Annotated in this window: 103 protein-coding genes, 1 tRNA gene and 1 pseudogene (1 of these 105 running past the window's edge); 46 read left to right on the top strand and 59 right to left on the bottom strand. The window is 65.4% G+C overall.

Annotated features, from left to right (window positions below):
* A protein-coding gene (locus BRSPCE3_RS23400) for a carbohydrate ABC transporter permease (protein WP_244068640.1) crosses the window boundary here: on the top strand, positions 1-371 show its final stretch. The gene continues 481 nt to the left of window position 1, outside the view; only the last 371 of its 852 coding nucleotides appear in the window; the start codon falls outside the window, past its left edge; its stop codon occupies positions 369-371.
* Between the two features lie 91 nt (positions 372-462).
* On the opposite strand, the gene BRSPCE3_RS23395 is transcribed toward BRSPCE3_RS23400, so the two are convergent.
* From BRSPCE3_RS23395 to BRSPCE3_RS23385, 3 genes are read right to left on the bottom strand one after another with little or no spacing between them, the layout of a single operon-like run.
* The gene (locus tag BRSPCE3_RS23395) at positions 463-1,278 is read right to left on the bottom strand and encodes an ABC transporter permease (protein WP_244068638.1); all 816 of its coding nucleotides are present in this window, start codon (positions 1,276-1,278) and stop codon (positions 463-465) included.
* Entirely contained in the window at positions 1,278-2,192 is a 915-nt protein-coding gene (locus BRSPCE3_RS23390; RefSeq protein WP_244068637.1) for an ABC transporter permease, read from the bottom strand. Before BRSPCE3_RS23390 ends, BRSPCE3_RS23395 begins: the two co-directional genes overlap by 1 nt.
* Complete coding sequence (locus tag BRSPCE3_RS23385; RefSeq protein ID WP_244068635.1) at positions 2,189-3,313, bottom strand: ABC transporter ATP-binding protein; 1,125 nt, start codon at positions 3,311-3,313, stop codon at positions 2,189-2,191. The genes BRSPCE3_RS23390 and BRSPCE3_RS23385 overlap by 4 nt, the downstream gene beginning before the upstream one ends.
* Before the next feature lie 351 nt (positions 3,314-3,664).
* Between BRSPCE3_RS23385 and BRSPCE3_RS23380 the strand changes: the two genes are divergently transcribed.
* The 3 genes from BRSPCE3_RS23380 to BRSPCE3_RS23370 all read left to right on the top strand — a co-directional run bounded on the left by BRSPCE3_RS23380 (position 3,665) and on the right by BRSPCE3_RS23370 (position 6,411).
* Positions 3,665-4,129 (top strand): DUF1801 domain-containing protein, encoded by a 465-nt coding sequence (locus tag BRSPCE3_RS23380; protein ID WP_244068633.1) that lies wholly within the window; start codon positions 3,665-3,667, stop codon positions 4,127-4,129.
* A gap of 215 nt (positions 4,130-4,344) precedes the next feature.
* Positions 4,345-4,914 carry a hypothetical protein gene (locus BRSPCE3_RS23375; RefSeq protein WP_244068631.1) on the top strand — a complete coding sequence of 190 codons (570 nt, stop codon included), beginning with the start codon at positions 4,345-4,347 and terminating at the stop codon, positions 4,912-4,914.
* 267 nt (positions 4,915-5,181) lie between these two features.
* Entirely contained in the window at positions 5,182-6,411 is a 1,230-nt protein-coding gene (locus BRSPCE3_RS23370) for a tetratricopeptide repeat protein (protein ID WP_244068662.1), read from the top strand.
* Between the two features lie 160 nt (positions 6,412-6,571).
* Here the strand turns inward: BRSPCE3_RS23370 and BRSPCE3_RS23365 are convergent, their stop codons facing one another.
* The 3 genes from BRSPCE3_RS23365 to BRSPCE3_RS23355 all read right to left on the bottom strand — a co-directional run bounded on the left by BRSPCE3_RS23365 (position 6,572) and on the right by BRSPCE3_RS23355 (position 12,879).
* Positions 6,572-8,038 (bottom strand): glycerol-3-phosphate dehydrogenase, encoded by a 1,467-nt coding sequence (locus BRSPCE3_RS23365; RefSeq protein ID WP_244068630.1) that lies wholly within the window; start codon positions 8,036-8,038, stop codon positions 6,572-6,574.
* 290 nt (positions 8,039-8,328) lie between these two features.
* Positions 8,329-9,852: an ABC-F family ATP-binding cassette domain-containing protein gene (locus BRSPCE3_RS23360; RefSeq protein WP_244068628.1), complete on the bottom strand. Its 1,524-nt coding sequence runs from the start codon at positions 9,850-9,852 to the stop codon at positions 8,329-8,331.
* Positions 9,853-10,191: 339 nt separating this feature from the next.
* Positions 10,192-12,879: an EAL domain-containing protein gene (locus BRSPCE3_RS23355; protein ID WP_244068626.1), complete on the bottom strand. Its 2,688-nt coding sequence runs from the start codon at positions 12,877-12,879 to the stop codon at positions 10,192-10,194.
* Positions 12,880-13,071: 192 nt separating this feature from the next.
* On the opposite strand from BRSPCE3_RS23355, the gene BRSPCE3_RS23350 reads away from it, so the two are divergent.
* Positions 13,072-14,241: an NAD(P)/FAD-dependent oxidoreductase gene (locus BRSPCE3_RS23350; protein ID WP_375709952.1), complete on the top strand. Its 1,170-nt coding sequence runs from the start codon at positions 13,072-13,074 to the stop codon at positions 14,239-14,241.
* A gap of 92 nt (positions 14,242-14,333) precedes the next feature.
* Here BRSPCE3_RS23350 and BRSPCE3_RS23345 read toward each other — a convergent pair whose 3' ends face one another.
* Positions 14,334-14,519 carry a YdcH family protein gene (locus BRSPCE3_RS23345; protein ID WP_016847370.1) on the bottom strand — a complete coding sequence of 62 codons (186 nt, stop codon included), beginning with the start codon at positions 14,517-14,519 and terminating at the stop codon, positions 14,334-14,336.
* Between the two features lie 240 nt (positions 14,520-14,759).
* Between BRSPCE3_RS23345 and BRSPCE3_RS23340 the strand changes: the two genes are divergently transcribed.
* The 3 genes from BRSPCE3_RS23340 to BRSPCE3_RS23330 all read left to right on the top strand — a co-directional run bounded on the left by BRSPCE3_RS23340 (position 14,760) and on the right by BRSPCE3_RS23330 (position 15,659).
* The gene (locus tag BRSPCE3_RS23340) at positions 14,760-14,966 is read left to right on the top strand and encodes a YdcH family protein (RefSeq protein WP_024583705.1); all 207 of its coding nucleotides are present in this window, start codon (positions 14,760-14,762) and stop codon (positions 14,964-14,966) included.
* A gap of 189 nt (positions 14,967-15,155) precedes the next feature.
* Positions 15,156-15,365 (top strand): hypothetical protein, encoded by a 210-nt coding sequence (locus BRSPCE3_RS23335; protein WP_244068622.1) that lies wholly within the window; start codon positions 15,156-15,158, stop codon positions 15,363-15,365.
* 42 nt (positions 15,366-15,407) lie between these two features.
* Positions 15,408-15,659, top strand: a complete 252-nt coding sequence (locus tag BRSPCE3_RS23330; protein WP_244068620.1) for a hypothetical protein — start codon at positions 15,408-15,410, stop codon at positions 15,657-15,659.
* Positions 15,660-15,696: 37 nt separating this feature from the next.
* Here the strand turns inward: BRSPCE3_RS23330 and BRSPCE3_RS23325 are convergent, their stop codons facing one another.
* A complete protein-coding gene (locus BRSPCE3_RS23325; protein ID WP_244068618.1) occupies positions 15,697-16,458 on the bottom strand; it encodes a GGDEF domain-containing protein in 762 nt (253 codons plus the stop codon).
* 145 nt (positions 16,459-16,603) lie between these two features.
* Between BRSPCE3_RS23325 and purE the strand changes: the two genes are divergently transcribed.
* Both purE and BRSPCE3_RS23315 read left to right on the top strand, forming a co-directional pair.
* Entirely contained in the window at positions 16,604-17,092 is a 489-nt protein-coding gene (gene purE / locus BRSPCE3_RS23320) for a 5-(carboxyamino)imidazole ribonucleotide mutase (protein ID WP_244068616.1), read from the top strand.
* A complete protein-coding gene (locus BRSPCE3_RS23315) occupies positions 17,089-18,192 on the top strand; it encodes a 5-(carboxyamino)imidazole ribonucleotide synthase (RefSeq protein WP_244068615.1) in 1,104 nt (367 codons plus the stop codon). Before purE ends, BRSPCE3_RS23315 begins: the two co-directional genes overlap by 4 nt.
* A 173-nt stretch (positions 18,193-18,365) precedes the next feature.
* On the opposite strand, the gene aqpZ is transcribed toward BRSPCE3_RS23315, so the two are convergent.
* The gene (aqpZ, locus tag BRSPCE3_RS23310) at positions 18,366-19,088 is read right to left on the bottom strand and encodes an aquaporin Z (RefSeq protein ID WP_244068614.1); all 723 of its coding nucleotides are present in this window, start codon (positions 19,086-19,088) and stop codon (positions 18,366-18,368) included.
* 264 nt (positions 19,089-19,352) lie between these two features.
* Here aqpZ and rpsU point away from each other — a divergent pair, with 264 nt between their 5' ends.
* Together rpsU and BRSPCE3_RS23300 are read left to right on the top strand one after the other, a co-directional pair.
* A complete protein-coding gene (rpsU, locus tag BRSPCE3_RS23305; protein ID WP_021078544.1) occupies positions 19,353-19,649 on the top strand; it encodes a 30S ribosomal protein S21 in 297 nt (98 codons plus the stop codon).
* 113 nt (positions 19,650-19,762) lie between these two features.
* Complete coding sequence (locus BRSPCE3_RS23300) at positions 19,763-20,425, top strand: tetratricopeptide repeat protein (protein WP_244068613.1); 663 nt, start codon at positions 19,763-19,765, stop codon at positions 20,423-20,425.
* A 34-nt stretch (positions 20,426-20,459) separates the two neighbouring features.
* On the opposite strand, the gene BRSPCE3_RS23295 is transcribed toward BRSPCE3_RS23300, so the two are convergent.
* The 9 genes from BRSPCE3_RS23295 to BRSPCE3_RS23255 all read right to left on the bottom strand — a co-directional run bounded on the left by BRSPCE3_RS23295 (position 20,460) and on the right by BRSPCE3_RS23255 (position 29,439).
* Complete coding sequence (locus BRSPCE3_RS23295) at positions 20,460-21,374, bottom strand: hypothetical protein (RefSeq protein WP_244068612.1); 915 nt, start codon at positions 21,372-21,374, stop codon at positions 20,460-20,462.
* A 250-nt stretch (positions 21,375-21,624) separates the two neighbouring features.
* Complete coding sequence (locus BRSPCE3_RS23290) at positions 21,625-21,909, bottom strand: cupin domain-containing protein (RefSeq protein ID WP_028340624.1); 285 nt, start codon at positions 21,907-21,909, stop codon at positions 21,625-21,627.
* Between the two features lie 39 nt (positions 21,910-21,948).
* Positions 21,949-23,046 (bottom strand): calcium:proton antiporter, encoded by a 1,098-nt coding sequence (locus BRSPCE3_RS23285; RefSeq protein ID WP_244068610.1) that lies wholly within the window; start codon positions 23,044-23,046, stop codon positions 21,949-21,951.
* Positions 23,047-23,100: 54 nt separating this feature from the next.
* A complete protein-coding gene (locus BRSPCE3_RS23280; RefSeq protein ID WP_244068608.1) occupies positions 23,101-23,919 on the bottom strand; it encodes an alpha/beta hydrolase in 819 nt (272 codons plus the stop codon).
* 191 nt (positions 23,920-24,110) lie between these two features.
* Positions 24,111-25,511, bottom strand: coding sequence for an NAD(P)(+) transhydrogenase (Re/Si-specific) subunit beta (locus tag BRSPCE3_RS23275; RefSeq protein WP_244068606.1), 1,401 nt, complete (start codon positions 25,509-25,511; stop codon positions 24,111-24,113).
* A gap of 43 nt (positions 25,512-25,554) precedes the next feature.
* Positions 25,555-25,872, bottom strand: coding sequence for a proton-translocating transhydrogenase family protein (locus BRSPCE3_RS23270; RefSeq protein ID WP_050403072.1), 318 nt, complete (start codon positions 25,870-25,872; stop codon positions 25,555-25,557).
* Positions 25,873-25,883: 11 nt separating this feature from the next.
* Positions 25,884-27,008: a Re/Si-specific NAD(P)(+) transhydrogenase subunit alpha gene (locus tag BRSPCE3_RS23265; protein WP_244068604.1), complete on the bottom strand. Its 1,125-nt coding sequence runs from the start codon at positions 27,006-27,008 to the stop codon at positions 25,884-25,886.
* A 143-nt stretch (positions 27,009-27,151) separates the two neighbouring features.
* The gene (locus tag BRSPCE3_RS23260; RefSeq protein WP_244068602.1) at positions 27,152-27,304 is read right to left on the bottom strand and encodes an aa3-type cytochrome c oxidase subunit IV; all 153 of its coding nucleotides are present in this window, start codon (positions 27,302-27,304) and stop codon (positions 27,152-27,154) included.
* A 218-nt stretch (positions 27,305-27,522) separates the two neighbouring features.
* Entirely contained in the window at positions 27,523-29,439 is a 1,917-nt protein-coding gene (locus BRSPCE3_RS23255; protein WP_244068600.1) for a M3 family oligoendopeptidase, read from the bottom strand.
* A 145-nt stretch (positions 29,440-29,584) separates the two neighbouring features.
* Here BRSPCE3_RS23255 and BRSPCE3_RS23250 point away from each other — a divergent pair, with 145 nt between their 5' ends.
* From BRSPCE3_RS23250 to BRSPCE3_RS23240, 3 genes are all read left to right on the top strand, one after another.
* Complete coding sequence (locus BRSPCE3_RS23250; protein ID WP_244068598.1) at positions 29,585-31,075, top strand: sigma-54 dependent transcriptional regulator; 1,491 nt, start codon at positions 29,585-29,587, stop codon at positions 31,073-31,075.
* Between the two features lie 307 nt (positions 31,076-31,382).
* Complete coding sequence (locus BRSPCE3_RS23245; RefSeq protein ID WP_244068596.1) at positions 31,383-33,650, top strand: murein L,D-transpeptidase; 2,268 nt, start codon at positions 31,383-31,385, stop codon at positions 33,648-33,650.
* A gap of 263 nt (positions 33,651-33,913) precedes the next feature.
* Positions 33,914-35,524 carry a DUF882 domain-containing protein gene (locus BRSPCE3_RS23240; RefSeq protein WP_244068594.1) on the top strand — a complete coding sequence of 537 codons (1,611 nt, stop codon included), beginning with the start codon at positions 33,914-33,916 and terminating at the stop codon, positions 35,522-35,524.
* A 31-nt stretch (positions 35,525-35,555) separates the two neighbouring features.
* Here the strand turns inward: BRSPCE3_RS23240 and BRSPCE3_RS23235 are convergent, their stop codons facing one another.
* Positions 35,556-37,322 (bottom strand): adenylate/guanylate cyclase domain-containing protein, encoded by a 1,767-nt coding sequence (locus tag BRSPCE3_RS23235; protein ID WP_244068592.1) that lies wholly within the window; start codon positions 37,320-37,322, stop codon positions 35,556-35,558.
* A 227-nt stretch (positions 37,323-37,549) separates the two neighbouring features.
* Here BRSPCE3_RS23235 and BRSPCE3_RS23230 point away from each other — a divergent pair, with 227 nt between their 5' ends.
* Positions 37,550-38,239: a substrate-binding domain-containing protein gene (locus BRSPCE3_RS23230; protein WP_244068590.1), complete on the top strand. Its 690-nt coding sequence runs from the start codon at positions 37,550-37,552 to the stop codon at positions 38,237-38,239.
* Positions 38,240-38,296: 57 nt separating this feature from the next.
* Here BRSPCE3_RS23230 and BRSPCE3_RS23225 read toward each other — a convergent pair whose 3' ends face one another.
* Both BRSPCE3_RS23225 and BRSPCE3_RS23220 read right to left on the bottom strand, forming a co-directional pair.
* On the bottom strand, positions 38,297-38,569 hold the full coding sequence (locus BRSPCE3_RS23225) for a DUF2312 domain-containing protein (RefSeq protein ID WP_050422683.1): 273 nt from the start codon (positions 38,567-38,569) through the stop codon (positions 38,297-38,299).
* A 174-nt stretch (positions 38,570-38,743) separates the two neighbouring features.
* A complete protein-coding gene (locus tag BRSPCE3_RS23220; RefSeq protein ID WP_244068589.1) occupies positions 38,744-39,046 on the bottom strand; it encodes a DUF1244 domain-containing protein in 303 nt (100 codons plus the stop codon).
* 197 nt (positions 39,047-39,243) lie between these two features.
* Here BRSPCE3_RS23220 and BRSPCE3_RS23215 point away from each other — a divergent pair, with 197 nt between their 5' ends.
* Together BRSPCE3_RS23215 and pyk are read left to right on the top strand one after the other, a co-directional pair.
* Positions 39,244-39,852, top strand: a complete 609-nt coding sequence (locus BRSPCE3_RS23215; protein WP_137478965.1) for a DUF1036 domain-containing protein — start codon at positions 39,244-39,246, stop codon at positions 39,850-39,852.
* On the top strand, positions 39,849-41,285 hold the full coding sequence (gene pyk / locus BRSPCE3_RS23210) for a pyruvate kinase (protein WP_244068587.1): 1,437 nt from the start codon (positions 39,849-39,851) through the stop codon (positions 41,283-41,285). The genes BRSPCE3_RS23215 and pyk overlap by 4 nt, the downstream gene beginning before the upstream one ends.
* Positions 41,286-41,310: 25 nt before the next feature.
* Here the strand turns inward: pyk and BRSPCE3_RS23205 are convergent, their stop codons facing one another.
* Positions 41,311-41,739, bottom strand: a complete 429-nt coding sequence (locus BRSPCE3_RS23205; protein ID WP_128971061.1) for an OsmC family protein — start codon at positions 41,737-41,739, stop codon at positions 41,311-41,313.
* A gap of 102 nt (positions 41,740-41,841) precedes the next feature.
* Entirely contained in the window at positions 41,842-42,516 is a 675-nt protein-coding gene (locus BRSPCE3_RS23200) for a TetR/AcrR family transcriptional regulator (protein ID WP_021078615.1), read from the bottom strand.
* Between the two features lie 454 nt (positions 42,517-42,970).
* On the opposite strand from BRSPCE3_RS23200, the gene BRSPCE3_RS23195 reads away from it, so the two are divergent.
* Positions 42,971-44,473, top strand: coding sequence for a hypothetical protein (locus BRSPCE3_RS23195; protein WP_244068585.1), 1,503 nt, complete (start codon positions 42,971-42,973; stop codon positions 44,471-44,473).
* A gap of 188 nt (positions 44,474-44,661) precedes the next feature.
* On the opposite strand, the gene BRSPCE3_RS23190 is transcribed toward BRSPCE3_RS23195, so the two are convergent.
* From BRSPCE3_RS23190 to BRSPCE3_RS23125, 14 genes are all read right to left on the bottom strand, one after another.
* The gene (locus BRSPCE3_RS23190; protein WP_244068583.1) at positions 44,662-45,861 is read right to left on the bottom strand and encodes an ABC transporter substrate-binding protein; all 1,200 of its coding nucleotides are present in this window, start codon (positions 45,859-45,861) and stop codon (positions 44,662-44,664) included.
* A gap of 121 nt (positions 45,862-45,982) precedes the next feature.
* Positions 45,983-46,405: a DUF3052 domain-containing protein gene (locus tag BRSPCE3_RS23185; RefSeq protein ID WP_244068581.1), complete on the bottom strand. Its 423-nt coding sequence runs from the start codon at positions 46,403-46,405 to the stop codon at positions 45,983-45,985.
* Positions 46,406-46,444: 39 nt separating this feature from the next.
* Positions 46,445-48,367: an ATP-dependent zinc metalloprotease FtsH gene (ftsH, locus tag BRSPCE3_RS23180; protein WP_244068579.1), complete on the bottom strand. Its 1,923-nt coding sequence runs from the start codon at positions 48,365-48,367 to the stop codon at positions 46,445-46,447.
* 259 nt (positions 48,368-48,626) lie between these two features.
* Positions 48,627-49,661: a tRNA lysidine(34) synthetase TilS gene (gene tilS / locus BRSPCE3_RS23175; RefSeq protein WP_244068577.1), complete on the bottom strand. Its 1,035-nt coding sequence runs from the start codon at positions 49,659-49,661 to the stop codon at positions 48,627-48,629.
* A gap of 51 nt (positions 49,662-49,712) precedes the next feature.
* Positions 49,713-50,753 (bottom strand): tol-pal system protein YbgF, encoded by a 1,041-nt coding sequence (ybgF, locus tag BRSPCE3_RS23170; RefSeq protein WP_244068576.1) that lies wholly within the window; start codon positions 50,751-50,753, stop codon positions 49,713-49,715.
* Positions 50,754-51,004: 251 nt separating this feature from the next.
* Entirely contained in the window at positions 51,005-51,487 is a 483-nt protein-coding gene (gene pal, locus BRSPCE3_RS23165; protein WP_244068574.1) for a peptidoglycan-associated lipoprotein Pal, read from the bottom strand.
* A gap of 272 nt (positions 51,488-51,759) precedes the next feature.
* On the bottom strand, positions 51,760-52,494 hold the full coding sequence (locus BRSPCE3_RS23160) for a hypothetical protein (RefSeq protein ID WP_244068572.1): 735 nt from the start codon (positions 52,492-52,494) through the stop codon (positions 51,760-51,762).
* 172 nt (positions 52,495-52,666) lie between these two features.
* Positions 52,667-54,991 (bottom strand): EAL domain-containing protein, encoded by a 2,325-nt coding sequence (locus BRSPCE3_RS23155; protein WP_244068570.1) that lies wholly within the window; start codon positions 54,989-54,991, stop codon positions 52,667-52,669.
* Positions 54,992-55,175: 184 nt separating this feature from the next.
* On the bottom strand, positions 55,176-56,510 hold the full coding sequence (gene tolB, locus BRSPCE3_RS23150; protein WP_244068568.1) for a Tol-Pal system beta propeller repeat protein TolB: 1,335 nt from the start codon (positions 56,508-56,510) through the stop codon (positions 55,176-55,178).
* A 72-nt stretch (positions 56,511-56,582) separates the two neighbouring features.
* Positions 56,583-57,515 (bottom strand): protein TolA, encoded by a 933-nt coding sequence (locus tag BRSPCE3_RS23145; protein WP_244068565.1) that lies wholly within the window; start codon positions 57,513-57,515, stop codon positions 56,583-56,585.
* A gap of 30 nt (positions 57,516-57,545) precedes the next feature.
* Entirely contained in the window at positions 57,546-58,013 is a 468-nt protein-coding gene (locus BRSPCE3_RS23140; protein ID WP_028340645.1) for a biopolymer transporter ExbD, read from the bottom strand.
* 43 nt (positions 58,014-58,056) lie between these two features.
* Positions 58,057-58,770, bottom strand: a complete 714-nt coding sequence (gene tolQ, locus BRSPCE3_RS23135; protein WP_016846954.1) for a protein TolQ — start codon at positions 58,768-58,770, stop codon at positions 58,057-58,059.
* Between the two features lie 636 nt (positions 58,771-59,406).
* On the bottom strand, positions 59,407-59,793 hold the full coding sequence (crcB, locus tag BRSPCE3_RS23130; RefSeq protein WP_244068563.1) for a fluoride efflux transporter CrcB: 387 nt from the start codon (positions 59,791-59,793) through the stop codon (positions 59,407-59,409).
* Positions 59,794-59,993: 200 nt separating this feature from the next.
* Positions 59,994-60,593, bottom strand: coding sequence for a superoxide dismutase (locus tag BRSPCE3_RS23125; protein ID WP_021078629.1), 600 nt, complete (start codon positions 60,591-60,593; stop codon positions 59,994-59,996).
* A gap of 139 nt (positions 60,594-60,732) precedes the next feature.
* Here BRSPCE3_RS23125 and BRSPCE3_RS23120 point away from each other — a divergent pair, with 139 nt between their 5' ends.
* The 3 genes from BRSPCE3_RS23120 to BRSPCE3_RS23110 all read left to right on the top strand — a co-directional run bounded on the left by BRSPCE3_RS23120 (position 60,733) and on the right by BRSPCE3_RS23110 (position 63,378).
* A complete protein-coding gene (locus BRSPCE3_RS23120) occupies positions 60,733-61,263 on the top strand; it encodes a GNAT family N-acetyltransferase (RefSeq protein ID WP_244068561.1) in 531 nt (176 codons plus the stop codon).
* A gap of 135 nt (positions 61,264-61,398) precedes the next feature.
* A complete protein-coding gene (locus BRSPCE3_RS23115; protein WP_244068559.1) occupies positions 61,399-62,784 on the top strand; it encodes an MATE family efflux transporter in 1,386 nt (461 codons plus the stop codon).
* A gap of 150 nt (positions 62,785-62,934) precedes the next feature.
* Positions 62,935-63,378 (top strand): DUF2147 domain-containing protein, encoded by a 444-nt coding sequence (locus BRSPCE3_RS23110; RefSeq protein ID WP_244068557.1) that lies wholly within the window; start codon positions 62,935-62,937, stop codon positions 63,376-63,378.
* Between the two features lie 64 nt (positions 63,379-63,442).
* Here BRSPCE3_RS23110 and BRSPCE3_RS23105 read toward each other — a convergent pair whose 3' ends face one another.
* The 5 genes from BRSPCE3_RS23105 to BRSPCE3_RS23085 form a co-directional block, all read right to left on the bottom strand.
* Positions 63,443-64,594, bottom strand: coding sequence for a DUF3095 domain-containing protein (locus tag BRSPCE3_RS23105; protein WP_244068555.1), 1,152 nt, complete (start codon positions 64,592-64,594; stop codon positions 63,443-63,445).
* Between the two features lie 211 nt (positions 64,595-64,805).
* Entirely contained in the window at positions 64,806-66,011 is a 1,206-nt protein-coding gene (gene zigA / locus BRSPCE3_RS23100; RefSeq protein ID WP_244068553.1) for a zinc metallochaperone GTPase ZigA, read from the bottom strand.
* A gap of 382 nt (positions 66,012-66,393) precedes the next feature.
* Positions 66,394-68,256 (bottom strand): molecular chaperone HtpG, encoded by a 1,863-nt coding sequence (gene htpG, locus BRSPCE3_RS23095; RefSeq protein ID WP_244068551.1) that lies wholly within the window; start codon positions 68,254-68,256, stop codon positions 66,394-66,396.
* Positions 68,257-68,341: 85 nt separating this feature from the next.
* Positions 68,342-69,148, bottom strand: a complete 807-nt coding sequence (locus BRSPCE3_RS23090) for an MBL fold metallo-hydrolase (protein ID WP_244068550.1) — start codon at positions 69,146-69,148, stop codon at positions 68,342-68,344.
* 82 nt (positions 69,149-69,230) lie between these two features.
* Positions 69,231-69,824 (bottom strand): TetR/AcrR family transcriptional regulator, encoded by a 594-nt coding sequence (locus BRSPCE3_RS23085; RefSeq protein WP_244068548.1) that lies wholly within the window; start codon positions 69,822-69,824, stop codon positions 69,231-69,233.
* 137 nt (positions 69,825-69,961) lie between these two features.
* Between BRSPCE3_RS23085 and BRSPCE3_RS23080 the strand changes: the two are divergent.
* Positions 69,962-70,931: pseudogene (locus BRSPCE3_RS23080) on the top strand (SDR family NAD(P)-dependent oxidoreductase).
* Positions 70,932-70,994: 63 nt separating this feature from the next.
* Here BRSPCE3_RS23080 and BRSPCE3_RS23075 read toward each other — a convergent pair.
* Entirely contained in the window at positions 70,995-71,975 is a 981-nt protein-coding gene (locus tag BRSPCE3_RS23075; RefSeq protein WP_244068545.1) for an AraC family transcriptional regulator, read from the bottom strand.
* 39 nt (positions 71,976-72,014) lie between these two features.
* On the opposite strand from BRSPCE3_RS23075, the gene BRSPCE3_RS23070 reads away from it, so the two are divergent.
* Positions 72,015-72,692, top strand: a complete 678-nt coding sequence (locus BRSPCE3_RS23070) for a sigma factor-like helix-turn-helix DNA-binding protein (RefSeq protein ID WP_309296330.1) — start codon at positions 72,015-72,017, stop codon at positions 72,690-72,692.
* Positions 72,693-72,716: 24 nt separating this feature from the next.
* Here the strand turns inward: BRSPCE3_RS23070 and BRSPCE3_RS23065 are convergent, their stop codons facing one another.
* The 5 genes from BRSPCE3_RS23065 to BRSPCE3_RS23045 all read right to left on the bottom strand — a co-directional run bounded on the left by BRSPCE3_RS23065 (position 72,717) and on the right by BRSPCE3_RS23045 (position 79,053).
* On the bottom strand, positions 72,717-73,661 hold the full coding sequence (locus BRSPCE3_RS23065) for an ABC transporter substrate-binding protein (protein WP_244068543.1): 945 nt from the start codon (positions 73,659-73,661) through the stop codon (positions 72,717-72,719).
* Positions 73,662-73,729: 68 nt separating this feature from the next.
* A complete protein-coding gene (locus tag BRSPCE3_RS23060) occupies positions 73,730-74,767 on the bottom strand; it encodes a ribose ABC transporter permease (protein WP_244068541.1) in 1,038 nt (345 codons plus the stop codon).
* Positions 74,760-76,283, bottom strand: a complete 1,524-nt coding sequence (locus tag BRSPCE3_RS23055) for a sugar ABC transporter ATP-binding protein (protein ID WP_244068538.1) — start codon at positions 76,281-76,283, stop codon at positions 74,760-74,762. Before BRSPCE3_RS23055 ends, BRSPCE3_RS23060 begins: the two co-directional genes overlap by 8 nt.
* A gap of 207 nt (positions 76,284-76,490) precedes the next feature.
* Positions 76,491-77,936: a xylulokinase gene (gene xylB / locus BRSPCE3_RS23050; protein WP_244068536.1), complete on the bottom strand. Its 1,446-nt coding sequence runs from the start codon at positions 77,934-77,936 to the stop codon at positions 76,491-76,493.
* 19 nt (positions 77,937-77,955) lie between these two features.
* Positions 77,956-79,053, bottom strand: coding sequence for an asparaginase (locus BRSPCE3_RS23045; RefSeq protein WP_244068534.1), 1,098 nt, complete (start codon positions 79,051-79,053; stop codon positions 77,956-77,958).
* Between the two features lie 59 nt (positions 79,054-79,112).
* Here BRSPCE3_RS23045 and BRSPCE3_RS23040 point away from each other — a divergent pair, with 59 nt between their 5' ends.
* The 3 genes from BRSPCE3_RS23040 (at position 79,113) to BRSPCE3_RS23030 (ending at position 82,502) form a co-directional block, all read left to right on the top strand.
* Entirely contained in the window at positions 79,113-80,450 is a 1,338-nt protein-coding gene (locus tag BRSPCE3_RS23040; protein WP_244068532.1) for an acyl-CoA dehydrogenase family protein, read from the top strand.
* 85 nt (positions 80,451-80,535) lie between these two features.
* Positions 80,536-81,150, top strand: coding sequence for a TetR/AcrR family transcriptional regulator (locus BRSPCE3_RS23035; RefSeq protein WP_244068530.1), 615 nt, complete (start codon positions 80,536-80,538; stop codon positions 81,148-81,150).
* Between the two features lie 179 nt (positions 81,151-81,329).
* Complete coding sequence (locus BRSPCE3_RS23030; protein ID WP_244068528.1) at positions 81,330-82,502, top strand: OpgC domain-containing protein; 1,173 nt, start codon at positions 81,330-81,332, stop codon at positions 82,500-82,502.
* Positions 82,503-82,563: 61 nt separating this feature from the next.
* On the opposite strand, the gene BRSPCE3_RS23025 is transcribed toward BRSPCE3_RS23030, so the two are convergent.
* The 3 genes from BRSPCE3_RS23025 to BRSPCE3_RS23015 all read right to left on the bottom strand — a co-directional run bounded on the left by BRSPCE3_RS23025 (position 82,564) and on the right by BRSPCE3_RS23015 (position 86,157).
* On the bottom strand, positions 82,564-83,853 hold the full coding sequence (locus tag BRSPCE3_RS23025; RefSeq protein ID WP_244068526.1) for an MFS transporter: 1,290 nt from the start codon (positions 83,851-83,853) through the stop codon (positions 82,564-82,566).
* 231 nt (positions 83,854-84,084) lie between these two features.
* Entirely contained in the window at positions 84,085-85,668 is a 1,584-nt protein-coding gene (locus BRSPCE3_RS23020; RefSeq protein ID WP_244068524.1) for an amidohydrolase, read from the bottom strand.
* 93 nt (positions 85,669-85,761) lie between these two features.
* Complete coding sequence (locus BRSPCE3_RS23015; RefSeq protein ID WP_244068522.1) at positions 85,762-86,157, bottom strand: hypothetical protein; 396 nt, start codon at positions 86,155-86,157, stop codon at positions 85,762-85,764.
* A gap of 132 nt (positions 86,158-86,289) precedes the next feature.
* Between BRSPCE3_RS23015 and BRSPCE3_RS23010 the strand changes: the two genes are divergently transcribed.
* The gene (locus BRSPCE3_RS23010; RefSeq protein WP_244068520.1) at positions 86,290-86,721 is read left to right on the top strand and encodes a helix-turn-helix domain-containing protein; all 432 of its coding nucleotides are present in this window, start codon (positions 86,290-86,292) and stop codon (positions 86,719-86,721) included.
* A 19-nt stretch (positions 86,722-86,740) separates the two neighbouring features.
* Here the strand turns inward: BRSPCE3_RS23010 and BRSPCE3_RS36085 are convergent, their stop codons facing one another.
* Positions 86,741-86,866, bottom strand: a complete 126-nt coding sequence (locus BRSPCE3_RS36085) for a hypothetical protein (RefSeq protein ID WP_283843159.1) — start codon at positions 86,864-86,866, stop codon at positions 86,741-86,743.
* 455 nt (positions 86,867-87,321) lie between these two features.
* Here BRSPCE3_RS36085 and BRSPCE3_RS23005 point away from each other — a divergent pair, with 455 nt between their 5' ends.
* Positions 87,322-88,833, top strand: a complete 1,512-nt coding sequence (locus BRSPCE3_RS23005; RefSeq protein ID WP_244068517.1) for an ATP-binding protein — start codon at positions 87,322-87,324, stop codon at positions 88,831-88,833.
* A gap of 80 nt (positions 88,834-88,913) precedes the next feature.
* Here BRSPCE3_RS23005 and BRSPCE3_RS23000 read toward each other — a convergent pair.
* Positions 88,914-88,990, bottom strand: a tRNA-Met gene (locus tag BRSPCE3_RS23000).
* 327 nt (positions 88,991-89,317) lie between these two features.
* Here BRSPCE3_RS23000 and BRSPCE3_RS22995 point away from each other — a divergent pair.
* Together BRSPCE3_RS22995 and BRSPCE3_RS22990 are read left to right on the top strand one after the other, a co-directional pair.
* Positions 89,318-90,751: an aldehyde dehydrogenase family protein gene (locus tag BRSPCE3_RS22995; protein WP_244068515.1), complete on the top strand. Its 1,434-nt coding sequence runs from the start codon at positions 89,318-89,320 to the stop codon at positions 90,749-90,751.
* Positions 90,752-90,833: 82 nt separating this feature from the next.
* A complete protein-coding gene (locus tag BRSPCE3_RS22990) occupies positions 90,834-92,441 on the top strand; it encodes a GMC family oxidoreductase (RefSeq protein ID WP_244068513.1) in 1,608 nt (535 codons plus the stop codon).
* Positions 92,442-92,595: 154 nt separating this feature from the next.
* Here the strand turns inward: BRSPCE3_RS22990 and BRSPCE3_RS22985 are convergent, their stop codons facing one another.
* Complete coding sequence (locus tag BRSPCE3_RS22985; protein WP_244068510.1) at positions 92,596-92,769, bottom strand: hypothetical protein; 174 nt, start codon at positions 92,767-92,769, stop codon at positions 92,596-92,598.
* Positions 92,770-92,977: 208 nt separating this feature from the next.
* On the opposite strand from BRSPCE3_RS22985, the gene BRSPCE3_RS22980 reads away from it, so the two are divergent.
* The 3 genes from BRSPCE3_RS22980 to BRSPCE3_RS22970 all read left to right on the top strand — a co-directional run bounded on the left by BRSPCE3_RS22980 (position 92,978) and on the right by BRSPCE3_RS22970 (position 95,398).
* Entirely contained in the window at positions 92,978-93,493 is a 516-nt protein-coding gene (locus tag BRSPCE3_RS22980) for a CvpA family protein (protein WP_244068508.1), read from the top strand.
* 136 nt (positions 93,494-93,629) lie between these two features.
* Complete coding sequence (locus BRSPCE3_RS22975) at positions 93,630-94,412, top strand: SDR family oxidoreductase (RefSeq protein ID WP_244068506.1); 783 nt, start codon at positions 93,630-93,632, stop codon at positions 94,410-94,412.
* A complete protein-coding gene (locus BRSPCE3_RS22970; protein ID WP_244068504.1) occupies positions 94,409-95,398 on the top strand; it encodes an NADPH:quinone reductase in 990 nt (329 codons plus the stop codon). The genes BRSPCE3_RS22975 and BRSPCE3_RS22970 overlap by 4 nt, the downstream gene beginning before the upstream one ends.
* A gap of 195 nt (positions 95,399-95,593) precedes the next feature.
* Here the strand turns inward: BRSPCE3_RS22970 and BRSPCE3_RS22965 are convergent, their stop codons facing one another.
* Positions 95,594-96,007, bottom strand: coding sequence for a DUF3775 domain-containing protein (locus tag BRSPCE3_RS22965; protein ID WP_244068502.1), 414 nt, complete (start codon positions 96,005-96,007; stop codon positions 95,594-95,596).
* Between the two features lie 118 nt (positions 96,008-96,125).
* Here BRSPCE3_RS22965 and BRSPCE3_RS22960 point away from each other — a divergent pair, with 118 nt between their 5' ends.
* The 5 genes from BRSPCE3_RS22960 to BRSPCE3_RS22940 all read left to right on the top strand — a co-directional run bounded on the left by BRSPCE3_RS22960 (position 96,126) and on the right by BRSPCE3_RS22940 (position 100,869).
* Entirely contained in the window at positions 96,126-96,974 is an 849-nt protein-coding gene (locus tag BRSPCE3_RS22960; protein ID WP_244068500.1) for an MBL fold metallo-hydrolase, read from the top strand.
* Positions 96,975-97,114: 140 nt separating this feature from the next.
* Positions 97,115-97,957 (top strand): fumarylacetoacetate hydrolase family protein, encoded by an 843-nt coding sequence (locus tag BRSPCE3_RS22955; RefSeq protein ID WP_244068498.1) that lies wholly within the window; start codon positions 97,115-97,117, stop codon positions 97,955-97,957.
* Positions 97,958-98,101: 144 nt separating this feature from the next.
* Positions 98,102-98,716 (top strand): glutathione S-transferase family protein, encoded by a 615-nt coding sequence (locus tag BRSPCE3_RS22950; protein WP_244068496.1) that lies wholly within the window; start codon positions 98,102-98,104, stop codon positions 98,714-98,716.
* Positions 98,717-98,733: 17 nt separating this feature from the next.
* The gene (locus BRSPCE3_RS22945; RefSeq protein WP_244068494.1) at positions 98,734-99,927 is read left to right on the top strand and encodes a serine hydrolase; all 1,194 of its coding nucleotides are present in this window, start codon (positions 98,734-98,736) and stop codon (positions 99,925-99,927) included.
* 72 nt (positions 99,928-99,999) lie between these two features.
* Positions 100,000-100,869: an MBL fold metallo-hydrolase gene (locus tag BRSPCE3_RS22940; RefSeq protein ID WP_244068492.1), complete on the top strand. Its 870-nt coding sequence runs from the start codon at positions 100,000-100,002 to the stop codon at positions 100,867-100,869.
* A gap of 231 nt (positions 100,870-101,100) precedes the next feature.
* Here BRSPCE3_RS22940 and BRSPCE3_RS22935 read toward each other — a convergent pair whose 3' ends face one another.
* A complete protein-coding gene (locus tag BRSPCE3_RS22935) occupies positions 101,101-101,643 on the bottom strand; it encodes a methylated-DNA--[protein]-cysteine S-methyltransferase (protein WP_244068490.1) in 543 nt (180 codons plus the stop codon).
* A 145-nt stretch (positions 101,644-101,788) separates the two neighbouring features.
* Here BRSPCE3_RS22935 and BRSPCE3_RS22930 point away from each other — a divergent pair, with 145 nt between their 5' ends.
* Positions 101,789-102,610, top strand: coding sequence for an alpha/beta fold hydrolase (locus tag BRSPCE3_RS22930; RefSeq protein WP_244068488.1), 822 nt, complete (start codon positions 101,789-101,791; stop codon positions 102,608-102,610).
* A 58-nt stretch (positions 102,611-102,668) separates the two neighbouring features.
* Here the strand turns inward: BRSPCE3_RS22930 and BRSPCE3_RS22925 are convergent, their stop codons facing one another.
* On the bottom strand, positions 102,669-103,124 hold the full coding sequence (locus tag BRSPCE3_RS22925) for a carboxymuconolactone decarboxylase family protein (protein WP_244068660.1): 456 nt from the start codon (positions 103,122-103,124) through the stop codon (positions 102,669-102,671).
* Positions 103,125-103,234: 110 nt separating this feature from the next.
* Here BRSPCE3_RS22925 and BRSPCE3_RS22920 point away from each other — a divergent pair, with 110 nt between their 5' ends.
* The 5 genes from BRSPCE3_RS22920 to BRSPCE3_RS22900 all read left to right on the top strand — a co-directional run bounded on the left by BRSPCE3_RS22920 (position 103,235) and on the right by BRSPCE3_RS22900 (position 108,880).
* A complete protein-coding gene (locus BRSPCE3_RS22920; RefSeq protein WP_244068486.1) occupies positions 103,235-104,101 on the top strand; it encodes a sigma-70 family RNA polymerase sigma factor in 867 nt (288 codons plus the stop codon).
* Positions 104,102-104,166: 65 nt separating this feature from the next.
* Positions 104,167-105,417, top strand: a complete 1,251-nt coding sequence (locus BRSPCE3_RS22915; protein ID WP_244068484.1) for a M20/M25/M40 family metallo-hydrolase — start codon at positions 104,167-104,169, stop codon at positions 105,415-105,417.
* A gap of 432 nt (positions 105,418-105,849) precedes the next feature.
* Complete coding sequence (locus tag BRSPCE3_RS22910; RefSeq protein WP_244068482.1) at positions 105,850-106,524, top strand: GntR family transcriptional regulator; 675 nt, start codon at positions 105,850-105,852, stop codon at positions 106,522-106,524.
* Positions 106,525-106,588: 64 nt separating this feature from the next.
* Positions 106,589-107,389 carry a phytanoyl-CoA dioxygenase family protein gene (locus tag BRSPCE3_RS22905; RefSeq protein WP_244068480.1) on the top strand — a complete coding sequence of 267 codons (801 nt, stop codon included), beginning with the start codon at positions 106,589-106,591 and terminating at the stop codon, positions 107,387-107,389.
* A gap of 183 nt (positions 107,390-107,572) precedes the next feature.
* Positions 107,573-108,880 (top strand): NAD(P)H-dependent oxidoreductase, encoded by a 1,308-nt coding sequence (locus BRSPCE3_RS22900; RefSeq protein ID WP_244068478.1) that lies wholly within the window; start codon positions 107,573-107,575, stop codon positions 108,878-108,880.
* A 211-nt stretch (positions 108,881-109,091) separates the two neighbouring features.
* On the opposite strand, the gene BRSPCE3_RS22895 is transcribed toward BRSPCE3_RS22900, so the two are convergent.
* On the bottom strand, positions 109,092-110,177 hold the full coding sequence (locus tag BRSPCE3_RS22895; protein WP_244068476.1) for an NAD-dependent epimerase/dehydratase family protein: 1,086 nt from the start codon (positions 110,175-110,177) through the stop codon (positions 109,092-109,094).
* Between the two features lie 299 nt (positions 110,178-110,476).
* On the opposite strand from BRSPCE3_RS22895, the gene BRSPCE3_RS22890 reads away from it, so the two are divergent.
* Positions 110,477-111,565 carry a TRAP transporter substrate-binding protein gene (locus tag BRSPCE3_RS22890; RefSeq protein ID WP_244068474.1) on the top strand — a complete coding sequence of 363 codons (1,089 nt, stop codon included), beginning with the start codon at positions 110,477-110,479 and terminating at the stop codon, positions 111,563-111,565.
* An 84-nt stretch (positions 111,566-111,649) separates the two neighbouring features.
* Here BRSPCE3_RS22890 and BRSPCE3_RS22885 read toward each other — a convergent pair whose 3' ends face one another.
* The gene (locus BRSPCE3_RS22885) at positions 111,650-112,276 is read right to left on the bottom strand and encodes a hypothetical protein (protein WP_244068472.1); all 627 of its coding nucleotides are present in this window, start codon (positions 112,274-112,276) and stop codon (positions 111,650-111,652) included.
* Positions 112,277-112,490 lie beyond the last annotated feature (214 nt).

Raw genomic sequence — 112,490 nt, 5'->3', positions numbered from 1 at the left:
TCTGGGTCTTGAAGCAGGCCTCCGACAAGCTGCCGGTCGAGCTCGACGAGGCCGCGACGATGGACGGCGCCACAACGCTGCAGCTGTTCCGCCTGGTCTATGTGCCGCTGATGATGCCCTCGCTGGTCGCGGTCGGCACCTACGCCATCCTGCTCGCCTGGAACGAATATCTCTACGCGTTCCTGCTACTGTCGAAGGATACCGACATCACGCTGCCGGTCGCGCTCGGCAACTTCCTCGCCGCCGACGATTCGCCGTGGGAGCTGCTGATGACCACCGGCTTCATCTACGCGCTGCCGCCGGCCGCGGTCTACTACGCCTTCAAGCGCTACATGGTCGGCGGGCTGACCGCCGGCGCGGTGAAGTCCTGAGGCCTCAGAGCACTGACGTGAGGTGAGCACGCTAGCCAGGCTCCCTTGCACGAAGATGTGTCGCGCAAGGAAAAAGCGTCGAAACGAGAGGCTATAGCGGCGCGGCGCTCTCGCCCTGCGAGCTCGACAATTTCGAGGCGAACGAGGCGACCACGATGATCACGGCGATCAGCGCGATCACCAGCGTGCAGATCGCATTGATCTCGGGCTTCACGCCGAGCCGCACTTCGGAATAGATCCGGATCGGCAATGTCGCCGAGCCGGGACCGGTGGTGAAGCTCGCGATCACGACGTCGTCGAGCGACAACGTGAAGGCCAGCATCCACCCCGCCACGATCGCCGGCACGATCAGCGGCAGCGTCACCATCAGGAACGCGCGCACCGGATCGCAGCCGAGGTCCATTGCGGCTTCCTCCAGGCTGCGGTCGAGCGCGGAAAGGCGCGACTGCACCACAACGGTGACGAAGCACATCGTCAGCGTGGTGTGGGCGATCGTCACCGTCCAGAAGCCGCGCTCGGCATTCAGCGCCACGAACAGCAGCAGCAATGAGAGGCCGGAGATCACCTCGGGCATCACCAACGGCGAATACAGCATGCCGGAAAACAACGCCCGCCCCCGGAACCGCTCGCCCCGCGCCAGCCCGACCGCCGCCAGCGTGCCGAGCAGCGTCGCCAGCGTTGCCGACACCGCGGCGACCGACAGGCTCATCCAGGCCGCCTCCAGCATGGCGCGGTCGTTGAAGAATTCGTGATACCAGCGCAGCGACCAGCCGCCCCACACCGTCACCAGCCGCGATGCATTGAACGAGTAGATCACCAGGATCACGATCGGCAGATAGAGGAACGCGAGCCCGAGCGCCAGCGAGGTCATGTTGAAGCGCGTCAACCTGGTGACGGTGCGCGCCATCAGCCGTTGGTCCCCAGTTGACGCCGCTGCAGGCGGTCATAGAGCACGAGCGGCGGCACCAGCAGCAGCAACAGCGCGACCGCCGCGGCTGACGCCACCGGCCAATCCTTGTTGGTGAAGAATTCGAGCCAGAGCGTCTGCCCGATCATCAGCGAATTGGAGCCGGCGAGCAGGTCGGGGATCACGAACTCGCCGACGATGGGAATAAAACACAGCAGCGCGCCGGCGCCGACACCCGGCAGCGACAGCGGGAACGTCACCAGCCAGAACGCCCGCAGCGGCGACGCGCCGAGATCGCCCGCAGCCTCCAGCAGCGAGCCATCCTGCTTCGACAGCGTCGCATAGAGCGGCAGGATCATGAACGGCAGATAGGAATAGACGATGCCGAGATACATCGCGCTGTCGGTCGACAGCCAGACCACCGGCGCGGACACGAGGTGCAGCGCCAGCAGGATCTGGTTGAGCAGGCCGTCATGCTGCAGGATGTTGATCCAGGCATAGATGCGGATCAGGAACGAGGTCCAGAACGGCACGATCACCAGCATCATCGCCACGCCCTGCCAGCGCTGCGGCAGCCGCGCCATGCCATAGGCGATGGGATAGCCGATCAGAAGCAGGATCAAGGTCGAGGTCACGGCCACGACGAGGCTGCGCAGATAGGACAGGATGTACAGATTGTCCTGCAGCAGCAGGCGGAAATTGTCGAACGACAGTTGCGCAAACGCCGCCGCCAGCGCCGCGCGGCCCTCGGTGACATCGAACACCGGCATATAGGGCGGCTGTGCGATCGCGGTCTGCGACAGGCTGATCTTCAGAACGAAGCCGAACGGCACCAGGAAGAACAGCACCATCCAGAGATAGGGCGCGATCGCGGCGAGCCGCGCCGGCCGGGCGAAGATGCGGCGCGCGCTCATTGCTCCAGCACCAGGCAGTCGTCGGCGGTGAACCACGCCACCACGCGCTGGCCGGCGAGATAGGCGTCGACATCGAGCCGCGCAGTGTTGGCCATCGATGCGCGCACCACCGCGCCGGTCTCCAGCTTGACCCGGTAGCTGGTCACGCCGCCGAGATAATTGGCGTCGATCACGACGCCCTCCAGCCGGTTGATCGCCTGCGGCGCGCCCGCATCCGAGGCCGGCGCGCGGCGCGACAGCTTCACCTTCTCGGGGCGGATCGCGACGCTGACGACCTGCTTGGTCACCGGCGGCCACAATTCGCTGACCGCGAGCGTGCCTGCTTCTGAGGTCGAGACCGTCAACCGTCCATTCTCGCGGGCAGCGACCTGGCCGTTGAACAGGTTGATGTCGCCGACGAACTCGGCGATCCAGCGTGAGGCCGGCGCCTCGTAGAGATTGCGCGGGGTGGCGACCTGGACCAGCCGTCCGGCATCCATCACGCCGATCCGGCCAGCCATCGTCATCGCCTCCTCCTGATCGTGGGTGACGATGATGAAAGTCATGCCGAGCCGGCGCTGCAGCTCCATCAGCTCGCCTTGCGTGCTCTCGCGCAGCTTCTTGTCGAGCGCGGCGAGCGGCTCGTCGAGCAGCAGCACCTGCGGGCGGCGCGCCAGTGAGCGCGCCAGCGCGACGCGCTGCCGCTGTCCGCCGGAGAGCTGGTCTGGCTTGCGCTTCTCGAGCCCTTCGAGCTTGACCAGCGCGACCATCTCCGCGACGCGGGTCGCGATATCCTTGCGCGCCATGCCGGCACGTTTCAGCCCGAAGGCGATGTTGTCGCGCACCGACAGATGCGGGAACAGCGCGTAGTTCTGGAACATCATGTTGACGGGCCGCGCATGCGGCAGCACCTGGGCGATGTCGTTGCCGCCGAGCAGGATGCGGCCCTCGTCGGGCGTCTCGAAGCCCGCGAGCATGCGCAGCAGCGTGGTCTTGCCGCAGCCGCTCGGGCCGAGCAGCGCGAAGAACTCGCCGGCGCGGATATCCAGTGAGAGCTTGTCGACCGCGCGAAAATTGCCGAACGATTTGGCGACGCCCTCGATCCGCAGCAGCGGTATGTCCGAGACGGCCGGTTCAGGCAACGGCTTTGCCGCCTCCGCAGTCGCTTCGCCCGATGTCACGTCCGCAAGCCCCGATTCCCCTTGAGGTCCGATTGTGACGGCAAACTAACGGCGGATCGCCACCGGCTCAACCGCCTCACGGACATCTCCCGCAATATTGTGGGCCCCCGCGCCTCTGCCAGGGCGGGCTCTTAAATGCGTTGCGTCGGCTTTGGGGTACAAACCGGAAGGCACTTGTTCAGCCTGAAACGTACCGCCTTTTGACCCAGAGCTGTCATTGTGCCGCCGGTAGACGAGGATAGGCTTAGCGTCGAAACGAGATCGGTTGTGGGCCGTATCCGCTGCCGCATCACGAATTAGGTCGCTGGGGCCATGGCAGTAAAAAAAGACACGGGAACGCCACAGGCAAAAAGTGTCAAGCTTCTGGTAGCGATGACCGGCAAGGCGAGTCCTGCGAAAGCGGCCGAAGGCGACAAGCCGGTATTTGCCTATATCGAGAGCCTTCCTGAACCGCAGAAGAGCATCGCCAAACATGTCGATGCCTTGGCCTCCAGGATACTGCCGGACCTCAAACGCGCGGTGAAATGGGGAATGGCTTACTATGGCGTTCCCGATGGGTGGTGCTTCACTTCCGGCGCATTCGTCGGTCATCTGAAGCTGATGTTCATCCGAGGCAACGAACTGCAACCAGAACCTCCGGTGACACCGATCGGAATGGGTAAGGCCGCCCGCGGCGTCGAATTGACCGCCATGGACGAGCTCGACGAAGACCAGGTGCTTTCGTGGATGGCTCAGGCCGCCGAGAAACCGTTCGTCGGGGGGAAGAAGAAGAAATAGGCCTCCTGGCGGCTGCCGCTTCTGGCCGTAAGCTGACAGTCGACATGACCATCGGGAAGGTCGGCTCTGCGAGGGTAATCGGAAGTCCCCGGTTCGGCCGCCATAGGCGGCTTTTCACCCGAAGCGGATATTCCATGTCATCCCCCGGCGAATTTCTTAGGGATTGACAAATAACCCTGACGGACAAGCGTGAGCCGGTATCAGGAGATCGAGGAATGCAAAACGCGACAGTGGCTGCGATCGTTTACGAGCTTCTGTTCGAGGTTTATCGGAAGATTGATCTCGACCGAACGCAGGGTTGGCTCCAATCGCTTCCTGATGAAAATGGCACGCTGCATGAGGCGTTCTATGTCGAAGGTTCGGGGCGCTGGGAATGGCCCGCAGGGGTGCTGAACGAAGTTGGTGCTCTGAAGCCGCTTTACGAGCCGAACCCGCCTCGTTGGACAACTCGTCTTCCCGGCCAATCGAGAATCTTTTTTAAGCCCGTTGTGACCTTAGACGAATGCGAGGCCGCTAACTTTCTAAAATTCGAGACTTTCGACAACTACTGTGTTGCGATGTTCGCCTTTGAGTACCTGCACAGCCATTTCGCGTACCGTGGTGGGTTAGTAAATCTCGACATTCGCTCGCATCGCTTTCTCAAAGCCGTCGCGTCCCAAGATGATATCTTTCTGGTCGAGGATGACGGCGAAGTCAGGTTTGATCAGGCACGCTTCAACACGAAAGTCATGACGCGGTGGGAAGAACTGGAGGTTCGCCGCATCCATCCCAAAAGCGGTGCTTAGTTCTGAAGCGAAGACGTTCTTGAATAGCGGCAGACCCCAATGTCAGCTCTTGGCCCAACTCGGACCTCCGGCGACGTCCGCTCTTGCGATGCTGTCGAGGGCTAAGCGGACGTAAGTCCCGAAGTGGCTCGTTGCCTTTATGAGTGCATGCCCTAGACTTCGCAGCCGAATTCGGGAGGACAACCGATGATCCACGACCGCTACGGCCTGCCGCTGACGACCCCTTCGGACCGCGCTGCCTCCCATTATATCGACGGCGTCGATCGCATGCTGGCCGCGCTGCACGGCGCGGATACCGCGTTCGAGGCGGCGATCGCCGAGGACCCGGATTTCGCGTTGGCCCATATCGGCCGCGCCCGCGTGCACCAGCTCAACATGGAAGGCGCCAAGGCCCGCGCCAAGGCGGCCGATGCACGACGGCTGGCCGCGGCGGCGAGCCCGCGCGAGCGCCAGCATATCGAGATCATGGCGTCGGTGATCGAGGGGCAGGCCAAGACGGCGATGACGTCAGCCGAACAGCATCTCACCGAGTATCCGCGCGATGCGCAGGTGCTGTCACTGCTGCTCGGCGCCTTCGGCCTCTATGCCTTCTCCGGCCGGTCCGACCATGACGCCGCGCGGCTCGCCATCTCCGAGCGTTACGTCAGCGACTATGGCGACGATTGGTGGTTCCTCACCTATCTCGGCTGGTCGAAAACCGAGGCCGGCGATGTCGTCTCGGGCCGCGCCATCACCGAGCGCGGCTATACGCTGAAGCCGGAGAACGCCGGCGCCGCGCATGCGGTGGCGCATGCGCTGTTCGAGCAGGGCGACGGGTCGGAGGGCCGCAGCTTCCTTTCCGCCTGGCTGCCGGCGAATGATCGCACCAGCTTCCTCCAGGGCCATCTTGCCTGGCACCTCGCCTTGATCGCCATCGAGGAAGGCGACGCTGACAGCGCGCTCGACATTTACGAGCAGCACATCAAGCCGGCCAACCGGCCCTATCCGCCGCTCAATATCTATACCGACACGGCCTCGCTGCTGTGGCGGCTGTCGGTTGCCGGCAAGACCGGTCTCGAAGCGCACTGGAAGGACGTCGCCGCTTATGGCGACGGGCACTTCCCGAAGGCCGGCGCGCATTTCGCCGACGTCCACCACGCGCTGGTCGCAGCCACGACGAACAATGACGCGCTCGAGACGCGGCTCGCCGAAATGGCGGCGCGTGACGCCGACGGCAAACTGGCGCCCGGCCCAGCCGCGATCGGGCTCGGCCGGGGAATCGCGGCCTTCGCGGCCGGCGACCATGACAACGCCGTACGCATCCTGGCGCCGCTGATGCCCGAGCTGGTGCGGATCGGTGGCAGCCACGCGCAACGCGAATTGTGGGAGGACACCTTCATCGTCGCGTGCCTGCGCGCCGGCCAGGGCCGCCGAGCAACGAGCCTGATCTCGGAGCGGCTGCATCGCCGTCCATCCAAGCGTGACCTCGCCTGGTCGCAGGAGGCGGCGCGGCAATAGCCACTGCCGGAAGCTGCTCTCCTTCCCCCTGAAAGGGGGAAGGTCGGGATGGGGGTCAGCCGCAGACGCCGCTGCGAGCCGAGAGAGCAGATCCCCACCCGCCTTGCTCTGGCGAGCAAGGCGACCTCCCCTTTTCAAGGGGAGGTTTGAAAGTCGAAGCTCAATCGGCCTTCGCCATGAACGCCGCAAGCGCATCCTGATCCGCTTGCGGCATGGTCAGGCCGAGCTTGGAGCGGCGCCACAGGACATCGTCGGGAAAACGCGCCCATTCCTTGCGCATGAGGTAGCGCACCTCCGCGCCGGTCAGCTCCGGGCCGAAGGCCGGACCGAGATCGGCCTTCTCCTTCGCATCGCCCATTATGTCTTTCACGTTCAACCCATAGGCGGTCACCAGCCGCCGCGCCTCGGCCTCGCCGAGGAAGCGCCAGCGGTCGCGGGCGATGTCGACCTCGTCCTCAAAGCGCTGCCAGGCGAATTCGCCGCCCGGCAGCGGCACCGTTGCGGTCCAGCGCGGCGTCATCGGATAGAACCGTGTGAACTCCGAGACCGCCCGCTCGGCGCGGCGCCGCGCGGTGGTGATATCGCCGCCGAAGATCGTCAGCAGCGGGGCCTTGCCACGCCGATAGTCGAGCGACCCGGCGCCATCGCGCCTGCTCCGGCGCGGGGGAGCGATGACGGAATTGGCGCCGGAGATCGTTCGCAGCACGTCGGCGGGCGCGATCTGCTCCCGAAAGTAACGATTGGCCGCATCGCAGAGATAGGCCACTTCACGCACTCCCATCGCGACGATGGCAGGGTCACCCTTGAAGGGATGACTGATGCTGCCGACCAGGGTGAAGTCGCGCTCGTAGGGACTGGCGAAGATCAATTGCCCGTCGGGGTTCTGGAACACATAGACGTTGTCACAGTCGAACAGGCGGCGCACCACGATCTGGCTGATCTGCACGGTCGCGAGCTGCGGCACCGGCACGCGCAGCACGGTCTCGGCGACGGAGGCGGCCCACGCACCGGTCGCGTTGACCAGCGACCGCGCCGTGATCACCCGGCGATAGCCGCGGTCGATCGCGACCAGGCGCCAGGTCTCGCCGCGCTCGGCCCGGGTCACGCGTGCGCCGGTGCGGATATCGGCGCCGCGCGCCGCGGCATCGACGGCGTTGAGCACGACGAGCCGGGAATCGTCGACGACGCAGTCGGAATATTCGAACGCGGTTCCGAACGGCCGCTTCAGCGCATTGCCGACCGGATGGTGGGTGACGTCCAGCGTCGCCGAGCGCGGCAGGCCGCTGCGCGAGGCGAGATGCTCGTAGAGCAGCAGCAACGACCGCAATTGCCACGGCGGCCGTTCCTCGGCATGCGCCGGGATCGCGAAGCGTGCCGGCCGCACCAGATGCGGCGCGATGCGCAGCAACACATCGCGCTCCCTGAGCGCCCTGCGGACGCGGAAGAACTCGCGCCGTTCCAGCCCGGCCAGATCGCCGTGCACCAGCCGTGGCGAGGCCTGCGACGCGCCGCAGCCGAGATCGCCCTGCTCCAGCAGGATCACGCGCAGACCGCGGCCGGCCGCATCACGCGCCACGCTCGTGCCGTTCAGGCCACCGCCGATGATCGCGAGATCATGATCCGCCATGCGCAACGCCTATCGCATTTGAATGCGAACGAAATACGTGTTCGTACCCAAATAGCGTCAAGGCATGGCGCTGAACGACATGATGTCCTGATGAAGCGCTCTCACGGCGCACGCCACCTCTCCCGCTGGCGCGGGCGGGCGTTTGCTTGCACGATTTCGGAATATTGGAATAATGCCCCTGAGTTGCCCGACGTGTCAAGTCGCCTGCCCGAGCGCCGGGCGCCACCGGCTACTGTGCATGGGGTTGTTTTCGATATTTTGACAGCGCTCCAATCGGACTCCATCACGCGCTAATCCGCGCAGGCCGCGGCGAAGAAGCCTTCGGGGCCATCGGCCTCGATCAGCTTCTTGCCTTCGATCACCCAGAACCGGTTGGCCACCGACCGCACGAACTGGCGGTCGTGCGACACCAGGAGGCAGCTGGCCTGCTGTTCCATCAGTTCCTCCTCCAGCGTCTCCTGGCCCTCGATGTCGAGGTGGTTGGTCGGCTCGTCGAGCAGATAGAAGTTCGGCTCGGTGAGCCGCAGCACCAGCATGCCGAGACGGGCCTTCTGCCCGCCCGACAGCCGCCCGATCGGACGGCCCTGCATCTCGATCGAAAGCCCGGCGCCGGCGAGCAGGCCGCGCGCCCGCTGGTCGCCGACCTCGAAGCGCCGCGTCAGCATGCGCATCGGCGTGTCGCTATCGGCGAGATCGGCCAGCGCCTGGTCGCAATAGCCAAGCACCAATGACTCGGTGGCCCGGATCTCGGCGGCTGCGGCTTCGGAGCTCTCGATCGCCAGCCGCAGTGCCGCGACGAACCGGGTCTTGCCGGCGCCGTTCGGCCCGAGCAGCGCGATCCGGTCGCCCTTGCAGATGAACTGCTGGCCGGTCCTGAACAGCGGCCTGCCGTCGGGCGTAGCGATCGCGGCGTTGTTCAGCCTGATCAGGACCTTGGCATGGGTGTCGCGGTTGGCGAGCCGGATCGCGCCGGCCAAGCGTTCGACATGGGCGGGCTTCGCCGTCTCCTCCAGTCGCTCGGCGCGCTGCTTCAGCTGCTTGGTCTTCGACAGCAGAAGGTCGCTGCCGGAATTGATGCCGAGATTGTTCAGCTTGGCGGCCTGCTGCCGCAGCTGGCGGACGGTCTTCATGTCGCGCTGATAGCGCCGCCCGTCAGCGGCATCGAGTTCGTCGAGCGCCGCGCGCGCCGCGGTGTATGGCAACGCGAACAGCGGCGACCGCTCCGGGCGCAGGAACAGCGTCCGGTTGGTCGTCGCGTCGAGAAAGGCGCGATCGTGGCTTGCGATCACCGCCGGCATCTCGCGCGGCAGCGCGTTCAACCAGGCCTCGAGCCGGCCGATCTTGGCAAGGTCGAGATGGTTGGTCGGCTCGTCCAGCAGCAGCACGTCGGGCTCGGTCACCAGCACGCGGGCGAGCAGGGCAAACCGCAGCCAGCCGCCGCTCAATTGCTTCAGCGATCGCGGCCACAGCTCGTCGGGCACGTCGAGCGATTGCAAGGCGACGTCGACCCGCCAGCTTTCGCCGGCGCGTTGCTCGGCGGGAAGTGCCGCGAGCACGGCGGCGTGGAACGGTGTATCCAAGAGGCTCGGCGGTGCATCCTGCTCGACATGACCGACGGTCAGCCCGCGCGAACGGGTGATGTCGCCTTCATTAGGCTCCATTGCATCAGCGATACAGCGCAGCAGCGTGGATTTGCCGCGGCCGTTGGCGGCCACGAGGCCGATCCGGTCACCGGCATTGACGACGAAATTCAGTTCGGAAAACAGTGGCGCGTTCAGCGTCACGCCGAGATTGCGGACATTGATGAGGGACACGATCGATTCTCTGGTCTTGCCGGCGATCACGACATCCGGAGGCACGAGCCATCATCGGATGTGCGTGTCGAAGCGCGGCGAGGGATTCATGTGCTGGCGCGAACGCTCAAACGCTCGGCGCCGCACGGCCACGAAGGGCAGACCAGGAAGAGATTTTAGACGAGTTTCCGGTCAGCCCTGCAAACGCATCTGCAGGGCGTTGACGGGGCCACGCTTGAGGTGGGGATCGTTGTATCTCGCCACGACGCAGCCCTCCTTTCTCGGCCAGAATGATGTGGTGCTTCGACGGTAACCGGACGTGCAACGGATGGCAAGCACAGCCGGCCGGTTCGGGCTCGCCTACCCGGCCCTGCGCACGGTTTCGGCGAGCAGGTCGCCGCCGACCAGCGCGGCAAATTGACCGATCGGGGCCGGCCGGCCGATCAGATAGCCCTGCACCGCGTCGCAGCCTTCGTCCGCGAGGAAGCCGAGTTGCGCCTCGGTCTCGACGCCTTCGGCGACGATCGACATTTCGAGGCCATGGCCGAGATCGATCACCGCGCGCACGATCGCGGCCGACTGCGGATTGCGGCCGAGATTGATGACGAAGGCGCGGTCGATCTTGATCTTGTCGAACGGAAACGCCTGCAAGTAGCTCAGCGAGGAATAGCCGCTGCCGAAATCGTCCATCGAGATGCGGACGCCGAGCGCCTTCAGCCGCCGCAGCAGCGACAGGCCGCGGTCGAAATCCTCGATCAGCACGCCCTCGGTGATTTCGAGTTCGAGGCGGTCGGGCGTCAGCCCGGTCTCGAGCAGGATCGAATGCACGAGGCCGACGAGGTCGCCATGGGTGAACTGCGCCGGCGACAGGTTGACGGCGACCTGCATCGGCACGGCCCAGGAGGCGGCCTCGCGGCAGGCTTCGCGCAGGATCCATTCGCCCATCTCGACGATCAGGCCGCTTTCTTCCGCGAGCGGTATGAAGTCGCTCGGCGGCACGAAGCCGCGCACCGGATGGTGCCAGCGCGCCAACGCCTCGAAACCGATGATCCGGCTGGCCGCAACGCTGCCGCCGGCGGCCGCCTGCGGCTGGTAGTAGAGCGACAATTCGCCGTTCTTGATCGCGACCGACAGCTCCTGGTGCAGCACGCGGCGATCGCGGATCTGCTGGTCCATCTCCGGCTCGAAGATCGAGATCGTGCCGCGCGACTTCGCCTTGGCGCGGAACAGCGCCGCGCCGGAATTGGCCAGCAGCGAGGCCGCGTCGGATCCATTGTGCGGGAACACCGCGATCCCGGCGGTGAGGCCGGTGCGCACCGACTTGCCGTCGATCAGGAAATCCTGACCGAGCGCCTCGGCGGCCTGCTCGGCCAGCGCGATGCCGGCGGCCGGCTGCTTGCCGTCGATGATGAGGCCGAATTCGTCGCCGGACAGCCGCGCCACGACGCCGCCGCGCGCCACGGTCTGCAGGCGCTGCGCGACCTCGATCAGCACCTTGTCGCCCATCGCGTGGCCGTAGACGTCGTTAATTTCCTTCAGCCCGTCGAGGTCGACGCAGAGCACGGCGAACTCCTCGTCGGTGCCGTCGCAGGCCTCGATCATCTGGGTCAGCGCCTGCAGGAAGGCGGCGCGGTTCGGCAGATCGGTCAGGCCGTCATGATAGGCCATGTGCGCCATCCGCGACTCGGTCTGGCGCCGGTCGGTGACGTCCTCATGGGTCTTGATCAGATATTGCGGCTCGCCATGGTCGTCGAGCACGGTCATGCGGCGGGTCAGGAACAGCCGCAGGCCGTCCTTGGTCGAGATCGGGTGCTCCTCGGCGATCATGCTGCGCTTGCGGATCGCGGCCTCGTCGCGGGCGACGATCAGCTTGGCTTCGCGCGCGTTGAAGATGTCGGACGCGGTGAGACCGGCGGCGTCCTCGCGGCGGCGATTGAGGATCGTCTCGGCGCTGCGGTTGGCGAGCAGATAGCGGCCGTCGCTGACGCGTTGCACGATCAGCGAGACCGGGATGTTGTCGACCACGAGCTCGAGGAATTTCTTGTTGTTCTCGAGCTCGCGCGACAGCGAGCGGCGGTCGGTGACGTCCTCGAACAGCGCGATCAGGAATTCCGGATCGCCGGCCTCGTTGCGGGCGATCACCCGGTTGGACGCCAGGATGCGCTTCTCTGAACCGCGTTCGACGAAGAATTCGCTGCGGTGATAGCCTTCCGGCGCGTTCAGCGCCGCGCGATCGGCGGTGTCGATGCTGACCGCGGTCTCGGGGCGGAAGATCTCGTCGGCGCGCTTGCCCACGATGTGATCGCGCGAGAACCGCGAGAAGCGTTCGAAGGCGCGGTTGGCGAAGATATAGCGGCCGTCCTCGATGTTCTTGGCCGCGACGCAGACAGGGACGTTGTCGAGCACCGATTCCAGGAACTGGGTGGTCGAGGCGAGCTGGCGCGACAGCTTGCGCTGATCGGTGCAGTCGAGATGGGTCGCGACCGAGCCGCCGTTCGGCAGCGGGAAATATTTCACCAGCACCGACCTGCCGCCGGGCAGCTCGGTGACCAGCCCCTCGGGCGCCGCGGCCCGGCTGAAGAATTCCTCGGCGCTGATGTCGAGCACGCCGCGGTCGCGGCGCAGCTCCAGGAGCTCGGTGCCGGTCATGTTGCGCCTGATGTCGGCGCGCGAGAGGCCGTAGATGTCGAGATAGCGGTCGTTGCAGAACACGATGCGCTCGCGCGCATCGGTCATCACCACGCCCTGGTTCAGATGGTTGAGCGCCGACGATACGAAGGCGCTGCGCCGCAGCTGGGCGCGCTTGGCCTTGCGCAAGGCCGAGAGGATCCACAGCCCGATCGCGCCGAGAAACGACGCCAGCACCACGCTGCCGATCAGAAGCTCCCAGACCACGCCGGGATCGAGGTCACCGAGATAGGTCGACGGCGCGAACGCGCCGGTGCCGGCCTCGGCGGCAGCGCAGGGCACGACGGCAGCGATCAGGCAAAGCACGGCCCTTGCCGGAATCGAAATCTTCCCGCCCGCCTGCCACTTCCTGCCAGCCATCGATCACCCGCGGATTTCCGGGGCGAGTGTCCGGCTCCGGCGGTTTGGATCGGGTAAACGCGTCAGGACGCGGCCGGAAAATGCGGCCAAATATACGGCAATTGCCCTGACATGATTAATGCTGCACTAACGGGGCATGGCTCCCCAACTATTTGAGATGGCCCAACCACTTGCCCAAAGCGATCGGATCGGCTGAACGGTGTTGGCGGTTGCGGCAAGGGCGTGGCCGCGCGGAAATATTCGGACCTGAAGGACGAGATGGACAGGGTTGATTGCGTGATCGTCGGGGCGGGGGTGATCGGCCTCGCCGTGGCGCGCCAGCTGGCACAGGCCGGCCGCGAAGTGATTGTGATCGAAGAGGCCGAGGCGATCGGCACGGTGACCTCGTCGCGCAACAGCGAGGTAATCCATGCCGGCATCTACTACCGGGCCGGCAGCCTGATGGCGCGGATGTGCGTCAGCGGCAAGCGGGCGCTCTACCGCTACTGCGCCGAGCACGGCATCCCGCACAAGAATTGCGGCAAGCTGATCGTCGCCACCACACCGGGCGAGACCGAGAAGCTGCAATCGATCCGCGCCCATGCCGCGGCCAACGGCGTCGACGACATGCAACTCTTGTCCGGCGCGGCGGCGCGCGCGCTGGAGCCGGCGCTGAACTGCGACGCGGCGCTGCTGTCGCCCTCGACCGGGATCATCGACAGCCATGCCTACATGCTGGCGCTGCGCGGCGACGCCGAGGCGGCCGGCGCGGCGTTCGCCTTCCACACGCCGCTGCTCCACGCCAGGGTCACGGCTGACGGCTTCGAGATCGAGGCCGGCGGTGCGGCGCCGATGACGCTGGCCTGCGACCTTCTGGTCAATGCCGCGGGCCTTGGCGCCACGGCGGTCGCGCGCAATGTCGAAGGCATGCCCATCGGGTTGATTCCAACGGCCTATTTGGCCAAGGGCAATTACTTCAGCTGCAGCGCAAAAGCGCCGTTCTCGCACCTGATCTATCCGGTGCCGGAGCCCGGCGGGCTCGGCGTGCACCTGACGCTCGACATGGCCGGACAGGCGCGGTTCGGCCCCGACGTCGAATGGATCGATCGCATCGATTACGCGGTCGACCCTGATCGGGCCGAGCGGTTCTATCCGGCGATCCGGAAATACTGGCCGACCCTGCCGGACGGGGCGCTGATGCCGAGCTATTCGGGAATCCGGCCCAAGATCGTGCCGCCGGCGGTCGCGACCCAGGATTTCCTGATCCAGGGCCCGGCCGATCACGGGGTCGCCGGCCTGATCAACCTGTTCGGGATCGAGTCACCCGGGCTGACGTCGTCGCTCGCGGTCGCCGAGCATGTCGGCGCGCTGGCGCAGCTCTGAGCAAACGCAGCAAGCCTCCCGGGGGACGCGCGCTTTGGCGCTCATCCCTCGGTGAAAGGCCAGATTTATTTGCTGATTTGCGGGGGACCGGCTTAGTGGACCGTGTCGTCGGCGGACAGTCTCAGCCGCTCGATTTGGTCCTTGACCATCAACTTGCGTCGCTTCAGCTCGCAGATATGGAGATCGTCGACGGAGGGGTGAACGAGCGCTTCGTGCAGTTCGTTCTCGAGTATTTTGTGTTTACGCTCCAGCTCAATGAGATGGGCCTGTATTGCCATTGCGAACTCTCCTCGGTGCGTTAAACCTCAGGTTCGATCCGGACGGTCGAGTGTACACAAGTGGGCGGTACTGTCGATAGGAAACGCGAAATGCCGCACCCACGCATTTCGGTTTATCTGTAACCAATCGTGACTATGGAACCGGTTCGGCTTGCGCGGCGCGCGCTCAGGGAGGATATTCCGAAGCGCGGCTGCTTCGGCCGCAACAACCTCTTCGTGCTTATCAGTCAATACGCAGCCATGAACGATCAGGATGAGCGCGAACTCCTCGCCGAGCTTGCGCGTCTGCAACAAGAGCACCGCGACCTCGATGCCGCGATCGATGCGCTGCATCAGTCGCCGGCGCCGGATCTCCTGATGCTGCAACGCTTGAAGAAGCGGAAGCTGCAATTGCGCGATCGCATCGCCTTCATCGAAGACCAGATCACGCCCGACATCATCGCCTGACGCGCGCGCCTTGCGATATGGCCACCCGGGTTCAGATCGGCCCGGCGGTTTTCCCCGTCATCCACAGCACCCCATCGGCCTCACGTTCCCGGCAATCGAGGCGAGCAGGATTCTCCGCGCTTGACTCCTCAAGAACAAAAAGAGAACATGCCGCCCCAGCCGCCAGCCATCATCCGAGGGAGTTTCGCCATGTCCGCACCGCCTTCCCTGCCCGAGCACAGCCACTATGAGAAGGCCTGCGATCAGGCGATCGCGATGTGCGACGGCAACCTGCGCAGCACCATCAAGGCGCTGATCATGGCCAATGAATATCTGGAAGCCGAGCTCGAGGAATTGCAGGCCGCGATCACCGCCGGCTGCGTGCCGGCACGCGCCCAGGCGGCGAGCGACGCCGCCTGATCCTTGCTCTGATCTATGGCCTGATCTTCAGGGAGCACAGCGATGGCCGATGTGACCTACTACGTGGCACTGCCCTTCATGCAGGATGACGACGGCACGCCGGTCGCCGGCAATGCCGAGGAATGCCAGAGCTCGACGATCGCGCTGCGCCGGGCGGAGACGATGTCGCGGATGCCCGGCAGCATCGGCGCCGTCGCGTTCAGCCGCACCGGCGATCCGGCGATCGGCGAGTTCGGCGATGCCAAGCTGCTGCGGGCCTACGGCAACGTGCCGGAAGATCTGAGCGCGCTGTAATTTTCAGGCTTGGTGCAGTCGTCAGGATTGATGATTTTCACGATTCATGGCGCCGCTGCGCCTTGCGCACATACATCGCGCGGTCGGCCTCATCGAGCACGCGATCGACATCGGAATGCGCGGTGAGGATCGCAACGCCCGCGGAGGCGCCCGCGGAGACCCGACTGTCGCGGAACACGAAAGTCAGCCGGTCGATCGCCTCTTCCAGCGCCGCCGCCTTGGCGCGCGCATCGGTCTCGCTGAGATTCCACAGCAGCACCGCGAACTCGTCGCCGCCGAGACGGCCGACCACGTCGGAGGCGCGCACCTGGTCCGAGATCGCGGCAACGATCGTCTTCAGCACCTCATCGCCCGCCGCGTGCCCGAAGGCGTCGTTGATCGGCTTGAGGCGGTCGACGTCGAGCACGACCAGCGCGCCGGAGGCCTGATAGCGCTTGATGAAGGAGAGTGAACGGGCGAGCTCGCGCTCGAAGCCGCGCCGGTTCAGGATGTCGAGCAGGAAGTCGGTCTCGGACGAGGCCTGCAGCTCCTCGATCCGGGCCTGGGCCCGCGCCAGTTGCGCCCGCAGCCTGCGGATCGTCGCTTTGTCGCCGGACGCGACCGCGCCGCGCGTTGCAGCCTGGGTTCCGGCCGCTTTGGCTCCAGCCCCCTTTGCTCCAATCCCTTTGGTTCCAGCCCCCTTGGTTCCAGCCCCTTTAGTTGCAGTCTTGCCGGGTGCGGATTTGCGTGCGGCAGCCGTGCCTTTTTGCCGTTTTGCGGCCCCGGAGGCCGCCGCCGTCGTCTTCTTCTTCATGCGCATCTTTGTTGAGGCTTGCTTATGAAGGCTTGCCGGGATTCACCAAGACAGGATAGTCCATTCTAACTCCCTTGCCACGCCTTGGATGAGAACCGGGCCACCCCTATAATCGGCCTATGCTTTTGGATTCCTGCACAGAATTGAAGAGATGACCGCTCCGATCGCCATCATCATGGGAAGCCAGTCCGACTGGGAGACCATGCGTCATGCTGCCGAGACCCTGGCTGCGCTGGGTGTTGCCTGCGAAACGCGCATCGTGTCGGCCCACCGCACCCCGGATCGGCTCTATGCCTTTGCCAAGGGTGCCAAGGCGGCCGGCCACAAGGTGATCATTGCCGGCGCCGGCGGCGCCGCGCATCTGCCGGGCATGACTGCCGCGCTGACCGAGCTTCCGGTGTTCGGGGTTCCCGTCGAATCGAAGGCGCTGTCCGGGGTCGATTCGCTGTATTCGATCGTGCAGATGCCGGCCGGCATCCCGGTCGGGACGCTCGCGATCGGCAAGGCGGGCGCGATCAATGCCGCGCTGCTGGCGGCGAGCGTGCTCGCGCTCAACGATCCCGCTTTGGCGGGCCGCCTCACGGCCTGGCGCAAGCAGCAGACCGATGCGGTCAAGGACCAGCCGGAGGGCACGGCGTGACGGCTTCGAACCTCGTGAAGCTGAAGCCGGGCGACACCATCGGAATCCTCGGCGGCGGACAATTGGGCCGGATGCTGGCGATGGCGGCGGCGCGCCTCGGGCTGCGCTGCCAGGTGTTTTCACCCGATCCGGATTCGCCGGCCTTCGACGTGGTGCAGCACGCGACCTGTGCGGAATATGCCGACGTCGAGGCGCTCGAACTGTTCGCCAACGACGTCGACGTCGTCACCTATGAATTCGAGAACGTGCCGGCCGCGACCGCGATGGTGCTCGCCGCGCGCCGCCCGGTGCTGCCCGCCTACAAGATCCTCGAGACCACGCAGGACCGCCTGATCGAGAAGGATTTCGTCAGCAAGCTCGGCATCGGCACCGCCGATTACGCCGACGTCTCCTCGGTCGCCACACTGCGCAGCGCGATCGAGCGGATCGGCCTGCCTGCGGTGATCAAGACCCGCCGCTTCGGCTATGACGGCAAGGGCCAGGCCATCATCCGCGCAGGCGACGACCTCGAGCAGGTCTGGGAAGATCTCGGCACCAAGTCGGCCATCCTCGAGGCCTTCGTGCCCTTCGAGCGCGAGATCTCGGTGATCGCGGCCCGCTCGGCGTCCGGCGAAGTCGAGAGCTTCGACGTCACCGAGAACGAGCATCGTGACCACATCCTGAAAATCTCGCGCGCACCGGCCGCGATCCCCGAGGAGCTTGCCGCGCAGGCGCGCGCGATCGCCGAAAAGATCGCCTCGGCGCTCGACTATATCGGCGTGCTCGCGGTTGAAATGTTCGTGGTGCCAGGCAATGGCGCGGCGACCGTGCTGGTCAACGAGATCGCGCCGCGCGTGCACAACTCCGGTCACTGGACGCTCGACGGCGCCTCGATCTCACAGTTCGAGCAGCACATCCGCGCGATCGCCGGCTGGCCGCTGGGCAAGCCGGTGCGCCACGGCGAGGTCACCATGACCAACCTGATCGGCGACGACATCCTGAGCTATGAGACGTGGCTCACCGTTCCCGGCGCCACCGTGCATCTGTACGGCAAGGGCACGCCGCGCCCCGGCCGCAAGATGGGCCACGTCACCGAAGTGACGCCGGCCCGCAAGCGATAGACCCGCGCAGGCGGCCGCGGCCGCCCTCGACCATCGATGCAAACGGGATCGTGACAACCACGATCCGTCAGAGCATCGGTTCTGTTTGAATCAGAACCGATGCTCTGGATTTTTGTTGACGCGTTGTCTTCACGCGAACCGGCGTCCGCTTCGCGCGAAAACGCTCTCGCCGATCACGCCGTCTTGACGCCGGCAACGATGCCGGACGGCTCGTCGCTGAGCCAGCGATAGATCACGCCGCCGAGCGCACCGCCGATCAAGGGCGCAACCCAGAACATCCAGAGCTGCCCCAGCGCCCAGCCGCCGACGAACAGCGCCGGCCCGGTGCTGCGCGCAGGGTTCACCGAGGTGTTGGTAACGGGAATGCTGACGAGATGGATCATCACCAGCGCGAGGCCGATCGCGAGCGGCGCGAAGCCGGCAGGTGCCTTGCCGTGGGTCGATCCCATGATGATGAACAGGAACATCATGGTCATCACCACCTCCATGATGAAGCACACCACCATGCTGTACCCGCCGGGTGAATGCGCGTCATAGCCGTTGGAGGCGAAGCCCTTGCTGACATCGAAACCGGGCGCGCCGCTGGCGATCACATAGAGCAGCCACGCCGCAACGATGGCGCCCACCACTTGCGCGATGATGTAGGGCAGCACCTGACCGCCCGGGAAACGCCCGCCCGCGGCGAGCCCAACCGTGACCGCCGGGTTGAGGTGGCACCCCGAGATATGGCCGATCGCATAGGCCATCGTGACCACGCTCAGCCCGAAGGCCAAGGACACGCCGACCAGCCCGATCCCGACCTGCGGAAAGCCGGCCGCGATGACCGCGCTGCCGCAGCCAGCGAATGTGAGCCAGAACGTACCGATCAGTTCGGCAGCGTATTTCTTCATATCCATGTGGCATCTCCCCTATTTCCAATTGCCCGGGTCGTCCAAACGCCGGGAGCGGCCCCGATCCGGGCGCCAAACCACCCAAATCAGGGCCGCACGGTGGCATTTTCGCCCTATTTCGTGGCTTTACTAGGCCCGAAAGTCACTCGACCGGTGGACATCTGCGCGTTTGTCTGATACATGCGCGCGCCTAGGGTTAAGAGGCAGGCCTTTTGCCGCCCCTTCACCTCGCCAGAATTCCGAACCGATCAATTCAAAAGAGGATGCCGCGTGCAGGTTCTCGTCCGCGATAACAATGTCGACCAAGCCCTGAAGGCGCTGAAGAAGAAGATGCAGCGTGAGGGCATTTTCCGCGAGATGAAGCTCCGCGGTCACTACGAAAAGCCCTCTGAGAAGAAGGCTCGCGAAAAGGCCGAAGCCGTGCGCCGCGCACGCAAGCTGGCGCGCAAGAAGCTGCAGCGTGAAGGCCTGCTGCCGATGAAGCCGAAGCCGGTGTTCGGCGCTGGTCCCGGTGGCGACCGTGGCGGCCGTCCCGGTGGCGCTGGCGCTGGTCGCGGACCGCGCTGAACCGTTTTGCCGATATGGAAGTCTAACAGCGCGGGCCACGGGCCCGCGTTGTCGTTTTGAAGCAAGCCGCGTTCCGGGATACCCATGCAAAACGACCGGCAAGAGCATTTTGCATGATGGCTGATCCGCCACCCCGCCGCATCGCTCCACAACCTGAGCACCGCCGTTGCGCGCCGCACCTCGTCATCATCGCGGTGGTGCTCGGCCTGCCGCTCGGGGGCTGCTCCTTCGACCTCGGTTCATGGGGCTCCTCGGACGACAAGCCGAAGCCGGCTGCCACCGCCGACAAGCCTGCCGCCGACACCATCACGACGCAGGACGTCAACAGTGCCAAGGATCACACCACGCGCGCCCAGGTGCTGGCGCGCTCCGGCAAGCTCGACGAGGCGATGGTGGAGTTCCAACAGGCGCTGGCGGCCGACCCCTACAACATCCAGGCGCTCTACGGCCGCGCCCTGATCTACCAGGGTCGCGGACAGCATCAGCAGGCGATCGACGATTTCACCGCCGCCAGCGGGCTGTCGCCGCAGAAGGCGGAGCCGCTGATCGGCCGCGCCACCAGCTACCTCGCGCTCGACAATGCCAAGCAGGCCGCCTCCGACCTCGACGAGGCAGTACAGGCCGATCCCAACAACGTTGCGGCGTGGAACGCGCGCGGCCAGACCTATGAGCGGCTCGGCGACAAGGCCAAGGCGGCGGCGTCCTACAATCGCGTGCTCGCGCTGCGGCCAAACGACGGCGGCGCGCGCAGCGGACTGGCGCGCACCGGCGGATAATCCGTCAGCTTAATTGAGAAGAACCAGCTCCGGCTTATTTGGGCAGGACGGCGTGGAACATCGACTTCATGCCGGAGAACATGTCGTCGGTCACCGAGCTGCGCTCATTCTTCGGCGCCGGCATGACCGCTTCGGCGTGCAGGTCGAGCGGCGCCTGCAGCACCGGGACCGGGATGTCGGCCGGCGGCGTCAGCCGGTTCGCATCCTGGCCATTGGCGGCGTAGGGCGGACGCGGCTGATCGACATTATCGGTGGACGGGCTCGACACCATGATCGGCGGCGGCAACGGCCGGATCGCCGACGCGGTCGCCGGACGCTGCTGGTCAGGCAGGCGGGCAAGATCGGTGGTGCGCGCAGCGTCCTGGGAGCGCGCGGCCTCCTGCGGACGTTCCTTGCGCAGCCGCTCGATGGCGGCGCGCGCCAGATCGTTGGCGTCGCGGGTTTCCTCCGGCGTCACCGCCGCCTCGACCGGCGCAGCTGAGGTCGCAGGCGGGGCCGGCTGGGGCGCGGGGGCAGCCTTCGCGACCGCCTTGGGCGCCGCCGGATGGTGGCGCGAATCGGCGGGGATGCTGGCCGTATCGGCCGGCGCATCAACCTTTGTATCGGCAGACTTGGTGTCGGCAGATTTGCCGTCGGCCGATTTGGGGTCAGCGGATTTGGGGTCGGCGGGCTTCTCGGTGACGGTGGCCTTCTCGGACGCGGAGCGCTCGATCAGCGTGCGCTCGGACATGCCCTTGGCCTTCACGCCGGCTTCGGGGAGGCTGCTGACCATGGTGGACTTTTCGGCCGGCTTGGCGGCGGCCTTCGGATCTACGGAGGCGGCCACGGCCGCGGCTTCCGGCGCTTGCGGCTTGGCCACGATGTAATGATTAACGATGTACGCCCCGATGATGGTCGCTGCCACCGAGGGTAAGATGTCCATCACGAATTTCTTCAGGTAACTCAGCATGACCTGCCACTCCCCACCCCGTTATTTCATGCTGGAACTTTGAGGCACATTCAGGGATCAACTGCGACGGATCGGTGGCAAACCCCCGTTCCGACGTCACCTTTGGTGTCACTTTGGTTTCAGCGGAGGCGCCCCCTGCGTAGGCCGCATCCGCCTTCTAGATCATCGTGCAGCCGTTAACGGGTTATGAATTTCCACAGCCGGGCCTGCTCGGGGCTGCCATTCTGCGCGCGCAGGGTTACCGCCCGCATCAGGGCTTGAGTTCGACCTCGAGGAACACGATCTCGCTGGCCGTCTCGTTCAGCACGTCGTGCTGGACCCCGGCCTTGCGGAAATAGGACTTGCCGGCGCCGAGCTGTGCCTTCGAGCGCTCGCCGTTCGGCGCCACGATCGTCATCTCGCCCGCCGTGATCGGGACGATGACGTAGTCCATCTCATGGGTGTGGTGGCCGGTGGCGCTGCCGGGCGCGAGCCGCCATTCGGTCACGCGGACCTCCGCGGTATCCACCTGCACATCCGATTTGGCACTGAGCATCGTCACTTTCTCCAAGTTTCTTGTTTGAGCCGATCGCGCCTAAGGCACGAAAACCATGAACACGAACACGGCGAACACCACCATGTGAACCAGCCCGAACAGGATGTTGGTGCGGCCGGTTCCGAAGGTGAGCATGCTGACCATGAAGGTGAGCAGCAGGATCAGCATATGCTGGTTGCTGAGCCCGAGCACCAGTTCCTTGTCGAGCACATGGGCGGCAAGGGCCACGGCGGGAACCGTGAGCCCGATGGTAGCGATCGAGGAGCCGAGCGCGAGGTTGATGCTCTTCTGCAGGTCGTTCTTGCGCGCTGCGGACACCGCCGCAACGCTCTCCGGCAGCAGGATCAGCGCCGCCACCACCAGACCGGCGAAGGCCGGCGGCGCGCCGATCTTGACGGTGACGACATCGACCACCAGCGAGAATTTCTTGGCCAGCAGCACCACGGCGAGCAGCGAGACCAGCAGCAGGACGACGCTGATCGCCGTCTCGCGGTCCGACATCACCTCGCCATGTGCCGCCGCCTCGTTGGCGCCGCTGACGAAGTAATCGCGGTGGCGGATGGTCTGGGTGTAGAGGAATACCGCATAGAGCAGCAGGGTCACGACGCTGATCACGGCGAGCTGGGCCGTGGAGTAGATCGGGCCCGGCGCGGTGAGCGTGAAATTCGGCATGTCGAGCGTGATGGTCGCGAGCACGAACAGCACGCTGAGGTAAAGGTTGGCGCCGGTGATCTGGAAATCCTGCTCGCGGTAGCGGATGCCGCCGATGAAGATGCAGAGCCCGACCAGGCCGTTGCAGACGATCATCACCACCGCAAACACGGTGTCGCGCGCCAGCGTCGGCGCCGGCGTGTCACCCAGCATGATGGTCGAGATCAGCGCCACCTCGATGATCGTCACCGCGAGCGTCAGCAGCAGCGTGCCGAACGGCTCGCCGATCCGCTCGGCGATCATCTCGGCATGGTGCACGGCCGCAAACACGGTGCCGAACAGAATCACCAGCAGCACGGCGGCGAACACCCAGCCCGCGGCCGACGGCGCGAAGCTGTAGCCGGTGGCCGAGACCGCGGCAAACAACAGCACCGCCAGAACGGGATACAGCCAGGCCGACCGTGGCATCGGTCCGTGTGCGCTCATCGCGGGGGTCCCCTCACTTCGATGGCATGATTATGCGACAGACAATCGCCGCCGTCAGCCTCTTGCGGCGTCGATAAACCGCCTCGCGATGGTCATCGCGCCGAAATCGTCGAGATCGTCGTGCCCGCCGCCGGGCAGACGCACGAATTGCTTGGGCTCATGGGCAAGGCCGAACAGCCGCTCGCCGAATCGGATCGGGATCACTGGATCGTTGGTGCCGTGCATGATCAGGAGCGGCGCCGTGACGCCGGCGATTCGCCGGTCGGAATGGAATTGATCCCGCATCAGCAGGCTGACCGGCACGTACCAGAAATGCGCGCCGGCAACGTCGGCCGTCGACGTATAGGGCGCCTCCAGGATCAGCCTGCCGACCGGATGTTCCGCGGCGAGCGCGACCGCGACGCCGGTGCCGAGCGAGAATCCCCAGGCCACGATCTGCCCGGCGCGGTAGCGCGCGGTGGTGAACGCGTAAGCGGCCGCGGCGTCCTGCAGCAGCCCCTGCTCGCTCGGAGATCCGCTCGAGCCGGCGTAGCCGCGGTAGGACAGCGCCACCAGCCCGGTGCCGTCGGCCGTGATGGCCTTGAAGCGCGCCACGCGGCCGGCCAGGAAATCGCCATTGCCGGGAAAGAACAGCACGACCGGCCGGCCAGGCTTCGCCGGCACGTGCCAGACGATGACCTTTTCGCCGTCAGCGGTGGTCAGCACATGCTCTTCGGCTTCGGGAAAGCCTGCGGCTGCGGGCGCGGTCCGGCCGACCGGCGGGATCGGAAACAGCAGCTCGCGCTGCTTGACGTAGAGCGCCACCAGCCCGCCGAGATAGACCACCATCGCGGCGATCACGAGCCATTTCAGGATTGCGAATGCCAGCGCCATCACCAATGGCCGCAGCTATCGCTTGCCGCGGAGCTTCCGCCGTCTCTCGACGTCCACCATGATGCTGTCGGGGACCCGCCGGCACGCACACGCCGCCGCATGCGCGACGTGCCACTTGATACGCTGCTCGCGCGTGGCGAGGAGCGGCATGCGATGCGCGCGATGCCACTCCCGGTTCAGGGCCACCCGCGTCAGGCCATCGCCTTGACGATGTTCTCGGTGACCTTCTTGGCGTCGCCGAGCAGCATCATCGTGTTGTCGCGGTAGAATAGCGGGTTGTCGATGCCGGCATAGCCCGAGGCCAGCGAGCGCTTGATGAACATCACGGTGCCGGCCTTCCAGACCTGCAGCACCGGCATGCCGTAGATCGGCGAGGTCTTGTCCTCTTCCGCGGCCGGGTTGGTGACGTCGTTGGCGCCGATCACGAAGGCGATGTCGGCCTGGGCGAACTCGGAGTTGATGTCCTCGAGCTCGAACACCTCGTCATAGGGCACGTTGGCTTCGGCCAGCAGCACGTTCATGTGGCCGGGCATGCGGCCCGCCACCGGGTGAATGGCGTATTTCACCTCGACGCCTTCCTTCTTCAGGAGGTCGCCCATTTCGCGCAGCGCGTGCTGGGCCTGCGCCACCGCCATGCCGTAGCCGGGGACGATGATGACCTTGGAGGCGTTCTTCATGATGAAGGCGGCATCGTCAGCCGAGCCGAGCTTGGCGGGCTTCTGCTCGCCCGAGCCGCCGCCGGCCGCCGCGGTCTCGCCGCCGAAGCCGCCTAAGATCACCGAGATGAACGAGCGGTTCATCGCGTGGCACATGATGTAGGACAGGATCGCACCCGACGAGCCGACCAGCGCGCCGGTGATGATCAGCGCCGAGTTGCCGAGCGTGAAGCCGATGCCGGCCGCAGCCCAGCCGGAGTACGAGTTCAGCATCGAGATCACGACCGGCATGTCGGCGCCGCCGATCGGGATGATCATCAACACGCCGAGCGCCAGCGCCAGGATCGTGATCATCCAGAAGTCGAACGCGCTACCCGACAGCACGAGGCCGACGATGAAGAACACCAGCGCCAGCGCCAGCACGATGTTGATGACGTGGCGGAACGGCAGGATGATCGGTGCGCCGCTCATGCGGGCCGATAGCTTCAGGAACGCGATCACCGAGCCGGTGAAGGTCAAGGCGCCGATCGCGACGCCGAGCGACATCTCCACCAGGCTCTGCGGATGGATGTTGCCTGGCGTGCCGATGTCGAACGCCTCGGGCGCATAGAACGCGCCGGCGGCGACCAGCACCGCGGCCATGCCGACCAGCGAGTGGAACGCGGCGACGAGCTCCGGCATCGAGGTCATCGGCACCCGGCGCGCGATCACGGCGCCGATGCCGCCGCCGATCGCGACCGCGAGAATGACCAGCAGCCAGGCCACGCCGTCGGCCGGCGGATGGCTCGCCAGCGTGGTGCCGACCGCGATCGCCATGCCGATCATGCCGAACATGTTGCCCTGGCGCGACGACGCCGGGCTCGACAGGCCGCGCAGCGCCAGGATGAACAGCACGCCGGCAACCAGGTAGAATACTGCAGACAGATTGGCGCTCATCTCAGGTCCCCCAAATTCTTACATCACCCCGAGGTGGTGCCGATTACTTGGCTTTCTTCTTGTACATCGCCAGCATGCGCTGGGTGACCAGGAAGCCGCCGAAGATGTTCACGCAGGCGAAGATCAGCGCGATGAAGCCGAAGCCCCGCGCCCAGCCCGAGCCGCTCGACACCATGCCGACCCCGACCGCGAGCAGCGCGCCGACCACGATCACCGAGGAGATCGCGTTGGTCACGCTCATCAGCGGCGTGTGCAGCGCGGGGGTCACCGACCACACCACGAAATAGCCGACGAACACGGCGAGAACGAAGATCGACAGCCGGAACACGAACGGATCAACGGCCTGCGCGAGATGCTCCATGGCTTCTCTCCTTACTTCGGCTGGAAGTTGGGATGGATGACGGCGCCGTCCCTGGTCAGCGCGGTGGCCTTGACCAGCTCGTCGTCCCAATTGACCGCGAGCGCCTTGTTGGCCTTGTCGACCATCGTCTCGATGAACGAGAACAGGTTGCGCGCATACAGGCTCGAGGCCGAAGCGGCGACGCGGCCGGCGACATTGGTGTAGCCGACGATCTTGATGCCGTCGGTCTCGACGACCTCACCGGGCCTCGCGCCCTCGACATTGCCGCCACGCTCGACCGCGAGGTCGACCAGCACCGAGCCCGGCTTCATCGACTTCACCATCTCGCCGGAGACGAGCTTCGGCGCCGGACGGCCGGGGATCAGCGCGGTGGTGATCACGATGTCCTGCTTCTTGATGTGCTCGGCGGTCAACGCGGCCTGCTTGGCCTGGTACTCCTTGGACATTTCCTTGGCGTAACCGCCGGCGGTCTGCGCGTTCTTGAACTCCTCGTCCTCGACGGCGAGGAATTTTGCCCCGAGCGATTCGACCTGCTCCTTGGTGGCCGGGCGCACGTCGGTCGCAGTCACGATGGCCCCTAACCGCCGCGCGGTCGCGATCGCCTGCAGGCCGGCGACGCCGACCCCCATCACGAACACCTTGGCGGCGGGCACGGTGCCGGCCGCGGTCATCATCATCGGGAAGGCGCGGCCGAAGGCTTCGGCGCCCTCGATCACGGCCCGGTAGCCGGCCAAATTGGCCTGCGAGGACAGCACGTCCATCACCTGGGCGCGGGTGATGCGCGGCATCAGCTCCATCGCAAACGCCGACACCCCGGCATCGGCCATCGCCTTCAGCGCGGCCTCGTTGCCATAGGGGTCCATGATCGCAACCACCAGCGCGCCGCGCTTGTATTGCGACAGTTCGGAGGCCTCGGGCCGCTTCACCTTGATGATGATGTCGGCGTCCTTGAGCGCGTCGGCACTGACGGTGGCGCCCGCTGCGGTGAGCTCCGAATCGGGCAAGCCCGATTTGACACCCGCACCCGGCTCAACCGCGACCTCGGCGCCCAGCGCCTTGAACTTCTTGATGGTATCGGGCGAGACCGCAACCCGCGGCTCGGACGCATCGATTTCCTTGGCAACGGCGATCTTCATGGGCCCTCCGGCGGCGCAAGCGGCGCACGCGTCTTCAAACTAGCGTTATTTTCGCCAGATTTGATACCCGGTTTTTACATCCGGGTTCGACAGGAATTCCGGCATCGCCGCGGGACGGCGACGCCGCTAGCTGATCTCAAGGATCAGACCAGGAAATAGGCCATCAAGGCGAGGAGGATGGCGATGCTGATGGTGCCGTATTTGACCAGCACGAGAAACCCTTCATAGGTCTGCTCATGCGCCACGTAGTCGTTGCCGTCGGCGGTCGTATAGGCCACTTCGCTATGGTCTGCCATCGCTGTCCCCAGTCAGAAATTCGCGTTCTGCGAGCCATTACCGCAAACGGGTTGACAGGGCAACGGCGTGGTCCCGATCGGGCGATTTGAAGCACAAATCGTCCCCGATCCAGACCATCGAGCGGCGGCCCCGGGCGGAATTGCTCCCAAACGCAGCGATCATGGAACGATCATGCCGCCAGGCGCAAAAAGCCCCTGGCGCGGAAGGCCGACGGGCGTCAGCCCATCGTCTCCAGCTCGTCGATCATGCCGGCGATCACGGACAGGCCGCCGTCCCAGAATTTCGGGTCCTTGGCGTCGAGCCCGAACGGCCGCAGCAGCTCGGAGTAGTGCTTGGTGCCGCCGGCGGCGAGCATGTCGAGATAGCGTTCGGCGAAGCCTTCGGAGGCGTGCTCGTAGACCGCATAGAGCGAGTTCACCAGGCAGTCGCCGAATGCATAGGCGTAGACGTAGAACGGCGAGTGGATGAAGTGCGGGATGTACATCCAGAACGTCTCGTAGCCCGGCTTGATCTCGATCGCCGGCCCGAGGCTCTCGCCCTGCACGCTGAGCCACAGCTCGCCGATCCGCTCGGCGGTGAGCTCGCCGTTCTTGCGCTCGGTATGAACCGCGCGCTCGAACGAATAGAACGCGACCTGCCGCACCACGGTGTTGATCATGTCCTCGACCTTGCCCGCGAGCAGCGCCTGGCGCTGTTTCGCGTTCCTGGTCTGCGACAACAGCCGCTTGAAGGTCAGCATCTCGCCGAACACGCTCGCGGTCTCCGCCAGGGTCAGCGGCGTCGGCGCCATCAGCGCGCCGTTCTTCGCCGCCAGCACCTGATGGACGCCATGGCCGAGCTCATGCGCCAGCGTCATCACGTCGCGCGGCTTGCCCTGGTAATTCATCAGCACATAGGGATGCGCCGACGGCGTGGTCGGATGCGAGAACGCACCGGGCGCCTTGCCGGGACGGACCGGCGCGTCGATCCAGCGATCGTCGAAGAAGCGCCCGGCGATCTCGGCCATTTTCGGCGAGAAGCCGTTATAGGCCGACAGCACCATGTTGCGCGCCTCCGGCCAGGCGATGGTGCCGGTCGCCGCGAACGGCAGCGGCGCGTTGCGGTCCCAATGCGGCAGCTTCCTCTTTTTGAACCAGCCGGCCTTCAGCGCATAATAGCGATGCGACAGCTTCGGATAGGCCGCGCGCACCGAGGCGACCAGCGCATCGACCACCTCGCGCTCGACGCGGTTGTTGAGATGGCGGGAGTCCGCGACATCCTGGAAGCCGCGCCAGCGGTCGGAGATTTCCTTGTCCTTGGCGAGCGTGTTGGTGATCAGCGCGAAGGTGCGTTCATTGTCCTTGAAGGTCTTGGCCAGCGCCTGCGCCGCAGCCTTGCGCTTGTCGCCGGCCTTGTCCTGCAGCAGGTTCAGCGTCGGCTCGATCGCGAGCTCCTTGCCCGAGATCTTGAAGCGCAGGCCGGAGATGGTCTGGTCGAACAGCCGGTTCCAGGCCGCGTAGCCGCTCTGCGCCTTTTCGTGGAACAGCTGCTCGACGCGATCCTCGAGCTGGTATGGCTTGTCCTTGCGCAGATCCTCGATCCACGGCCGGTAATGGCCGAGCTCGGGCTCGGCCATCGCACGCTCGATCACATCATCGTCAACCCGATTGAGCTCGAGCGAGAAGAACAGCAGATGCACCGACGCGGCGGTCAGCCGCTCCGACACATCGCCGTAGAATTTCGAGATCGCGGGATCGACGCTGTCGCCGGCATGGACGAGGCCGGCATAAGAGCCGAGGCGGCCGGCCAGATCGTCGATCGCTTCATAGCGTCGGATGGCCTCGGCCAGCCACTTTCCGCCGCCCGCCTTGCCGGTATTTTCGGCAAGCTTGCCCTTGTAGTCGGTCTCAAACGCGACGCAATCTGCATCCATTTTCTGCAAGTCGCGTGCGACTTCCGGCGCGTCGATACCGGAGTAGAGATCTGCCAGATTCCATTCCGGAAGCTTGCCGGTCTTGCTGGCTGGCTTTTTCGCCGCCGGACCGGCCGCAGCCGGTTTGCGTTGCGCGGCCGTCTTGCGCAGTGCGGCTTCCTTGCGGAGGGCGGCCTTGCTGAGAGCAGACTTGTTGGGTGCGGATTTGGAGCGCGAGGTCATCTTGTTCGAAACCTTACTTCAGTCGGAACGATGTCGGCGGCGGCGGCGGAATAAGACCCGATTTGCAACGTTTAAGAGTGCGTTAATCGGCATCGGCGACATTGCCCCGATTCGAGACAAATAATCGTAGCGTGCGGGGAAAACCATGGCTGCCACCATTTTGATCGCCGATGATGACGCAGTACAGCGTCGTTTGGTTGAAAACATGGTGCAGAAGTGCGGCTATGAGCCCCTCGTCGTGGACAGTGGCGACGCGGCGATAGCGGCCCTGACCGCATCCGAGACGCAGGCGATCGACGCCGTCGTGCTCGACCTCGTGATGCCGGGCCTCGACGGTCTTGGAGTCCTCGCAAAAATTCGTGAAGCTGGTTTGAACGTCCCGGTCATCGTGCAGACCGCGCATGGCGGCATCGACAATGTGGTGTCGGCGATGCGGGCCGGCGCCCAGGATTTCGTCGTCAAGCCGGTCGGCTTCGAGCGGCTGCAGGTGTCGCTGCGCAACGCCCTGAACGCATCGGCGCTGAAGGGCGAATTGCAGCGGATCCGCCACAGCCGCGAAGGCCGGCTGACTTTCTCCGACATCATCACCCGCAGCGAGGCCATGGCCGGGGTGCTGCGCACCGCGCAGAAAGCCGCATCCTCGACGATTCCGGTGCTGATCGAGGGCGAGTCCGGTGTCGGCAAGGAACTGTTCGCACGCGCCATCCACGGCAGCAGCGAGCGCAAGGCCAAGCCGTTCGTGGCGGTGAACTGCGGCGCGATCCCGGACAATCTCGTCGAATCGATCCTGTTCGGCCATGAGAAGGGCGCCTTCACCGGCGCCACCGAGCGCCACCAGGGCAAGTTCGTGGAGGCCCATGGCGGCACCCTGTTCCTCGACGAGGTCGGCGAATTGCCGCTCGCCACGCAGGTGAAGCTGCTGCGCGCGCTGCAGGAAGGCACCGTCGAGGCGGTCGGCGGCCGCAAGCCGGTCAAGGTCGATGTCCGGATCATCTCCGCGACCAACCGCAAGCTGCTCGATCTCGTGAAGGCCGGCCAGTTCCGCGAGGACCTGTTCTATCGCCTGCACGTGCTGCCGCTGACCATTCCGGCGCTCCGGCAGCGCCGTGAGGACATTCCGCATCTGCTGCGGCATTTCCTGGCGCGGTTCTGCGCCGAGGAGAACCGCAACATCACCGGCATCAGCGGCGACGCGATGGCGCATCTTTCGCAGCTCGATTGGCCGGGCAACATCCGCCAGCTCGAGAACACGGTGTATCGCGCCGTGGTCATGAGCGACAGCGACCAGCTCACCCTGGCCGACTTCCCGCAGGGGGCATCGCAGCCGGTGCCGGACGGCAAATCCTTGCAGGGCGAGCCGCTGGTGGTGTCGCCCTCCACGGCACCTGCCATGATCTCCGGTAATGAAATACCGGTAACGACCACACTGCCCAACGCGGGCGGGCTCTCGATGCTCAATGCCGCCGGCGAGGTCCGGCCGCTAGAAGATCTCGAGAACGAGATCATCCGCTTCGCGATTTCGCATTACCGCGGCCAGATGTCGGAGGTCGCGCGGCGCCTCAAGATCGGCCGCTCGACGCTCTACCGCAAGCTCGACGAAGCCGCGGCCGGCACGCGCACCAGCGACGCCACGTAAGACCTGAGGCCGACACGGCCATACCAGGGAACCTTTTGAACCGTGTCGTGGCGGTGACAGACAAAGGCTGTGCCGCGTGGCAAAAACGCACAGCCCGAGCGAAATCAGCTGCTTCGAGGTCAGTTTGTCGTGAGTTGCCCCGCATGGCGCTGGCTGCATAAGAGGGGCAAATGTATCGTCTGCGTTAATTGCGCGCAGACGTGCGAGTCGATCGAGAGGCCGGCGCTTTCGCGCAAGCTACGAAACCGAATTCCGATTTGAACTGTTCCAGATTGTGATGGGGCAGTTCCACCCAGGGGGTGTGAAAATGCGTGACTGCTCGAACAACCGTCGAGGATTTGACCGCGTACTGATGGCCGTCGCGGCGACCTTCCTCACGGTGTCCGCGACCTCGGCCTTCGCGCAGGACACGCCTCGTTCCAGCGCTTCGGAACTCGCAATCGACGCCGCGATCCCGCGCCCCGAACCGGCCAACGTGCCGCCACCCACCGCAAGCGATTTCAAGGCCGACACCACGGCCGCCCTGCCCGACACAGCCAAGCCGGCCGACGTGAAGCCGACCGGCATGCAGGCCACCGAGGCGAAGCCTGTTGAGGCAAAGCCGGCCGAGCCGAGTGCGACGGCAAAGGCGGTCGAGCCGAAGCCCGCCGACGTCGTCACGGCGCCGGCGACGCAGCCCGCCGATGCGCCCAAGACCGATACCGCGAAGATCGATACCGCGAAGACCGATGCATCGAAGATCGATGCACCGAAGACCGACACCGCGGTCGCGCCGCCCGCGGCAGCGCCCGCGACGGCGGCTGCTCCAGCTGCCGAGCCTGCAAAGGCCGCAAGCAATGTCGCCGCCGAGGATCAGCCGGTCGCCGACAAGCTCCGCGAGCTGCTCGCCAGCAAGTCGCTGCGCACCTTCGATCGCAAGAACGAGCGCCCCGCCGCCGAGAAGTTTTACTCGGCGCGCGACTACGCGCCGGTCTTCACCAAGGCCGGCAAGCTGACCGAGACCGGTAAGGGCGTCATCGCCCGCCTGAAGGATGCCGCCGCCGACGGCCTCGATGCATCAGACTATCCGGTGCCGGATTTCGCTGCTGCGACGACGCCCGATGCGTTGGCCGACGCCGAGTTGAAGCTCGCGGCCAGCATGCTGGACTATGCGCGCCAGGCCCAGAGCGGCCGCATGCACTGGTCGCAGGTGTCGGCGGACATCCTCTATCCGGAGCACCCGATCGATCCGGCCGAGGTGTTCGCCAATGTGACCTCCGCCAAGGACGCTTCCGCCGCGCTCGACGGCTACAACCCGCCGCAGAAGCTCTACAAGGAGCTGAAGAAAAAGCTCGCCGAGCTGCGCGGCCAGGGCGACGGCCCGATCATCACGATCGCGGACGGCCCGGCGCTGAAATACCTGCCGGCGCGCAAGAAGCAGGCCGCGGTCGAGATGGACGATCCGCGGGTGCCGGACCTGCGCAACAAGCTCGGCATCACCGAGGATGCCGGCAGCACCAAGTATGACGCAACGGTCGCGCGCGCGGTGGAGAGATTCCAGAGCAGCGTCGACCTCAAGGCGACCGGCGTGCTCGACGAGCGCACCGTGAAGGCGCTGAACAATCCGAAGCGCGACCGCCAGATCGACACCGTGCTCGTCAACATGGAGCGCTGGCGCTGGCTGCCGCGGCAGCTCGGCGCCGCCAGTGTCGGCAATGCCTATGTGATCCTCAACATCCCCGACTACACGCTGAAGGTGATGCAGAACGGCGCGCAGGTCTGGACCACGCGCGTCGTCACCGGCAAGCCCGGCCAGCACGCCACGCCGCTTCTGACCGAGACGATGAAGTACATCACGGTCAATCCGACCTGGAACGTGCCGCCGTCGATCATCTACAACGAGTATCTGCCGGCCCTGCAGCAGGATCCGACGGTGCTGCAGCGCATGGGGCTGAAGCTCGAGCGCAACCGCGACGGCTCGATCCACATCTCGCAGCCGCCGGGTGAAGCCAACGCGCTCGGCCGCATCCGCTTCAACTTCCCGAACAAGTTCCTGGTCTATCAGCACGACACGCCGGACAAGTATCTGTTCGCCAAGGACGAGCGCGCCTTCAGCCACGGCTGCATGCGTGTGCAGAATCCGGATCAGTACGCCTCCGTGCTGCTCAACATCGCCGAGCCGAACCAGCACTACACGCCGGAGCGGATCCGCAGCATGTACGGCTCGAGCGAAGTCGATCTGAAATTCCCGACGCCGATCCCGGTCAACATCACCTACCAGACCGCGTTCGTGGACGATGCCGGCAAGCTGCAGATTCGCAGGGACGTCTACGGCCGCGACGCCGCCATGCTGTCGCTGCTCAAGAACAACCGCGGCAAGGATCTCGAAGCGGTCGTGGCGCACGCCCAGCCGAGCTATTCGCGTCCGCCGAGCAGCAGCCTGCCTCCGGGCGTCAACGTCGCCGGCGACAGCAGCGGTTTTGGCTCGTCCGGACCGAACTTCTTCGAGCGTCTGTTCGGCGGATTCGGCCAGCCGGAGCCGCAGCCGGTTCGCCGCGGCCAGGCCCAGCAGCAGCGCCGGGTGATCACCCGCTAATTCGCGCCGCCGCCCAATTGCGCTAAATTTGAAGCAAAATCAACGATCTCGCTCAAAAAGCGAGATCGTTTACGTTAACCATTTCCGGTCTCGGCCGGGAAGCCGGGCTATCTTTTGCCACACTCCCCCAGTTAGTTAAGCCTAACTTGGGGGCGGGTCGGTAAACCTCGGTTAACCCTCCCGCTTTAAGAAAGCGTTCACCGTCTTCCGCAGGGGGTCTGCGAAGATGCCGACCGAACGCTCGTCGACTGGGTGGGCTCATAGTGCTGGCTGTTTTCGCACGCCGCTACAATCCGCTGTCGCTGCCTAAGGCCGGATACCAAGTCGGCCTGACTGCGCTATTGCTATTGGCGGGTGCCGGATCGGTGCACGATGCGACGGCGCTGAACCAGACCCGTACCCTGTCCTTCCACCATACCCATTCCAACGAAGACCTCACCGTCACCTTCAAGCGCGACGGCCGTTACGACGAAGCCGCGCTGAAGCAGCTCAATCACTTCCTGCGCGACTGGCGCTCCCAGGACGAGACGGTGATGGATCGTCACCTGTTCGACATCCTCTGGGAAGTCTATAGCGACGTCGGCGGCAGGCAGCCGATCCAGATCATCTCCGCCTATCGCGCCCCTGCCACCAACGCCATGCTCCGCCGCCGCTCCTCGGGCGTCGCGCGCCACAGCCAGCACATGCTGGGGCATGCGATGGACTTCTTCATTCCGGGCGTGCCGCTCGAGCAGATCCGCTTCGCGGGCCTGCGCCTGCAGCGCGGCGGCGTCGGCTTCTATCCGACCTCGGGCTCGCCGTTCGTGCATCTCGACACCGGCAGCATTCGCCACTGGCCGCGCATGACCCGCGACCAGCTGGTCAGGGTGTTCCCCGATGGCCGCACCGTTCATGTCCCGACCGACGGCACGCCGCTGAAGGGCTATGAGCTGGCCAAGGCCGACATCGAGCGCCGCGGCACTGGCGACGATGCCGCTGTCATCAGCAAGCCGACGCTGTTCGCGAAACTGTTCGGGGGCGGCAAGTCGGGTGACGATGAGGACGAAGGCGCGGCCAGCGTGAACGACAAGCCCGCCGCCAGCACCGTGGTTGCGGCCGCGGCGCCCGCCAAGCCTTTGGACAGCAAGCCTTCGGATCCAGTTCCGCTGCCGCGCGCCAAGCCGCAATTCGCCGCCGCGATCCAGCTCGCCGCCGCCGACGCGCAGCTCGTCCCGATGCCGAAGGCCAAACCGGCGGTGCAGGTGGTGCAGACCGCCGAGAACACCGACCCGCAATCGCCCGCCGACATCATCAATGCCCGCGGTTTCTGGGGTGACGAGTCGGCGACGCCGAAGCAGGCCTCGGCCGCGCAGATCGCCGCCCTGAAGGCCCGTGAGTCGGTTGGCGGCGCCGATCCGCAGACCACCGGCAGCGCGACCGAAAACTTCAACAAGGCGCTCGCTTATGCGCCCGCCGCATCCTCACCGGTCGATCGCGCCAACATCGTCGCGGCGACTGCGCCGATCCCGCGCAGCGTGCGCCCGATCCGCAATGCGGCGGCACCTAGCACCGAGATCAACACCGTCGTTGCGAAGGGCGCACCTGGCCAGGGCGTGATCACCACGTCGGCGCGGATCTCGGCTGCCAAGGGCAACGATGTCTGGATGCGCGTGGTGATGCTGGCGCCGAGCGCGAGCAGCAGCATGCTGACCACGGTGCTTGGCGACACCGACATGACCATGATGCGGGCTCATTTCGTCAAGCCGCAGGCCGCGGTCGCCATGACCTTCTCGGAAGATCCGATGATGGGCATGACCTGCGACCGCTTCTCGGGCTCGGCGACCGCGCCGCTCACGACCCAGTCCTTCGTGCTGCGCACCGCCTCGCTGCGCTAGCCTCTGCTGACAGCATCGCTTCATCAGCCGGTCAGGCCGGCAGCCCTGCCTTGAGCAGGCCGGCCTCGTAGCGCGCCCGGTCGGGTTCGCGCTTGTAGTGCTGGGTGGCCAGATGAGCGGCGATCGTGAAGCCCGGCTCGCGCTTCAGCACCTCGGCGGTATGCGCGGCAGAGGCGACCGCATTGCCCATCTGCGCCAAGGTCGCGGCGAGGAAGGCGTGATGGGTGTGATCGGGCCGCGTGATCCGCGAGAACGCCTCGGCCGCGTCGGCGTATTTCTCGGCGCAATAGCAGGCCCGGCCGAGATGGCTCCAGAAGCGCTCCGGGTGGAACGGATTGAGGCGCATCGCCCGCTTGATCCAGTCGATGCCCTCCTCCGGCCGCCCGAGCCAGGTCAGGAGCTCGCCCTGCTGGACGACGACCAGATCGTAGTTCGGGTTGAGCGCGAGCGCGCGCTCCTGATGGAACGCCGCCTTGTCATGATCGTCGCGGTTGAGATTCAGCGCGGCGAGGATCCGGTGCACGTCGCTGTCATTGTCGTCGAGCTTGAGTGCGATCTCGAGCTCCGATGCGACCTGCAGGAAGGTCGCGTCGCGGTCCTCGCACCAATTGTAGACCCAGGTCTGGCCGAGCACGCAGGCCCGCCAGGCGTGGGCATGGGCATAGTTCGGATCGAGCACGATGGCCCGCTCGAGCAGACGCTGAGCCTCCGCATTGTCGTCCCGCGCCGAGCGATGATGCAGCACCTTGGCGGCCAGCACGCATTCATAGGCCGCCATGTTGTCGGTCGGCTTGCGCTTGACGCGATCATGCGCGGCGGCCTCGAGCCGCCCCGGCAAGGTCGCCACGATCGCCCGCGTCATCTCGTCCTGGATCGCGAAGATATCGGCCAGCTCGCGGTCGTAGCGCTCGGCCCAGACGTGGCGGTCCGCCACGGCATCGATCAGCTGCACCGTGACGCGGATCCGGCCGCCCGCCTTGCGCACGCTGCCCTCCAGCACATAGTCGACGGCGAACTCCTTCGCGACGTCCTGCACCTTCACGGCCTTGCCCTTGTACACGAAGGTCGAGTTGCGCGAGATCACGAGCAGATCGTGGAAGCGCGACAATTCGGTGATGATGTCCTCGGTGAGCCCGTCGGCGAAGAATTCCTGCTCGGGATCGCCGCTCATATTGGCCAGCGGCAGCACGGCGATGGAAGGCTTCTTGGCGACCACGGGTGCCGCTGTCGCGCTCTTCACCCGCTCGGGAGCGTTGTCGGAGTCCGATTCGAGGTGGACGCGAAAGACCCGGATCGGCCGCGCGATGTTCTTGACGGCCTGATCGCCGAGATCCTCGAAGCTCAATCCCTCCAGCCGATCGCCGACCTGATCGCGGACCGCACCCGAAATGCAGATGCCGCCGGGCTCGGCCAGCGTCTCCAGGCGCGACGCGACGTTGACGCCGTCGCCGAAGATATCGGCGCCGTCGACGATCACATCGCCGAGATTGATGCCGATGCGAAACTGCATCCACCGCGCCGGCGCGACGTCGGTATTGCGCTTCGCCATCCGGCTCTGCACCTCGGCCGCGCATAGCACCGCGTCGACGACGCTGTGGAATTCGACCAGCAGGCCGTCGCCGGTGGTCTTGATGATGCGGCCGCGATTCTTGGCGATGGCCGGATCGATCAGCTCGATCCGATGGGTCTTGAGGCGCGCAAGGGTGCCCGTCTCGTCGGCCTCCATGAGGCGGCTATAGCCGACCATGTCGGCGGCGAGGACCGCAGCGAGCCGGCGCTCTGGTCCTGGCACGTCCATCTGAACGATCTGCCCGGTTACCTCGCCGGCAGTCTAGCAAATCCCGCGATTTCACCCAAGCCTTGGGAGGGGCCTTGGGAGGGGTCTTGGCAGGGACCTTGGGAGGTACCTTGGGTGAGTGTCTTAAGTGAATGCCTTGGACGAGCGTCGTGGCCGGGTTGCCTTGGCGGGGCCCGAAATGCAGGCTGGCGAAGGTCGGTCTCAGCCACATCGACCAGGGATCAAGCATGGCCGCAACGCTCACAGGCATCTCCTCGATGGCGACCCGTCAGATCCTGACGGAGCTCGGCAAGGCCTACCGGAAGGAGACCGGACAGACCATCAGCATCGAATCCGTGGGCGGCGTCGATGCCGCCAGGCGGGTTCGCGCCGGTGAGGCCTTCGACCTCGTCGCGCTTGCGGACGACGCCATGAAACAGCTCGATACGGACGGCTTGCTCAGGCCGGGGAGTTGCGCTGGCTTCGCGAAGTCGGCCATCGCGGTTGCGATCCATGCGCAGGCCGAGCGGCCGGATATGTCCAGCGAGGCGAGCCTGAGGGCAGCCGTGCTCGCAGCCAAATCGGTTGGATATTCGACCGGCCCGAGCGGAGCTCACATGCTCAATCTCCTGAGACGATGGGGCATCGAACACGCGCTGTCGGACCGGCTGGTCAAAGCGCCTCCCGGCATTCCGGTCGGGACCCTGGTGGCACGCGGCGAGGCCGAGCTCGGCTTTCAGCAGCTGAGCGAATTGCTCGACGTCCCCGGCATCGCGGTCGCCGGACCCCTGCCCCCCGAGGTTCAGTCCGTGACGTTGTTTTCGTGCGCGGTCTGCGCCACCGCCGCCAACGAGGCCGGCGCACGCGACTTGATCAGGTACCTGACATCCGCGGACGCCGACGCGGCGAAGCGTCGTTATGGCATGGAGCCGGCGTGACGAAGGTCACGGGGCGAACGGCCAAGCACGTTACGCCCCGGCACGGCACTCCGAGCGTTAGAGCATCCCAAGCGCCTGCATGTAGGTCTCCAGGATGGTCTCCTGCTCCTGGCGCTCGTTGGCGTCCTGCTTGCGCAGGCGCACGATGGTGCGCAGCGCCTTGACGTCGAAGCCGTTGCCCTTGGCTTCGGCATAGACGTCGCGGATGTCGTCCGAGATGGTCTTCTTTTCTTCTTCCAGCCGCTCGATACGCTCGATGATGGACCTGAGCTGGTCCTTGGCAAATCGCGTTGCGGGCTCATCCTGAACGGCGGCAGACGTGGTGGCCATCGCGTACTCCTGAAATGGCATTGAATGGTCGCGCGAATACGCGCCACGCGCACCGCTTGCTGCGGGCGACCCTCGATTTTGGAGCGCGTTCCGTCAAGGAAACATCGCGCTCATCCACAGCGCGCCCACAGGAGATGCTGAGGGCTACGGAACTGATGTCACAGAGGCCGGGATTTAATGGCCGCCTTGGGCCTTCTTCATCGCCGCGAGCTGCTCCGGCGTTGCGCTGCCCTGATACTTCGCCTTCCACTCCTCATAGGGCATGCCATAGACCGCCTCGCGGCTCTCGTCCTTGCTCACCGCAAGGCCCTTGGCGTCGGCCTCTTCCTTCATCCAGTTGGACAGGCAGTTGCGGCAGAAACCGGCAAGGTTCATCAGGTCGATGTTCTGCACATCGGTCCGGTCGCGCAGGTGACTGACGAGGCGCCGGAAGACCGCGGCCTCAAGTTCCGTTCTGGTTTTGTCGTCAATACTCATGATCGTGATCCCGGTGTGATGCGCTCACCATATTGATATCAGGTGGGAATTGTCACAGATTTTGCCATATCCGCGCGCAATACGGAGCTGTCCGGCCACATTGGCCACAGTCCCACAGCGTGGGAGACGGGCGCCAGCCCGTTGACAGTGCCTGCCCGGCACGCGAAATCGTCAATGGTTTGATATAGCTTCGCCGCATGAGCCCAACAGATTCTCTCGCCTCAGCTCCCCGCAATATCCGCCTGATCCTGGCCGGCCTCCTGCCGGTGCTGGCGCTTGTCGCGGCCTGTCTGTGGACGAGCCCGGCGGCCGCCGATTTCCGGCTCTGCAACAACACATCAAGCCGCGTCGGGATCGCGCTTGGCTACAAGGACGCCGAGGGCTGGACCACCGAGGGCTGGTGGAATGTGTCGTCGCGGACCTGCGAGACCCTGCTGCGCGGCAATCTTGTCGCGCGCTACTACTACATCTACGCTCTCGATTACGATCGCGGCGGCGAATGGTCCGGCCAGGCCTTCATGTGCTCGCGCGACAAGGAATTCACCATCAAGGGTACCGAGAATTGCCTAGCGCGCGGCTTCGACCGCACCGGCTTCTTCGAGGTCGATACCGGCGAGCAGCGTGCATGGACCGTCCAACTGACCGAAGCCAACGAACAACAGCCGCAGAAAGTACCGGGAATGCCGGGCGGCGTGGGCCCAGGAAGCCCCGGCGCGATGCCGGGCCTGCCGAATCCGCCGCCGGGCGCAGCGCCTCCGGGCGCGTCTGGTCTGCCGCCAGCCGCACCACCCGGAAACAAACCATGAGACGCCTGCGCCGTATCAAGATCCTCGCAACGCTCGGCCCGGCCTCCTCCGACAGCGCGATGATCCGCAAGCTGTTCGAAGCGGGCGCCGACGTGTTCCGCATCAACATGAGCCATACCCCGCACGACAAGATGCGGGAGCTGGTCAAGACCATCCGCAACGTCGAATCGAGCTACGGTCGGCCGATCGGCATCCTGGTCGACCTGCAAGGGCCGAAGCTGCGGCTCGGCGCCTTCGCGGAAGGCTCGACCCAGCTCAAGAACGGCCAGAGCTTCATCCTGGATTCCGACAAGACGCCGGGCGACAACAGCCGCGTCCAGCTTCCGCATCCGGAGATCCTCGCGGCGCTCCGCCCCGGCCACGCCCTGCTGCTCGACGACGGCAAGGTGCGGCTGATCGCCGAGGAGACCTCGCCCGACCGCGCGGTCACGCGCGTCGTGATCGGCGGCAAGATGTCGGACCGCAAGGGCGTCAGCCTGCCCGACACCGACCTGCCGGTTTCGGCGATGACCCCGAAGGACCGCGCCGACCTCGAGGCCGCGCTGCCGGAGGGAATCGACTGGGTCGCGCTGTCGTTCGTGCAGCGCGCAGAGGACGTCATCGAGGCCAAGAAGATGATCCGCGGCCGCGCCGCCGTGATGGCCAAGATCGAAAAGCCGCAGGCGATCGACCGCCTCGCCGACATCATCGATGCGGCGGATGCGCTGATGGTGGCGCGCGGCGATCTCGGTGTCGAGCTGCCGCTGGAGCGGGTGCCGAGCCTGCAGAAGCAGATGATCCGGATGGCGCGCCGCGCCGGCCGGCCGGTGGTGGTCGCGACCCAGATGCTGGAATCGATGATCCAGTCGCCGGTGCCGACCCGCGCCGAAGTCTCCGACGTCGCCACCGCCGTCTACGAAGGCGCCGACGCCATCATGCTGTCGGCGGAGTCCGCCGCCGGCAAATTCCCGGTCGAGGCGGTCTCGACCATGAACCGCATCGGTGAGGAGGTCGAGCGCGACCCGACCTATCGCAGCGTGATCAACGCGCAGCGCGTCGATCCCGAGGCGACCGTGGGCGATGCCATCGCCGACGCCGCGCGGCAGATCGCCGAGACGCTCGACCTGTCGGCGATCATCTGCTGGACGTCGTCGGGCTCGACCGCGATCCGGGTGGCGCGCGAGCGGCCGAAGGTGCCGGTGGTCGCGATCACGCCGAATCTCGTCACCGGGCGCAAGCTGTCGGTGGTGTGGGGCGTGCATTGCGTGGTCGCCGAGGACGCCCACGATCTCGACGACATGGTCGATCGCGCCGGCTCGATTGCGTTCCGCGACGGCTTTGCCAAGGCCGGCCAGCGCGTCATCATCGTCGCCGGCGTGCCGCTGCGTGCGCCCGGCACCACCAACATGCTGCGCATCGCCTCGGTCGGCCCGAACGGCGACGCGCAGCTGTAGCGTGACCCGGACGCAACTGTAGCAATCAGCCCTGCAACGACGCGTCGAGCGTGATCTTGGTGTTGAGCAATTTCGACACCGGGCATCCGGCCTTGGCCTTGCCCGCCAACTCCTGGAACGCCGCATTGTCGGCGCCAGGGATCTTCGCCGACAGCGTCAGGTGCACGGCGGTGATGGCAAAGCCGTCGGCGACCTTCTCCAGCGTCACGTCGGCCTTGGTCTCCATGTGCTCAGCCGTGAGCTTGGCTTCGCCGAGGATCAGCGACAGCGCCATCGTGAAGCAGGCGGCATGCGCCGCTCCGATCAGCTCCTCGGGGTTCGAGCCGGGCTTACCCTCGAAGCGGCTGGCGAAGCCGTAGGGGTAATCCGCGAGCGCGCCGCTCTTGGTCGAGATCGCGCCCTTGCCGTCCTTGATACCGCCCTGCCATTTGGCCGAGCCGTGGGTCGTCGTCATGCGTTGCTCCATCAGATTGGTTGAACCCAGCCCGCGAAGCTACAACGCCAATGCGACAGAAGTGTTCGCCGCGCCGCCTGGCCTCTCTTTGGCCTGATGGCCTCAGGCGCCGACCAGCGCCTTTGCCGGGGTGGTCGCCTGCACCACCAGACCGCGCGCGCGCGCGTCCATCACCCCGACCGCGCGCAGCGCAAGCAGCGTCACGGTCTGCACCGCGTCGCGCAGCTTGATCGGGTCGTCGAGATTGCTTGGCGCCAGCGGGCCGACCAGCGCCTCGTGCAGCGCGCCGAGCAAGGCGGTGGCGGCCAGCGCGGTGTCCTGCGCCGGCAGATGGCCGGCACGCACGGCGGCATCGATGCGCATGGCAAGCTCGCCGGAGATGTCGCGGCGGCTGGCGAGGCGCGAGGCGGTGACGTCGACATCGACCGGCTCGGCCAGGATGCCCCAGGCCAGCTTGCGCTGCGACAGCACATGGACCGCAATCGTCGTCACCGCGGCCGCCAGCGCCGACGACGGTCCCGGCGCGGCATCCGCAGCGCGGCGGATCGCGGACAGCTCGTCGCGGGAGACCTCCGTGATCAGTTCCGAGATCAGTTCGGCCTTGGACGGGAAATAGCGATAGACCGTTCCGGCCGCCACATTGGCCCGCACCGCGACCGGTGCGATCTGGACCGCCGCCATGCCGCCCGCCGCCGCCGCGTCGCGCGCAGCCGACAGGATGGCGCTGCGCCGGGCAGCCAGCCGTTTCACGACCTGATGAGTTCGCCGGTAGACCATGGCGTTCCGTCCCCCCACCGTGCGCCCAGACCGGCGCCCACCGGCAGAACACACGCGTCTTCAATGTTTTGCACGATTGATCCCGCAATCGTCCGAAGAAGTGAACAACTATTCAGACTGAATGACAAGCTGGAATTGTAAGGATTTTTTGCAACCTCGGCTGCTACCTCCGATTGAGCCGGAGGCGCTCCGGCCCAAGGATACCCCTGATCGGCCAACGGGAATCGAGTGACGCGTCGCGCCGGCCGGCGGCCCCTTCGCGAGCGGATCAGGGCCGCGATAGTAAATCGCCCGCTAACCCGATCGCTCGAAATCGCGGCATCCTTTCTCTCGCGCGTCCTTGGCATCGCGGCCGCCCGCATTTACCCGAATTTATCGGAAGCCGTGGTCGAGTGCGGCCGGCGTCACGCGTGGCGTTGCCTCTGGATGTATTTCGGCCGAACCAAGAAAGCGCATGTCACTGTCGATCACCAGCAGCGTGAGCAGCCGTAGCGCGGCACGAGGGCTGGTGCCGCTGTGCGCCGCCGTCGGCGCCTACCTGTTCTATCTCTCGGCCGGCGAGATCCTGCTGCGCGATTCCGACTCGATGTGGCAGATCCGGGTCGGCCAGTGGATCCTCGACCACGGCGCGATGCCGACCACTGACGTTTTCTCTTTCACCCGCTTCGGTGAGCCCTGGATTTCGAGTTCGTGGCTGTCGCAGGTGGCGTACGCGCTCGTCTATGGCGGCGATTGGGCCGGACCGGTAATCCTGACGTCGATCGCGATCGGCGCGACGGTTGCGGTCTTCCTGCATCTGTTGAGCCCGTATTTCGATCCGGCGCGTGCGATCCTGATCGCAGCGCTGGCACTGCTGTTGTCGACGATCCACTTCTTCGCGCGGCCCCACGTGTTGGCGCTGCCGGTGCTGCTGGCGTTCATCGGCGGCCTGATAGCATCAGCGGATCGCCGCGCCTCACCATCGTGGTGGCTGCTGCCGCTGATGACGTTGTGGGCCAATCTGCATGGCGGCTTCGTGCTCGGCCTGGCGTTGATCGGGCCGATTGGCCTTGAGGCGGTCTGGAGTGCGGAGCCCGGCCGCCGCCGTCAGCTCGTGGTGCGATGGGGCTTGTTCGGCCTCGCTGCGCTGGCCGCGAGCTGCGTGACGCCCTACGGCTGGAATAGCCTGCTCGGCGCGACCAAGATCCTCAACCTCGGCAAGCTGCTGACGCTGATCGGGGAATGGAAGCCGGCCGATTTCAGCAAGCTCAGCTTCTTCGAAGCCACGCTGCTCGGCCTGATCGGCCTCATCTGCTATCGCGGGCTGACGTTGTCGGTGCCGCGCATCCTGCTGCTGCTCGGCCTGATCTGGATGGCGCTGAGCCATATCCGCAATATCGAGGTGTTCGCGTTCATCGCGCCGCTCGTGCTCGCCAAGCCGATGGTCGAACAATGGGGAATGGCACGCGCTGCGGCCTCCCGCTTCGATGAGACGCGCCCGGTCCCCGTCGTCACGATCCTCGCTGCCATCGCGATGGTGCTCGGCGCGTGGCTGACGACGACGAGCTTCGTCGCCCAACATCCGTTCAAATTCCTGCCGGCGTTCTCGCCGGTTGCCGCGGTCGACGTGCTTCAGCAGCACAAGGCGCAGCGCGTGTTCAGCACCGCACCGTTCGGCGGCTACATGGTGAGCCGCGACATGAAGGTGTTCATCGATGGCCGCGCCGAGCTCTACGGCGAGCAGTTCGTGCTCGACTATTACGCCGCGCTCGACGCCCGCGACGTCGGGCAGCTGCTGGACCTGCTCGACAAGTACCGGATCGACGCCACGCTGCTGAGCGCGGACTCGCCGGCCGGAAACGCGCTGGATCATCTGAAGGGCTGGAAGCGGCTGTACAGGGACGATATCGCCGTCATCCATGTGCGGTCGGATGACACGAAGGCAGGCGCGGTACCGGCGACTGAGAGTGCGAAGTAGCCTCCCTCGAGCATTGCGCTGAACTGCAGCGCCGCTCTACGTCCGTCACCCTGAGGAGCGCGAAGCGCGTCTCGAAGGGTCGACGGCCACCAGCGGGGCCGTCCATCCTTCGAGACGGCGCTACGCGCCTCCTCAGGATGATGGGTTATGGTGTGGACCGCCGCGTTCAAGCGCGTTCAACCTCCACCCTAATTCCCCGTCTGAAGCTCGCCGAAGCGGTCCCAGGTCTTGCCGTTGAAGCGCATCAGCTGCATTTGGTCGACCGGCACATGGTCGGCCGGCGACGTGTTGACCTTGATGCCCGGCAGCAGCATCGGCAATTCCAGATTCTTGATCGCGAACGCCTGGCGCAGGATGTTGTCGGTCGAGAGATCGTCGCCGCAAGCCTTCAGCACCGCCTCCAGCGCCATCGCGCTGTTGTAGGCGTTGACGTAGTTGGTGTCGTGCTGGTCGCCCTCAGGCACGAATCTGGTCATGAAGTCGCGCCAGCCCTTCATGCCGGGGTCATCCTTCCAGGCCGGATCGTCCGGGTCCTTCACATAGGCGGTCGAAATGATGCCGGTGCCGGCCTCGACGCCGGCCGGCTGCATCACGGTCGAAATCCACACCGCGGTGTTGGAGAGGAAGGTCATCGGCCGCCAGCCGATCTCATAGGCCTTGCGGATCGACTGCGCCGCGAATTTCGGGGTCGCCGCGATCACGAAGACGTCGGCATTGGTCGCCTTCAGCTTGACGATCTGGGAGTCGATCGTGGGATCCGTGATCTCATAGGTCGCAACGGTGACGAGCGAATCATACTTCTCGCCGAGCACGTCCCTGAGGCCGGCGAGATAGTCGCGGCCGTAATCGTCGTTCTGCGAGATGACAGCGAATGTCGCGCTCGGATTCTTCGCCAGCGCGTAGCGCGCATAGAGCCGGGCCTCGTAGCGGAACGGCGCCTGCACGCCCATCGTCGCCTGCGGGAATTGCGTGACGTCGCCGAATTTCGAGGCGCCGGAGGCCAGGAACAGCTGCGGGATGTTCTTGCCCTGCAGGTATTTTGCGATCGCCGTGTTGTGCGCGGTGCCGATCGAGGAGAAGATCAGCGCGACCTCGTCGCTCTCGACGAGGCGGCGGGTCTGCTCCACCGTCTTCGGCGGCGCGTAGGAATCGTCCAGCGAGATGAAGTTGATCTTGCGGCCGTTGATTCCGCCGCGCTCGTTCAGCATCCTGAAATAGCCGGCCTCGCCCTTGCCCAGCGCGCCGAACGCCGACACCGGCCCGCTATAGGGCATGGTCTGGCCGATCCTGATTTCGGTCGAGGTGACGCCGCGCATCTCGGCAGCAAAGGAAGCGGCGGGCAGCAGCAGGATTGAAATGGCGCCAAGCGCGCCGAATGCCTTGCGCATCGGCCTCCCCTCCCCCTTTTTCTTGCCGCATCGTCAAATGACGCGGCGGTGCCGTTTGACGGCTTGGCCGGAGGATGCCACGTCGCCCCGACGGTGGCCAAGCAGATTCGCCGCGGCGAGCTCAGCGCTGGCCGCGCGCCTTGAGGGGGATCACGAATTTCAGGCCCGACCACACCGCATCGACGGCGCAGACCTTGATGTCGACCAGGCCGGAGGCAAGCCCGGCCTCGCGCACCGCCCTGTCGTCGAGATCGGTCGCGACGCCTGAGCTCTTGCCTGAGCTCTTGCCTGAGCTCTTGCCTGAGCTCTTCTTGGGCCACGACACCCAGATCATGCCGTCGGGCGCGATCACCTCGCGGTAGCGCTCAAGCTTGGCGCTGAGCCCCTTGGCCTCGACGGCGAACAGATGCACGGCATCGAGCGGCGCCCGCGCGGTCTTCATAAGCCGCATGCCGGTGGGAAGTTCGCCGACGATGTCGCGATAGGGGACGGACAACCCGTCGACAAAAATACAAAAGCCCGGCTTGAGGCCGAGCTTTTGCACAATCGGTTTGCCGGAAGGGCCGGCCATAGCGGGCGAGGCTTACGCCTGCGGCTGCGGCTCCAGGCCGGTGTCCGGATCGGGACGCGGGCGCGACTTGCCGGCCGGCGGCACGGCGGAGGCGCGCGGCGTCGACGGCTCCAGCACCGACTCGCGGTTGGGCTTCTTGCCCTTCAGCAGGTCGATGATCTCATCGCCGGTCAGCGTCTCGAACTCGAGCAGGCCCTTGGCCAGCGCTTCGAGGTCGCCGTGCTTCTCGGTCAGGATCCGGGTCGCTTCCTTGTAGCCTTCCTCGACCAGGCGCTTGATCTCGGAGTCGATCTTCTGAACCGTCGCCTCGGACGCGTTCTGGGTGCGCGAGACCGACATGCCCAGGAACACCTCGTCCTGGTTCTCGCCATAGGAGACGGTGCCGAGCTCTTCCGAGAGGCCCCAGCGCGTCACCATCATGCGGGCGAGGCGGGTTGCCTGCTCGATGTCGGAGGCGGCACCCGAGGTCACCTTCTCGCGGCCGAAGATCAGCTCTTCCGCGACACGGCCACCCATCATGATGGCGAGGCGCGAGGTCATCTGCTCCAGCGACATCGACAGCTTGTCGCGCTCCGGCAGCTGCATCACCATGCCCAGCGCACGGCCGCGCGGAATGATGGTCGCCTTGTGGATCGGATCGGTCGCGACGACGTTGAGGCCGACGATGGCGTGGCCGCCCTCGTGATAGGCCGTCAGCAGCTTCTCTTCCTCGGTCATGACGAGCGACTTGCGCTCGGCGCCCATCATCACCTTATCCTTGGCCTCTTCGAACTCGGCCTGCGTCACCATCCGCTTGTTGCGGCGGGCGGCGGTCAGCGCGGCCTCGTTGACGAGGTTCATCAGGTCGGCACCGGAGAAGCCCGGCGTGCCGCGCGCGATGGTCTTGAGGTTGATATCCGGCGCCAGCGGCACCTTGCGGACGTGGACCTTGAGGATCTGCTCGCGGCCGACGACGTCCGGATTCGGCACCACCACCTGGCGGTCGAAGCGGCCGGGGCGCAGCAGCGCGGGATCGAGCACGTCGGGACGGTTGGTCGCCGCGATCAGGATCACGCCCTCATTGGCCTCGAAGCCGTCCATCTCGACCAGCAACTGGTTCAGCGTCTGCTCGCGCTCGTCATTGCCGCCGCCGAGGCCGGCGCCGCGGTGACGGCCGACCGCGTCGATTTCGTCGATGAAGATGATGCAGGGTGCATTCTTCTTGGCCTGCTCGAACATGTCGCGGACACGGCTCGCGCCGACGCCGACGAACATCTCGACGAAGTCAGAACCGGAGATGGTGAAGAACGGCACATTGGCTTCGCCCGCCACCGCGCGCGCGATCAGCGTCTTGCCGGTGCCGGGAGGGCCGACCAGCAGCACACCGCGCGGAATCCGTCCGCCGAGCCGCTGGAACTTGCCGGGGTCGCGGAGGAATTCGACGATCTCCTGCAGATCCTGCTTGGCCTCGTCGACACCCGCGACATCCTCGAAGGTAACGCGGCCATGCGCCTCGGTCAGCATCTTGGCGCGCGACTTGCCGAAGCCCATCGCCTTGCCGGCGCCGCCCTGCATCTGCCGCGACAGGAAGATCCAGACGCCGATCAGCGCGATGAACGGCAACCAGGAGACGAGCAGCGAGACGAACCACGGCACGTTGTCGCCGGGCGCCTTCGCAGTGATCTGCACCTTGGCGTCATAGAGACGCTTCACCAGCGACGGATCGCTCGGCGCGTAGGTCTGGAAGCTGGTGCCGTTGTTGAAGGTGCCGTGAATCTCCGGCCCCTGGATCACGACGTCGCGGACATGGCCCTGATCGACTTCGGTGAGAAGCTGCGAGAACGAGATATCCGAGGACGACGAGCGCTGACCGGGATTCTGGAAAAGCGTGAACAACGCCAGCAACAGCAGGACAATGATGACCCAGAGGGCGAAATTCCGCAAATTGGCGTTCATGGTCTTCCTTCGTGGTCGCGCGGATCGCGGCCTCTCTCTAATCCTTGGGCAGGCTCTGTGGGAATCCCCAGGGAATCCATCCCGTCGATGCCTTACAATCTAGGTGCCGCTGGGGTCGATGCCAAGGGAACCACGCACGACTATTTACCGCATCCTAGCGCGATTCCCGGTCAAAAAATGGCGCTGAATCCGGTGTTTTTCCGGGGTGGTTAAGCCCCCTTGCCGGATTATGACAGCGATTGAAACAATCGAACCCGGCTTAGCGGGAACGTGTCCGGCGGGGCGGCGCCGGGCTGATCCTGATATGGCCGGCGACGACGCTGATGACGGCTCCGGCAAGCGTCTGTTTCAGCTTGGATTCGCGTTGTCCCACAGCCCCGTTCAAGGCCTCATCGAGCGCTCCGAGCAGGGTTTCGACCTTGCCGAGCTCGGCCGGCCCCTCATGTCCGGTGCGGTCGATGACGCGCTTGAGGAGACGAAGGCGGACCTCCTCGGGCATCGCCGCGAATAGCGCGGCATCGAATCCGGTGCCGGAGTTATCCTCGCTTTTCAACGCAAGATTGCGCTCGGCGCCGTCGACCAGCAGCTCCAGCGCGGCGTTGGCGCGCGCGAGCCGCGCGGCAAGCCGCGCCAGGTTCCGCGCGTCGCCGCCCTCCTTCGCGAGCATCGGCATCAGTGCGCGGAGCCGCGGCCGCGTGAAGGACGGATCGCGATTGGTCGGGTCGTCGGCAAATCCGATGCGCGCCTTCTGCAGCGTTGCGATCAGCTGCGCCTTGGCGATATCGAGCAGCGGCCGCGTCAGCATGACACCGCAGCGCTCGGTCTCGCGCGCCATCGCCGAGAGGCCGGCGACGCCGCTGCCACGGAGCATCCGCATCAACAGCGTCTCGGCCTGATCGTCACGGGTGTGCGCGGTCAGGATATGCGTGGCGCCGTGCCTGCGCGCGGCTTGCACGAGCAGGCGGTAGCGCGCCTCGCGCGCGGCCGCGGGGACGCCGGTGCCGGGCTTGGGCCCGCGCCAGCGTAGCGTGTGATGCTGCAGGTCGAGACTGTGCGCGAGCCGCTTGACGTCACGCGCCTCGCGCGACGCCTCCGGACGCAGGCCGTGATCGACGGTGACCGCCACCAGCCGCGGTCCCTGCGTCAGCGCGCGGCGCCAGCGTGCGGCCAGCCACATCAGCGCGACTGAATCCGGACCGCCGGACACCGCAAGCACGATCGCCGGCGCACGCGCGAGGCCTGCGAACAGGCGCTTGGCGTCCCTTGCCGGGATGGCGGATTGGTCGTCGGGCATCACAGAACCAGCAGGTCGGGGAAAGGCCGGAAGCGGCCTTCCCGTGCTGGTTTAGCACTTCACGCGCTTTTGCTCGCGGTCAACCGCAGCCTTGACCCCGCCGGAGGCGCGCGGGTACTTGCGCGTGATCTCGCCGAACGCGGCGCAGGCGGCTTCCTTTTCCTTCAGCGCCGCCAGCGACTGGCCGAGCCGCAGCAAGGCATCGGGCGCCTTCGCGGACTTGTCGAACTTGGTGGTCACGCCGAGGAAGGTTTCCGCAGCGTCACGATACTGCTGACGCTGGAAATAGCTTTCGCCGAGCCAGTATTGCGAATCCGCCACCAGCGGATCGCTCGGATACTTCTGGGCGAAGTTCTTCATGGTCTCTTCGGCAAGCGCATAGTCCTTGCGCTGCATGTAGCCGATGCCGAGATCGAACTCGTCCTTCGAGGTGGCCGACGGCGGCAATGTGGTCAGGGCCGCGCTTGCGCCGGGAGCTCGCTGCGGACTGGTGTTGCCGAGTTCGAGCGGCTCGCCCGCCCCGCGACCGCCCGGAGCGCCGACCTGCGCATCGCTTGGCATCGGCATCTGGCCGCCGCCGAGCGCGCGCGGCACCCCCGGAGCATTCGGGTTCTGGTTCGGATCGAAGGCATCGCCGCGGCTGCGGCGGCCGGGAGCCGCCGCAGGTGCCGACTCCTGCACGATCGGCGCGGGGCTCGCGATCTGCTGCTGGTCATAGCCGCCCTGCGGCTGGCGGCCGTAGCCCTGCTGCGGTTGCCCATACCCCTGCTGCGGCTGGGCGTAGCCCGGCTGCGCCTGCGGATAGGCCTGCGGCTGCTGCGCCGGCGGCACCGCCGCGACATTGGGCTGACCTGCCGGAGCCTGTCCGGGTGCGCCGGGCTGGCCGCCGAGCTGACGCAGCCGCTCCTCGAGCTGGCGGTTGCGGTATTGCAGTTCCTCGTTCTGGCCGGTCAGCTGCCGCAGCTGGTTTTCGAGCCGCTCGATCCGCATTTCGGCATCGGAATCGTCGGACTGAGCAAACACTGGTGCGGAAACGGCGAACAGCGCCGCGATCGCCGCGGCGGAGGAAAGAAAATGAAGCCTGGATGACATTTTGCCCTGACGACGAGATCGACGTGAAAAGCGAGCGACATTGAAAGACGGAGTACGCCGGAATTGTGACTGGCACTTCAAATCCGGGACGGCGTCGCGGACACCGGTTTAGTACGGACGCTGGAACAAGCAAGCGGCCAATTGGGCGCAGTGTCGTTCATCTTGATGAAGGCCTCGCCGGGGCCTGCATGCAGCCAAAGCAAAACCGGCGCCCGAAGGCGCCGGCTTGAAAAAATCGATCGAGGATCGCCTCAGGAGCTGGCGTTCAGCACGGTGACGGCGCGACGGTTCTGCGACCAGCAGGAGATGTCGTTACAAACCGCGACCGGGCGCTCCTTGCCGTAGGAGATCGTGCGCATGCGGCTCGGATCGATGCCGCGCGAGGCAAGGTAGGAGCGAACCGACTGGGCACGGCGGGCGCCGAGCGCGATGTTGTATTCGCGCGTGCCGCGCTCGTCGGCATGACCTTCGATGGTGAAGGAATAACGGTTGTAGGTCTGCAGCCACTGCGCCTGCTTGTCGAGGGTCGCAGTCGCCTGCGGGCTGAGATCGGTCTGATCGCTCTCAAAGAACACGCGGTCGCCGACATTGACCACGAAATCCTGCTGACTGCCCGGGGTCGCGGCGCTCGCCATCGCACCATCGGCGCCCATGCCGTTCTTGTTGGCGCAGGCCCCCATCGACAGCGCCACCGCCAGAACCGCAACCAGCTTCATACCCTGGAGATAATTCATTCCCGGAGCCTCCAACGCTCACGCTCTTCGTACTACCCAATCGGTCTACAGGGCGATGGTTAAGCGAACGTTCCGTCAACCTTGACGAGACCTTGCTAGACCCCATCAAATGCCAGGCAATGGCGAAAAGCGCCCCCGATGGTTAATGGGTGGCAAATGTGGCGCGATGGTGAAGGGAAGGCAAGGTTCGCGGGAACCGGCCGCTTTTGCAGGACAATTCGACCCGCGCGCAACAGGTGGTCGGCGTCAGATCGATCAGAATGCCGATTTTCTCAGGGATTCGGCACAATCGAGGCACGCTCGAACGGCCGGACCATCCCGTCGGCCTGCAATTGACCTTCCCGATCGAACAGCATCCGCCGCTCGAAGGCACTCGAGCGCAGGAAGGGATAGCGGGCAAGCACGCGCTCCCGCACCGTCGGCAGATGCGACGCCATCAGGCCGACCGGCTTGACGAGCCCGGGATAGAGCCGCGGCTCCGACCAGGTCTCGTGCAGGAACACGCGCCGATAGAACGCCATGTGCTCCGGCCGGACCGGCGCGAGGCCGTAATCGGCATTGAAATGCACGCCGGCGGTCGAGCCGAGCCGCACCGTGACATAAGGCAGTTCCGGATTATTCCGCGCCTTTTCGGGATCGGCCACGAAGCGCGTCGAATCGATGAACACAAGGCCCTGATCGAGCTTCGGCAGCAGTATGTCGCCGAATACGTCGAGTGTCGGCGAGGAGCGCCACTCCGGTGTCGCCACGGTGATGCGGATCGAGCTGCAAAGCTCGCCATGCAGATAGACGCCGAACACCCAGGCGTTCGGCGCATCATCGAACGCATCGACAATGCGCTCGTCCGCCGAGGGCCGGATCGCGCCTTCGCGCAGATAGGCGCGATAGCGAAGCCGGTAGATCTCGTCTTTCTGTTCCGGGGTCTGAGCGAGACGGTAGTCGACTTGGTCGAGGGGGTCCGCAAGCCTTCCTGTCGCGGGCTTGATGGCTTCGGCCGCGGACCTCATGCAGTACTCCCTAACAACCCAACAACTTCAACGCGCGAGCCAAAAGATTAACAGCTTCTTAATTTTCGTCAAAGCAATCGAGGCAATACAGTTAACCTGTGACCGCAAGGGTGCACTTCAAATCGTGCAGTCGAGGGCTATCACAACTGTCGATTGAGCTTATTGCGCTGGATCAAGCAATCGAGCGCGAGGGAACCACGTGCAGCTGCTCGTCAGTCCGCCGGCCATGCGAGGCGTTGAGCAGCTGGCGGATGCGCACCGCGGGAACCGGCCGGCTGAACAGATATCCCTGTGCCTCGGTCACCGCGCCATCGGCGCTGATCAGTTCGAGCTGCTCATTGGTCTCGATGCCCTCGACCACGACCGACATGCCGAGATCCGCCGACAGCCGCGCCACGCCGCGCAGCAGGGTCAACGGGCGATCGCTGTCGATGCCTTCGAGGAAAGAGCGGTCGATCTTGACCTTCTGCAGAGGGAAATTGTGCAGGTAGCTGAGCGACGAGTAGCCGGTGCCGAAATCGTCCAGCGAGATCCGCACGCCGAGCGAACGCAGCTGCGACAGCACATCGTGGGTCAGCTCGGTGTTGTGCAGCAGCGAGGATTCGGTGATCTCGATTTCGAGACGGTGCGCCGGCAGGCCGGAGACCTCGAGCGCGTAGCGAACCTCGCTCAGCACGTCGCGCTGATGGAATTGCTGCGGCGAGAAATTGACCGCGACGCTGACAGCTTCCGGCCACTTCATGCATTCCATGCAGGCCTTGCGCAGGATCCAGCGGCCGAGGTCGACGATCAGGCCCATGTCCTCGGCGACCGGAATGATGTCGACCGGAGAGACGGTGCCGCGCGCCGGATGGTTCCAGCGCAGCAGCGCCTCGCAGGTCGAGACCTTGCCGGACTTCAGATTGATCAGCGGCTGATAGAACAGCTCGAATTCCTCGTTGGCCAGCGCCTTGCGCAGATCGAGCTCGAGGATGCGGCGGGCCTCGACGGTTTGCGCCATCTCGTCGCGGAAGAAGCAGAAGGTGCCGCGGCCGTCGGCCTTGGCGCGATAGAGCGCCATGTCGGCGTTCTTCAGCAGGGTGTCGGCACCGACGCCGGGCGCCGTCATCGCGATGCCGACGCTGGCGCCGATCTCGACCAGATGATTGTCGATCTTGTAGCGCTCGCTGAGGCGGTCGACGATGCGCCGCGCCAGCGCGGCGGCGTCCTCGTGCGAGTGGATATTCTGCTGGAACACGACGAACTCGTCGCCGCCGAACCGCGCAACGAAATCCTCCGGTCGCAGCATCTCGCGCAGCCGTTCGGCGACCGCGCAGAGTAGCTGGTCGCCGCAGGGATGCCCGAGCGTATCGTTGACCTGCTTGAACTGGTCGAGGTCGACGAACAGCAATGCGGAGCGATGCTCGCCGTGCTGCATGGCGAGCAGCCGGCCGATCTCGTCGCGGAAATTGACCCGATTGGGCAGCGCGGTGAGTTCGTCATACCGGGCAAGGTGGCTGATCCTGGCCTCGGCGTCCTTGCGCTCGGTGATGTCCTCGACCAGCACCACCGTGCCGCCGCCGGCCATCGGCTGGAACGTCCAGTCGAGCGAACGGTTCTGCGCCGGATCGGGGTCGCTGGTGACGATGTCGCCGCGCTGCGAGCTCTCGATCTCGTAGAGGATCTGCTGCGCGGCGGCGGCCGAGATCGCACCGGACAGCACGCAGGCATTGCAGATGTCGGTCGCGCTGGCGCCGCGCTGCACGAAATCCTCCGACAGCTGCATCATCTCGATGAAGCGGTGGTTCATCACCGCGAGGCGGCCGTCGGCGGAGAACATGCACAGGCCGTGCGGCATGTTGTTGAGCGCGGTATCGAACTGGCCCGCCAGCGCCGCCTCCCGCTCCTTGGCGATCCAGGCATTGACGTAGATCCGTTGCAGGCTCGTGGTGAGGTGGCGGATGGCGCTGAAGAACACCAGGCTGAGCAGCGCAAGCGCGATGTGATAGGGACCACCGACATACATCAGCGCCACGATCAGCGGACCGATCGACATCAACAGATGCAGATGGAAGATCTGCGGCCGGCCGAACGTGCGTCCGACCCCCGCCGAAGTGTAGGCGACCACGGTCGTCACGCAGAGCATGTGGGCTGCGGCATCGTTGGTCGTGACCAGGACGGCGGCGCCCCACAGTCCGAGCGCAATGCCGTAGGCGAGGCTGCCGATCCGGTAGCGCTTCTCCCACGCCTCGGACTCCTCGACGGTGAGCCGGGAATTGCGCTGCTGGTAGCGGTACATCTGCCACGCGCGCGCCAGACCCACCACGATGAACAGCGGCACGCACAGCCAGGACAACAGATTGCCGGTGACGAACGCAATCACGGCGCCCGCAATGGCGGGGCCGAAAGCGCCGAAGACCATGGGCGCGGGGTTCATGAACAGGGAATCGACCAGCGCCGCCGATATCGTCGGCGACATAGACTGGTCCGGTTCTCCCGTCTGACTTGCAAACTGCATTGTGAGAGCGCGCGTCCTTTTCAGCTCGCACTCTTACTGATCGCAGGTGAAGTCTTTCTGAGGGAATATCGTTAGCGAGTCCTTGCCACGGCCCATTGATAGCCGAAATTCGGCATAAGATTCAGTGCGCTAGGTAAGAAGTGCTGAGCGCCCCGGGGTTCCCCTGAGCAGCTCTGCGTGAGTGTCACGACAGCAGCGGCGACCACGCGGGATCGGAGGCAAAACCGGGCGTCGGCACCCTGAGCTCGTTGCGCCCGGAGACGTCGATGGTGAACAGCGACGGGCCACTATTGCCGCCGGGATCGCGGAAGAACATCACGACGCGCCCGTTCGGGGCAAAGGTCGGGCCTTCGTTGTGGAAGCCCGAGGTCAGGATCCGCTCGCCCGAGCCGTCGGGCTTCATGATGCCGATCGCGAACTGCCCGCCGCCCTGCTTGGTGAAGGCGATGTAGTCGCCGCGCGGCGACCACACCGGCGTCGAATAGGTGCCGTCGCCGAACGAGATGCGCTGTGCCGCGCCGCCGGTTGCCGGCATCACATAGATCTGCGGCTTGCCGCCGCGATCGGATTCGAAGCACAGCCGCGTGCCGTCGGGCGCGTAGGACGGCGAGGTGTCGATCGCCGGCGTATCGGTCAGCCGCGTCATCGACTTCGAGCGCAGATCCATCACGAACAGGTTGGAGTTGCCGCCCTGCTGCAGGCTCATGATCACGCGCTGGCCGTCGGGCGAGAAGCGCGGCGAGAACGACATGCCCGGGAAGTTGCCGACGATCTCGCGCTGGCCGGTCTCGATGTTGAGCAGATAGACCCGCGGGTCGCCCTGCCCGAATTCCATATAGGTGATTTCCTGGGTCGACGGCGAGAAGCGCGGCGTCAGCACGAGGTCCGAGCCGCGAGTCAGATAGCGCACATTGGCGCCGTCCTGGTCCATCAGCGCGAGCCGCTTGACGCGACGGTCGGCGGCGCCACTCTCGTCGACGAACACGACGCGGGTATCGAAATAGCCTTTCTCGCCGGTCATCCGCTCGTAGATCTGGTCGGAGATGATGTGCGCGATGCGGCGCCAGTATTCGGCCGAGGTGTCGTACTGCTGGCCGGCGAGTTGCTGGCCGGTGTTGACGTCCCAGAGGCGGAATTCCGCCTTCACGCGCCCGTTGCTCTGGCGCGTCATGCGGCCGGTCACCAGCGCCTGCGCGTTGATGCTCTTCCAGTTGTTGAAGTTCGGCGCCGCGTCGATGTTGATCTGCTTCTCGAGATAGGCGGCCTGATCGATCGGCGCGAACAAGCCGCTGCGCTTCAGGTTGTTGGTGATGACCTGCGTGACGCCGACGCCGACTTCGGCGTCGCCGGGCGTGCCGGCCGCGAAGTTCGGGATCGCGATCGGCACCGGGGCGAACTCGCCTTCCGGAATCGGAATTCGCTTCGGGCCAGCCTGCCCGAAAGCGCTCCGGCTTCCAGCAAGGGCGCCGACGGCGGCGAGTCCGGAGATCATTTGTCGACGGTCGAGGCGAAATTTCATGGTCCGCAAATCATTCGTGTTGGTCATTGTCGGTAACTTTTGCTTGCCGTTGGCCAGGCGACGCGGTTGTCCTCAGGTCTTCCGTTCTGTGAACACCGGCGCGAAATACTTCCATTCCTCGAAGAAAGCGGCCGGCAGTTTATACGGCTGGCATTCGATGATCGCCCGCAGCGCGCTCTCTTGATAGACGCGCAAATAGGGCGTTCCCGGTGTGCCTTCCGGCACCGGCGGCGCTTCGAGCTTGCCCTCACGGTTCAACTTGATCTCGAAAACGGCCTCGGTCTGCTGTGCCTCGATGCCACCATAGGGCTTCTTCCAGCAACGCTCGACCTGCTGCTTGAACATCGCCCCCCAAGTCGCGGAGTTGTCGGCGGCCTTGCCCTTCGCCGTGCCGAGCGCAGCGTTGGCATTGAGCGCATCGCCGGTCGCCGCGGCGCGCGTCGGATCGCGCTTGTCGAGCAGGGCAGCGATCTTGCTCTGGTCGAAGGTGCGCTCTTTCGGCTTCTGCTCCGGCGGCGGCTTGGCGGCCTGCTGGACCGGCTTCGGCGGCGGCTTCTTCTCTTCTTTCTTGATCGCTTCCGCGATCGGGTCAGGCTTCACCGGATCGGGCTTCTTCTCGACCGGCTTCGGCTCTTCCTTTGGCTTGTTCTCGACCTTCTTCGGCGGATCCGGTTTCTTGTCTTCCGGCTTCTCCACCTTCGGCGCCGGCTGCGGCGCAGTTTCGGTCACCACCGGCGGCTTCTTTTCGTCAACCTTGCCGACGGTGTCGTCGACCGGCTTGGCCTCGGCGACCTTGTCGACCAGCGGCTTGGGATTTTCCTTCTTGCCGTCCTTCTGGCCGGTCATGACGTGCGACAGCTGATCGGCGGAGATCACGTCAACCGCGACGGACTCTTCTTCCGGCATCACGTATGCTCTGGTCGAAAACGACACGAGGCCCCACCCGATCACGAGGACGTGCAGGGCAATCGACGCCGCCAGTGTCTTGTCGACCTTGACCTTCAAATCAGGCTTCCCCGTGCCTTGGCATGGTGGTTATCCGCCTTCCGGGATGATGACGATATTCGCCTTGAATCCCGCGGCCCGGACCTCCCCGAGCAACTTCATCATATCCGTGTAACAGACATCCTTGTCGCCGCGCAGATAGACCACTTTTTCGGCATCCGACCGGGCGTCCCCGATCGCCTTGATCTTGGCCGGAAAATCGGCGGCCGTGACCGGCGCGTCGCCGAGATAGAGCTCGACATTCGAGTTGCAGCCCCCGCCGGTGCGCTTGACCGACAGCGTCAGCGGCGGCTGGTTCGACGAGATCGACTTGCCGCCGCTCGCGACCGGCAGGTCGATGTCGATATTCGACGTCATCAGCGGCGCCGCGACCATGAAGATGATCAAGAGCACCAGCATCACGTCGACCATCGGCGTGACGTTGATCTCGGCCATGACCGGCTTGCGCCCGCGGCGGCGTCTGCCACCGCCGCCAGACCCTGCCATGCTCATCGCCATGATCGTACGCTCACAACAGTGACCATCGTGACCATCATTGATCTCAGCCCCGCTCGTCGATCTGACGCGACAGGATGGCGGAGAACTCGTCGGCGAACCCCTCCAGGCGGGCGGCCTGCCGGTTCACCTCCGAGGTGAACTTATTGTAGAAAATAGTCGCCGGAATTGCGGCAATCAGGCCGATTGCGGTGGCAAACAGCGCTTCCGCGATACCTGGCGCCACCACCGCCAGAGAGGTGTTTTTCGAGGCCGCGATCGACTGGAAGCTCGACATGATGCCCCAGACGGTGCCGAACAGGCCGACAAAGGGGCCGGCCGAGCCGACGGTCGCCAGCACCAGGAGCCGGCGTTCCAGCCGTTCCACCTCCCGGGCGATCGAGACGTTCATGACCTTCTCGATTCTGGCCTGCAGACCGGCAAACGACCGCGACTGGCTCTCGAAGGAGCGCTTCCACTCCCGCATCGCCGCCACGAAACAGGCCGCCATCGACTGGGTCGGCTTGGCCGAAAGCGCCCGGTAGAGCTCCTCGATCGACTGGCCGGACCAGAACGCCTGCTCGAACTTGTCCATCGCCCGCTTGGTGCGGGCGTAAAGCAGGATCTTGTCGATCGCGATCGCCCAGACCCACACCGAGCAGGACAGAAGTCCCAACATCACGCATTTGACGACCCAATGGGCCTGCCAAAACAACGCGATGAGCGACACGTCGCTCGATGCCAGTGGCAGAGTTGACTGCGCCACGTCGGCGGGATTCATCGGCAATATCCTCTCAACGCAAGTGTCCCAATCAGGCGGGCCGCCAATCGGCACCCCTTCCACGGCCGCGCGCCCGGCGCGGCAAAACTGCGCGAGAGCCTCTTACATCTGTCGCATGGGGGGCCCGTCCAAAGCCGGGCCCTGCTTCCCCTGCCAAGATGTCAAAACGAGGGCTTTTCACGCGGCATTCCGACCCTAACCAAACGCTAATCATGGTTAAGGCGAGGTTACCAAAGGGAAATTTGAGGGCGGGAAACGCCAGTGGCGGAGGCGGTTGGCGGGTTCCGGAGATGAATGGATTGCGGCGTTTGGGCGCGGGCGCCTCCTCCCCTTGCGTCGTCCTGGCGAAAGCCAAGACCCCATAGCCACCGCGCGCGGTGATGAACGGCATCGCGGCCCCAGCGGGCGCGCGTGAGGGACGCATCGGGCAGGGCTCCCTCCCCCCTTGCGGGGGAGGGCTGGGGAGAGGGGTGCCACACGATGCGGCCTCTCCGTATTCGTCACGACGACAAGCGAACAAGTTGCGAGAGCGGTGCACTTATCGATCAGTTCGCCCGGGGCCACCCCTCTCCCCACCCTCTCCCGCAAGGGGAGAGGGAGCCTGCGAGGCGTGCGCACCTCACGATGGAGAAAGACTCAGGTCAAATGCCGCACGATCGCAAGCCCGGCAAACAATCCCATGATCGACAGTGCCACCGAGCCCGCCACATACAGCGCGGCAAGGCCGAGTTCGCCGCGCTCATAGAGCAGCGCGGTGTCGAGCGAGAACGCCGAGAAGGTGGTGTAGCCGCCGAGGATGCCGGTCATCAGGAACAGCCGCCACGGTTGCGAGGCCTCGCCCTTGAAGGCGAGATAGCCGGCGATCAGGCCCATCACGGTCGAGCCCGTGATGTTGATGATGAAGGTGCCATAGGGAAACGCGGTGCCGATGCAGCGCGCGCAGGTGACGTTGATCAGCTGCCGCAGGGTTGCGCCGAGGCCGCCGCCGAAGAAGACGAGGAGATAGCTTGTGAGTTGCCCCATGCGGGCTTTGTGCCGCAGGGCCGCGACAGTCGCAAGGAAACAAAAAGGGCAGCAGTTGATCCTGCCGCCCTCTTCCAAAACAACTCTCGCCGTCATTCCGGGGCGGTCCGCAGGACCCAACCCGGAATCCATTCATCCACCGAACGTGCGGCCCGATGGATTCCGGGCCCGACGCTGCGCGTCGCCCCGGAATGACAAGATCAGCCGGCCTTGCCGAACAGCTCGTCGACGTAATCCCAGTTGACCAGGCTGTCGACGAACGCCTTCAGATAGTCCGGACGGCGGTTGCGGTAGTCGATGTAGTAGGAGTGCTCCCAGACGTCGACGCCGAGGATCGGCACCGCGCCGTGGACCAGCGGGTTCTCGCCGTTCGGGGTCTTGGCGATCTCGAGCTTGCCGCCCTTGACCTGCAGCCAGGCCCAGCCGGAGCCGAACTGGCCGACGCCGGCAGCGGCGAAGTCGGTCTTGAACTTCTCGAAGCCACCGAGGTCCTCGTTGATCTTCTTCTCCAGCCGGCCGGGCAGCTTGCTGCCGCCGCCATTCGGCTTCATCCACTTCCAGAAGTGGATGTGGTTGTAGTGCTGGCCGGCATTGTTGAAGACGGCCGCGTTCTTGCCGAACGAGCCCTTCACGATCTCCTCGAGGGACTTGCCTTCGAATTCGGTCCCCTTGATCGCGTTGTTGCCGTTGGTGACGTAGGCCTGATGATGCTTGTCGTGGTGAAACTCCAGCGTTTCCTTGGACATGTAAGGCGCAAGGGCGTCGTGGGCGTAGGGCAGATCGGGTAGCGTGAAGGTCATGGGGTAATGTCCAACAGAGGGTGGGAGACTACACTTAACGGGTCCCCCTTATAGAAGGTTCCACGGCGGAGAAACACCGCATTTTCGGATCGTGTATGACAGATCGGCACAGCCGAAGACCGGACCAGGACCCAACGCGATGAGCATCGAAATCGACATTCTCAACGGAGATGCGTCGTGGCGGCGCGCCGAGCCGCTGCTGCGGGCGGTCTGGAGCCCTGATGTCATGGAGAACAAGCCTTGGGCCGATATCGAATGGGCCCACGCCGATCTGCGCGTGTTTCTCGACGCGCCCGACGACGGCGGGCTGGCCTGCCATGTCGGTATCTATTTCCGGACCATCACCTGGAATGGCCACAAGGTGCATGTCGGCGGCATCGGCGGGGTTGCGACCCGCGCGGACTGCCGGCGGCGCGGCTATGCGTCGCTCGCGTTAGATGCCGCCGTGCACACCATTCGTGCCAATGACGCGGTGAAATTTGCAATCTTATTCTGCGAGCCGCACAATTTCGCATTCTATCAGGCGCGCGGCTGGCATCCTTTCACCGGCGATGTCACTTGCGAGCAGCCCTCGGGGAAGATTCGCTTCGAGGCAATGGCGCCGTTCGTCAACGACATCGTCCGCGCGCCGCGCCAGGGCAAGATCGACCTATGCGGCCTGCCGTGGTGACCCCTGCGCGGGTGCGGGTGGCGAGGACCTCTCCAGACTCGTAACATGTCAATCATCATTTATTGATTGCGAGCCTGGTTCACTGGCGTCGAATTGCAGTGCGCCCTCTCCCGCTTGCGAAGTGAGCCGTGACGCATGACCATCGATGCCTCGATCGACGACATCAGCCCCGCCGCGGCCACGCCTGCGGTCCCGGTCGATCATTTGTTGACGGCGCCGATCCTGCCGACGCTGCTGCGGCTGGCGGTCCCCAACACCATCGCGATGTTCGGCTCGACGCTGGTCGCAGTCGCCGAGACCTCCTACATCGGCCGGCTCGGTACCGAGCCGCTGGCCGGCATTGCGCTGGTGTTTCCGTTTGCGATGCTGACGCAAATGATGTCGGCCGGCGCGATGGGCGGCGGCGTCTCGTCGGCGATCAGCCGCGCGCTCGGCGCCGGTGACCGCGACCGTGCCGCCGATCTGGCGCTGCATGCGGCCATCATCGGCGCCTGCGCCGGGCTGTTCTTCACGGTGATGATGCTGGGCTTCGGTCAAAACTTCTATGCGCTGCTCGGCGGACGCGACGGTGTGCTCGAGCAGTCGATGCACTACTCGCAAGTGCTGTTCTCCGGCGCGATCTCGATCTGGCTGGTCAACACGCTCGCCTCCGTCGTGCGCGGCACCGGCGACATGCGCGTTCCCTCGATGACGCTGATCGGCGTCTCGTTGACGCAGATCGCGGTTGGCGGCGTGCTCGGTCTCGGGCTGTTCGGCATGCCTGGTCTCGGCATGCGCGGCGTCGCCGCGGGCCAGCTCACGGCGTTCACGTGTGGCGCGATCTTCCTCGCCTGGTATCTCGGCAGCGGCCGCAGCCGGTTGAAGCTCGATTTCGCTGCGTTCAGCTTCCAGCGCGCGATGTTCCTGGACATCCTGGAAGTCGGCGCGATCTCATGCCTGTCGCCGCTGCAAAGCGTGCTGACCATCCTGATCTTCACAAAAATCCTCGCCGGGTTCGGCACCGAGACGCTGGCCGGATACGGCATGGGCTCGCGGCTGGAATTCCTGCTGATCCCGATCGCGTTCGCGGTCGGCGTCGCCTCGGTGCCGATGGTCGGCATGGCAATCGGCGCGGGCCTCGTGACGCGGGCCCGCAAGGTGGCATGGACCGCCGGCACGGTTGCCGGACTTGTCGTTGGATTGGTTGGGTTTGTCGTCGCACTCAAGCCGACGCTTTGGATTGCGCTGTTCACCAGCGATCCCGGCGTGACGGCGGCCGCCTCGTCCTATTTCGCGTTGGCCGGCCCTGCCTTCGGCTTCTTCGGCGTCGGCGTCTGCCTTTATTTCTCCTCGCAAGGTGCGGCCAAGGTCGGCGGCCCGGTGCTCGCCGGGACCATCCGCCTGCTGCTGGTCGGCATCGGCGGCTGGTGGCTCGCCGCCGCGAGCGCCCCCGCATGGACGCTGTTCGCACTGGTCGGCGGCGCCATGGTGGCGTTCGGCCTCGCCACCATCATATCGATCAAGCTGGCCCGCTGGGGATAACTATCGTGGTGCAAAGGCGCGTTGCCCGAGCATGACCATCCGGGGAAGAAAGCAGCAAAATTTTCCGGGCACCGGGCGCCTGATCGCGCGAATATGACATTGCAGAAATCTTTCGACTTGTTATGCAGGCCGACTTCTTGGGGAATAGCCATGGCCTGCAAATTCGGATTCGTGATCGCAATCATCGCGACGGCACTCGCCGCGCCTGCCGCACATGCTCAGGGCGCGCCTGAGCCTTTCGGCATCTGGCAGACCCAGGCGGGCGATGCCCGCGTCAGGATCAGCAAATGCGGCGGCGGCATCTGCGGCGTGGTGGTGAGCCTGCGCGATCCGATCGATCCGATGACCGGCAAGCCGCAGGTTGACAACAAGAATCCCAATCCGTCGCTGGCCAACCGGCCGATCATTGGGCTGTCGCTGTTCTCCGGCATGCAGCCTGTGGCCGCAGGCAAATGGTCGGGCCAGATCTACAATGCCGATGACGGCGGCACCTATGCGAGCAGCGTCACGGTGACCGGCGAAAGCACGCTCCGCGTCGAAGGTTGCGTCGGCGCGCTGTGCGGCGGCGAGACCTGGTCACGCGTCGGGCGGTAAAGCCGAGCCGCGACGGGACTGCGCGCCCTCGCCCCGCTGGTGCGGGGAGAGGCTAGAAAAACACCTACACCGCGCGCGTCTTCAGCACGGTGGCGGCCGAGGCGTAGCCGCCGCGGGCGCCGTCGATGAAGTGGACGTGGTCGGCGCGCATCACCGACGGCGTGAAGCAGGTCATCATCGCCGCATCCTGCTCGTGCAGGCCGTAGCGCACGATGCCCTGCGCGGCGGCGGCGACGAGGCGCTGCTCGATCTCGGCGGCGAGCTCCGGCGTGCAATCCAGGATCATGCGCAGGCCGTCGTCGAACTTGCGGAAGTCGGAATTCTCGACCACCTGCTGCAGATAGAGCTTTGGCGCGAATTTGCCGACCTTGAGGCCGAGCCGAAACACGACGAAGGCCCAGAACGCAAAGCCCAGCACCGCGGCGCGCCGCAGCGCCAGCGGTCCGCCGAACCGCTTGGCGCGCGCTTCGTATTCGATGCCCTGCGGTGGAAAGCGCAGCGGCGGGCCGCCCGGCGGCACCGGCCTGCCGGCATCGGGACTCTTCTCGATGCGGACGACGAGGTCCTCGATCACTTTACGGAAGGAAGCCGGATCGGCGCCTTTTGCCGGCAGCACCAGCACCGAGAGGATGACGCCGCGCGCGGACGGCATCACCTCGAAGCGGCAGGACAGGCCGGACAGATCGGGCTGCGTCCCCTCAGGCGCCGGATCGACCGCGAACTCGCCGCGCTTCATCGCGGCGTCAGCGTAAGCCAGACCGCCGCCTGAGAACATCGCATAGGACAAGTTGGCCGACGGCCCGAAGCGCGCGACGCGCACATCGGCGCCTGCGGCACGGATCGCGGCCATCGGCACCAACGCCACGCGTAGCACAAGGTCAAGATCGTCGCGCACCCAGCGCGCGGTCGCCGCCAGCGCCTCGCGCGCTTTGGCGAGATCGGCAGGCGCGACCGCAAAGCTCGCGCCATCGCCGCCGAACACGAAGGGAAATTCACGGCCATCCAGCGCATTGGTGACGGCGGCGACCACCGCGGCGCCGGCCATGTTGACCGCCTTGTAGCGCTGCGCCGCGATCGCCTTGGTCGACTCCACGATGTCGGCGACGCCGACGCTCCAGTCATCGGGCAGCGGCGCATACAGTGCCGGATCCATCAGGCGCGCGAAGCCGCGAAACACCGGAATCCCGCCGTAGAAGATCTCGCTGCCGCCAGCCATCGCAACGCCGTGTTGTTTCCGCCAAGGGGCTGTCTAGCAGATACGTCGCAGTTTGCGATCAGGTTTTGAAAGGGAGGCAAGGATCGAGCGAGGTCCCGTCACCATGAGGAGCGGGCCCTTGCGCGCGTCTCGAAGGGTCGACGGCCACCAGCCGGGCCGTGCATCCTTCGAGACGCGCTACGCGCTCCTCAGAATGACGGGGATAGAGGGCTCACGCCGCCTCGCCTGCCCTCCTCCACGGCGGAAACGGATCACGCAACGTTGCCCAGGTCTGCGGGTCCATGCCCGGTCGGCCGGCAACAAGGCAGGCATCGAGACGGCGGCGGATCTCGTCCGCGTTCATGCCGGAGCCGATGAACACCAACTCCTGCCGGCGATCGCCGTAGAGATCGTTCCAGCTCCGCTGCATCATCAGCCGCCAATCCGGATGATCCGGCCAGTGCTCGCGCGGGATCGCCGCCCACCATGAGCCGAGGCCTTCGGTACGAACGATCGCGCCTGCCTGGCTCAGCTCGCCGCACCAGTCCGGCCGCGTCGCGATCCAGAAATGACCTTTGGCGCGGATCACGCCGCCCCAGCTCTCGCGCAGGAAGCCGTGAAAGCGCAGCGGGTCGAACGGGCGCCGCGCGCGATAGACGAAGCTCGTGATGCCGTACTCCTCGGTCTCCGGCACATGCCCGGCAAAACCGTAGAGCTCCTTGTGCCAGAGCGGATGCTGCTGCGCGCGCTCATGATCGAAGCGGCCGGTGTCGAGCACGCGGTCAAACGGCACCTTTGCGAAGTCGGTCTCGACGATGTCGGCGTCCGGATTGAGCGCGCGCACGATGGTGCGGGCGGCCTCGCGCTGCGCCGGCGTCGCGGCATCGACCTTGTTCAGCACCACGACATCGGCGAACTCGATCTGCTCGACCAGCAGATCGACCAGCGTGCGCTTGTCGCCGTCGAGCGCCTCGCCGCGCTGGCTGAGGAAATCGGTCGAGGCATAGTCTTTCAGGAGATTGGCGGCGTCGACCACCGTGACCATGGTGTCGAGCCGCGCGACGTCGGACAGGCTCCGGCCATCTTCGTCGCGAAACTCGAAGGTCGCGGCGACCGGCAATGGCTCGGAGATGCCGGTGGATTCGATCAGCAGGTAATCGTAGCGGCCGCTCTCGGCCAGCGCGCGGACCTCCTGCAGCAGATCGTCGCGCAGGGTGCAGCAGATGCAGCCATTGCTCATCTCGACCAGCTTTTCATCAGTCCGGGACAGGTTCGCACCGCCATCGCGAACGAGGTCGGCGTCGATGTTCACCTCGCTCATGTCGTTCACAATCACCGCAACCTTCAGGCCGTGGCGGTTGGTCAGGACGTGGTTCAGCAAAGTGGTCTTTCCAGCCCCGAGGAAGCCGGACAAGATGGTGACGGGGAGTTTTGGCATCGAGATCAAACAGTTGCTGGAGGGATGGGCGGCGGCGGGACATGGGGCACTGGACTATGTAATGTTATAACATAACAACATTCAGGCATGGACTTGTCAAGCGCCTGGGCCGAGGCGCGGTCAGTTTGCCGTTCTCACAAATGCGTAGCCCGGACGGAGCGCAGCGAAATCCGGGGCCGCGCTATCCATGGATGGACCTGTCCCCGGATTGCGCTTCGCTTCATCCGGGCTACGAGCAGCTCAGTCTCGTCATGCCGAGGAGGCCGCGCAGAGGCCGTCTCGAAGCATGCGCGGCCCCGCGGCAACAGCTGGGCCGTGCACCCTTGAGGCTCGCAAGAGCTCGCATCTTAGGATGACGGGGCAAGGGGGCTACGAACTTCGGCTACTTCCCCAATCCGCGCAGCACGAGCTGGTTCATGCGGCTGGCGAAGGCGGCAGGATCGTCGGGCATCTCGCCATCGAGGATCTGCGCCTGCTCGAACAGCAGGAGCGACAGATCCTTCGCCTGCGCGGTGTCAGCCGCAAGTGCTGCGACCAGCGGGTGGCGCAGATTGATCTCGAGCACCGGCTTGGTGATCTCGCCGCGGTTCTGCTGGGCGAGCAGCCGCTCCAGCGCGCGGTCGCGCGCGTCGCCGCCGGCGACCAGGCACGATGCGCTCGCGGTCAGCCGCTGCGAGGCGCGGACGTCGGAAACGCGCTCGCCAAGCGCGTCCTTGATCGCGGCGATCGTGGTCGCGGCATCGGCCTGCGGCTCGTCCGTCTTGTCCTGCTTGTCGTCGACGAGCGGGATCAGGCCGAAATCGACATCGCCCTGGCTCAGCGACTTCAACGGCTTGCCGCCGAAATCAATCGGCGCTGAGGTCCAGAATGCATCGACCGGATCGGTCAAGAGCAGCACCTCGATGCCGCGGGCGCGCGCCGATTCCAGCTTCGGGTTCGACTTCAGCCGCTCGATGCTGTCGCCGACCAGATAATAGATCTCGGTCTGGTTCGGCTTGAAGTCGTCGACAATCTGCTTCAGCGAGCGCTTCTCGCCGGACGTCGTGGTGAAGCGCGCCAGCGCCAGCAGCTTCTCGCGGCGCTCGAAGTCTTCCCACAGGCCTTCCTTGATCACCGGGCCGAACGCGTCCCAGATCTTTGCGAAGGTCTCCGGCTCCTTCTCGCCCAGCGCCTCGAGCTCGCCGACGACGCGGCTGGTGACGGCCTTGCGGATCTGCGCGAGCTGCGGATTGTTCTGCAGCATCTCGCGCGAGATGTTGAGCGGCAGGTCCTCGCTGTCGATCACGCCGCGGATGAAGCGCAGATACGCCGGCAGCAGCTCGGCGTCGTCGGCGATGAAGACGCGGCGGACATAGAGCTTGACCTTTCCCTTGCGCTCGACCTGGAACAGGTCGAACGGCTTTTGCGACGGCGCGAACAGCAGCACGGCGTAGGACTGCCGGCCCTCGGCACGGTAATGCAGCGTCATCGCCGGCTCGTCGAACGCGCCCGCGATCTGCTTGTAGGCCTGCGCATAATCTTCCGGCGTCAGCTCGGATTTCGAACGCTGCCACAGCGCGCTCGCCGAATTGATCTGGCGCGGCTCGCCCTCCTCCGGCACCAGCAGGATCGGGAACTGGATGTTGTCGGAATATTCGCGGACGATGCGCTCGATCTCGTAAGCCTCGAGATATTTAGCGGCGTCCTTCTTCAGATGCAGCACGATCTCGGTGCCGCGCATGATACGCTGGGCGGCCTCCTCGCTCGCGGGGGCGATCTCGAAGCCGCTGCCGCCTTCCGACGTCCACACCCACACCTCGTCCGAGCCGGCGCGGCGGCTGGTGACGACGATCTTCTCGGCGACCATGAAGGCGGCATAGAAGCCGACGCCGAACTGGCCGATCAGATTGGCGCCGTCCTTGGCTTCCGTCAGCTTCGACAGGAACGATTTGGTGCCGGAGCGCGCGATGGTGCCGAGATTGTCGATCAGCTCCTGGCGCTCCATGCCGATGCCGGTGTCGACCACGGCCAACGTGTTGGCCGCCTTGTTCGGCACGATCCTGATTTCGGGCGGCGTACCGTCGGTGATCAGGCCGGGATTGCCGATCGCCTCGTAGCGCAGCTTGTCGCAGGCATCCGATGCGTTCGAGATCAGCTCGCGCAGGAAGATATCGGTCTCGGAATAAACCGAATGCACCATCAGGTGCAGCAGTTCGGCAACCTCGGCCTGGAACGGCTGGGATTCGGCGGCAGCAGTGGTGGTCATGCGGAAACTCGGACAAACCTGAGGTGGCGGGAAAGCCCTGATATAGCGCGATCGCGTCGCGTGGCAAGCCACGTGAGGGGAACCTTCAATCCGAGATCGCCGCGATATAGCGCTCCGCCGAACGGTCGAACGCCGCCTTGGCGTCACTCGCGATGTTCTTGCCCCACCAGGCGCCGTAGATCCGATCATAGGCCAGCGGCGCGACCGTGCGCGCGATGCGGCGGACCGCCGTGGCATTGAGCGGGATGTAGTTCGGGTACGAGTACATGAAGCTGACCGAGCGGCGATCCATCGCCACCATCGCGATGTCGCCGGTCAGCAGCGCGCCGCGCCCGTCGGCGCCCTTGCGCCAATGCAGCATGGTGGCGCCGGCGAAATGCCCGCCGCCCCGCACCAGCAGAATGCTGTCGGAGATGCGGTGGCTGTCGCCCTGCCACGGCACGATCGAGGAGTAAGGCCGCGTCACCCACTGCGCATCGTCGCCATGCAGATAGACCGGCGCATCGTCGAACGCAGCGCTCCAGTCGGCGACCGCGCCATAATAATGCGGATGCGAGATCGCAATCGCCTTCAGGCCGCCGAGCGCGCGTACATGCGCGATCGCCTGCTCCGTCGCGAGCGGCACGCAGTCCCACATCACGCAGCCGCCGCTGTCGGGCACCAGCAGCGCACGCTGCCCGATCGCGAATGACGGCTCGAGTGCCAATCCAACCAAACCAAGATCGTCGCGCCAGACCAGTTTGTGCCGTTGCGCGAGCTCTTCGCGCGTCAGCCAGACCTGGCCCTTCCAGTTCACATATTGCCGCTCGTCCTCGCAGATCGGGCAAGCTGCCGGCGGCGTCGCGGTTTCAGGAAATTGCGCACCGCATTGTTCGCAGGTCCACAGGGGCATTGGCGATCCTCCACGCCGAACAGATAGCGCAAATCGAGCGGCCCGCCAGATCGCAGGCCCGTGATGTCCAGTGGAGCAGCGGTCACTCGGGCGAAGGCGCTGACGTCCGCATGCCCGCAACCAGGATATCGACCATCCGCCTGGCGGCCTGCATGCCATCCGGTCCGGCTCCCAAATTCGCGACGCCGGCCAGTGCGCGCAGCAGATCGAACCCGTCGAGATCAGAGCGGATGTCGCCACTTTCGGCCGCACGGTCGAGCAACTGCGCAATCGCCCGCTTCATCTGTTCCGTGGATGCCGAATACAGTTCGGACGTGCCGCCAACGAGCGAATTCAGCGCCTCCTGCATTCCGCGTTTGGCGGCCATGTAATCGACAAACAGCAGCAACCATTCGCGCAAGGCACCGACCGGCGCATGGGTCTCGGCCAATTGCGTGGCGGCGGCGACCAGTTGCTCGGTTTCGTTGCGATAGACCGCCTCGATCAGCGCGTCACGGGTCGGAAAGTGGCGGTAGAGCGTTCCGGCCCCGACACCCGCGGTCCGTGCGATCTCATCGAGGCTGGCTCCCGGTCCCTTGTCGGCAAAAGCGGCCTTCGCGGTCTCCAGCAGGAGGACGCGATTGCGCTGCGCGTCAACGCGCGGCTTGCGGCTGGGTACGGGCTTTTCATCGACCACGTTGCAGAGGCCCCTTGATAAACGGAGAGTGTCTCCGTATTTAAAACGGAGACAGTCTCCTCTTATCAGAAAAGCAGTTGGTAAACAATGGTTTGCCGACACGGGAGAGCTGTGCTCACAGATCAAGGAGAAGAACGATGGCGGACCATTTCGGAGCGACCTCCACCACCGATGAGGTGCTGGCGGGGATCGATCTGAGCGGAAAACGTGTGCTGGTCACCGGCGTCTCGGCCGGGCTTGGCGTGGAGACGGCACGCGTGCTGGCGGCTCATGGCGCCGAGGTGGTCGGCGCGGCGCGTGATCTCGCCAAGGCGGAGCGCGCCACCAGCGAGGTTCGTGCCCAGGCCGCGAAGGGCGGCAGCCTCACGCTGGTGGAACTCGACCTCGCCTCGCTGAAGAGCCGTGCGTGCCTGTGCGGATGCGCTGGTCGCCGATGGACGGCCGTTCGACGCCGTGATCGCCAACGCCGGCGTGATGCGAACGCCGTTCGGGCACACCGCCGACGGTTTCGAAACGCAGTTCGGCACCAACCATCTCGGCCATTTCGTGCTGGCCAATCGCATCGCCGCGCTGATCGCGCCTGGCGGACGGCTGGTGAACGTCGCCTCGTCCGGCCATCGCTATTCGGATGTCGATCTCGACGATCCGAATTTCGCGCGCACGCCCTATGAGCCGATGATCGCCTATGGCCGGTCCAAGACCGCCAACATCCTCTTCGCGGTGGAATTCGACCGGCGGCACAAGGCACGCGGCGTGCGCGCGACGGCGCTGCACCCGGGCGGCATCAGGACCGAGCTCGGCCGCCATATGGCGCCTAACGAACTCGACGCGCTGGTCGCGCAGATCAATGCCCAACTGGCCACCCAGGGCCAACCGCCGTTCCAATGGAAGACGATTCCGCAAGGCGCCGCGACCTCGGTCTGGGCGGCATTTGTCGCGCCGGTCGAGAAGGTCGGCGGACGCTATTGCGAGAATTGCCAGGTGTCCGAGATCACCGATGGACCGATCAGCCCGGTGAGCCCCGGCGTCCGGTCCTACGCACTCGATCCGGCGCGCGCCCAGGCGCTCTGGGCGAAGAGCGAGGAGATGGTCGGCGAACGCTTCTGACGGCGTGCCGCGGCCGATGCAGAACGCAGTCTGCGTCGGCCGCGATTGTCAGATCAAAGCGGTTCAATGCTGGCGCCCCAGTTCCATCTGCATCTCCGCCGGTGCGATACCGAACTTCCTGCGGAATGCGCGGTGGAAGTAGGACAGGTCGTTGAAGCCGACCGTATAGGCGATATCGCTGACCTTGCGGCCGGCGCCCTGCGCGTGCAGCAGCAGTCGGCGCGCCAGCAGCAGGCGCTGCTCGAGCACAAACTCCGAGAACGTGGTTCCTTCGGACGCGAACAAGCGTTGCGCCTGGCGCGTGCTCAGCGCATTCGCCTTGGCGATCGCCTCGATCGTCAGCCTGCCATTGTCGAGATTCTTCAGCACGTCGGCCTTCATCAGATCGAGCCGCGTCTTCGCCAATCCGTCCCGCGCAGCCAATTCCTTGCTCTCGGCACTGCTACCGAGCACGAGACCGACCAGATCGGCCAGATGATACGCCGCCGCCTGCTGGCCCGGCATGTCCAGATCGTCGGCAAGCTCGGTGCAGAGCGCCGAATAGCGCTCAATCATCGCGCTCAAGGCGGGCTCCCGTCCGAGCGGGCGCGCCAGCTGCGTCTCGACTGATGGCGCGACCTGTAGCAGCAGGCGCCGAGGAAACCGCGTCGTCGTAAAGCTGCCGGATTGGGTGAGATCGGCGGTGCCGACGATATTCATTTCGGTCAGGCACATCTGGCCGCGCTTGAGCTCGATCGACGTGCTTGCTTGTGTGACCTGCACCGTGCCGCGCGTCGCAAAAATCAGCACGAGGTCGTCGCAGCCGTCGTCCAGAAGTGCGCGGGTGCGGGCAAAGCGGGCCGAGCCGCCGCGTGGCGTTGCGATCGCGACCGAATGCAGCAGCGTGAATTCGTTGTGGCAATCGATGCTGACGTCGTCGGCCGGTCCGACGTCGAGCCGGCAGAAGCCGCGGCAAATGCCCTCGCGCCACGCCTCATAGGCTGGCCCTTTCGCCAGGCCGTGATGGAAAATCGAGAACCGGTTGGGCACCTGTGTCTCGGACATGATCCGTGCTCCGAAAGCGCGATCGACCGAAACGGGGCGATGAACGATCGCGTTCTGCCCGGCGTGCGCATGTCGTTGCTGTCCCTACGCTTGGCGCGACGGTCCACGACTCCGGCGGGGAGCCTGATACCACTCCGCCGATTGACGGTAAAGCTATTCACGAGATGCAACCCTATGATGCGAAGCGCGAAAGCCGGGAATAAAACGGCGCAGCAGTTTCGTGAGGCCGCGCTGCCATGGCTCGACGATGCCTATGCGTTCGCCCAGGTGCTGATGCGAACCGAGGCGGACGCCGAACAGGCCGTGCAGGACTGCTACCAGCGCGCGCTGCGCCAGTTCGACGGCTTTCGCGGCACCGCCATCCGGCCGTGGCTGCTCGCGATCCTCAAAACTGTCTGCCAGGAGAAGCTCGGACCTAAAGTCGTCCAGAAACGCGGCGAGAAGCTCGGTCGCGGCGACACACCGACAATCCGGCAACTCATCGACGAACTGCCAGCGCCGCTCGGCGAGGTCATCGTTCTGCGCGACGTGATCGATCTGTCCTACAAGGAGATCGCCGAGGTCACCGGCGTTCCCGTCACCAGCGTGATGTCGCGCATCGCAGCAGCCCGCGCGCACCTGCTCGCAGCACGGCGCGCCGCTCGCGAGGCGGCGGCGCGCGAAACGCTGCTAGCGGCCCGCGTCAAGCTGACGGTCACCCGCGCAAACGTCTCCTGAATCGCCGCCGCCATGTCTTGCCCGTTATTGCGAACGGTTCGACGTCCAGCCCTTGTACTCGGCGATGTTATCGCGCGTCACGAGTTTCGACGACAACAGCTCGACGGTCGAGGCAGGCTTTTGCCCGTTGAGCAGGCCGACGCCGATCTGCACCGCGCGGCGCGCCATGAAGAACGGATCCTGCGAGGACGACGCCTGGATTTGCGGCGAAGCCGGATCCTTCAGCGCGGCCTCGATGTCGGGGGCGCCGTCGACCGCGGTGATGACGATGCCGCTGCGGTTCTGCTGGCGTGCGGCGAGATCGGTGCCGATCGCCTGCGGATCGTTGATCGCGAAGATGGCATCGATCTTGGCAAAACGGGTCAGGTAGCCCTGCGCGACGGTGAGGCCGCCTTCGCGCGAGCCCTTGCCGTCCTGGTCGCTGGACAGCACCTTGATGCCGGGGCTTTTGCCGAGCACGTTCTTGCAACCGGCCACGCGATCGATCACGGCGGAAACCTGCGGCCCGTTCTCGATGATGACATCGCCTTTGCCGCCGAGCTTATCGACGATGTACTGGCAAGAGATCTCGCCGGCCTGGACGTTGTTGGTGGTCACCGTGGCATCGGCGCCTTCGGCTGCGGTGTCGACGGCAACGACGATGATGCCGGCGGCCTGCGCTTTCTTGATCGCCGGTCCGACGGCCTTGGGATCGCCCGGGTTGAGCAGGATCAGATCGACGCCGGCGGCGATGAAATTGTCGATCTGGGTGACTTGCTTGCCGAGGTCGTATTCGAAGCCAACCGTCGTGATCTTGACGTTGGGGTTGGTTTTCTTCGCCTCGAACTCGGCGCCCTTCGACAGGGCGACGAAGAACGGGTTACCCAGCGAGCCCAGCGAGATACCGATCGACTTCAGCTCCTTGGCAAAGCACGGCGCTGAGCCGAGGGCGAGCACGATGGCAGCGCCGGCAAATGAGATCGTCTTCATTGGCTTCCTCCCTGGTCTGTTTGAAGCTCCGGCGCGGCGACCAGTGACCGCACCCGATTTATTCTGGGTCAGGTCCGCGCCGAGCCCTGCAGCCGGTAGCGGTCGAGCGCCACCGCGCCGATGATCACGAGGCCCTTGATCACATACTGCCAGACGTCGGATACGCCGGTGAGGATCAGGCCGTTCGACAGCACGGCGATGATCAGCGCGCCGACCAGCGTGCCCCAGATCGAGCCGATGCCGCCGACGAAGGAGGTGCCGCCGAGGATCACGGCGGTGATCGCGTCGAGCTCGTAGGACTGGCCGAGCTGCAGGCCGTTGGCGGCATAGAGCCGCGCCGCCTGCATGGCGCCGCCGAGACCTGCGAGCAGGCCCGACACGCCATAGACGAAGATCAGCACCGCCCAGACCTTGATGCCGGCGAGCCGCGCCGCGCTTTCGTTGCCGCCGACCGCGTAAATGTGCACGCCGAGCACGGTCCGCCGCAGCACCAGCCAGAAGACGAGGATCACGAGCAGCGCGATCACCCAGAGCCAGGGGATCGACAGCACGCCGGGAACGAGCGTCAGCGAGCCGTTGCCGATGAAAGCGTAGGGAATCTCCGAATTGAACACCGTGGTGTCGGCGCCGAGCAGGCGCGCCACGCCGCGCACGGCGGTGAGCGAGCCCAGCGTCACGATGAAGGGCGGCAGCCGCAGCAGCGCGATGAAGCCGCCGTTGAGGATGCCGAAGGCGGCGCCCGCGAGCACCGCGGCCGGCAACCACAGCGCGCCGACGTCGGGAAGCTTGGAGACGATCAGCCCGGCCATCGCCGAGGCCGCCAGGATCGAGCCGACCGACAGATCGATGCCGCCGGTGAGGATCACGAAGGTCATGCCGGCCGCCAGCACGGTGTTGACGGCGGCCTGCTGCACCACGATGCCGAGATTCTGCGCGGTGAAGAAGCGACCGTCCGACAACAGATGAAAGCCAAAACACAGCAGCACCAGCACCGGCAGCATGCCTGCCGAGCGGATCAGCAGCCGCGTGCGCTGACGCCTCGTCTCCTGCGCGGCGGCGAGGCCGGGCGCAGTGGCGGCCTTCGCGGAAGCACCGTCATCAGGCATCGAGCCGCTCCATTCCGGTTGCAAGCGCCATGATCTCTTCCTGGTCGAGCGGCGCGGTCGCGGTTCGCTTGATCTCGCCGGCAATCAGTCCGGCGCGCATCACGATGACGCGGTCGCAGATGCCGATGATCTCGGGCAGGTCGGACGAGATCACCAGCACCGCGGTGCCCGCCTTGGCAAGATTGTCGATGATCGAATAGATTTCCGACTTGGCGCCGACATCGACGCCGCGCGTCGGCTCGTCGAGGATCAGCACCTTGGGCGTGGTGGCAAGCAGGCGCGACAGCAGTACCTTTTGCTGATTGCCGCCGGAGAGGCCGCCTGCGGCAACGCGGATGTCGGCGGCGCGAATGCCCAGCGCCGCGAATGCCTTCTTCGCGCGGTCGCGCGCCTTGTCGCGATCGAGGATGCCGCCGGGCCTGGCATCGTGACCCAGCACCGCAAGATTGATGTTGTCGAGGCAGGACATGTCGAGGAACAGGCCGAGCGCCTTCCTGTCCTCGGTGAGGTAGGCAATGCCCGCCTCGAGCGCCGCGCCGGGATTGCGGATGTCGACGGTGCGTCCTTCGATCTCGACATGGCCCGCGGTCTTTGCAGCCGCACCGATGATCAGATGCGCGAGCTCGGTGCGGCCGGCGCCGACCAGGCCGGCAAGCCCGACGACCTCGCCCGCATGCACGATCAGCGAGCAACCCTTGACGCGCCTTCCGTCGGCGATGTCGACGGCCGCGAGCACGGCGGCGCCATGCACCGCCTCGGCATCGTGCTCTTTCTTGTAGAAGGACGAGACGTCGCGTCCGACCATCAGGCGAACGATGGTGTCGGCGCGGATCTCGGGCTTGTCGAGCGAGCCGACCAGCGTGCCGTCGCGCAGCACCGTGACGCGGTCGCCGAGCGCGTAAACCTCGTCCATCCGGTGCGAGATGTAGATGATCGCGAGGCCCTCGGCGCGGAGCCGGCGGATCAGGCCGAACAACCGCTCGCTCTCGCCCGCCGACAGCGCGGTGGTCGGCTCGTCCATGATCAGGATCTTCGAGCGGGCGTGCAGTGCACGGGCGATCTCGACCAGCTGACGCTGGCCCATCGACAGGCCGGCCACCAGCGTCGACGGTGCGAAATCCGCGCCGAGCCGCTCGAGGATCGGGCCGACGCCGGCCTCCATCGCCTCGCGCGCCAGGATTCCGAACCGCGAGACCTCGCGGCCGAGATAGATGTTCTGCGCGACGCTGAGATTGGGCGCGAGCGACAGCTCCTGATAGATGATCGAGATGCCCGCCGCGCGGCCGGCATGCGGGCCGTTGAAATTCACCGGCTTGCCCTCGATGCGGATTTCGCCGCCCGGATCCGGCCGATAGGCGCCCGACAGGATCTTCATCAGCGTCGATTTGCCGGCGCCGTTCTCGCCCATCAGCGCGTGGATTTCGCCGGGATAGACCGTGAGGTCGACACCGCGCAATGCCTTGATGCTGAAGAACGACTTGGAGACCCGGCGCATCTCGAGGATCGGGTCGATCATCTTGCCTCCCCACTGCGCCGACGGCGTTGCGTCACACCCGCAAGTTGTGTTCGATTTCTCGCGCGCGTGGGCGCATTAAACAAAACGCCGCAGCGCAGGGCAATAGCTTGTGATGATCACAAATCGGGAACCGGATTCACCCCGTGGAACTGTCGGACACTCGCAGACACACTGACGTTCGTCAGCGCCTCTGGTCAGTGCCTCTCGTCAGTACCCTGGCCGGTACAGGCTGCGCCATTTCGGCAGCCGCTCGGCGTAGGCTTGCGCGAGCGCGCGGTCGGGTGCGAACGTCTCGACCCGCTGCGGCGCCGTGCAGACTGCCTCGATCGCCTCGCCCGTGACCGCAAGGCGTCCGAGCCGCGCGGCGCCGAACGCGGCGCCGGTTTCGCCATCGGCGAAGCGGTGCACCGGAATGTCGAGGACATTGGCCAGCACCGAAAGCCAGAACCGCGAACGCGAGCCGCCGCCGATCGCATCCACGGCGGTGATTGCGATTCCGCTATCTGCCAGCACGTCGCGGCAATCCGCCAGCGCGAAGGCGACGCCTTCGAGCACGGCCTGCACGATCGCGTCGCGATCGGTGCCGTGGCTGAGACCATCGAGCATGCCGCGCACATCGGGATCGTCGTGCGGCGTGCGTTCGCCGGACAGATAGGGCAGGAAGCTGACAGGCGACGGCGCTTGCGGATGCGTTCCAAGCGGGGCCAGCAGTTCGGCCTCTGGCGCCCGCAACAGCCGCGCGATCCAGGCAAGACAGGATGCGGCCGAGAGGATCGCGCCGGCCTGAATCCACATCCCGGGAACGGCATGACAGAAGGTGTGCACGGCGCGCTCCGGATTGGCGGCGATCGTAGGGGTCGGCACCAGCAGCGCGCCGGAGGTTCCGAGCGAGACGAAGGCGGCGCCGCTCCCGATCGCGCCGATGCCGACGGCGCCCGCCGGATTGTCGCCGGCACCGCCCGCGATCATCGGCCGCTTGCGCATGCCCCAGCGTTGCGCGAGTTCGCGCGAGAGCTGCGCCGCCGGTGCGCAGCCCTCGACGAGGCGCGGCATCTGGCGGCGCGACAGACCGGTCGCATCGAGCGCCGCATCCGACCAGTCCCGTCGCGCCGCATCGAGCCACAACGTTCCCGAGGCGTCCGAGATATCCTCGATCGCCTCGCCCGTCAGCACCAGGCGCAGATAGGCCTTCGGCAGCAACACCAGCCTTGTGGCCGCGAAAATCTCCGGCTCGTGTCTGGCAACCCATAACAGCTTGGGCGCCGTGAAACCCGGCATCGCCTTGTTGCCGGTGGTCGCCCGCAACGCCGGCCAGCGCTGCTCCAGCTCGCCGCATTCCGTGGCCGAGCGTCCGTCGTTCCAGAGAATGCAGGGGCGCAACGGCTTCCAATCGGCGTCCAGTAACGTCGCGCCGTGCATCTGGCCGGACAGGCCGATGCCCTCGACAGCGGCGAGCTCGGCCGGATGATCGGCCTTCAGCGCATCCAGCGTCGCGAACGTGGCGTCGATCCACTGCGCGGGATCCTGCTCGCTGTAGCCGGATCGCGGCGAGGCCACCGTCAGCGCCCGGCTGCCGCTCGCCACCACGCGCTGCGCCCCGTCGACGAGCACGGTCTTGACCGCCGAGGTGCCGAGATCGATCCCGAGATACATGGTGACTTACGTCTTTCGATCACGGCTGGGCGTACGCCTGCTGCACCGCCTTGGGGTCGGTGATGCCGTTGGCGATCAGGAGCGCGAGCAGGACGCGGGCCTTCTGCGGGTTGAGATCGAGCGCGACCGCAAAGCCGAGCTTGTCGTCCTCGACCTCGACGTTGCGGTTGACGTAGCCCGAACCGACCCGGGTCGAACGCACCACCACGACGCCCTGCTTCGCCGCCGACGCCAGTGCATCGATCGCGCCCTTCGACGAATTGCCGTCGCCGACGCCGGCCAGCACGATGCCCTTGGCGCCGCGCTTGACCGCATCCTCGACCTCGGCGGCATCCATGTTGGCGTGCGAATAGATGATGTCGACCCGCGGCAGCGGCGGTGCGTCCGGCAGCTTCAGCTTGGCACCCTTGGTTGGGGCCGCCGCCAGGAAGCGCAGCGAGCCGGTGTCGACATAACCGACCGGCCCGGCATCGGGCGAGCGGAACGTCTGGACGCTGGTCGTATTGGTCTTCTGCACCCAGCGCGCCCCATGGATGGTGTCGTTAAGCACCACGAGCACGCCGCGGCCGCGCGATTCCGGCGCGGAGGCAACCCGCATCGCGTCGTAAAGATTGGCCGGCCCATCGGCGCCGATCGCGGTCGACGGCCGCATCGAGCCGACCAGCACCACCGGGATATCGGTGTCCAGCACGTTTTGCAGGAAGAACGCCGTCTCTTCCATCGTGTCGGTGCCATGGGTGATGACTACGCCGTCGACCTCCTTGTTGTCGATCGCCGCGCGGATGCGTTTGACGAGGTCGAACCAGACCTTGTCGTTCATGTCCTGCGAGCCGATCGAGGAAATCTGCTCGGCGGAGATCTGGGCGAGCTGGTCGATACCGGGAATGGCCGCGATCAGGTTCGCTGCGCTGACCTTGCCTGAATCATAGGCATTGCCGGCGCGCGCGTTGGCCTGGCCTGCGATGGTGCCACCGGTGCCGAGCACGAGCACGCGGGCCAGCGCGCCACCGGCAGGCGACTGCTGTGCAGTGGCCGGCGAGGCAAGCCCGATCATAAGAGCTGCGGCGAGGCCGACGATCGCAGGTGCGAAGCGGGTCGATCGAAGCGAGTGCAGCATCATTTCTTCCCCCAGTGACAAACTATCTACTCACAACTCGTGGTTTTGTCGCGCAAGAAATGGACAAACTTGCGGCGGAGCCGCCGTCGGCAAGGGTTCCCGCTTTTCCCGCCGCCGCGGTGTCGTCCGGCCGGCAGCCTTGTTCTTCGGCGCGCGCCCAAATTCTTGACATCTCCGGGATGACGGCCCAACATTTTCGAAGATTCTTCGAATTTAGGTGTGCCATGCATTTCGAGCTTCCCGACGATCTCCGTGCCCTGCAAGGCCGGGTGCGCGAATTCGTGCGCAGCGAGCTGCAGCTCCATGATGCCGCCATCGAGGCGACCGGTGTGGTGCCGGACAGCGCGATGGCCGGCCTGCGGCGGATGGGACTGTTCGGCACCAACACGCCGAAAGCATTCGGCGGGCTCGGGCTCTCGATGCTCGGCAGCTGCCTCGCGATCGAGGAGCTGGCGAAGGCGCATACCGCCTTCTACTATCTGAGCGGGGTCAACGTGCATATCGGCTCGAAGGCGATCGAGTTCTACGCGCAGCCTGCGGTTCGCGACTACTACCTGCCCGAGCTCGCCAGCGGACGGATGATCGGCGCCTTCGCGCTGACCGAGCCGAACGCGGGATCCGATGCCGCCCGCATCGAGACCAGGGCGCGGCGGGACGGCGATCATTACGTGCTCGACGGCCGCAAGACCTATATCACCAATGCGCCGGTCGCCGGAGTCTTTACGGTGTTCGCCACGCTCGATCCGTCGGCGGGCGCGAAGGGCATCGCCGCCTTTGTCGTCGACGCAAAGACACCGGGCCTCGGCATCGGCCGCCTGGTCGAGATGGCCGCCGGCCGCGGCTCTCTTCATGCCGAGGTGATCTTCGCGGACTGCCGCGTTCCGCGGGAAAACCTGCTCGGCCAGGAGGGCGAGGGATTTGCCATCGCGATGCGGTGCCTGGATGCCGGGCGCACGCATTGGGGCGCCTATTGCGTCGGCGCGGCAAGCCAGCTTCTGGACTACGCGCTCGATCATGTCTCTGAGCGCGAGACGTTCGGACGCAAGCTGCGCGACCATCAGGGCATCGAGTGGCAGATCGCCGACATGGCGAGCGCGCTGCATGCCGCGCGCCTTGTCGCCTATGAGGCGGCCTGGCGCTATGACCAGGGCGATGCCGCCGCCCGCACCGCGGCGGCTGCGCTGTCGAAATATACCGGCGCCGACATGGTGCAGCGGGTCGCCGACACCACCATGCAGCTGTTCGGTGGTGCCGGTTATTCCAGGGACCTGCCGATCGAGCGGATCTGGCGGGAAACGCGGGTGGTGCGGATTCTGGATGGCACATCGGAGATCATGCGCCAGATCATCGCCCGCAACGCGTTCCGCAACCATGAGCGGCGGAACGCGCCAATCTGACAACGGCGTCTGCCACTTTATGTTGCAATAGTTCTTGGTGATCCACTTCCGCTGCCTTACTGTTTTTGCGGGATGGGAGAAGGAAGTGGCATCGGGGACGACGCTCAAGCTCAAGCAACAACGCAGCCGCGACCGGCGCGAGCAGATCCTCTCGGCGGCGACCAAGCTGTTCGGCCAGCGAGGCATCGACGGCACCTCGCTCACCGACATCGCCGCAGCGGCGAAGGTACCGCTCTCCAGCCTCTATGACTATTTCGAGGACAAGCGCGCGCTGGTGCTCGACGTGCCCGAGGGCAATTTCGAAGCGTTGTATCAGAAGACCGAGCCGCTGCTGGTGAAAGGCGGCGACCCCGCCGCGCAGCTCCGCATCATCTTCCTGACCAACTTTCAGTACATCAAGGACAACCCGAGTTGGGGCCGCGTGTTCTTCCTGGAGATCTGGCCGAGCGTCCTTGCCGCCGAGCCGCGGATCAAGAAGTCGGTCGACAAATACGCGCTGCGCTACGTGCAGCTGATCAAGCAGGCTAGCCGCGCCGGCATCTACCGCCGCAACCTCGATCCCTACACCGCGATGTCGCTGATGATGGGCGGGATGTGCCACCTCACCGCGGTCTGGCTGCTCTACGGCCGCAAATACGATTTGGTGAAGAAGGGCAAGTCGCTGTTCACCACGCTGCACAACGGATTCGTTCAGCGTTAGCCCCATGACGAGCGCGGGTCCGCGGCCCAAACGATTTGATCCAAATTCAGCGTTGTTTGACCTGCTGCTGAGATCATCCTTCCCCGAAAACCAATACACAGCTGTCGAATTCATGTTCTAGTATGACGCGGTGGGCGACCCGCGGCGGGACGCGCGGGCATTGGGATGGGAGCGAACCGATGGACGTCAAGGCTGTTCTGCCGCCGCGTGGCCGCGACTACCGGCTCGATCTGCTGCGCGGCTTCGCCAACTGGGCGATCTATCTCGATCATATCCCGAACAATGCGGTGAACTGGATCACGCAGAAGAATTTCGGCTTCAGCGACGCCGCCGATCTGTTCGTGTTCATCTCCGGCTACACCGCATCCTTTGTCTATGCGCGCATGATGCTCGAGCGTGGCACCGTGATCGGCGCCACCCGCCTGATCAAGCGGGCCTGGCAGATCTATGTCGCGCACGTCCTGCTGTTCGTGATCTACATCGCCGAGATCGGCTATCTCTCGCAGCGTTATCACGATCCGAACCTGCAGAATGAATTCAACGTCGCGGGGTTCATGCACAACCCCGCCGAGACGCTCTATCAGGGCCTGATCCTGGCGTTCAAGCCGGTCAACATGGACGTGCTGCCGCTCTACATCGCGCTGATGCTCTTCTATCCGCTGGTGCTGTGGGCGATGCTGCGCAAGCTCAATCTGACGCTGCTGGCCTCGTTCCTGCTCTATCTCGCGGCACGCCATTTCGGCTGGAATCTGCCGGCCTATCCGTCCGGCACGTGGTACTTCAACCCGTTCTGCTGGCAATTCCTGTTCGTGTTCGGCGGCTGGTTCGCGCTCGGCGGCGCCAGCGAATCGATCGATTTCATCCGCTCGCGCGCCTTCCTTTGGCTCGGCGGCGCTTACCTGCTGTTCGCCCTGGTCATGACGCTGGCGGGCCGCTTCCCGGAGCTTGGTCAGGCGATGCCGGCCTGGCTCTATGACGCCTTCAATCCGAACGACAAGACCAACCTCGCGCCCTATCGCGTGCTGCACTTCGTCGTCCTCGCCTTTTTCGTCACGCGCTTCCTGCCGCGCGAATGGGCCGGATACGAATGGCCGATCTTCCAGCCGATGCTGAAATGCGGCCAGCAATCGCTCGAGGTGTTCTGCTCCGGCGTCTTCCTCGCCGTGATCGCGCATGTGCTGCTGGTCGAGGTCTCCGGCAGCCTCTGGATGCAGATCGTGGTCAGCGTGGTCGGTATCGTGCTGATGACCGTGCTGGCCTATTACCGCTCCTGGTCGAAGAAGGTCGACAAGGCGCCCGCGAAGCCACAAGTAGCCGCGCAGACGCCGGTGGCGGCGAAGCCGGCGGAATAGCGCCGTCTCGTCTGCGACGGAGCGCGGCCAGACCGGCCGCGCGCGAGGTCCGGGGCATCAGCTATTTCGCCAGCGGCTTGCCGGCGGTCTCCGGCGCCAGGGCGATCAGCGGCAGGCCAATCACATAGATCAGCGACAGCATCGAAATCGCCAGCGGGAAACTCCCGGTGCGGGCGGCGAGCGTGCCGATCAAGGTCGGGCCGGCGGCACCGAGCACGCGGCCCATGCTGAAGGCGAAGCCGGAGCCCGAGCCGCGCAGCGCGGATGGAAACATCTCCGGCAGCCAGATCGTGAACAGGCCGAACACGCCGTTGGTGAAGAAGCCGAGCACCGGCAGCAGCACCATGAACAGCGTCAAACTGTCGAGCCATTCGATCGCGACTTCATAACTGACCACGACCGAGATCAGCCCGCCGATGAAGAACAGCACCGCGGTGCGGCGCCGGCTGCCGAGCCAGCCGGTGATCCATGGCACGAGAAGGCAGCCGATCAGCGTGCCGACATTGGTGATCAGCCCGGCCACCGCGCCCATCTCCTGGGCATGCGCCGGCGTCGCGCCGGCTGCGACCAACTTGGACGAAATCACCGTGGGCGCCCAGAAGTTCGACGACCACAGGCCGAAGATGATGCAGGCCATCATCAGCGCGGCGGCCCAGGTGGTGCGCGCCTGATCGCCCGTGAACAAGGCCGAGACCGAGGGCCGCTCGCGCGACCCGCTATGCTGAGGTTCGGGAATGTTGCTGCGCAGATACGCAATCAGCAGCGCGGGCAGAATGCCGAGCAGGAACATGCCGCGCCAGCCGAGCGTGCTGCCGATCGCGAGCGTGACGGCGGCGGCGAGGAACAGCCCGGTCGGCGTTGCCGTGTGCAGCCACCCCGCGAGCCGCACCCGCGTATTCTCCGGCACGGATTCCTGCAGCAGCGGCGTGCCCGCGGCCCATTCGCCGCCGATGCCGAAGCCGGCAACGAAGCGAAACAAGGCGAACATCACGATGCCGGTCGCAAGCCCGCACAACGCCGTGAACAGCGAGTAGACCAGCACCGTCCAGCACATGATCCTGACGCGCCCATAACGGTCGGCGGCCCAGCCCCAGACCATCGAGCAGGCCCAGCCCAGCATGAAGATCGAGAACAGCAGGCCGCCATAGATGCCGATATTGGCCTTGCTCGGCTCGATTCCGCTCGCCGGCAGCAATTCGCTCAGCGCGCTGACCAGGATGTAGGCGTACATCGATGAATCGAAGCCATCGAGCATCCAGCCGAACCAGGTCGCCCAGAATATTTTTCTCGGCGACACCGCTCCAGGCGCCGCGACCGACGGCGCTACGGCATCAACGATGCTCTCAGTCATGTTTCCTCGCACGTTTCTTCTGTGCTGATGACTATGACGAGGTTTGCGCGAGGCGACATCACCGGCAAACGGGACGGAGGTATCCGGCACGAGAATAGCGGCGCCGTTCAAGGACCGTGCCTTCTCGCCAAATTCGAACGGCGGCTAGAATTTCTCAAGCGGCGCTGCCGAAAGCCGTGAAGGACACGTCATCTTCCAGGCGGCACTTTCAAGCCAGCCACGCGCGAGCTTTCATCCGGCCTCGTGAACCTGACGGCCCTCGAACCATGTCGAAAGCACCTCGGTCTGCGATAGAAGTTCCGGCGCAATCGCGAACAAGTCGCGATCGACCAGGATGAAATCCGCCGACTTTCCGGCTTCGATCGATCCGGTGAGATCGGACAAGCCCATCGCCCGCGCCGCGTTGACGGTATAGACGCGCAGCACCGTCTCGAGATCGAGCGCCTGCTCCGGCCAAAGCGCGCCATCATATCCGCCCCGCGGATTGCGGCGCGTGATCATCCCTTCGATCCCGAGCCAGGGGTCCGGATTAGCCACAACCGGCCAATCCGATCCGGCCGCCATCAACGCGCCGGCGGCGTGGAAATCGCGAAGCGGCCAATAGCAGTCGGCGCGATCCTCCGGTATCGCCGCGCGGATGGCTTGCTGGATCGGGCCGGGATACCAGATGATCGGCGACAGGTCGGCTGCGACGTCGAGTGCGCGGAAGCGCGGGATATCGGCGGGGGCGACGAACCCCGCATGCGCGATCTGGTGCGTAGCACCGGCGCCGTTTCCGGGTCCGTTGAAGCTGCGCACGACGTCAATGGCGTCGAGCGTATCGCGAACCGCGGCATCGCCGGTGCAATGCACCTTGACCCGCATCCGATGCTTTTCGGCCTTTGCGATCCACCGCACCAGATCGGGAATCGAGATCAAGGGATCGCCGCAAAAGCAGCAGCCTTGCAAGCGCGTGGCGCGGTATGGCGTGAGCATGGCAGCGGTACGCGTCGTCGGCACCCCGTCCATGAACAGCTTGATGAAATCGGGGCGGACGTGGCGGGTGCGATAGGCCTCACGGCGCACGATCAGCGCGTCGCCGACGAGATCGGCGCCCGACAGCGTCCGCTGCGCGGGCAGCGAGGCGACGCACCAGCCATTTAGCTCATTCGCGCGATCGAGCGCGGCCAGCGCCTCCAGGAACGGGAGCGTCGTGGTCGCATCCTGAAAGGCGGTGACGCCGAAGCCGTTGAGAATTTCAACCGCGCGGCGGCACGAAGCCTTGTTGCGCTCCGCGAGATCCGGGATGCTTCGCTCGACCGCCTGCTCGGCGAGCCCCGAGGCTCGCTCCAGCAACAGCCCGGTCGCAGCCCCTGTCTCCCCATCGCGCAGGATTTGGCCGTCCTGCGGATCGGGGGTGCCGGCGTCGATCCCGATCAGCTCCAACGCACGAGAGTTGACCCACCGGTTGTGCTGGCTGTCGTCGCGCAGCATCACCGGATGCGCCCCGGAAACGGCATCGAGCGCCGCCAGCGAACTTGCGCGGCCGATCACCTCGACCAGTTGACTTCCCCAGATGCCGCCGAAGACCCACTCGCCCGGTTTGGTCGTCGCGCATCGCGCGCGCACAGCTTCGAGCACCGCATCGAACGACATCGTCGGCAAGAGTTTCAATTCATAGAGGTCGGCTTGCCCGCCACGGAGATGGTGGTTGTGCACGTCGACGATACCGGGCAACAGCATGCCGCCGCCAAGATCGACCATCCTGGTTCCGGGACCGGCCAGGCCTTTGACGTCGAGATCGCGACCGACGGCAACGATGGTGCCGCCGGCCACCGCAATCGCCTCGGCGCGACTCGCAGCGGCATCCGCCGTGAACACGTTTCCATTATGGAAGATCAGTTCCGGCCGCATCATCGTGCCTGGCCCTCAGTGCGCCGAGAGGTTTCGCGGCTGCCGCCAGAAAATAGTGAGGCACAGGGCGTAGACCGCGATTGCGGCGGTCTGCAGCCAGTAAGGCAGCGTGGACTGGCCGCTGAGAACGCTGTGCAGCGCGTCGGATAGATTGACGGCGCAGAGACCAAGAACCGTGACCCAGATCGCGACCAAGGCGAAGATGACCTCTCCCGAACGCGCGGCGGAGACAAACACGCAGATATAGGCCACCACCGCGAACGAGATGATCTTGTCCTGATAGGCGTAATAGGGTGTATCGTAGTAGATAAACAGGATCGGCACTTTAATTCCGAAGAAGTGCGCCACCGCCATGCAGCAGAAGTAGGCTACGCCCGCCCACAGAAGCAGATTGAGTATCCGACCGCTCATCGATTTACCCATGAAGGACCTTGCGAGAAATATCCGTAGGCGATGGTAGGCTGGTTGTGCCGTTCCGATCGTTTCATGGTCCCACATCAATCATGGACCAGCCAGACACATTAATTTCTGACCGAGGAAACCATGGCCTACCATCGCAAGCGCCCCGCCCCGGATCCCTGCCCCGTCGAGACGGTCCTCAAGATCGTCTCGGGCAAGTGGAAGGTTCGCGTGCTTCATCTCCTCTCGCTCGACGAACTCAGCTTTGGCGAATTGCGCAACTCGATCGTGGGCGTTCGACAGCAAGTCTTGTCCAGCCTGCTGCGGGACCTGATCGCCGACGGCGCGGTCCGGCAGCGCAAGATTTCATCCGAACGATCGATCTACGCGCTGACGGAGAGGGGCTTCGAGCTTGTTGCGCTGCTGACCCCGCTGGCCGAGTGGGGAAACAATCTGCTCGCCGAACAGGGCATTGCATGGCGACCGCCCGAGCCGCGGCGAAGCGCTCAGCACGGTGGCGGTGGCGAGACCTACCTGGCATCGGCGCACCCGTCCGCGCGGAACGCGCAACGATAATTGCGCTCGACCGGTCTGCTTACCGATTGCCGCGCCGGCTGACGCAGAAGGCGATCACGACCAGCGGCACGGCGAGCGCCAGCCATGAAGCCTGGTCCCAGATGCCGTCGCCGAGCAATGCGGAGATCGATCCAAAGGCGATCACGGCGCAGAGCAGCACTGGCGCCAGGAAGATTGCGTGACCGAACGTTTTGCTGCTGGCATCTGCATGCCGTCGAGATAGAGCAGCGGCTGGAAACCTTGGATGCGCAGCGATTCAAACCGCGTGTCGTTCGGGCTGCTGGTGACGACGCCAGGCGTGTAGCCGATGGCCTGCGGCTTCGCCGAGAAAAGAATGGAACGCCACTCGCGCGTGCATCGGGAAACATTCCCGATGCCGGTCGCATCGTTGAACCGTTCAGAAACGGTTCCCGATCTTCCGACACATGGCCCTTGGTCTTGCCGAGGCGTCCAGGCACCGCTGCAGCGGCTTCGCGGTGAACGGGTTTCCAGATTGCCTGCGTCCGCCGCCGTAGCTGGGGATGTTGCCGCGGGTCGCTCGACGGGGCGCGACCGGCTTGTTAAGCCGCGTCTCCGCAAGGACAATTTGAGTCGGGGCAGATGACCGTAGCGATCGAGATGGGACAGACGACGGCCGGCGCTGCGGCGGCCATCGACCTCGAGGAGCTGTTGGCGACGCGCCTGCTGGTGCAGGGCAATTCCGGTTCCGGAAAATCCCATCTGCTGCGCCGGCTGCTGGAACAGAGCGCGCCCTGGGTGCAGCAGACAATTATCGATCCCGAAGGCGACTTCGTGACCCTGGCCGAGCGATTCGGCCACCTCGTCATCGACGCCGAGGACCATACCGAGCGCAGCCTGCAGGTCGCCGGCGAGCGCGTGCGGATCCACCGCGTGTCCACCGTGCTCAATCTCGAAGGGCTCGACGCCGAGAACCAGATGCGGCGGGCGGCGGCGTTCCTCGGCGGCATGTTCGAGGTCCCGCGCGACCACTGGTATCCGATGCTGGTGGTGGTCGACGAGGCGCAGCTGTTCGCGCCGGCGATCGCCGGCGAAGTGTCCGACGAAGCGCGCAAGCTCTCGCTCGGCGCGATGACCAATTTGATGTGCCGTGGCCGCAAGCGCGGCCTTGCCGGGATCATCGCGACCCAGCGGCTGGCGAAGCTCGCCAAGAACGTCGCGGCCGAAGCGTCGAACTTCCTGATGGGCCGCACCTTCCTCGATATCGACATGGCGCGCGCCGCCGACCTGCTCGGCATGGAGCGGCGGCAGGCGGAGGCCTTCCGCGATCTGGAGCGCGGACAATTCATGGCGCTCGGTCCCGCGCTGTCGCGCCGTCCGCTCGGCTTGCGGATCGGTCCGACCGACACCCAGCCGCGCAACGCGGCGCCGCGGCTGATGCCGCTGCCTGAAGCGGCGCTGGAAGACGCACGCGCCATCATCCTCGCAGCCCCGCCGCCGGAAACAACGGCGAGGCCGCCGCGCCGGGCACCGTCGCCCGACCTGCTCAGCCAGCTGATGGCCGCCAAGCCCGCGGAGCCGGATCCCGAATCCGCCGAACCGCCGCCGAGCGCCGAGCAATTGGCCGAACGGCGCGAGCGGCTGGACCGCATCCTGCGCGCCATCCTCGCCGAGCCCGACGCGGGCTTCCGCGCCATCGGCGTGCTCTATCAGGAGTTCGTGGTCCGCTGCCGCATCGAAGGGCTCGGTGCCGTCGTGCCGGAGCTGACCGAGTTTCGCCGCATGCTGACGCGCGCGCGCGCCGGGCTCGGTGCCGACATGGCGGAGGACGACGCCTGGCAGGACGTCTCGCTGCGGGCCGCGCTGCTGCCCGAGGACATGCAGGGCGTCTTCATGATGATCGCGCGCGCGGCGAAGGAAGGCTGGCCCTGCCCGAGCGATGCCGCGATCGCCCGCGCCTACGGCACGCACTCATTGCGCCGTGCGCGGCACCTTCTGACCTATATCGAGGAGCAAGGCCTGATCGTCTGCCAGCTCGACGGCGCCGGCCGGCGCACCGTGACCCTGGTCGAACTCGCCTGGGCGACGGCGGCGGCCGACCCGAATGCAGATGATGCGGCGGCGGAAGCGGGCTGCAGCAGCTCGCCGCCGTAATCCGGGATTGGACAGAGAGAGACCGACACGAAAAAGCCCGCCGGAAGGCGGGCTTTTTCATCTCTGCCGGTCGAGAGATTTGGTTGCGGGGATAGGATTTGAACCTATGACCTTCAGGTTATGAGCCTGACGAGCTACCGGGCTGCTCCACCCCGCGTTAAACCGTTGCGCGCCTTTCAGAAAGAGTGCCCGAGCCGGTCGGCCAACGCATCAGATGGCGCCGATCGATCCGTCCGGAGGCTTCCTGAGAAGGCGACCCGGGCCGAAGCCGTCGGGTGCGAGGGGTATGTATCAACGTGAGGGGGGTTTGGAAAGCCCCGGATGCGGGTTTTTGAGGATTTTGTGACGTCGAACCCACCGGTTTTCCTGGCAAATTTACCGCCGGGAACCGGCTCTTGCCAGAACGCGCGCAAAAGCGGAGCTTGGCGCCCAACAAAGCCGTCAAGAAAATGTCATCCAAGGGGAAACGCCGAGGGGGAACGCCATGGACCGGCCGTTGAAGAGCCCGGCTCTCTATGCGCTTGAGGAGGCCTTTCACCGCCAGTTCGCGCTGTCGCGCAGCGAGCCGGCGCCGAGTTTGCAGGCCCGGCTCGACCGGCTGCGCCGCCTGCGCGCCGCGCTGACCGAGAACGAGGCGCGATTCGAGGCGGCGATCTCGGCCGATTTCGGCCACCGCTCCACCGTCGAGACCGCGATCGCCGAAACCATGCTGGTGCTCGGCGAGATCAAACATGCCGCCAAGCACCTCAAAGGCTGGATGGCGCCGCGGAAGGTCCCGACCACGGTGCAGTTCGCCCCGGCCAGGAACCGGCTGATGCCGCAGCCGCTCGGCGTGGTCGGCATCATCGCGCCCTGGAATTATCCGCTGCAGCTGACCTTGGCGCCCGCGGTCGCCGCGATCGCAGCCGGCAACCGCGCCATCATCAAGCCAAGCGAGCTGGTGCCGCGCTTCGCCGAACTGCTGATGGACGTCATCGCCAAGAAATTCGACACCGCCGAGCTCGCGGTCACCGATACCGACGACGAGATCGCAAAAGCCTTTGCCGCGCTGCCGTTCGATCATCTGATCTTCACCGGCTCCACTCGAATCGGCCGGCTGGTCGCGGAAGCCTGCGGCCGCAATCTGACACCGGTGACGCTCGAGCTCGGCGGCAAGTCGCCCGTGATCGTCGACGGCTCCGCCGACATCGATGAAGCCGCGCAACGCATCGCCTACGGCAAGCTGCTCAATGCCGGCCAGACCTGCATCGCGCCCGATTACGTGCTGGTGCCGCAGGCCTCGGTGCAGCCGCTCGCGCTGCGGCTGCAGGGCCACATGCAGCACATGTTCGGCACCGATCCGAAAAATCCGGACTACACCTCGATCGTCTCGGACCGGCATTATGCAAGGCTCGAGAGCCTTGTCGCCGACGCTGCCGCCAAGGGCGCGACCATCATGCAGCAGGCGGCGCCGAACGATCCCGAGTGGAAGGGCATGCGCAAATTCCCGCCGACCGTCATCGTCGATGCGACGCCCGAGATGACCGTGATGCAGGAGGAGATCTTCGGGCCGCTATTGCCGGTCATCGGCTATCGCGACGCTGGCGACGCGATCGACTTCATCAACAGGCGCGACCGTCCGCTGGTGCTGTACTGGTTCGGCACCGACAACGCCGCGCGCGATCAGGTGCTGGCACGCACGGTGTCCGGCGGCGTTACGGTCAATGACTGCCTCTTCCATTTCGCGCAAGCCTATCAGCCGATGGGCGGCGTCGGTGCCTCCGGCAGCGGCGCCTATCACGGCGAATGGGGGTTCAAGACGCTGACCAAGCTGAAACCGGTGTTCTACCGCTCGCGCTTCAACCGGCTCGCCGATCTCTATCCGCCCTATGGCGCGAAGATCGCGCGGCTGGAGAAAGTGATGCGGATGTTGTCGTAGCCGTCATTCCCGGTGCGCAATTGCGCACCGGGGGCTCGCGCTGCGCGCGCCCCGGAATGACGACTAACAGGGGGAAACATACGTGACTGACACATTTGATTTCGTGGTGGTGGGCGCTGGCTCCGGCGGTTGCGCGGTGGCGGGGCGGTTGTCGGAGGATGCGGCGACCTCGGTGGCGGTGCTCGATGCCGGCGGCAACAACGACAATTGGGTGGTGACGACGCCCGGCGCCATCATCCTGATGCTCTCGGGCAAGCTCAACAACTGGGCGTTCGACACGGTGCCGCAGAAGGGCCTCAACGGCCGCATCGGCTATCAGCCCCGCGGCAAGGGGCTCGGCGGCTCGAGCGCGATCAACGCCATGGTCTATATCCGCGGTCATCGCGCCGACTACGATCACTGGGCGTCGCTCGGCAACGCCGGCTGGAGCTACGCCGACGTGCTGCCCTACTTCAAGCGTTCGGAGCACAACACCGAGCTCGACGGCGAGTACCACGGCAAGGGCGGACCGCTCAACGTCACCAGCCTGCAGTCCGACAATCCGGTCAAGGAGATGTTCTTGCAGGGCGCACGCGAGGCCCAGTTCCGGATCCGCGACGATTTCAACGGCGCCGAACAGGAAGGCCTCGGCATCTACCAGGTGACCCAGCGCAACGGCGAGCGCTGGAGCGCCGCGCGCGGCTATATCCATCCCCACATGGGCCGCCGGCCCAATCTGCGCATCGAGACGCAGGCGCAGGCGACCCGCATCGTCTTCGAGGGCAAGCGCGCGGTCGGCGTCGAATACATGCAAGGCAAGGAGAAGAAGGTGCTGCGCGCGCGGCGCGAGGTCATCCTGTCGGCCGGTGCGTTCCAGTCGCCGCAATTGCTGATGCTGTCGGGCGTCGGCGACGCCACCGCGCTCGGCAAGCACGGCATCGCCGGCGTGCATGATCTGCCGGGTGTCGGGCAGAACCTGCAGGACCACCCGGATTTCGTGTTCGGCTTCGCTTCCGACGCTCCCTATTTCTCGGGACTGTCGTGGGGCGGCATCGGGCGGATCATCAAGGGCATCGGGCAATATCGGCGCGAGCGGCGCGGCCCGATGACCTCGAACGTCGCCGAATGCGGCGGCTTCCTGAAGACGCAAGCCGAGCTCGACGTCCCCGACATCCAGCTGCATTTCTGCATGGCCATGGTGGAAGACCACGGCCGCAAGCCGCGCTGGGGCACCGGCTTCTCCTGCCATGTCTGCCTGCTGCGCCCGAAGAGCCGCGGTAGCGTCTGGCTGAACAGCGCCGATCCCCTGGCGGCCCCCGCGATCGATCCAAACTTCTTCGGCGAGGACAGCGACGTCGAGGCCATGGTCGCGGGCTTCAAGATGACGAAGCGGCTGCTCGACACGCCGGCGCTGCGCGCCCTGCAGCAGAAGGACATGTTCACCGCTGACGTGCGCACCGACGACGACATCCGCAACATCCTGCGGGCGCGCTCCGACACGGTCTATCACCCGGTCGGCACCTGCAAGATGGGCACGGATGATCCGCTCGCAGTGGTCGATCCGCAGCTGCGCGTGCACGGGCTGGAAGGCTTGCGCGTGGTCGACGCCTCGATCATGCCGACCCTGATCGGCGGCAACACCAACGCGCCGACCATCATGATCGGCGAGAAGGCCGCCGACATGATCAAGGCGGAGATGCGGGCGGGATAACCAAATACATGGAGTGGGCACGGCGCGAGAGCGCCCTTGCCCACCCCACCAAATTGCCGCTGCAGGGGCGCGCTGCCAAAATATCGAAAACAACCCCATGCACAGTAGACGGCGGCGGCTGCCGGGAACACCGCGACTTGACACGTCGGGCAACTCAGCGATATCTTTCTATTATTCCGAAGTCGCGTATCGTCGTCCCTGCGAAAGCAGGGACCGATACGCCGCGGCGGACCTTGTCGCAGCAACTCGTCGTTCCAGCGTCGCCCAGCCCCTGCGCGGCGCCGGTGATGAGGATGATTTCTTTACTGACCTCGAATAGGTCGGACATCGGCAGGTTCCCGGATTGAAGAGGACGCGCGATAGCGACAATTGTCCCTGATGTAAGCAGCTTTGATCAACCGGGGGACGCTAAAGCGCGATCTGATCAGGTTGAATCGTCATCGCGCTTTAGCTCTTTGATTGATCATGATCTTTTCGGAAAACCGCTTCGCACTTTTCCGGATCATGCTTTAGGAGATTGGGGCAGGAATCCCTCCATGAACCTCTTCGACATCGTCGTGACGCTCGGGCTGGTATTCGCGGTCGTCACCGGCTTCATGACCGGCCTGCTGCGCAGCGCGGTCACCATCCTGGCCTATCTCGTTGCCATGCCGCTTGCGGTCGCGGCGCTGGCGATGATCGGCCCCCACATCGCGACGCTGCCGTCGTCGCCGTTTCCGCCCAACGGGGTGCTGCTGTTCGGCCTCTTCCTTCTGATCGGCGTCATCCTCGGAAAGATGGCGCGGACGATGCTCGACGACACCATCGGCGCGCAAATCGGAATCGGCGACCGGCTCGGCGGCGCACTGCTCGGCGCGATCAGGGTCGGCCTCGTCGTGACCACGCTGGTGCTGGTGTTCGATCAACTGGTGCCGCTGGCCAGGCAGCCGCAATTCCTCAACGGATCGCAATTGCGGCCGTGGTTCTCCGCGGCCGGACAGGCCGGATTCCGCTCGTTGCCGCCCGAAGCCACCATGGCGATCGAGCGGCTGCGGCGCGAGCAGCGCATCTAACCCACCGCGCTCACCGGCCTGTTCCGACCCGGCATGCACTTATGCATTGCACCTCCCTTACCGGCGCCGCCGGGCTTGGCTAGACTGGCGCCAGCGAAACTTTACAAACCAACCCGACATCATAGGGAGTGAACTCGTGGATCTTGGAATCAAAGGCCGCCGGGCCATCGTCTGCGCATCGAGCAAGGGACTGGGCCGCGCCTGCGCGATCGCGCTCGCCAATGAGGGGGTGCATGTCACCCTGACGGCGCGCGGCGCCGAAGCGCTGAAGCAGACCGCCGACGAGATCCGCAAGGCCCATCCGTCGGTCACCGTCACCGAGATCGTCGGCGACATCACGACGCCGGCGGGACGCGAAGCCGTGCTCAAGGCCTGCCCCGAGCCGGACATCCTGATCAACAATGCCGGCGGCCCGCCGCCCGGCGACTTCCGCAACTGGACCCGCGACGACTGGATCAAGGCGATCGACGCCAACATGCTGACGCCGATCGAGCTGATCAAGGCGACCGTCGACGGCATGATGGCGCGCAAGTTCGGCCGCATCGTCAACATCACCTCGGCCGCGGTGAAGGCGCCGATCGAAATTCTCGGCCTGTCCAACGGCGCCCGCGCCGGCCTCACCGGCTTCGTCGCCGGCCTGTCGCGCAAGACCGTGATCAACAACGTCACCATCAACGGCCTGCTGCCGGGCCCGTTCGACACCGACCGCCTGCGCGGCACCGCCAAGCCTGAAGCTGAAAAGCGCGGCATCTCGGCCGACCAGGTGCTGGCCGAGCGCGCCAAGCTGAACCCCGCCGGCCGCTTCGGCCATCCCGACGAATTCGGCTACGCCTGCGCCTTCCTGTGCGGCGCCAAGGCCGGCTTCATCACCGGGCAGAACCTGCTGCTCGATGGCGGTGCCTTCCCAGGCACGCTGTGAAGGCCGTCTGGTACGAACGAACCGGCGCGGCGCCGACGGTGCTTACCGTCGGCGAGATGCCGACGCCCGAGGCCGGCCCCGGCGAAGTCCGGGTTCGGCTCGAGGCCTCCGGCGTCAATCCGGCCGATGTCGGCCGCCGCAGCGGCAACTATCGTGCGATGGAATTTCCCCGCGTGATTCCGAACAGCGATGGCGCCGGGATCATCGACCAGGTCGGTGAAGGCGTGACGCGCTTTGCGGTCGGCGACCACGTCTGGCTGTTCAACGGCCAGCGCAACGGTCGCGCCTTCGGCACCGCGGCCGAATACATCACGCTTGCCGATTATCTGGTGACGCCGCTGCCGCAGGACGTGTCGTTCGCGGCCGGCGCGACGCTCGGCATCCCCTGCATGACGGCGTGGTGCGCGCTGTTTGCCGACGGTCCGGTCGCGGGACAGACCGTGCTGGTCACCGGCGGCGCCGGCGCGGTCGGTCACTATGCCGTGCAACTCGCCAAGTGGGGCGGCGCGCGGGTGATCGCGACGGTGAGCTCGCAAGTCAAGGACGTCGAGGCGCGGCTTGCCGGCGCCGACACGGTCGTCAACTACCGGACCGAGGACGTCGTCTCCAAGGTGATGGCCTTCACCGAAAACCGCGGCGTCGACCGCGTGATCGACGTCGATTTCGGCGGCAACCTCGCCACCACGCTGAAGATCATGGCGTTGAACTCGACGATCGCGGTCTATGCCACCAACGGCAACCGCACGCCCGTGCTGCCGGTGCGCGAATTGATGGAGAAATGCATCACGGTGCGCACGCTGGTGCTGTTCGCGCTGCCGCCGCCGCTGCTCGCGGCCGCACAGGCCGACATCACCAAATGGTTGGAGTCGGGCACCCGCGTGCACAACATCTCAGGCCAATTCGCGCTGGCCGAGACCGCCGACGCCCATCTCGCCGTCGAGAAGGGCGACAAGATCGGCACCGTGATCGTCAACTGCGCGCGGTAGTCTTGCTCTCGCTTCTCCCTCTCCCCGTTCTTACGGGGTCGAGACGAGCGGAGCTCGCTCTTAGAGGGCTGGGGTGAGGGGCTATCACCGCGAAGGTGATAGCGAAGTATGCCGAGGCTCCCCCTCACCCTGAATTCAAGCTACGCTTGAATTCCGACCTCTCCCCGCAAGCGGGGCGAGGTAAGCATGCAGCTCCTACTGAACCGGCGTGATGCGCTCATTGCTTGGCGAAACACCGAGCTCGTCGAGCCCCTCGGCGAGGAAATCGCCGAGCATCGGCTCGCCCAACAGATAGCTCGCAGTGCGGCCGTTGCGCCCACGCGCGGCTTCGCGGCGGAGATCGGCCCATTCCTCGATGGTGGCATCGCCGCGGCCGAGCCGCATCAGCGCGACGAGGTCGACCTGCTCGTCCTCGCTCAGCGCATCGATGAAGCCGGTGATCTCACGCGCCACCGGATCGTTGCCATCATCCTCCAGCACGTCGATCATCTCGTCATCGGCGCCGTTCGAGCCGGAGTCCGGATCGACGATCTCCTCCTTGACGTCGAATTCCCGCGCCTTCTCGATCAAGAAGCCAACCTTCTCGGGGGAGATTGTGAGTTCCGGCATGAGCGCACTCCTTCATCCAACGAGGCGGTAACGCAGGAGGCGCCGACTTGATCCATTGCGCCGGCGCGCGGAAACCCGCATGGTCCGGCCACAACCAAGAAAATCGAGGACACGCCGCATGCAATGGACAATCGGCAAAGTCAAAATCACAAAAGTCGTCGAGCTCGAGACCGTCGGCAGCACCCGCTTCATCCTGCCGCTGGCCGGGCGGGAGGAGATCCAGAGCCTGCCCTGGCTGATCCCGCATTTTGCCAATGAGGATGGCCGGCTGAAGATGTCGATCCATTCGCTGCTGGTCGAGACGCCGGAGCACCGCATCATCGTCGACACCGGGCTCGGCAACGACAAGCAGGGCCGCAACGTACCGACCTGGAACAACCGCAGCGATCCATTCCTTGAAAAGCTGACCGCGGCCGGGTTTGCGCCCGACAGCATCGACACCGTGCTGTGCACGCATCTGCATGTCGACCATGTCGGCTGGAACACCAAGCTCGTCGGCGGCAAATGGGTGCCGACCTTCGCCAAGGCGCGTTACGTGTTCGGCAAGACCGAATTCGAGCACTGGCGCGACCACAGCGACGATGCCGCGCATGCCGCCGTGTTCGCCGATTCCGTGAAGCCGATCGCGGATGCCGGCAAGGCCGAGCTGGTACCGAGCGATCACCGGCTGACCGAGGAGATCACGCTGATCCCGACGCCGGGCCACAGCCCCGGACACATGAGCATCCATATCAAGTCCGGCGGCGCGGAAGGACTGTTGACCGGCGACGTCGCCCATCATCCCTGCCAGATGTACCACCTCGACTGGTCGTCGACAGCGGACTCCGACCAGAAGCAATCGGCCGCGACGCGGCGCGACTTGTTCTCGCGCTTTGCCGACACGCCGACGCTGGTGATCGGCGGCCATTTCAATGCCGGCCACATCAAGCGCGACGGCGACGCGTTCAGGTTCGTCGCGCTGGACTGATCGGCCCGAAATGGCCTCGAAATAAGGCTTGGCAGCAATGCAGCGCGCTCATGGCGGTTGAATTTCCGCCCGTGCTGTTCCATGAAGCATGTCGAGGTATACCAGTAACAATCCTCAGGACATCGTAGGGAGTGATCAACATGAAGCTTGTTCGTTATGGCGAAAAGGGTGCGGAAAAGCCCGGCCTGATCGATAAATCCGGCCAGCTCCGCGACCTGTCGGCTCATCTGAAGGACCTGACCGGCGACGCCTACTCGCCTGATACGCTGAAGAAGCTTGCCGCCCTCGATCCCGCCTCCCTCCCCGCCGTCTCCGGCAAGCCGCGCTTCGGCGCCCCGGTCACCGGCATCTCCAAGTTCGTCGCGATCGGCCTCAACTATTCCGACCACGCCAAGGAAACCGGCAACCCGATCCCCTCGGAGCCGATCTTCTTCCTCAAGGCCAACACCGCGCTGTCGGGCCCGAACGACGCGGTCGAGAAGCCGCGCGGCTCGACCAAGCTCGACTGGGAAGTCGAGATCGCCGCCATCATCGGCACCCGCGCCAAATATGTCTCGGAAGCCGACGCGCTGAATCACGTTGCCGGCTACTGCATCTGCAACGACGTCTCCGAGCGCAACTTCCAGATCGAGCGCCTCGGTCAGTGGACCAAGGGCAAGTCGCACGACACCTTCGGCCCGGTCGGCCCGTGGCTCGCCACCAAGGACGAGATCGCGGATGTGCAGAAGCTGTCGATGTGGCTCGACGTCAACGGCCAGCGCCGCCAGACCGGCTCGACCTCGACCATGATCTTCACCATGGCGAAGTGCATCTCCTACGTCTCGCAGTTCATGACGCTGCTGCCCGGCGACATCGTCACCACCGGCACCCCGCCCGGCGTCGGCACCGGCATGAAGCCGCCGCAATATCTCAATGTCGGCGACGTCGTGACGCTCGGCATCGAGGGCCTCGGCGAGCAGCGCCAGGAAATCGTTGGGGCGTAGTTTGCCGCGCTGAACACTGGCGCCAAGCGCGTCATTGCGAGCGAAGCGAAGCAATCCATCTCTCCACACATGCGGATGAATGGATTGCTTCGTCGCTTCGCTCCTCGCAATGACGATCCAATTCGACAGCAGAAGGGCTTCTCCATGAAACTCACCTTCTCTCCCGCCTCCCCGTTCGCCCGCAAGGTGCGCATCGCGGCGATCGAGCTCGGCCTGATCGACAAGATCGAGTTCGTTCCGGCCACCGTCGCGCCCGGCACGGCCAATGACGAATATTCCAGGATCTCGCCGCTGAAGAAGCTGCCGGTGCTGATCCTCGACCATGGCGACGTGATTCTGGATTCCTACGTCATCGTCGAATATCTCAACGAGCTCGGCGGCGGCCGGCTGATCCCGGGCTACGGCCCGCGGCGCTGGCAGCTGAAGACCGACCATTCGCTGCTCAACGGCATGCTCGATTCCATGCTGCTGTGCCGCTACGAGAAGATGGTGCGGCCGCAGGGCTCGCTGTGGCAGGCCTGGTATGACGATCACTGGAACCGGGCCTGGGCCGGCATGGCGCGGTTCGAGAGCCGTCCGGACGTGCTCGACGGCACGTCGTTCGACATCGCGCAGATCGGCCTCGTCTGCGTGCTCGGCTACGCCGATTTCCGCTTCGCCGATTGCGGTTGGCGCAAGGCCTATCCGAAGCTCGACGCGTTCTACCAGAAAATGCTCGAGCGGCCGTCGGTGAAGATCTCGGCGCCGCCGGCAGCGTAGCGGAAGAAGCCGGGGAGATGACGATTCGCGATCGCTTTTCCCGCCTCTCACGTCTCGGCGCGAGCCTCGCGCTCGCGTTGACGGCCTCGATCACCAATCTGAGGGCCGACGATATGACAGCCGAACAGAAACAGCCTTGCGGATCACCGGCCGCGCTCGACGACGGCTGGTCGATTGCCTCGCCTGACAGCGTCGGCATGGATGGCGAGCGACTGTGCGGCATCGCCGCGCGACTCAACCTGCGCAGCACCGAGGTGCATTCGGTTGTCGTGGCACGTCATGGCAAACTGGTGTTCGAACAATATTTCACCGGCCTCGACCAGCCGTGGGGACAACCAGAGGGCCGCACCGAATTCACGGCGACGACCAAGCACGACATGCGATCGGCAACCAAGAGCGTGACGGCGCTTTTGGTCGGCATCGCCATCGACCGCAAGCTGATCGCCAGCGCCGTTGAGCCGGTGGTGAAATTCTTCCCCGAGCACCAATCGGTGAAATCAGCCGGCTGGGACGCGATCACGCTGCACCATTTGCTGACGATGTCGTCGGGCATCCAATGGGACGAGACGCTGTCCTGGAACGATCCGAACAACGACGAACCGCATCTCGCCTTCGATGCCGATCCGATCGGCTATGTGCTGAGCAAACCGATCATAGCACCGCCGGACACGCTGTGGACCTACAATGGCGGCGGCACCGATCTGCTCGGCAACATCATCGAGCAGGTCTCCGGCAAATCGCTCGAGTCGTTCGCACGCGAGACGTTGTTCGAGCCGCTCGGCATCACCGATTTCGAATGGAAGACGTACAAGAACGGCAAGATCGCCGCCGCGTCCGGCCTCAGGCTGCGGCCGCGCGACGCCGCGAAGATCGGCCAGCTCGTGCTCGATCACGGGCGATGGCGGGAGCAACAGGTCGTCCCCGCCCTGTGGATGGATCAGTCGATCATGCCGCACTTCCAGGCGGTCGGCTATTTCGGCGGCACACTGTTCTATGGCCACCAATGGTGGATCGGACGATCCCTGGTCGCGGGAAAGGAAGTGAAGTGGGTCGGCGCGTTCGGCTGGGGCGGCCAACGCATCATCATCGTTCCCGATCTCGATGTTGTGATGATGACGACGGCAGCCCAGTACGGCCAGCCCAAGGAAGGCCTTGCGGCGATGGATATCCTCGCCAACATCATCATTCCTGCCGTACGCGACGCGCGCTAAAGCCTTCTCACGCACTGCTTCACGCGGACCGCATTCCACTTCGCTCGAAAGCGCCAACGCCAAGGAATCATCATGAGCCTGAAATTTGCCGCCGGCGATCTCACCATTCACCGCGTCATCGAGGAGGAAGCGAAATTCCTGCCCGCGCACGACATGTTTCCCACCTTGACGCCGGAGCTGCTGGCCGAGAACCGCGCCTGGATGAAGGCGGCCGGCGCGCTTGACGACAGCGACACGCTGATCCTGGCGTTCCAGTCCTACATCGTGAAGACGCCGCACCACACCATCCTGATCGACAGCTGCATCGGCAACCACAAGCCGCGCCCGACGCGGCCGACCTGGAACATGAAGACCGACGACAGCTATCTGCGCGGCCTCGCCTCGGCGGGCTTTGCGGTCGATGACATCGACTATGTGATGTGCACGCACCTGCATGTCGATCATGTCGGCTGGAATACGCGGCTGGAGAACGGCCGCTGGGTGCCGACCTTCCCGAAGGCGCGCTACGTGTTCGACAAGACCGAGTTCGACTATTGGACCGAGACCAACGCCAAAGCCGAGGTGCCGCCGTTCGTCGACAGCGTGCTGCCGGTGGTGGAAGCCAAGCGGGCCGAGCTGGTCGGCAATGATTTTACGATCGGCGATCACATGCGCGTGCTGCCGACGCCCGGCCACACGCCGGGCCATCTCGCCTTCACCTTCGGCCGCGGCAAGGACGAGGCGGTGTTCGCCGGCGATCTGATGCACTCGCCGATCCAGACGCTTTATCCGGAGATCTCGCCGAAGTTCGACGTCGACCCGGCGCTGGCCGCGAAAACGCGGCGCAGCTTCCTGGAGCGCTATTGCGACACCGACACGCTGTGCTGCCCCGCGCATTTCCCCTCGCCGTCGGTCGGCAAGGTCAGGCGGAAGGGCAACGGGTTCGTCTGCGAGGCGGCGTGACATAAGCCGAACTCGCGACAGCCGCTCGCTGCCACCCTCCCCTGGAGGGGGAGGGTCGACTCACAGCGAGCGAAGCGAGATGTGAGCCGGGGTGGGGTGATCTCTCCACACGGGCAGCGCCCGATACGAGAGACCTTCACCCCACCTCGGTTCGCATTTCATGCGAACCGATCCTCCCCCTCCAGGGGAGGATAAGAGGGAGGATAAGAGGGAGGATAAGAGCGCCCCCGATCAATCGAACAAACTCGGCGTGTGGTTGACCACCGCGCCTTCGATCTGCAGCATCTTCAGCTTGGTCACCACGCCGCCATTGGCCGAGAAGCCGCCGGGCTTGTTGCCGGCCGCCAGCACCCGGTGGCAGGGCACCACGATCGGGCACGGGTTGCGGCCCAATGCCTGGCCGACGTCGCGCGACAGCTCGACGCCGCCGAGCTGCTTGGCGATGTCGCCATAGGTCACGGTCTTGCCGGGCGGGATCCTGCGCGCGATGTCGTAGACGCCGCGGTTGAACTCCGGCACGCCGTCGAGATCGAGCACGATGTCGGCAAGGTCGTTCGGCTTGCCGGCAAGCAGCTCGATCATGCCGTCGATCGCGTGCTGCACCTCGGCCGGCGGCGCCGCCTCGGTGACGTCGCCGTTGCGCTGGGCAATCCGCTTGCGGGTCTTCTCCTCGGTGCCCATCGGCAGCTGCACGCCGGTGACGCCGTGCTCACCCCAGACGACGCCGCAGGCGCCGATCATGGTCTCGAAGATTGCAAAATGCTGGCCGGTCATGGCTCGCTCCAGATGTTCCTTCAGCTCATCAATTTGAGCCTGCTGTTGATCTGAAATCTAGGCTTGGAGAATGTTGCTATCCACCCGAATTCCGTGGGAACCTGGGCCAAATCAACAACATCTCCCGCCCGCCGCGAGCCCCCGAATGCACAGCCTCCACGTCAACGGTTTCGACATGCCCTATCTCGATATCGGCAAAGATACCGGCAAGGGCCCGCCGCTGGTCTGCGTCCATGGCTCGCTGTGCGATTTCCGGATCTGGTCGGCGGTGCTCGGCCCGCTGACGCGGGCGCACCGCGTGATCGCAGTGAGCCTGCGGCATTTCTTTCCGGCGCATTGGGACGGCGTCGGCGACACCTATTCGATCGCGCAGCATGTCGACGACGTCATCGCCTTCATCGAGGCGTTCGACACCAGGCCGGTCGACCTGATGGGGCATTCCCGCGGCGGCCATATCTGCTTCCGCGTCGCGCAGCTCCGGCCGGACCTGCTGCGCAGACTGATCCTGGCCGAGCCCGGCGGCGAGCTCGATGCGAGCCTCGACCCGGATTACAAGCCGGGCCCTTCGCCGCTGGCCGCGCGCTTTGCGGCCTGTGCCGCGGAGATCGCCAAGGGCGACATCGACGGCGGCTTGCAGATCTTCATGGACGCGCTCGAAGGCCCCGGCGCCTGGAAGCGGATTCCGGCGACCTCCAAGCAGCTGCTGCGCGACAACGCCACCACCCTGCTCGGCCAGACCCGCGACCAGCGTCCGCCGTTCTCCAAGGCCGACGCGGAGGCGATCAAGACGCCGACGCTGTTCATCGGCGGCGCCAACACCAAGGGCGTGCTGCCGAAGGTGCTGCACGCGCTCGCCGCCAATGTGCAGGGTTCGCGCACCGAGATGATCCCGGGCACCACGCACCCGATGTTCGAGCAGGCCCCGCAGCGCTACTGCGAGCTCGTGCTGGAGTTCTTAGCGGCATAGGCAGTGCAGCACACTCTTCACCTCTCCCCGTAAGAACGGGGAGAGGGAGAAGAGGAGCTCACACCTTCCACGCACCGACCGGCTGGCGCACGGCGACGTTGAGCCGGTTCCAGACGTTGATCGCGGCGATGCCGAGCACCAGGGACGCCAGCTGCTGCTCGTTGAAATGCTTTGCCGCGTCGTCCCACACCGCATCCGTCACCGGATCCTCGCGGTCGCTGAGCCGGGTCACCGCCTCGGTCAGCGCCAGCGCGGCGCGTTCGGCCTCGGTGAAATACGGCGCGTCGCGCCAGGCGCCGACCGCGAACAGCCGCTCGTCGGTCTCGCCGGCACGCCGGGCGAGTTTTGGATGCATGTCGACGCAGACGCTGCAGCCATTGATCTGGCTGGCGCGCAGATGCACCAGTTCCAGCAGCTTTTCCGGCAAAGCCGGTTTGGTGCTCTCGCTGAGCGCCTGCAGCGCCTTCATGGCCTCGGGAACAACCATCACCGGGTGGTTCATGCGGGCTTTCATCATGTCACTCTCCTGATTTGCCTTTTGACGCCGCGGTGCCGATCTGTTGTCACATCGGCCCGGTTTCGTTCGTCAACGCCATGACGGAGCGGACAAAGGGAATGTGACCGATGGACGAGAAAAAGCTTCTCACCGAGCAGTTCGAGGCCAACCGGCCGCGGTTGCGGGCGGTGGCCTATCGCATGCTGGGCTCGACCGCCGAGGTCGACGACGCCGTGCAGGAAACCTGGCTGCGGCTCGGCCGCACCGACAGTGCTGCGGTCGACAATCTCGGGGGATGGCTGACCACGGTGATCGCGCGGATCTGCCTCGACATGCTGCGCGCGCGCAAATCGCGCCGCGAGGAGCCGATGGATGCGCATGTACCGGAGCCGATCGCGGACAATCCGTCCGAGCGCGAGACCGAGATGGCGGATTCCGTCGGCGCTGCGCTGCTCGTGGTGCTGGAAACGCTGGCGCCGGCCGAGCGGCTGGCGTTCGTGCTGCACGACATGTTCGCGGTGCCGTTCGAGGAGATCGCGCCGATCGTCGGGCGCACGCCGGCCGCCGCGCGGCAGCTCGCCAGCCGTGCGCGGCGCCGCGTGCAGGGCGCGCCGCCGGCGCCGGATGCCGATCTCAGCCGGCAGCGCGGCATCGTCGATGCCTTCCTCGCCGCGTCCCGCAACGGCGATTTCGAGGAGCTGCTCGCGGTGCTGGCGCCCGACGTCGTGGTGCGCGCCGATCAGGCCGCGCAGCGGCTCGGCTCGCTGCCGGTGATCCGCGGCGCCACTGCGGTCGCCGAAAGCTTCAAGGGACGCGCGCAAGCGGCGAAAGCGGCGCTGGTCGACGGCGAGATCGGCGTTGCCGTCATCTTCGGTGGCAAGCTGCGTGTCGTGCTGCGGGTCACGATCTCGGGCGACAGGATCGCAGCGATCGATGCGACCGCCGAGCCCGGAGCGATCGAAGCACTCGACGTCGAGGTGCTCGATCGCGCCTGACACGGCTGGAGGCAGACAAGTCGCGATGCTAGTCTCCTCCCCGCGCTCATGCCGGGAGGAAAATCATGAAACGATCCATCAAATTGCTCGCGTCGGCCGGCCTGATCGCCCTCGCCTCGTCCTCGGCCTTTGCCGCCGCCGACGACAAGCTGCGCGCGGCCGCCGAGCAGGCGCAGCCGGCGGTGATCGAGAGCCTGCACGACATGGTGCTGATCGAGTCGGGCTCCAGCGATGTCGAAGGCCTGAAGAAGATGGCTGACTACACCGAGGCGCGGCTGAAGGCGCTCGGCGCCAAGACCGAGCGGCGCAAGACCGCCAAGGGCGCCGGCGCCGATATGGTGATCGGCGCCTTCGAGGGCACCGGCAGCAAGAAGCTGATGCTGATCGCGCATATGGATACGGTCTACGAGCACGGCATCCTCGACACCCAGCCCTACAAGGTCGACGGCAACAGGATCTACGGGCCCGGCATCGCCGACGACAAGGGCGGCATCGCCGTCATCCTGCACTCGCTCAAGATCCTGAACGATGTGGGCTGGCGCGACTACGCAAAACTCACCGTGTCGTTCAATCCGGATGAGGAGGTCGGCTCGATCGGCTCAGGCGAGATCATCTCCGAGCTTGCCGACCAGCACGACGTGGTGCTGTCCTGCGAGCCGACAGTGGCGCCGCCGGTCGCCAAGAACGAGAGCCTGCTGCTCGGCGCCAGCGGCACCGCCACCGGCACGATCGATGTGAAGGGCAAGGCCTCGCATGCCGGCGCCGCGCCGCAGCTCGGCCGCAACGCGCTGCTCGAGCTCGCGCATCAATTGCTGCAGACCCAGGACGTCGCGAAATCGATCCCGGGCACGCAGCTGAACTGGACCACCGCGAAAGCCGGCACGGTGCGCAACCAGATCCCCGATCACGCCTCCGCCGGCGCCGACATCCGCCTCACCATTCCCGACGGCTTGCAGAAGCTGCAGGCCGCGCTCGACGAGAAGGTCAAAAACAGACTGATCCCCGATACCGAGGTGAGTGTGACGGTCACAGCCGGCCGCCCGCCCTTCGTCGCCGACGATCGCGGCCGCGCGCTCGCGAGGCAGGGACAGGCGATCTATGCCGAGCTCGATCGCAAGCTCGATATCGCCGAAATGACCGGCGGCGCGACCGACGCCGGCTACGCCGCGCGCAGCGGCAAGGCGGTCGTGGTCGAAAGCTTCGGCCTCGCCGGCTGGGGCTATCACGCCCGCGACGAATACATCGACACCAACTCGATCGTGCCGCGGCTCTATCTAATGACGCGGCTGCTGATGGAGCTGGGCAACGCGAAGTAGCAAAGAGCGAGAGTGCACAACGGCATCCGTTGAGACAGCAGCGCCAATTTTTAGCGGCGGCGCCCGCGGCCACCCCTCTCCCCAACCCTCCCCGCAAGGGGCGGAGCTCGACCCATGTGCTCACCTCACATTGTGTCGGTGCATTGTGCGGAAGAATGGCGCGAAAAGGATGTGAGGGGCGCACCGGCGGATGGGTTCCCTCCCCCCGTGCGGGGGAGGGTCAGGGAGAGGGGTGCCGCTTGCTCCGCTCACCGATGAGGACCGGCTGGTCACTGCGGCCTTTCATAATCGCCTGAGTCCGGCCTTGATGAAAATATCGACATTTTCAGCCGCTTAGCGCCACCGCAAATTGGAGTCTTGACCACTCCCACAACCCGCAGTAGCTTCCATTCCGAACACGGAATTCCGTATTCCAATTTTGGACCCGTCGGCATGATCCCGTTGGACCCGCTTCCGAACCTCATCGACCAGGTCTATGGGCGGTTGCTCGAGGCGATCATCGACCGCACGCTGCTGCCCGGTCAGCGCATCACCCAGAACGAACTTGCCGACAAGCTCGGCGTCTCGCGCCAGCCGATCTCGCACGCGCTGCACCTGTTGCATCGCCAGGGCCTCGTCGCCGAGAGCGGCAAGCGCGGCTTCGAGGTGACGCAGCTCGATCCGCAGCGCATCCGCGAGCTCTATGAAGTCCGCGGCGCCATCGATGCGCTGGCGGCGCGGCTTGCCGCGATGCGTGTGAAATCGGATGCCGCGGCGCGCGGGCAGCTCGAAGCCGCGCTCGAAGCCGGACGCGCGATCGACGCCAACGCGCCGCTGGCGCGCCTGATCGCGCTCGACGTCGACTTCCACAGCGCGATCTACCGGCTCGCCGGCAATGCCGCGATCGAGGAAATGATCGCGCCGCAATGGCCGCATATGCGCCGCTCGATGGCCACCGTGCTCGCCGAGCTCGATTACCGCGACAGCGCCTGGACCGAGCACGAGGCCATCGCCGCGCATATTTTCTCCGGCAATGCCGACGCCGCGGAGGCCGCCGCGCTGGCGCATTCGCAGACGGCGGGACGGATGACCGAAGAGAAGCTGAGGGCAATCGACGTGGCGGCGTGAGCAGGTCGTTGCCGCGCCAAGAATGATGACCAACGAAGATCAATAATCAACGGAGGAAAGCACCATGAAACTGAGCCAAGAGCAGGTCGAATTCTTTCACCGCGAAGGCTGGCTGTTCCTGCCCGAGCTGTTCAACCAGGAAGAGGTCGACTTCCTCGCCCGCGAGGCGGTCGCGATCTATGACGCCAACCGCCCCGAGGTTTGGCGCGAGAAGAGCGGCGCGCCGCGCACGGCCTTCGCCGCGCATCTCTACAACGAGGCGTTCGGCACCCTCGGCGCGCATCCGCGCATGATCGACCCGATCGAACAGCTGTTCGACGAGAAGGTCTACATGCATCAGTTCAAGATCAACGCCAAGGCGGCCTTCACCGGCGACGTCTGGCAGTGGCATCAGGATTACGGCACCTGGAAGCGCGACGACGGCATGCCGGAGCCGCGCGCGATGAACATCGCGATCTTCCTCGACGAGGTGATGCCGATCAACGGCCCGTTGATGCTGGTGCCGCAGAGCCAGACCGCCGGCGACCTCAAGGCCTCGCACGACCTCGAAACCACGTCCTACCCGCTGTGGACGCTGGACGAAGAGACGGTGACCCGCCTCGTCAAGCAGGGCGGCATCGTCGCCCCGACCGGCAAGCCCGGCGGCATGCTGATGTTCCACGGCAATCTGGTGCACGGATCGAGCGGCAACATCACGCCCTACCCGCGCAAGATCGTCTATCTGACGCTGAACGCGGTCTCGAACTACATCCGCACCCCGACGCGGCCCGACTACATCGCGCACCGCGACTTCACGCCGATCCAGACCGTTGCCGACGACGCGCTGCTCCGGCTCGCCCGCGCGCCGCGGCAGGCGGCGGAGTAACAAACCGTCATTCCGGGGCTCGCGAAGCGAGAGCCCGGAATCCATTTGGCCGCTCATTCGCAGTACGATGGATTCCGGGCTCGCCGCTTACGCGTCGCCCTCAGGTGCGCAATTGCGCACCGGGGAATGACGAATTCTGAATTAGTCACGCCCCTACGTGGCCGCACCACTGGTAACCATCACATGAACCTGCATCACCTCCTCAAAACCCGCGCCGCCGCCGGCAAGCCGGTTCGCGTCGTCCTGATCGGCGCCGGCAAATTCGGCTCGATGTTCCTGTCGCAGGTGCCGCACACGCCGGGGCTCGAGGTGCCGGTGATCGTCGACCTCGATCGCGACCGCGCCCGCGCGGCGTGCCGCACGGTCGGCTGGGACGACGCGCGGATCAATGCAACCACCTTCACCGATGACGGCGCCCGGGCGATCGCCGGCGGCGCGTTCGATGTCGTGGTGGAAGCGACCGGCAATCCCGCGGTCGGCATCCGCCATGCCCGCGCGGCGATCGCAGCCGGCAAGCATGTCGTGATGGTCAATGTCGAGGCCGATGTGCTGGCGGGGCCGCTGCTCGCCGAGGAGGCACGCAAGGCCGGCGTGGTCTATTCGCTCGCCTATGGCGACCAGCCGGCGCTGACGGCCGAGATGGTCGATTGGGCCCGCGCCACGGGCTTTCGCGTCGTCGCCGCCGGCAAGGGCACCAAGTACCTGCCAGCCTATCACGACGTGACGCCGGAAGGCGTGTGGCAGCACTACGGGCTCACCGCGGGCGAAGCGCAATCCGCCGGGATGAATCCGCAGATGTTCAACTCGTTCCTCGACGGCACCAAGTCGGCGATCGAGATGGCGGCGATCGCCAATGCCTGCACGCTCGACGTGCCGTCGGAGGGCTTGCTGTTTCCGCCCTGCGGCGTCGACGATCTGCCGCATGTGATGCGGCCGCGCGACAAAGGCGGCGTGCTGGAGAAATCCGGCATCGTCGAAGTGGTGTCGTCGCTGGAGCGCGACGGGCGTCCGGTGTTCCGCGATCTGCGCTGGGGCGTCTATGTGGTGCTGGAGGCGCCGAACGATTATGCCGCCGATTGCTTCAAGCAATACGGCCTCAAGACCGACTCATCCGGCCGCTATGCGGCAATGTACAAGCCGTATCATCTGATCGGGCTGGAGCTGAATATTTCCGTCCTCTCGGCGGCGCTGCGCAACGAGCCGACCGGGCAGCCGCGCGGCTTCCGCGGCGACGTCGCAGCGGTCGCGAAGTGCAATCTGCGCGCCGGCGAGATGCTCGACGGCGAAGGCGGCTACACCGTGTGGGGCAAACTGATGCCGGCCTCCGCCAGCCTCGCCGCCGGCGCATTGCCGATCGGGCTCGCCCATCGCGTCAAGCTGAAGAGCGACGTCGCCCATGGCGCGGTGGTGCGCTGGAGCGATGTCGAAGTCGACGAGCGCAACGACACGATCAAGACGCGCAAAGCGATGGAGCAGGCGTTTTCGCGGTAGCTGCTCTACTGTTAATTCAACGGAGCGACGTTTTTCACCTCTCCCCGCTCTTTGCGGGGAGAGGTCGGATCGCATCGAAGATGCGATCCGGGTGAGGGGCGAGGCACATTGCTCAACAAGCAAGAAGGTGCTCACCGGATGGATGCCCCTCACCCCGACCCTCTCCCCGTAAGAACGGGGAGAGGGAGCAGAGAGAGCGCGGGCCGAACGACTACGGCAGCAGCCGGCTCGCCTTTGCCAGCTTGAACCACTTCCGGAACATCGCCTCGGTATCCATCATCTCGGTGAAGCCGGCCTGGTTGATCTTCACCGTCGAGACGATCGAGGGCGGACCGGATTCAACCTGTCCATGGCGCATGCTGTAATCCGCATATTGGAACGACAGGCCGACGAACTCTTCCAGGCCGGGCGCGATCAGATCGTGCTTCCTGCGCAACTCGTCCCACAGCGCAATCCACTTCGGATACTCCTGCGCCAGCGACAGCGGCGCGTGCCGACCCGGCGCCATCTCGAGCGCATCGGCGACGGCGGGCCAGATATTCTCCCAGGTGAAGACGTCGCCATTGGTGACGTTAAACGCCTCATTGCGCGCGGCCTGCGCGTCACCGGACCAGGCGATCGCCCGCGCCAGGAGATCGACATCGACCGCCTGCGCGACGCGCGGCGCGCCGCCGGGATAATCCAGCGGCCTGCCCTGTTCGCGCAGCACCGCCGCATAGACGCCGAGCGGCGGGATCAGATCCATCGCACCGCCCATGGCTTCGCCGATGATCAACACCGGACGCAGGATGCTCCAGTGCCAGCGCTTGCCGCGCTGCAGCTCACGCAGGAAATTCTCCTGCGCCCAGTAGAAGTTCGGCTGCTCGTACATTTCCGAGCGGCCCTCGCGCGCCGGCACCGTGAGCGGACGGACATGCACGCCATAGGCCTTGGTGCCCTGCAGCAGCGCGACATGCGCGAGATCAGGCGCGACGGGTTCGAGCACGCCCATCAAATTGCGCAGCATCCGGTCGTTGGTTGCGATCTGCCCGGCATCGCGCCAGCCGTCGACCAGGCTCGGCGCTTCATAGAGAGCGGCATAAATCAGATGCGTCGCGCCGCCGAGCTCGGCCGCGGCGCGGCGGCAATCCTCGGCATTGGTCAGATCGATCGGCACGTGCCGTGCGCCATGGAGATCGCGCGGCTGGCGGCGCGACAGCGCAATGCGTTCACAATCGTCGGATGCGCCGAAGTGTCGCAAGGCGGCGCTGCCCACGAGGCCGGTCGCGCCGGCGACCACGACTTTCTTGTTGGCCATATCCTTGAACTCCCTTACGCGTCCTGCGTAGCAGATCGCGACGATGCCGGCACCGTCGCGGCAGGTATCAGGTAAGACCAATAGCGTAGCCTTCCTTCGCACCTGCAACGAAGCCAGGCGCTTGATTTCCTCCGGCAAACGATCATCCTCACGCTGGAACCGGAATCTCGGATTTCCATACAAGAGCCCGTCGAGGGCCAGCGGACACATTCATCACAGCAACGTCGATCGATCGGCGAAGAAAGACGGCATCAAGATCGTTCCCCTTGTCGAGGCGTCGGCACACAGGAGGGAATTGCATGAAGCGTCGTGATTTCTTGAAGGCAGGCGGCGTTGGGCTGGCTGCCACGGCGGTGGCTGCGCCCGCGGTCGCGCAATCGATGCCCGAGGTCAGGTGGCGGCTCGCGGCGAGCTGGCCGAAGGCACTCGATACGCTCTATGGCGGGTGTGAATTCTTCTGCAAGCGCGTCGCCGAGATTACCGACAACCGGTTCCAGATCCAGTCGTTCGCCGCGGGCGAGATCGTGCCCGGCCTGCAAGTGCTCGACGCCGTCTCCAACGGCACGGTCGAGATGGGCAATACCGCGCTGTATTACTACTGGGGCAAGAATCCCGCCTTCACCTTCGGCACGTCGTTGCCATTCGGCCTCAACACGCGCCAGCATATTTCCTGGCTGCAATGGGGCGGCGGCAGCGAGCTGCTCAACAATTTGCTTGCGGAATACAACTGCGTCGGCATTCCGACCGGCTCGACCGGCGCCCAGATGGGCGGCTGGTTCCGGAAGGAGATCAAGTCGATGGCGGATCTCCAGGGATTGAAATTCCGGGTCGGCGGCTTCGCCGGCACCATCATCGCCAAGGTCGGCGGCGTGCCGCAACAGATCGCCGGCGGCGACATCTATCCGGCGCTGGAGAAGGGCACCATCGACGCCGCCGAATGGGTCGGGCCGTATGACGACGAGAAGCTCGGCTTCGTCAAGGTCGCGAAGTTCTACTACTACCCCGGCTGGTGGGAGGGCACCGGCCAAGGCCACAATGTGATGAACAGGGACAAGTGGAACGCGCTGCCGAAGCATTATCAGGCCGCGATCCAGGCGGCGTCGGAGGACACCTTCACCTGGGTGACCGGGAAGTATGATGCGGTGAATCCGCCGGCGCTGAAACGCCTGATCGTGGCCGGTGCGCAGCTGCGGCCGTTCCCGCAGGAGGTGCTGGAGGCCTGCTATGGCGCAGCCAACGAGATCTACGCCGATCTCGCCAAGAGCAACCCGCATTTCGGCAAGATGTATGCGAGCCTGTCCGCTTATCGCAACGAATCGCTGGCCTGGATGCAGGTCGCCGAGCTCTCGTTCGACAGCTTCATGATGCGGATGCGCACGCGCACCTGAGTCGAGCCCGCCCGAGACAACAAAAAAGCCCCGGAGAATTTCTCCGGGGCTGATTTTTTGATTCGGCTCTGATTCGGATCGCGCTCAGTTGTCGTCGCTGCCGCCGAACTCTTCCATCAGCTTGTCGTAGCTCTTGGTCACGAGATCGATATTGCCCTTGTTCTCGACCGCGGGCGGCGGCGACTTCAGGGCGTCGTTGAGATCGGCAAGCGCGTCCTTCTTGTCCTTGGCCGACATCTTCTTGTCGGCCTGGACCTGGGCGATCTGCGCCTTCAGCACCGCCTCGGGACCGACATACTTCTTGGTCTGCGGATCGAAGCCGCCGAGCACCAGCGAGATGTTGTCGACGACGCTGTTGTACTCGTCATAGCTGGCAAAGCCGTTCTTCTTGGCGATGCCCTCGAGCTGGGCAATGATTTTCGGATCGGGCTTGGCGTCCTGCGAAAGCTTTGCGGTGATCGGGTCCATTTCCTTGGCCGCAGCGAGCGCGCCGTCGACCTGCTTGTCGGTCAGCGCGATCTGCTTGATCGGCGGGGCCTGGTCCTGTGCCGGAGCAGCGGCCTGCGCGGCGGGCGCGGGCTGCTTGGCCGCCGGCGCCATCTGCTGCTGCTTGGCCTGCGCGAATGCGCCGCTGTTCGATGCCACGGTCATGGCGATCGCAAGACATGCGACGCTCAGCGCAGCAGTTGCGGGACGGACGATCTCACGCATGGAAGTCTCCTTGTTGGGGCAGGTTTGTTGCCGAGCTTCTTGAGTGGAACTGGTACGGAAATCGAAATGAACGGCCCATGAACTTTCGTCGTAGACGATGACGGGCAATCGTGGCCGAATGATCACAAACTGTTCAAGGTGTGTTGATCGCGGCACTCGCGCCTCGGAAACGATCGATCGAGAACCGGGCGCGGAGGCCGTGTCCGAGCCGGAT

The organism is Bradyrhizobium sp. Ce-3 (assembly GCF_022835695.1).
Classification (GTDB): domain Bacteria; phylum Pseudomonadota; class Alphaproteobacteria; order Rhizobiales; family Xanthobacteraceae; genus Bradyrhizobium.
Note: the sequence above shows the minus strand (reverse complement) of the source record. Positions and strands in the feature narration are given on the sequence as shown.

Bases quoted from the DNA above. Each gene is read 5' to 3' on its own strand.
- BRSPCE3_RS23395 (WP_244068638.1), bottom strand. From the start codon at position 1,278: ATGGCGCGCACCGTCACCAGGTTGACGCGCTTCAACATGACCTCGCTG.
- BRSPCE3_RS23390 (WP_244068637.1), bottom strand. From the start codon at position 2,192: ATGAGCGCGCGCCGCATCTTCGCCCGGCCGGCGCGGCTCGCCGCGATC.
- BRSPCE3_RS23380 (WP_244068633.1), top strand. From the start codon at position 3,665: ATGGCAGTAAAAAAAGACACGGGAACGCCACAGGCAAAAAGTGTCAAG.
- BRSPCE3_RS23375 (WP_244068631.1), top strand. From the start codon at position 4,345: ATGCAAAACGCGACAGTGGCTGCGATCGTTTACGAGCTTCTGTTCGAG.
- BRSPCE3_RS23370 (WP_244068662.1), top strand. From the start codon at position 5,182: ATGCTGGCCGCGCTGCACGGCGCGGATACCGCGTTCGAGGCGGCGATC.
- BRSPCE3_RS23365 (WP_244068630.1), bottom strand. From the start codon at position 8,038: ATGGCGGATCATGATCTCGCGATCATCGGCGGTGGCCTGAACGGCACG.
- BRSPCE3_RS23355 (WP_244068626.1), bottom strand. From the start codon at position 12,879: ATGGCTGGCAGGAAGTGGCAGGCGGGCGGGAAGATTTCGATTCCGGCA.
- BRSPCE3_RS23345 (WP_016847370.1), bottom strand. From the start codon at position 14,519: ATGGCAATACAGGCCCATCTCATTGAGCTGGAGCGTAAACACAAAATA.
- BRSPCE3_RS23340 (WP_024583705.1), top strand. From the start codon at position 14,760: ATGAACGATCAGGATGAGCGCGAACTCCTCGCCGAGCTTGCGCGTCTG.
- BRSPCE3_RS23335 (WP_244068622.1), top strand. From the start codon at position 15,156: ATGTCCGCACCGCCTTCCCTGCCCGAGCACAGCCACTATGAGAAGGCC.
- BRSPCE3_RS23330 (WP_244068620.1), top strand. From the start codon at position 15,408: ATGGCCGATGTGACCTACTACGTGGCACTGCCCTTCATGCAGGATGAC.
- BRSPCE3_RS23325 (WP_244068618.1), bottom strand. From the start codon at position 16,458: ATGCGCATGAAGAAGAAGACGACGGCGGCGGCCTCCGGGGCCGCAAAA.
- purE (WP_244068616.1), top strand. From the start codon at position 16,604: ATGACCGCTCCGATCGCCATCATCATGGGAAGCCAGTCCGACTGGGAG.
- aqpZ (WP_244068614.1), bottom strand. From the start codon at position 19,088: ATGGATATGAAGAAATACGCTGCCGAACTGATCGGTACGTTCTGGCTC.
- BRSPCE3_RS23300 (WP_244068613.1), top strand. From the start codon at position 19,763: ATGATGGCTGATCCGCCACCCCGCCGCATCGCTCCACAACCTGAGCAC.
- BRSPCE3_RS23295 (WP_244068612.1), bottom strand. From the start codon at position 21,374: ATGCTGAGTTACCTGAAGAAATTCGTGATGGACATCTTACCCTCGGTG.
- BRSPCE3_RS23290 (WP_028340624.1), bottom strand. From the start codon at position 21,909: ATGCTCAGTGCCAAATCGGATGTGCAGGTGGATACCGCGGAGGTCCGC.
- BRSPCE3_RS23285 (WP_244068610.1), bottom strand. From the start codon at position 23,046: ATGAGCGCACACGGACCGATGCCACGGTCGGCCTGGCTGTATCCCGTT.
- BRSPCE3_RS23280 (WP_244068608.1), bottom strand. From the start codon at position 23,919: ATGGCGCTGGCATTCGCAATCCTGAAATGGCTCGTGATCGCCGCGATG.
- BRSPCE3_RS23275 (WP_244068606.1), bottom strand. From the start codon at position 25,511: ATGAGCGCCAATCTGTCTGCAGTATTCTACCTGGTTGCCGGCGTGCTG.
- BRSPCE3_RS23270 (WP_050403072.1), bottom strand. From the start codon at position 25,872: ATGGAGCATCTCGCGCAGGCCGTTGATCCGTTCGTGTTCCGGCTGTCG.
- BRSPCE3_RS23265 (WP_244068604.1), bottom strand. From the start codon at position 27,008: ATGAAGATCGCCGTTGCCAAGGAAATCGATGCGTCCGAGCCGCGGGTT.
- BRSPCE3_RS23260 (WP_244068602.1), bottom strand. From the start codon at position 27,304: ATGGCAGACCATAGCGAAGTGGCCTATACGACCGCCGACGGCAACGAC.
- BRSPCE3_RS23255 (WP_244068600.1), bottom strand. From the start codon at position 29,439: ATGACCTCGCGCTCCAAATCCGCACCCAACAAGTCTGCTCTCAGCAAG.
- BRSPCE3_RS23250 (WP_244068598.1), top strand. From the start codon at position 29,585: ATGGCTGCCACCATTTTGATCGCCGATGATGACGCAGTACAGCGTCGT.
- BRSPCE3_RS23245 (WP_244068596.1), top strand. From the start codon at position 31,383: ATGCGTGACTGCTCGAACAACCGTCGAGGATTTGACCGCGTACTGATG.
- BRSPCE3_RS23235 (WP_244068592.1), bottom strand. From the start codon at position 37,322: ATGGACGTGCCAGGACCAGAGCGCCGGCTCGCTGCGGTCCTCGCCGCC.
- BRSPCE3_RS23230 (WP_244068590.1), top strand. From the start codon at position 37,550: ATGGCCGCAACGCTCACAGGCATCTCCTCGATGGCGACCCGTCAGATC.
- BRSPCE3_RS23225 (WP_050422683.1), bottom strand. From the start codon at position 38,569: ATGGCCACCACGTCTGCCGCCGTTCAGGATGAGCCCGCAACGCGATTT.
- BRSPCE3_RS23220 (WP_244068589.1), bottom strand. From the start codon at position 39,046: ATGAGTATTGACGACAAAACCAGAACGGAACTTGAGGCCGCGGTCTTC.
- BRSPCE3_RS23215 (WP_137478965.1), top strand. From the start codon at position 39,244: ATGAGCCCAACAGATTCTCTCGCCTCAGCTCCCCGCAATATCCGCCTG.
- pyk (WP_244068587.1), top strand. From the start codon at position 39,849: ATGAGACGCCTGCGCCGTATCAAGATCCTCGCAACGCTCGGCCCGGCC.
- BRSPCE3_RS23205 (WP_128971061.1), bottom strand. From the start codon at position 41,739: ATGACGACGACCCACGGCTCGGCCAAATGGCAGGGCGGTATCAAGGAC.
- BRSPCE3_RS23200 (WP_021078615.1), bottom strand. From the start codon at position 42,516: ATGGTCTACCGGCGAACTCATCAGGTCGTGAAACGGCTGGCTGCCCGG.
- BRSPCE3_RS23195 (WP_244068585.1), top strand. From the start codon at position 42,971: ATGTCACTGTCGATCACCAGCAGCGTGAGCAGCCGTAGCGCGGCACGA.
- BRSPCE3_RS23190 (WP_244068583.1), bottom strand. From the start codon at position 45,861: ATGCGCAAGGCATTCGGCGCGCTTGGCGCCATTTCAATCCTGCTGCTG.
- ftsH (WP_244068579.1), bottom strand. From the start codon at position 48,367: ATGAACGCCAATTTGCGGAATTTCGCCCTCTGGGTCATCATTGTCCTG.
- tilS (WP_244068577.1), bottom strand. From the start codon at position 49,661: ATGCCCGACGACCAATCCGCCATCCCGGCAAGGGACGCCAAGCGCCTG.
- ybgF (WP_244068576.1), bottom strand. From the start codon at position 50,753: ATGTCATCCAGGCTTCATTTTCTTTCCTCCGCCGCGGCGATCGCGGCG.
- pal (WP_244068574.1), bottom strand. From the start codon at position 51,487: ATGAATTATCTCCAGGGTATGAAGCTGGTTGCGGTTCTGGCGGTGGCG.
- BRSPCE3_RS23160 (WP_244068572.1), bottom strand. From the start codon at position 52,494: ATGAGGTCCGCGGCCGAAGCCATCAAGCCCGCGACAGGAAGGCTTGCG.
- BRSPCE3_RS23155 (WP_244068570.1), bottom strand. From the start codon at position 54,991: ATGCAGTTTGCAAGTCAGACGGGAGAACCGGACCAGTCTATGTCGCCG.
- tolB (WP_244068568.1), bottom strand. From the start codon at position 56,510: ATGAAATTTCGCCTCGACCGTCGACAAATGATCTCCGGACTCGCCGCC.
- BRSPCE3_RS23140 (WP_028340645.1), bottom strand. From the start codon at position 58,013: ATGGCGATGAGCATGGCAGGGTCTGGCGGCGGTGGCAGACGCCGCCGC.
- tolQ (WP_016846954.1), bottom strand. From the start codon at position 58,770: ATGAATCCCGCCGACGTGGCGCAGTCAACTCTGCCACTGGCATCGAGC.
- crcB (WP_244068563.1), bottom strand. From the start codon at position 59,793: ATGGGGCAACTCACAAGCTATCTCCTCGTCTTCTTCGGCGGCGGCCTC.
- BRSPCE3_RS23125 (WP_021078629.1), bottom strand. From the start codon at position 60,593: ATGACCTTCACGCTACCCGATCTGCCCTACGCCCACGACGCCCTTGCG.
- BRSPCE3_RS23120 (WP_244068561.1), top strand. From the start codon at position 60,733: ATGAGCATCGAAATCGACATTCTCAACGGAGATGCGTCGTGGCGGCGC.
- BRSPCE3_RS23115 (WP_244068559.1), top strand. From the start codon at position 61,399: ATGACCATCGATGCCTCGATCGACGACATCAGCCCCGCCGCGGCCACG.
- BRSPCE3_RS23110 (WP_244068557.1), top strand. From the start codon at position 62,935: ATGGCCTGCAAATTCGGATTCGTGATCGCAATCATCGCGACGGCACTC.
- BRSPCE3_RS23105 (WP_244068555.1), bottom strand. From the start codon at position 64,594: ATGGCTGGCGGCAGCGAGATCTTCTACGGCGGGATTCCGGTGTTTCGC.
- zigA (WP_244068553.1), bottom strand. From the start codon at position 66,011: ATGCCAAAACTCCCCGTCACCATCTTGTCCGGCTTCCTCGGGGCTGGA.
- htpG (WP_244068551.1), bottom strand. From the start codon at position 68,256: ATGACCACCACTGCTGCCGCCGAATCCCAGCCGTTCCAGGCCGAGGTT.
- BRSPCE3_RS23090 (WP_244068550.1), bottom strand. From the start codon at position 69,148: ATGCCCCTGTGGACCTGCGAACAATGCGGTGCGCAATTTCCTGAAACC.
- BRSPCE3_RS23075 (WP_244068545.1), bottom strand. From the start codon at position 71,975: ATGTCCGAGACACAGGTGCCCAACCGGTTCTCGATTTTCCATCACGGC.
- BRSPCE3_RS23070 (WP_309296330.1), top strand. From the start codon at position 72,015: ATGAACGATCGCGTTCTGCCCGGCGTGCGCATGTCGTTGCTGTCCCTA.
- BRSPCE3_RS23065 (WP_244068543.1), bottom strand. From the start codon at position 73,661: ATGAAGACGATCTCATTTGCCGGCGCTGCCATCGTGCTCGCCCTCGGC.
- BRSPCE3_RS23060 (WP_244068541.1), bottom strand. From the start codon at position 74,767: ATGCCTGATGACGGTGCTTCCGCGAAGGCCGCCACTGCGCCCGGCCTC.
- BRSPCE3_RS23055 (WP_244068538.1), bottom strand. From the start codon at position 76,283: ATGATCGACCCGATCCTCGAGATGCGCCGGGTCTCCAAGTCGTTCTTC.
- xylB (WP_244068536.1), bottom strand. From the start codon at position 77,936: ATGTATCTCGGGATCGATCTCGGCACCTCGGCGGTCAAGACCGTGCTC.
- BRSPCE3_RS23045 (WP_244068534.1), bottom strand. From the start codon at position 79,053: ATGCTGCACTCGCTTCGATCGACCCGCTTCGCACCTGCGATCGTCGGC.
- BRSPCE3_RS23040 (WP_244068532.1), top strand. From the start codon at position 79,113: ATGGACAAACTTGCGGCGGAGCCGCCGTCGGCAAGGGTTCCCGCTTTT.
- BRSPCE3_RS23030 (WP_244068528.1), top strand. From the start codon at position 81,330: ATGGACGTCAAGGCTGTTCTGCCGCCGCGTGGCCGCGACTACCGGCTC.
- BRSPCE3_RS23025 (WP_244068526.1), bottom strand. From the start codon at position 83,853: ATGACTGAGAGCATCGTTGATGCCGTAGCGCCGTCGGTCGCGGCGCCT.
- BRSPCE3_RS23015 (WP_244068522.1), bottom strand. From the start codon at position 86,157: ATGAGCGGTCGGATACTCAATCTGCTTCTGTGGGCGGGCGTAGCCTAC.
- BRSPCE3_RS23010 (WP_244068520.1), top strand. From the start codon at position 86,290: ATGGCCTACCATCGCAAGCGCCCCGCCCCGGATCCCTGCCCCGTCGAG.
- BRSPCE3_RS23005 (WP_244068517.1), top strand. From the start codon at position 87,322: ATGACCGTAGCGATCGAGATGGGACAGACGACGGCCGGCGCTGCGGCG.
- BRSPCE3_RS22995 (WP_244068515.1), top strand. From the start codon at position 89,318: ATGGACCGGCCGTTGAAGAGCCCGGCTCTCTATGCGCTTGAGGAGGCC.
- BRSPCE3_RS22985 (WP_244068510.1), bottom strand. From the start codon at position 92,769: ATGTCCGACCTATTCGAGGTCAGTAAAGAAATCATCCTCATCACCGGC.
- BRSPCE3_RS22980 (WP_244068508.1), top strand. From the start codon at position 92,978: ATGAACCTCTTCGACATCGTCGTGACGCTCGGGCTGGTATTCGCGGTC.
- BRSPCE3_RS22965 (WP_244068502.1), bottom strand. From the start codon at position 96,007: ATGCCGGAACTCACAATCTCCCCCGAGAAGGTTGGCTTCTTGATCGAG.
- BRSPCE3_RS22960 (WP_244068500.1), top strand. From the start codon at position 96,126: ATGCAATGGACAATCGGCAAAGTCAAAATCACAAAAGTCGTCGAGCTC.
- BRSPCE3_RS22955 (WP_244068498.1), top strand. From the start codon at position 97,115: ATGAAGCTTGTTCGTTATGGCGAAAAGGGTGCGGAAAAGCCCGGCCTG.
- BRSPCE3_RS22950 (WP_244068496.1), top strand. From the start codon at position 98,102: ATGAAACTCACCTTCTCTCCCGCCTCCCCGTTCGCCCGCAAGGTGCGC.
- BRSPCE3_RS22945 (WP_244068494.1), top strand. From the start codon at position 98,734: ATGACGATTCGCGATCGCTTTTCCCGCCTCTCACGTCTCGGCGCGAGC.
- BRSPCE3_RS22940 (WP_244068492.1), top strand. From the start codon at position 100,000: ATGAGCCTGAAATTTGCCGCCGGCGATCTCACCATTCACCGCGTCATC.
- BRSPCE3_RS22935 (WP_244068490.1), bottom strand. From the start codon at position 101,643: ATGACCGGCCAGCATTTTGCAATCTTCGAGACCATGATCGGCGCCTGC.
- BRSPCE3_RS22930 (WP_244068488.1), top strand. From the start codon at position 101,789: ATGCACAGCCTCCACGTCAACGGTTTCGACATGCCCTATCTCGATATC.
- BRSPCE3_RS22925 (WP_244068660.1), bottom strand. From the start codon at position 103,124: ATGAAAGCCCGCATGAACCACCCGGTGATGGTTGTTCCCGAGGCCATG.
- BRSPCE3_RS22920 (WP_244068486.1), top strand. From the start codon at position 103,235: ATGGACGAGAAAAAGCTTCTCACCGAGCAGTTCGAGGCCAACCGGCCG.
- BRSPCE3_RS22915 (WP_244068484.1), top strand. From the start codon at position 104,167: ATGAAACGATCCATCAAATTGCTCGCGTCGGCCGGCCTGATCGCCCTC.
- BRSPCE3_RS22910 (WP_244068482.1), top strand. From the start codon at position 105,850: ATGATCCCGTTGGACCCGCTTCCGAACCTCATCGACCAGGTCTATGGG.
- BRSPCE3_RS22905 (WP_244068480.1), top strand. From the start codon at position 106,589: ATGAAACTGAGCCAAGAGCAGGTCGAATTCTTTCACCGCGAAGGCTGG.
- BRSPCE3_RS22900 (WP_244068478.1), top strand. From the start codon at position 107,573: ATGAACCTGCATCACCTCCTCAAAACCCGCGCCGCCGCCGGCAAGCCG.
- BRSPCE3_RS22895 (WP_244068476.1), bottom strand. From the start codon at position 110,177: ATGGCCAACAAGAAAGTCGTGGTCGCCGGCGCGACCGGCCTCGTGGGC.
- BRSPCE3_RS22890 (WP_244068474.1), top strand. From the start codon at position 110,477: ATGAAGCGTCGTGATTTCTTGAAGGCAGGCGGCGTTGGGCTGGCTGCC.
- BRSPCE3_RS22885 (WP_244068472.1), bottom strand. From the start codon at position 112,276: ATGCGTGAGATCGTCCGTCCCGCAACTGCTGCGCTGAGCGTCGCATGT.